102 protein-coding genes and 3 tRNA genes (1 of these 105 cut by a window edge) are annotated in these 115,343 nt (G+C 57.2%); 71 read left to right on the top strand and 34 right to left on the bottom strand.

The features are described 5' to 3' along the window. Positions 1-180: 180 nt before the first annotated feature. The 4 genes from D4A39_RS05350 to D4A39_RS05335 all read left to right on the top strand — a co-directional run bounded on the left by D4A39_RS05350 (position 181) and on the right by D4A39_RS05335 (position 2,280). Positions 181-933 carry an endonuclease/exonuclease/phosphatase family protein gene (locus D4A39_RS05350; protein ID WP_119917623.1) on the top strand — a complete coding sequence of 251 codons (753 nt, stop codon included), beginning with the start codon at positions 181-183 and terminating at the stop codon, positions 931-933. 196 nt (positions 934-1,129) lie between these two features. Then, positions 1,130-1,531, top strand: a complete 402-nt coding sequence (locus D4A39_RS05345; RefSeq protein ID WP_119917622.1) for a DUF6713 family protein — start codon at positions 1,130-1,132, stop codon at positions 1,529-1,531. Between the two features lie 66 nt (positions 1,532-1,597). Beyond that, on the top strand, positions 1,598-1,843 hold the full coding sequence (locus D4A39_RS05340; protein ID WP_022986686.1) for a DUF2164 domain-containing protein: 246 nt from the start codon (positions 1,598-1,600) through the stop codon (positions 1,841-1,843). Between the two features lie 38 nt (positions 1,844-1,881). Beyond that, positions 1,882-2,280, top strand: coding sequence for a hypothetical protein (locus tag D4A39_RS05335; protein WP_147393888.1), 399 nt, complete (start codon positions 1,882-1,884; stop codon positions 2,278-2,280). Positions 2,281-2,575: 295 nt separating this feature from the next. On the opposite strand, the gene D4A39_RS05330 is transcribed toward D4A39_RS05335, so the two are convergent. From D4A39_RS05330 to D4A39_RS05320, 3 genes are all read right to left on the bottom strand, one after another. Then, positions 2,576-3,790, bottom strand: coding sequence for a hypothetical protein (locus D4A39_RS05330; protein WP_147393887.1), 1,215 nt, complete (start codon positions 3,788-3,790; stop codon positions 2,576-2,578). A 182-nt stretch (positions 3,791-3,972) separates the two neighbouring features. Then, a complete protein-coding gene (locus D4A39_RS05325; RefSeq protein ID WP_119917619.1) occupies positions 3,973-6,633 on the bottom strand; it encodes an efflux RND transporter permease subunit in 2,661 nt (886 codons plus the stop codon). A gap of 20 nt (positions 6,634-6,653) precedes the next feature. Beyond that, on the bottom strand, positions 6,654-7,088 hold the full coding sequence (locus D4A39_RS05320; protein ID WP_022986682.1) for an SRPBCC family protein: 435 nt from the start codon (positions 7,086-7,088) through the stop codon (positions 6,654-6,656). 411 nt (positions 7,089-7,499) lie between these two features. Here D4A39_RS05320 and D4A39_RS05315 point away from each other — a divergent pair, with 411 nt between their 5' ends. After that, positions 7,500-8,522, top strand: a complete 1,023-nt coding sequence (locus tag D4A39_RS05315) for an AraC family transcriptional regulator (protein WP_119917661.1) — start codon at positions 7,500-7,502, stop codon at positions 8,520-8,522. 78 nt (positions 8,523-8,600) lie between these two features. Then, positions 8,601-9,668 (top strand): transporter, encoded by a 1,068-nt coding sequence (locus D4A39_RS05310; RefSeq protein ID WP_102791480.1) that lies wholly within the window; start codon positions 8,601-8,603, stop codon positions 9,666-9,668. 135 nt (positions 9,669-9,803) lie between these two features. Here the strand turns inward: D4A39_RS05310 and D4A39_RS05305 are convergent. The 7 genes from D4A39_RS05305 to D4A39_RS05275 form a co-directional block, all read right to left on the bottom strand. Further along, positions 9,804-9,879 (bottom strand) — tRNA-Thr (locus D4A39_RS05305). A gap of 60 nt (positions 9,880-9,939) precedes the next feature. Next, positions 9,940-11,451 (bottom strand): 4-hydroxyphenylacetate 3-hydroxylase family protein, encoded by a 1,512-nt coding sequence (locus D4A39_RS05300; protein WP_022986679.1) that lies wholly within the window; start codon positions 11,449-11,451, stop codon positions 9,940-9,942. Positions 11,452-11,670: 219 nt separating this feature from the next. Beyond that, positions 11,671-12,090 (bottom strand): peptide-methionine (R)-S-oxide reductase MsrB, encoded by a 420-nt coding sequence (gene msrB / locus D4A39_RS05295; RefSeq protein ID WP_102791481.1) that lies wholly within the window; start codon positions 12,088-12,090, stop codon positions 11,671-11,673. Continuing rightward, positions 12,090-12,716 (bottom strand): peptide-methionine (S)-S-oxide reductase MsrA, encoded by a 627-nt coding sequence (gene msrA / locus D4A39_RS05290; RefSeq protein WP_119917660.1) that lies wholly within the window; start codon positions 12,714-12,716, stop codon positions 12,090-12,092. The genes msrB and msrA overlap by 1 nt, the downstream gene beginning before the upstream one ends. A gap of 80 nt (positions 12,717-12,796) precedes the next feature. Further along, complete coding sequence (locus D4A39_RS05285; protein WP_022986676.1) at positions 12,797-13,939, bottom strand: CaiB/BaiF CoA transferase family protein; 1,143 nt, start codon at positions 13,937-13,939, stop codon at positions 12,797-12,799. Between the two features lie 29 nt (positions 13,940-13,968). Beyond that, on the bottom strand, positions 13,969-14,577 hold the full coding sequence (locus D4A39_RS05280; RefSeq protein WP_022986675.1) for a hypothetical protein: 609 nt from the start codon (positions 14,575-14,577) through the stop codon (positions 13,969-13,971). Positions 14,578-14,632: 55 nt separating this feature from the next. Further along, positions 14,633-16,567 carry a neutral/alkaline non-lysosomal ceramidase N-terminal domain-containing protein gene (locus tag D4A39_RS05275; RefSeq protein WP_233552412.1) on the bottom strand — a complete coding sequence of 645 codons (1,935 nt, stop codon included), beginning with the start codon at positions 16,565-16,567 and terminating at the stop codon, positions 14,633-14,635. Between the two features lie 309 nt (positions 16,568-16,876). On the opposite strand from D4A39_RS05275, the gene D4A39_RS05270 reads away from it, so the two are divergent. From D4A39_RS05270 to D4A39_RS05255, 4 genes are all read left to right on the top strand, one after another. Further along, complete coding sequence (locus tag D4A39_RS05270; RefSeq protein WP_022986673.1) at positions 16,877-17,968, top strand: OmpA family protein; 1,092 nt, start codon at positions 16,877-16,879, stop codon at positions 17,966-17,968. A 24-nt stretch (positions 17,969-17,992) separates the two neighbouring features. Further along, a complete protein-coding gene (locus tag D4A39_RS05265; protein WP_022986672.1) occupies positions 17,993-19,417 on the top strand; it encodes a thrombospondin type 3 repeat-containing protein in 1,425 nt (474 codons plus the stop codon). Between the two features lie 244 nt (positions 19,418-19,661). Further along, positions 19,662-21,719 carry a transporter substrate-binding domain-containing protein gene (locus D4A39_RS05260; RefSeq protein WP_022986671.1) on the top strand — a complete coding sequence of 686 codons (2,058 nt, stop codon included), beginning with the start codon at positions 19,662-19,664 and terminating at the stop codon, positions 21,717-21,719. Positions 21,720-21,796: 77 nt separating this feature from the next. Next, positions 21,797-22,084 carry a sll1863 family stress response protein gene (locus D4A39_RS05255; protein WP_119917618.1) on the top strand — a complete coding sequence of 96 codons (288 nt, stop codon included), beginning with the start codon at positions 21,797-21,799 and terminating at the stop codon, positions 22,082-22,084. 86 nt (positions 22,085-22,170) lie between these two features. Here the strand turns inward: D4A39_RS05255 and D4A39_RS05250 are convergent, their stop codons facing one another. Further along, positions 22,171-23,109, bottom strand: a complete 939-nt coding sequence (locus D4A39_RS05250) for an alpha/beta fold hydrolase (RefSeq protein WP_119917617.1) — start codon at positions 23,107-23,109, stop codon at positions 22,171-22,173. A gap of 74 nt (positions 23,110-23,183) precedes the next feature. Between D4A39_RS05250 and D4A39_RS05245 the strand changes: the two genes are divergently transcribed. From D4A39_RS05245 to D4A39_RS05205, 9 genes are all read left to right on the top strand, one after another. Beyond that, on the top strand, positions 23,184-23,822 hold the full coding sequence (locus D4A39_RS05245) for a hypothetical protein (protein WP_052017539.1): 639 nt from the start codon (positions 23,184-23,186) through the stop codon (positions 23,820-23,822). 73 nt (positions 23,823-23,895) lie between these two features. Then, positions 23,896-25,692: a M61 family metallopeptidase gene (locus tag D4A39_RS05240; RefSeq protein ID WP_119917616.1), complete on the top strand. Its 1,797-nt coding sequence runs from the start codon at positions 23,896-23,898 to the stop codon at positions 25,690-25,692. A 105-nt stretch (positions 25,693-25,797) separates the two neighbouring features. After that, entirely contained in the window at positions 25,798-29,682 is a 3,885-nt protein-coding gene (hrpA, locus tag D4A39_RS05235) for an ATP-dependent RNA helicase HrpA (protein ID WP_119917615.1), read from the top strand. Between the two features lie 126 nt (positions 29,683-29,808). Continuing rightward, on the top strand, positions 29,809-30,939 hold the full coding sequence (locus tag D4A39_RS05230; protein WP_022986665.1) for a beta-ketoacyl-ACP synthase III: 1,131 nt from the start codon (positions 29,809-29,811) through the stop codon (positions 30,937-30,939). A 310-nt stretch (positions 30,940-31,249) separates the two neighbouring features. Continuing rightward, the gene (locus D4A39_RS05225) at positions 31,250-31,579 is read left to right on the top strand and encodes an HvfA family oxazolone/thioamide-modified RiPP metallophore (RefSeq protein ID WP_022986664.1); all 330 of its coding nucleotides are present in this window, start codon (positions 31,250-31,252) and stop codon (positions 31,577-31,579) included. A 9-nt stretch (positions 31,580-31,588) separates the two neighbouring features. Beyond that, positions 31,589-32,437 carry an HvfB family MNIO-type RiPP peptide maturase gene (locus tag D4A39_RS05220; protein WP_022986663.1) on the top strand — a complete coding sequence of 283 codons (849 nt, stop codon included), beginning with the start codon at positions 31,589-31,591 and terminating at the stop codon, positions 32,435-32,437. Then, entirely contained in the window at positions 32,434-33,201 is a 768-nt protein-coding gene (locus D4A39_RS05215; RefSeq protein ID WP_119917614.1) for an HvfC family RiPP maturation protein, read from the top strand. The genes D4A39_RS05220 and D4A39_RS05215 overlap by 4 nt, the downstream gene beginning before the upstream one ends. Before the next feature lie 143 nt (positions 33,202-33,344). Further along, the gene (locus D4A39_RS05210; protein ID WP_119917613.1) at positions 33,345-33,998 is read left to right on the top strand and encodes an HvfX family Cu-binding RiPP maturation protein; all 654 of its coding nucleotides are present in this window, start codon (positions 33,345-33,347) and stop codon (positions 33,996-33,998) included. A gap of 90 nt (positions 33,999-34,088) precedes the next feature. Further along, positions 34,089-34,892 (top strand): MlaA family lipoprotein, encoded by an 804-nt coding sequence (locus tag D4A39_RS05205; RefSeq protein ID WP_119917612.1) that lies wholly within the window; start codon positions 34,089-34,091, stop codon positions 34,890-34,892. 151 nt (positions 34,893-35,043) lie between these two features. On the opposite strand, the gene D4A39_RS05200 is transcribed toward D4A39_RS05205, so the two are convergent. The 3 genes from D4A39_RS05200 to dusA form a co-directional block, all read right to left on the bottom strand. Then, positions 35,044-35,490 (bottom strand): tellurite resistance TerB family protein, encoded by a 447-nt coding sequence (locus D4A39_RS05200; protein ID WP_119917611.1) that lies wholly within the window; start codon positions 35,488-35,490, stop codon positions 35,044-35,046. 9 nt (positions 35,491-35,499) lie between these two features. Continuing rightward, positions 35,500-36,435, bottom strand: coding sequence for a transaldolase (locus D4A39_RS05195; RefSeq protein WP_022986658.1), 936 nt, complete (start codon positions 36,433-36,435; stop codon positions 35,500-35,502). Between the two features lie 285 nt (positions 36,436-36,720). After that, positions 36,721-37,704: a tRNA dihydrouridine(20/20a) synthase DusA gene (gene dusA / locus D4A39_RS05190; RefSeq protein WP_022986657.1), complete on the bottom strand. Its 984-nt coding sequence runs from the start codon at positions 37,702-37,704 to the stop codon at positions 36,721-36,723. A 163-nt stretch (positions 37,705-37,867) separates the two neighbouring features. Between dusA and D4A39_RS05185 the strand changes: the two genes are divergently transcribed. Both D4A39_RS05185 and D4A39_RS05180 read left to right on the top strand, forming a co-directional pair. Next, complete coding sequence (locus D4A39_RS05185) at positions 37,868-39,349, top strand: SulP family inorganic anion transporter (protein ID WP_119917610.1); 1,482 nt, start codon at positions 37,868-37,870, stop codon at positions 39,347-39,349. 14 nt (positions 39,350-39,363) lie between these two features. After that, positions 39,364-40,200, top strand: a complete 837-nt coding sequence (locus D4A39_RS05180; protein ID WP_119917609.1) for a universal stress protein — start codon at positions 39,364-39,366, stop codon at positions 40,198-40,200. A gap of 105 nt (positions 40,201-40,305) precedes the next feature. On the opposite strand, the gene D4A39_RS05175 is transcribed toward D4A39_RS05180, so the two are convergent. Next, positions 40,306-40,839, bottom strand: a complete 534-nt coding sequence (locus D4A39_RS05175) for a DUF4399 domain-containing protein (RefSeq protein ID WP_022986654.1) — start codon at positions 40,837-40,839, stop codon at positions 40,306-40,308. A 181-nt stretch (positions 40,840-41,020) separates the two neighbouring features. On the opposite strand from D4A39_RS05175, the gene gltX reads away from it, so the two are divergent. The 3 genes from gltX to D4A39_RS05160 all read left to right on the top strand — a co-directional run bounded on the left by gltX (position 41,021) and on the right by D4A39_RS05160 (position 42,977). Next, positions 41,021-42,505 (top strand): glutamate--tRNA ligase, encoded by a 1,485-nt coding sequence (gene gltX / locus D4A39_RS05170; RefSeq protein ID WP_022986653.1) that lies wholly within the window; start codon positions 41,021-41,023, stop codon positions 42,503-42,505. Positions 42,506-42,820: 315 nt separating this feature from the next. Further along, positions 42,821-42,896: transfer RNA gene (locus tag D4A39_RS05165), tRNA-Ala, on the top strand. Between the two features lie 5 nt (positions 42,897-42,901). Next, positions 42,902-42,977 (top strand) — tRNA-Glu (locus D4A39_RS05160). Positions 42,978-43,099: 122 nt separating this feature from the next. Here the strand turns inward: D4A39_RS05160 and D4A39_RS05155 are convergent. Together D4A39_RS05155 and D4A39_RS05150 are read right to left on the bottom strand one after the other, a co-directional pair. Beyond that, on the bottom strand, positions 43,100-43,798 hold the full coding sequence (locus D4A39_RS05155) for an RES family NAD+ phosphorylase (RefSeq protein WP_022986651.1): 699 nt from the start codon (positions 43,796-43,798) through the stop codon (positions 43,100-43,102). Further along, the gene (locus tag D4A39_RS05150; protein ID WP_022986650.1) at positions 43,789-44,196 is read right to left on the bottom strand and encodes an MbcA/ParS/Xre antitoxin family protein; all 408 of its coding nucleotides are present in this window, start codon (positions 44,194-44,196) and stop codon (positions 43,789-43,791) included. Before D4A39_RS05150 ends, D4A39_RS05155 begins: the two co-directional genes overlap by 10 nt. Before the next feature lie 172 nt (positions 44,197-44,368). Here D4A39_RS05150 and D4A39_RS05145 point away from each other — a divergent pair, with 172 nt between their 5' ends. Further along, a complete protein-coding gene (locus D4A39_RS05145) occupies positions 44,369-45,418 on the top strand; it encodes an amidohydrolase family protein (protein WP_022986649.1) in 1,050 nt (349 codons plus the stop codon). Between the two features lie 12 nt (positions 45,419-45,430). Here the strand turns inward: D4A39_RS05145 and D4A39_RS05140 are convergent, their stop codons facing one another. The 3 genes from D4A39_RS05140 to gltA all read right to left on the bottom strand — a co-directional run bounded on the left by D4A39_RS05140 (position 45,431) and on the right by gltA (position 48,856). After that, on the bottom strand, positions 45,431-46,309 hold the full coding sequence (locus D4A39_RS05140; RefSeq protein ID WP_022986648.1) for an NAD(P)-dependent oxidoreductase: 879 nt from the start codon (positions 46,307-46,309) through the stop codon (positions 45,431-45,433). After that, positions 46,306-47,409 carry an SMP-30/gluconolactonase/LRE family protein gene (locus D4A39_RS05135; RefSeq protein ID WP_022986647.1) on the bottom strand — a complete coding sequence of 368 codons (1,104 nt, stop codon included), beginning with the start codon at positions 47,407-47,409 and terminating at the stop codon, positions 46,306-46,308. The genes D4A39_RS05140 and D4A39_RS05135 overlap by 4 nt, the downstream gene beginning before the upstream one ends. A 163-nt stretch (positions 47,410-47,572) precedes the next feature. Continuing rightward, positions 47,573-48,856, bottom strand: coding sequence for a citrate synthase (gene gltA, locus D4A39_RS05130; protein ID WP_022986646.1), 1,284 nt, complete (start codon positions 48,854-48,856; stop codon positions 47,573-47,575). A gap of 476 nt (positions 48,857-49,332) precedes the next feature. Between gltA and sdhC the strand changes: the two genes are divergently transcribed. The 9 genes from sdhC to sucD all read left to right on the top strand — a co-directional run bounded on the left by sdhC (position 49,333) and on the right by sucD (position 60,678). Beyond that, the gene (gene sdhC / locus D4A39_RS05125; RefSeq protein ID WP_022986645.1) at positions 49,333-49,707 is read left to right on the top strand and encodes a succinate dehydrogenase, cytochrome b556 subunit; all 375 of its coding nucleotides are present in this window, start codon (positions 49,333-49,335) and stop codon (positions 49,705-49,707) included. Next, positions 49,701-50,072 carry a succinate dehydrogenase, hydrophobic membrane anchor protein gene (sdhD, locus tag D4A39_RS05120; protein WP_022986644.1) on the top strand — a complete coding sequence of 124 codons (372 nt, stop codon included), beginning with the start codon at positions 49,701-49,703 and terminating at the stop codon, positions 50,070-50,072. Before sdhC ends, sdhD begins: the two co-directional genes overlap by 7 nt. Positions 50,073-50,075: 3 nt before the next feature. Then, positions 50,076-51,851, top strand: a complete 1,776-nt coding sequence (gene sdhA / locus D4A39_RS05115; protein WP_022986643.1) for a succinate dehydrogenase flavoprotein subunit — start codon at positions 50,076-50,078, stop codon at positions 51,849-51,851. Between the two features lie 14 nt (positions 51,852-51,865). Next, positions 51,866-52,582: a succinate dehydrogenase iron-sulfur subunit gene (locus D4A39_RS05110; RefSeq protein WP_022986642.1), complete on the top strand. Its 717-nt coding sequence runs from the start codon at positions 51,866-51,868 to the stop codon at positions 52,580-52,582. Between the two features lie 390 nt (positions 52,583-52,972). Then, complete coding sequence (locus D4A39_RS05105; RefSeq protein WP_022986641.1) at positions 52,973-55,807, top strand: 2-oxoglutarate dehydrogenase E1 component; 2,835 nt, start codon at positions 52,973-52,975, stop codon at positions 55,805-55,807. A gap of 13 nt (positions 55,808-55,820) precedes the next feature. Next, positions 55,821-57,056 carry a 2-oxoglutarate dehydrogenase complex dihydrolipoyllysine-residue succinyltransferase gene (odhB, locus tag D4A39_RS05100; RefSeq protein WP_022986640.1) on the top strand — a complete coding sequence of 412 codons (1,236 nt, stop codon included), beginning with the start codon at positions 55,821-55,823 and terminating at the stop codon, positions 57,054-57,056. A gap of 65 nt (positions 57,057-57,121) precedes the next feature. Continuing rightward, positions 57,122-58,564, top strand: coding sequence for a dihydrolipoyl dehydrogenase (gene lpdA, locus D4A39_RS05095; protein WP_022986639.1), 1,443 nt, complete (start codon positions 57,122-57,124; stop codon positions 58,562-58,564). A 72-nt stretch (positions 58,565-58,636) separates the two neighbouring features. Continuing rightward, on the top strand, positions 58,637-59,806 hold the full coding sequence (gene sucC, locus D4A39_RS05090) for an ADP-forming succinate--CoA ligase subunit beta (RefSeq protein WP_022986638.1): 1,170 nt from the start codon (positions 58,637-58,639) through the stop codon (positions 59,804-59,806). Next, positions 59,803-60,678, top strand: a complete 876-nt coding sequence (sucD, locus tag D4A39_RS05085; protein WP_022986637.1) for a succinate--CoA ligase subunit alpha — start codon at positions 59,803-59,805, stop codon at positions 60,676-60,678. Before sucC ends, sucD begins: the two co-directional genes overlap by 4 nt. Before the next feature lie 187 nt (positions 60,679-60,865). Here the strand turns inward: sucD and D4A39_RS05080 are convergent, their stop codons facing one another. After that, the gene (locus tag D4A39_RS05080; protein WP_022986636.1) at positions 60,866-61,102 is read right to left on the bottom strand and encodes a PA3496 family putative envelope integrity protein; all 237 of its coding nucleotides are present in this window, start codon (positions 61,100-61,102) and stop codon (positions 60,866-60,868) included. A gap of 402 nt (positions 61,103-61,504) precedes the next feature. Between D4A39_RS05080 and D4A39_RS05075 the strand changes: the two genes are divergently transcribed. The 5 genes from D4A39_RS05075 (at position 61,505) to sixA (ending at position 67,692) form a co-directional block, all read left to right on the top strand. Next, a complete protein-coding gene (locus tag D4A39_RS05075; RefSeq protein WP_022986635.1) occupies positions 61,505-63,142 on the top strand; it encodes a hypothetical protein in 1,638 nt (545 codons plus the stop codon). Further along, positions 63,139-64,041, top strand: a complete 903-nt coding sequence (locus D4A39_RS05070; RefSeq protein WP_022986634.1) for a TIGR01777 family oxidoreductase — start codon at positions 63,139-63,141, stop codon at positions 64,039-64,041. The genes D4A39_RS05075 and D4A39_RS05070 overlap by 4 nt, the downstream gene beginning before the upstream one ends. 115 nt (positions 64,042-64,156) lie before the next feature. Beyond that, the gene (htpG, locus tag D4A39_RS05065; RefSeq protein ID WP_022986633.1) at positions 64,157-66,007 is read left to right on the top strand and encodes a molecular chaperone HtpG; all 1,851 of its coding nucleotides are present in this window, start codon (positions 64,157-64,159) and stop codon (positions 66,005-66,007) included. Positions 66,008-66,187: 180 nt separating this feature from the next. Next, positions 66,188-67,219, top strand: a complete 1,032-nt coding sequence (locus D4A39_RS05060) for an NAD(P)H-dependent glycerol-3-phosphate dehydrogenase (protein ID WP_022986632.1) — start codon at positions 66,188-66,190, stop codon at positions 67,217-67,219. Further along, positions 67,216-67,692: a phosphohistidine phosphatase SixA gene (gene sixA / locus D4A39_RS05055; protein ID WP_022986631.1), complete on the top strand. Its 477-nt coding sequence runs from the start codon at positions 67,216-67,218 to the stop codon at positions 67,690-67,692. Before D4A39_RS05060 ends, sixA begins: the two co-directional genes overlap by 4 nt. A gap of 266 nt (positions 67,693-67,958) precedes the next feature. Here the strand turns inward: sixA and D4A39_RS05050 are convergent, their stop codons facing one another. The 4 genes from D4A39_RS05050 to xthA are packed head-to-tail and all read right to left on the bottom strand — an operon-like array spanning position 67,959 to position 71,634. Beyond that, on the bottom strand, positions 67,959-69,188 hold the full coding sequence (locus tag D4A39_RS05050; protein ID WP_199699418.1) for a serine/threonine-protein kinase: 1,230 nt from the start codon (positions 69,186-69,188) through the stop codon (positions 67,959-67,961). Positions 69,189-69,239: 51 nt separating this feature from the next. Then, positions 69,240-69,740: a response regulator gene (locus D4A39_RS05045; protein WP_031227040.1), complete on the bottom strand. Its 501-nt coding sequence runs from the start codon at positions 69,738-69,740 to the stop codon at positions 69,240-69,242. Between the two features lie 44 nt (positions 69,741-69,784). After that, on the bottom strand, positions 69,785-70,813 hold the full coding sequence (locus tag D4A39_RS05040) for a hypothetical protein (protein WP_022986628.1): 1,029 nt from the start codon (positions 70,811-70,813) through the stop codon (positions 69,785-69,787). Positions 70,814-70,818: 5 nt separating this feature from the next. Further along, positions 70,819-71,634, bottom strand: a complete 816-nt coding sequence (xthA, locus tag D4A39_RS05035; protein ID WP_022986627.1) for an exodeoxyribonuclease III — start codon at positions 71,632-71,634, stop codon at positions 70,819-70,821. Between the two features lie 162 nt (positions 71,635-71,796). On the opposite strand from xthA, the gene D4A39_RS05030 reads away from it, so the two are divergent. The 6 genes from D4A39_RS05030 to D4A39_RS05005 all read left to right on the top strand — a co-directional run bounded on the left by D4A39_RS05030 (position 71,797) and on the right by D4A39_RS05005 (position 76,942). Further along, positions 71,797-72,612 carry an alpha/beta fold hydrolase gene (locus D4A39_RS05030; protein ID WP_119917608.1) on the top strand — a complete coding sequence of 272 codons (816 nt, stop codon included), beginning with the start codon at positions 71,797-71,799 and terminating at the stop codon, positions 72,610-72,612. Then, complete coding sequence (locus D4A39_RS05025; protein ID WP_022986625.1) at positions 72,609-73,466, top strand: alpha/beta fold hydrolase; 858 nt, start codon at positions 72,609-72,611, stop codon at positions 73,464-73,466. The genes D4A39_RS05030 and D4A39_RS05025 overlap by 4 nt, the downstream gene beginning before the upstream one ends. Positions 73,467-73,571: 105 nt before the next feature. Continuing rightward, positions 73,572-74,033: a MaoC family dehydratase gene (locus D4A39_RS05020; RefSeq protein WP_022986624.1), complete on the top strand. Its 462-nt coding sequence runs from the start codon at positions 73,572-73,574 to the stop codon at positions 74,031-74,033. A 365-nt stretch (positions 74,034-74,398) separates the two neighbouring features. Next, positions 74,399-75,352: a lipase family protein gene (locus D4A39_RS05015; protein ID WP_022986623.1), complete on the top strand. Its 954-nt coding sequence runs from the start codon at positions 74,399-74,401 to the stop codon at positions 75,350-75,352. Then, positions 75,345-76,430, top strand: coding sequence for a diguanylate cyclase domain-containing protein (locus D4A39_RS05010; protein ID WP_022986622.1), 1,086 nt, complete (start codon positions 75,345-75,347; stop codon positions 76,428-76,430). Before D4A39_RS05015 ends, D4A39_RS05010 begins: the two co-directional genes overlap by 8 nt. Further along, positions 76,427-76,942: a DUF2505 domain-containing protein gene (locus D4A39_RS05005; protein ID WP_119917607.1), complete on the top strand. Its 516-nt coding sequence runs from the start codon at positions 76,427-76,429 to the stop codon at positions 76,940-76,942. Before D4A39_RS05010 ends, D4A39_RS05005 begins: the two co-directional genes overlap by 4 nt. 22 nt (positions 76,943-76,964) lie before the next feature. Here the strand turns inward: D4A39_RS05005 and D4A39_RS05000 are convergent, their stop codons facing one another. Further along, positions 76,965-77,759 (bottom strand): SDR family NAD(P)-dependent oxidoreductase, encoded by a 795-nt coding sequence (locus D4A39_RS05000; RefSeq protein WP_158586919.1) that lies wholly within the window; start codon positions 77,757-77,759, stop codon positions 76,965-76,967. 88 nt (positions 77,760-77,847) lie between these two features. Here D4A39_RS05000 and D4A39_RS04995 point away from each other — a divergent pair, with 88 nt between their 5' ends. Beyond that, entirely contained in the window at positions 77,848-78,081 is a 234-nt protein-coding gene (locus D4A39_RS04995; RefSeq protein WP_022986619.1) for a hypothetical protein, read from the top strand. A 39-nt stretch (positions 78,082-78,120) separates the two neighbouring features. Here the strand turns inward: D4A39_RS04995 and D4A39_RS04990 are convergent, their stop codons facing one another. From D4A39_RS04990 to D4A39_RS04970, 5 genes are all read right to left on the bottom strand, one after another. Further along, positions 78,121-79,437, bottom strand: a complete 1,317-nt coding sequence (locus D4A39_RS04990) for a dicarboxylate/amino acid:cation symporter (protein WP_119917605.1) — start codon at positions 79,435-79,437, stop codon at positions 78,121-78,123. A 121-nt stretch (positions 79,438-79,558) separates the two neighbouring features. After that, a complete protein-coding gene (locus D4A39_RS04985) occupies positions 79,559-80,173 on the bottom strand; it encodes a hypothetical protein (RefSeq protein ID WP_022986617.1) in 615 nt (204 codons plus the stop codon). Then, positions 80,170-81,465 carry an ammonium transporter gene (locus D4A39_RS04980; protein WP_022986616.1) on the bottom strand — a complete coding sequence of 432 codons (1,296 nt, stop codon included), beginning with the start codon at positions 81,463-81,465 and terminating at the stop codon, positions 80,170-80,172. Before D4A39_RS04980 ends, D4A39_RS04985 begins: the two co-directional genes overlap by 4 nt. Positions 81,466-81,620: 155 nt before the next feature. Continuing rightward, on the bottom strand, positions 81,621-82,103 hold the full coding sequence (locus D4A39_RS04975; RefSeq protein ID WP_022986615.1) for an EVE domain-containing protein: 483 nt from the start codon (positions 82,101-82,103) through the stop codon (positions 81,621-81,623). Beyond that, complete coding sequence (locus D4A39_RS04970) at positions 82,100-82,483, bottom strand: DUF7793 family protein (RefSeq protein WP_022986614.1); 384 nt, start codon at positions 82,481-82,483, stop codon at positions 82,100-82,102. The genes D4A39_RS04975 and D4A39_RS04970 overlap by 4 nt, the downstream gene beginning before the upstream one ends. Before the next feature lie 81 nt (positions 82,484-82,564). Between D4A39_RS04970 and prmB the strand changes: the two genes are divergently transcribed. The 3 genes from prmB to D4A39_RS04955 all read left to right on the top strand — a co-directional run bounded on the left by prmB (position 82,565) and on the right by D4A39_RS04955 (position 85,851). Next, the gene (gene prmB, locus D4A39_RS04965) at positions 82,565-83,497 is read left to right on the top strand and encodes a 50S ribosomal protein L3 N(5)-glutamine methyltransferase (RefSeq protein ID WP_119917604.1); all 933 of its coding nucleotides are present in this window, start codon (positions 82,565-82,567) and stop codon (positions 83,495-83,497) included. Positions 83,498-83,575: 78 nt separating this feature from the next. Then, the gene (gene aroC / locus D4A39_RS04960; protein ID WP_119917603.1) at positions 83,576-84,673 is read left to right on the top strand and encodes a chorismate synthase; all 1,098 of its coding nucleotides are present in this window, start codon (positions 83,576-83,578) and stop codon (positions 84,671-84,673) included. Next, positions 84,670-85,851, top strand: a complete 1,182-nt coding sequence (locus D4A39_RS04955) for an MFS transporter (RefSeq protein ID WP_035482639.1) — start codon at positions 84,670-84,672, stop codon at positions 85,849-85,851. Before aroC ends, D4A39_RS04955 begins: the two co-directional genes overlap by 4 nt. 78 nt (positions 85,852-85,929) lie before the next feature. Here the strand turns inward: D4A39_RS04955 and D4A39_RS04950 are convergent, their stop codons facing one another. Continuing rightward, positions 85,930-86,799, bottom strand: a complete 870-nt coding sequence (locus D4A39_RS04950) for a LysR family transcriptional regulator (protein ID WP_022986610.1) — start codon at positions 86,797-86,799, stop codon at positions 85,930-85,932. A gap of 171 nt (positions 86,800-86,970) precedes the next feature. Between D4A39_RS04950 and leuC the strand changes: the two genes are divergently transcribed. From leuC to D4A39_RS04845, 21 genes are all read left to right on the top strand, one after another. Further along, positions 86,971-88,389 carry a 3-isopropylmalate dehydratase large subunit gene (leuC, locus tag D4A39_RS04945; protein WP_119917602.1) on the top strand — a complete coding sequence of 473 codons (1,419 nt, stop codon included), beginning with the start codon at positions 86,971-86,973 and terminating at the stop codon, positions 88,387-88,389. Between the two features lie 20 nt (positions 88,390-88,409). Then, positions 88,410-89,048 carry a 3-isopropylmalate dehydratase small subunit gene (gene leuD / locus D4A39_RS04940; protein WP_119917601.1) on the top strand — a complete coding sequence of 213 codons (639 nt, stop codon included), beginning with the start codon at positions 88,410-88,412 and terminating at the stop codon, positions 89,046-89,048. 101 nt (positions 89,049-89,149) lie between these two features. Further along, positions 89,150-89,530: a hypothetical protein gene (locus tag D4A39_RS04935; protein ID WP_022986607.1), complete on the top strand. Its 381-nt coding sequence runs from the start codon at positions 89,150-89,152 to the stop codon at positions 89,528-89,530. Positions 89,531-89,572: 42 nt separating this feature from the next. Next, complete coding sequence (leuB, locus tag D4A39_RS04930) at positions 89,573-90,649, top strand: 3-isopropylmalate dehydrogenase (RefSeq protein WP_022986606.1); 1,077 nt, start codon at positions 89,573-89,575, stop codon at positions 90,647-90,649. Between the two features lie 68 nt (positions 90,650-90,717). Beyond that, positions 90,718-91,830, top strand: coding sequence for an aspartate-semialdehyde dehydrogenase (gene asd / locus D4A39_RS04925; protein ID WP_022986605.1), 1,113 nt, complete (start codon positions 90,718-90,720; stop codon positions 91,828-91,830). A 12-nt stretch (positions 91,831-91,842) separates the two neighbouring features. Then, positions 91,843-92,859 carry an aspartate-semialdehyde dehydrogenase gene (locus D4A39_RS04920; protein ID WP_119917600.1) on the top strand — a complete coding sequence of 339 codons (1,017 nt, stop codon included), beginning with the start codon at positions 91,843-91,845 and terminating at the stop codon, positions 92,857-92,859. Between the two features lie 164 nt (positions 92,860-93,023). Further along, positions 93,024-96,185, top strand: coding sequence for a motility hub landmark protein FimV (locus tag D4A39_RS04915; RefSeq protein ID WP_119917599.1), 3,162 nt, complete (start codon positions 93,024-93,026; stop codon positions 96,183-96,185). Positions 96,186-96,289: 104 nt separating this feature from the next. After that, complete coding sequence (gene truA / locus D4A39_RS04910) at positions 96,290-97,096, top strand: tRNA pseudouridine(38-40) synthase TruA (protein ID WP_119917598.1); 807 nt, start codon at positions 96,290-96,292, stop codon at positions 97,094-97,096. Between the two features lie 49 nt (positions 97,097-97,145). Then, positions 97,146-97,802, top strand: a complete 657-nt coding sequence (locus D4A39_RS04905) for a phosphoribosylanthranilate isomerase (protein ID WP_119917597.1) — start codon at positions 97,146-97,148, stop codon at positions 97,800-97,802. Then, on the top strand, positions 97,795-99,006 hold the full coding sequence (gene trpB, locus D4A39_RS04900) for a tryptophan synthase subunit beta (protein WP_119917596.1): 1,212 nt from the start codon (positions 97,795-97,797) through the stop codon (positions 99,004-99,006). The genes D4A39_RS04905 and trpB overlap by 8 nt, the downstream gene beginning before the upstream one ends. 13 nt (positions 99,007-99,019) lie before the next feature. Next, positions 99,020-99,823 (top strand): tryptophan synthase subunit alpha, encoded by an 804-nt coding sequence (trpA, locus tag D4A39_RS04895; protein WP_022986599.1) that lies wholly within the window; start codon positions 99,020-99,022, stop codon positions 99,821-99,823. 10 nt (positions 99,824-99,833) lie between these two features. Then, positions 99,834-100,712: an acetyl-CoA carboxylase, carboxyltransferase subunit beta gene (gene accD, locus D4A39_RS04890; RefSeq protein ID WP_022986598.1), complete on the top strand. Its 879-nt coding sequence runs from the start codon at positions 99,834-99,836 to the stop codon at positions 100,710-100,712. After that, positions 100,705-101,985 (top strand): bifunctional folylpolyglutamate synthase/dihydrofolate synthase, encoded by a 1,281-nt coding sequence (locus tag D4A39_RS04885; protein WP_022986597.1) that lies wholly within the window; start codon positions 100,705-100,707, stop codon positions 101,983-101,985. Before accD ends, D4A39_RS04885 begins: the two co-directional genes overlap by 8 nt. 3 nt (positions 101,986-101,988) lie before the next feature. Continuing rightward, positions 101,989-102,627, top strand: a complete 639-nt coding sequence (locus D4A39_RS04880; protein WP_119917595.1) for an SPOR domain-containing protein — start codon at positions 101,989-101,991, stop codon at positions 102,625-102,627. 152 nt (positions 102,628-102,779) lie between these two features. Next, on the top strand, positions 102,780-103,271 hold the full coding sequence (locus D4A39_RS04875) for a CvpA family protein (RefSeq protein WP_022986595.1): 492 nt from the start codon (positions 102,780-102,782) through the stop codon (positions 103,269-103,271). 51 nt (positions 103,272-103,322) lie between these two features. Further along, positions 103,323-104,846 carry an amidophosphoribosyltransferase gene (purF, locus tag D4A39_RS04870; protein ID WP_119917594.1) on the top strand — a complete coding sequence of 508 codons (1,524 nt, stop codon included), beginning with the start codon at positions 103,323-103,325 and terminating at the stop codon, positions 104,844-104,846. 40 nt (positions 104,847-104,886) lie between these two features. Then, positions 104,887-106,095, top strand: a complete 1,209-nt coding sequence (locus D4A39_RS04865) for an O-succinylhomoserine sulfhydrylase (protein WP_102790975.1) — start codon at positions 104,887-104,889, stop codon at positions 106,093-106,095. Between the two features lie 49 nt (positions 106,096-106,144). After that, positions 106,145-107,056: an AAA family ATPase gene (locus D4A39_RS04860; RefSeq protein WP_119917593.1), complete on the top strand. Its 912-nt coding sequence runs from the start codon at positions 106,145-106,147 to the stop codon at positions 107,054-107,056. 12 nt (positions 107,057-107,068) lie between these two features. Then, positions 107,069-108,028 carry a DUF58 domain-containing protein gene (locus tag D4A39_RS04855; protein ID WP_022986591.1) on the top strand — a complete coding sequence of 320 codons (960 nt, stop codon included), beginning with the start codon at positions 107,069-107,071 and terminating at the stop codon, positions 108,026-108,028. Then, positions 108,028-110,064, top strand: coding sequence for a transglutaminase TgpA family protein (locus tag D4A39_RS04850; protein ID WP_233552411.1), 2,037 nt, complete (start codon positions 108,028-108,030; stop codon positions 110,062-110,064). The genes D4A39_RS04855 and D4A39_RS04850 overlap by 1 nt, the downstream gene beginning before the upstream one ends. A gap of 65 nt (positions 110,065-110,129) precedes the next feature. Then, positions 110,130-110,864, top strand: coding sequence for an iron-containing redox enzyme family protein (locus tag D4A39_RS04845; protein WP_022986589.1), 735 nt, complete (start codon positions 110,130-110,132; stop codon positions 110,862-110,864). On the opposite strand, the gene D4A39_RS04840 is transcribed toward D4A39_RS04845, so the two are convergent. Next, complete coding sequence (locus D4A39_RS04840) at positions 110,865-111,431, bottom strand: hypothetical protein (RefSeq protein WP_022986588.1); 567 nt, start codon at positions 111,429-111,431, stop codon at positions 110,865-110,867. 138 nt (positions 111,432-111,569) lie between these two features. Between D4A39_RS04840 and hrpB the strand changes: the two genes are divergently transcribed. Then, on the top strand, positions 111,570-114,011 hold the full coding sequence (gene hrpB, locus D4A39_RS04835; RefSeq protein ID WP_119917591.1) for an ATP-dependent helicase HrpB: 2,442 nt from the start codon (positions 111,570-111,572) through the stop codon (positions 114,009-114,011). A 20-nt stretch (positions 114,012-114,031) separates the two neighbouring features. Here the strand turns inward: hrpB and D4A39_RS04830 are convergent, their stop codons facing one another. Further along, positions 114,032-115,343, bottom strand: the 3' portion of a protein-coding gene (locus tag D4A39_RS04830) for a caspase family protein (protein ID WP_119917590.1). It continues 2,831 nt past the right edge of the window; the window shows 1,312 of its 4,143 coding nt (coding positions 2,832-4,143); its start codon lies beyond the right edge, outside the window; the stop codon is at positions 114,032-114,034.

Raw genomic sequence — 115,343 nt, 5'->3', positions numbered from 1 at the left:
CCCGCTCACCGGAGAACCAAAAGCTAATCGAAACGATTGCTCAGGCACTTCGCGCTAAGGTGTATGACAGTGAGACCGGTGATTTCTTAGAGGTTGGCGGTGTATAACAAACGCATGTTGCGGATAAATTTCCGCTGCGCTCCAATTTCCCGCAAATGCGGGCGTTAATTGTCTCTACCTATGAAAGTTGTTACCTGGAATTGTAATGGAGCACTCAGAAGGAAGCTTGCAGAAGCCGATAGCTTGCAAGCTGATGTCTTAGTGATCCAGGAATGTGAAGACCCTGCACTATCGACACCAGCATATAGAGAATGGGCCGGTTCCTACCTGTGGGTGGGTGAATCAAAAAATCGTGGCATCGGCATTTTTCCGCGGAATGGTCATCGAGTTGAAAAGTTAAATTGGAGTGGCAGCTTTTCGGTCCCAGGGCTGTTCAGCAAAAGTGAAACACTGAATTGGTGCACGGAAGATCTCAGGCTTTTCCTACCTTTCATTATTAATAGAGATTTTACCGTGTTGGCTGTTTGGACGAAGGGGCGCAACGAAGAAGTATTTGGCTACATGGGGCAATTCTGGAAGTACCTTCAGATTCACCGTGACGATCTTAGCGGACCAAAAACAGTCATTCTCGGCGATTTTAATAGCAATGTGCGCTGGGATAAGCCGGACCGCTGGTGGAATCACTCAGACGTAGTCGCTGAGCTCGGCGAGATGGGTTTCAAGAGCCAGTATCATCGAGTCTTTGAGGAAGAACAGGGTAAGGAGACCAGCCCAACATTTTTCTTGCAGCGGAACCGCGAGAAGGCTTATCACATTGATTACGTGTTTACCTCGTCAGACTTTGTAGATGAATGTGATTTGCAGGTGGGTCACCACGATGAATGGATTTCAATTAGCGACCACGTACCGGTGACGTTGAGCATCAACAATTAACAATCGGCTGCACGGCGACCGATTTTCCGCCGCTTCGCGGCTCCAAACCGGCGCGTGAGCCGGGCGTTAGCATTCCGAGAGAGATACGAGGTCTTGCTTCGTGTTTGGGATGTGAAAAGACAAGACCTGCTCCCTGGTGTTCCCTTTACCCTCAATCCACGGTAGAACAGGGAAACACAACCCCAGGGATCCCGCTATGTCCACCGTTCCCCAACCTCTCTGGCTTAGAGCCCTGTTTCTTATCGGTGTGAGCCTGCTGTTTACCCACGAGTTGGATGCCATGACCCATAGTGAGTGGCGGGTGTTGCCGTTGACCAGTTGGCTGGCGCCCGATGTGGGACGTGTGGTGTTTGTGGTGTTGCATGTGCCGATATTCGCGCTGGTATTGGGCTGGCTAACCAGCCGCTTGCCTGAGCGAGTGGCGCAGGGGCAGTGTTGGGTGTCGGTGTTTCTGGTGGTGCATGCCGGGTTGCATGTGGCCTTCAGCGGGCAGCCGCAATACACCTTTGAGGGGATTCTCTCCAATACGCTGATCTTTGGCGCTGCGGTGTTTGGGGCTGGGTATTTGCTGGGGAATGGCTTGTTGGGACGAGGGTAGGCTTGCTGTCGCAGGTTGACGTTGATCGCTATGCAAGCATGAGTTTCTACACGTGATGGATGGATTATGACGGAGATTACCTTCAGCCAGGATCAGAAAGATCGCATGGTCAGCAAGATCAAGGCGTATTTTGACTCTGAGCTGAATCAAGAGATTGGGGGCTTTGAGGCGGAGTTTCTGATGGACTTCTTCGCGGCGGAGATTGGACCCCATTTCTACAACCGGGGGCTTCAGGATGCGCAGCAGCTGCTCACCGAGAAAATGGAAGAGGTGGGCTATGTGTTGCAGGAACTGGAGAAACCAGAAGGCTAGGGATTCACTCAATCCCCAAGTAAGAAAAAGGACGTGTTGTGACGTATCTGTTTTGGGCGCTGTCAGCCCTGAGTCTATTGGCTGCTGTTTCATTCTATTTTCGAATGCGAAAGGTGGGGCGTCTTCTTGGAGGGCGTTACCAATCAAGAATGAACGTGTCGCTGTTGCTGTTAATGATTATTCCTTTCTTCCTTTCGCTCATTCCTGACATGGGCAATGAGGCCCTGCTGCTGGTGGCGGCGATGGGCTCTGTGCTGAGTTTTTCAGCTGGAGTGTTATTGTTGCCCGGTGTTCTGCTGGATGCACTGGAGCCGCACGGTTCCGGGGATGGCGAGCCTGCGGTTGAGAAGGCAGGTGCTGAGGAGAGCTTTGAAAACAAAGTGCAGGCAATTCGGGACCGGCAGCGATTGAAAAGAGAGTCTGGTGGGGATACGTGATCTGCCAGTCAGCGATGCGGGTTGCCCGGAGGCAATGGCACAGAGGGAGTCTGCCGGCTGGCGATTCTAGTGGTACGCGGCTCGAGCGCTGCTCCTGCCCATAGCACAACTCGTGGTGATGGCGTTGTGCTATTTGAATGAGTCCGGGAGCCCGGCCCCGTCCCTGGGGCGCGGAGATCAATCAGCAGGCTTTCCTGGGGTCACAGTAATGAAGGCCTGTGGGCTACCCGGACGATCAATATACTGTTCATTTGGACAGTTATCAAGTCAAGCCGATGATGCCACCGAATCAGGCTCACTGGATCAATTCACAGGCCATGTGGGAATACTTCTTTTTCACCTGACTGCGGCAGACATTGGCCCCGAAGGAGGGCACCTGGTCACAAGCCTTGAGAGCGGCATAGCGCTTGGCGCACTGGCCAGCGATATCTGCGGCCCCGGGCTGGGCCACGGCGGCTGACGCTTCGGTCGTTTCGCTATCTACTGCCGCACTGCTCACACCATCAGGGACGGGGCTGCTTGGTGCCGTATTGGCGCTAGCGTCAATCATGGCCGCGATTAGTGCAGAAGACAGGCCTCCTTCTTTGAGCAGGGCAATTTCATCACTACTGAAAACCTTGTAGGGCTGATTTGCGGCACGAATGCGTGAGGCGAGCAGGACATCGTCTTCGGCGCTGGACAGTCGGAGAACGTCGTAGACTTTCATGTTGGCAGGGCCAAGGAACCAGATATCGTATTCATCGGGGAGGTAAACGATATAGGTATTATCGATCGCGATGTTGTCGCGGTGAAAGGCGAGCGCCTGTTTTTCCGGCGCGAGTTCGGATAGCCGCCGCAAGGTTTCCATTCGGAAGAACGAGTCGGGATTGGCCTGAAGATACTGGCGATAGGCTTCTACTGTGCCGTCGGATACCGCGGTTTCGTAACCGGCCTGTTGGGATGTGATGAAAGCCTGAAGAGCATGCTTATGCCGGTTGAGCTGATCATGCGCCATGATTTCGTACTGTTGTTTGCCTGGGCTGCCGACCAGGTAGGCAGTCGGAAGCAGCATGGACAGGGCCGATTTGTACGCAACGTCTTCGCGATTCGCAAATAACACCTCATCCCCGGCCTTCACTTCCATCACTGTTTCCCCCTCGGTGTTCAACCAGGAGGGCAAAATCCCCAGCGTCAGAAAGTAGGGCACCATGCTTAACCAGCCGCTGTCCCGGGTATTCTCATTGCGAATGTGAACGGTCAGGTCGTCACCGTTGCCAGCGAACCAGCGTTGAATTTCGTCGTTGGCCAGCTGTGTCGGATAAGTCCGATCATTGGGTGAGGCATAGCCCCCGGCGACATCCAGTTCCACTTGGGCGTTGCCCTCAAACCCTTTCAGGGCGGCAGGAGGGGATGCGGGTGCGGCGAGTTGTCCCTGAGGGGGAATGTAGCGTGTGCCTGTGCATCCCGTGATAAGCAGGCAAGCCAGTAGCGCAGGCCAGAGTGAAGCCCTGGAAAATGCAGAGTTAAGCATGGTGTCGGTTCCCTTCCCTTGTGATTGTCAGGCCCCCCGGCCCGATCATTTATCATGGCATTTTGCCATGAAATTGCGACAAGCAGGGTGTGCAAAGCGTATGCGGGTAAAGAAAGGGGAAAGGGTAAGGAGCTACGTGGGCGGAGATTGAGGTGAGGCAATCTCCGCCGTTGGTGTTGGTGTCAGCCCGCCCGGAGTTTGGGTTTAAGGGTAATCAGCAGGGCTGGCAACAGGGTCAGGTTGCTCAGCAGCGCCACCAGCATGGCCAGTCCGGTCAGCAGCCCGAAGTAGACCGTTGGGTTGAAGCTGGACAGGGCCAGGATCGAGAAGCCGGCGATGATGGTGAGCGAGGTGTAGTACATCGCTTTACCAATGGAGCCGTGACAGCGCTTCATGGTGGCCACGTAATCGTTGTCGTTGGGCAGCTCTTCATGGAAGCGGTGGATGTAGTGGATGGTGTCATCCACGGCGATGCCGATGGTGATGGCGGTGATGGTGATGGTCATCAAATCCAGTGGCAACCCGATCCAGCCCATCAGGCCGAGCACCAGTGCAGCGGACACCAGGCTGGGAACCATGCTGATCAACGCCACAGGCAGGCTTCGGAACAGAATCAGCAGCATGATCAGGATGGCGGCGAACACGTAGCCCAGGGTCTTGATCTGTGAGTCGAACAGGCTTTGCAGCATGTTGTTGTAGAGCACCATGGCCCCGGTGAGATGCACCTGTTCCGGTTGCAGGCCGAAGTCGTTCTGCAGATCGTGACGGATTTTGGCGAGCAGGGCGTTGCGATTGAGGTTCTTGTCAGAGTCGATCACCCGGACACTGATGCGCACCTGGTTGCCGTCGTCCGAGAGGTAGGGTTTTACCAGCTGTTGATGCAGGTCTGCGGGAATGAACTTGGCCAGCAGCATGAGCTGGACGTACTCCAGTGGGCCACCGTTGAGTTTGGCGGCCACTTCATAGGTGGTGGCCAGCGACAGCACTTTGCCGGTTTCCGGCAGGCTTTCGAGGTACTCCTGGATCTCGACCAGCTGGGCCAGCCGCGCGGGGGTAAACCAGTAGGCATCTTTCAGCGATTGCGCCTGGGCGCTGTCTTGTTGTGCGAACGGATCGCTGACGTCGCCACCGGCGGCAAAGGGGTCGTCGACAGGGGCATTGTCTGCAAAGGCATCAGTGTCTTGTGCAGAATTGCCACTGGCAAACGGATCACTGCCAGCGAACGGATCGCCGCCGTCGGCGAAGGGATCGCTGGCGGAATCCTCCAGCGCTTCGCCGTCCCAACCCTGGTCGGGCTGTTGGCGAGCAAAGGTGCTTTTTTCTACTTTGGGGGCATCAATGATGATGTCCATGGGGGTGGTGCCGCCAAGTTTGCGGTCGATCCGCACCATCCCCTTGTAGATTTCCGTTTCTTCCTGGAAGTAATCGATAAACCGGTTTTCTACCGTTAGCTTGCTGACGCCCCACAAGGAGCCCACCGCGACCAGTACGGCGACCACCAGCAGAACCGGACGATGGCGTTCGGTGAAGTGGGCGAAGGCGAGGGTGAGCTGACGGCTGATGTCCTTGCCCTGGCGGGGTTTGCCCGGTGCCAGGGGAGCCAGCAGCGCGGGGAAAGCCAGGAAGCATACGGCCAGCGCCACGCCCAGCCCCAGGGTCATCATCCAGCCGAAGTCGATGACCGGACGAATGCCGCTGATCACCAGTGAGGAAAAGCCCACCATGGTGGTCAGAATCATGTAGATGCTGGGGCGCAGCATGTGGGCTGCGGTTTCCTTGATCAACCATGCCTGGCTGGCATCCGGGTTTGCCTCATGCAACTCGCGAAAGCGCACGGTGAGGTGGATGGTGATGGACATGGTGATGATGAGTAGCAGCGAGATGTAGTTGCTGCTGATCACCGACACCTTCCAGTCCATCAGCCCCAGCAGGCCGGTCACGAGCAGTACGGTGATTGCACAGCAGGCCAGGGGCACGATGACCCAGCGCGGACGGCGGAAGATAATGAAGAGGGCAATGATCAGGAAGACCAGTACCCCGGCACCGAATACCTTCAGATCGGCACGGATAAAACTGACGATATCGGTGGTGATCATGGGCATACCGCCGAGGAACAGGTCTGCCTGGTCGCGGTAGTTATCCATGATGTCGCGCACCTGGCGAATCTCGCCGGCGGTGCGTTCCTGAATGCGGCTGTTGTACTCGCTGAACGCCTGGGTGGCTTGTTCCAGCTGGGTTTCCCCATTGGCATCCAGTTCGCCATTGCGTTGTTGTTCGCGCAAGTCGTTACGCCGGTTCAACCGTTCGTAGTAGGTTGCATCGCGCTCGAAGGTCACCAGCAGGGCGGTTGTGCCTCCGTCGTCACTGACCAGCAGGTCTTCGTAGAACGGATTGACGTCGGTAAATTCGGCTTCAGCCTGCTGCAGGTCCACATCGCTGTCGGTGAGCGTACGGTAGCCGTTGGCAAGGTCGCTGAATTCGACTTGCGGGCTGAACAGCAGCGGCACGTCCAGCATGCTGTACACCGATTTCACCCGACTGACGGCTTTTAACTCTTCCTGCAGGCCCTGCAAATGGCTGAGAGTGTCGCGCTGGAACAGGGGGGCCTGGTTTGGGGTGTAGGTGATGACCAGGAAATCGCTGCCGCCATACTGTTTGGACACCTTGCGGTAGTACTGCAGGTCCTTGTCGTTTTCCAGGATCAGGGAATCGGTGGAGGCGTCGATCTCGAAGTGCCTGGCCTGCGTGGCGGCATAGCCGCAGGCCAAAGCCAGAAGGACCAGCCAGAAAATAGGGTGCGCCAGCACCGCCTTGCAGTAGGCCTTGAATAGCCGATGGGTCATGGAAGTATCCGGTCAGCCAATCAGAACATAGCCGCGTATTCTGCGGCGAAGCGTGTGTCGAAGCGGTGAATGACCTTGCCGGCAGGCCAGCCTACCAGTGGGGTCAACAGGCCTTCGGTCCATTCTTCCTGATGCACCCGGCAGTTTCCGTTGTCATCATCGAGGAAGGTGAACCGGTGCAGGATGCGGCCCACCGGTGTGTCCAGGCCCCAGGTGATGCGCTCGTTTTCCTTGTATTCGTACACCTTCACGACCACCGGAGCAGGCGGCAGGCCGGGCAGATCTACCACGAACAACAGGAAGGCGCCGCGTCGCCAGTCGCCGTTGAGCAGGCGGGCGTGGCGGACCACAGAGCACCAGTTCTGCCAGTTACTGGCCTCGGCAAACAGTTTGAAGGCTTGTTTGCGTGGTGCGCCGGTGTCGGTGACTTCATCGACAAGATAACGTTTCAGCATGATGCATCCCTGTAGTGGGCCGGGGTTCCAAAGCCCACTAGCTTACCGGGGCTGCCACCGGCATAACAGGCCAATTGTGACAGCAGCGTTGACCTTGTTGGCGGGGTTAGGGAGCCTCTGAATAACGCCCTGCGTGCTCAGTCTTTTTTGAGGGTGTCCCCTAAATGGGATCGAGATATGTCTATCCATCTGCTCTTCACCTTCGAAGGAAGTGCCGCAACGAGTGCGGGACCAGCCTGGAAGACCCGAAGGGCGCGGCCTGGAGCGCACATCTGCTGCGCCTTGCCTCTAGGCAAGGGAACCACCCTTACCGTCGAGACAAGACGCAACAGCTGCACGCTCCAGGTCACGCTGAGCATGCAAGGCGTTATTCAGAGGCTCCCCGGCGTCAGGGGATAACGAGGTATGGCCATGACAACAACATTGCTTCCGGCCTCCATTCTGCCGGGTTTGCTGGAAGTGTCCTTGCGCAGCCAGCTGGACATCCAGGCCCTGTTTGAGCGCATCGGGATTGATGCGGAGATTGTGGGTCGCAGTGATTGCTACATCAGTCTGCAACAGCTGGACGAACTGCTCTTCACCGCCTTTACCGAAAGCGAGGATCCCCTGTTTGGCCTGCATGTGGGCGCAGATAACCACTACGGCAACCTGGATTTGCTGGGTACCCTGATGGCCACAGCGGCCACACTGGAGCAGGGACTGGGCATGCTGTTTCGCTACAAGGACCTGATCGTGCCTTATCTCGAATTCGGTATGGAGCTGGTGGGCAAGTCGGTGCGCCTGTCGGTGGTCAGCCGTGAGCCAACGCTGCGATTCACGGCTACCCGCGAACACAACGATCTGGTTGTGGCGACCATGGTGGCCATTGGCCGTTCCTTGATGGCCGGGCAGTTCCGGCTCGACGAAGTTCACTTTCAGCATGCCACGCCGGTGGTGGCCCAGCGGCAGGGTTACCATGCGTTCTTCCAGTGCCCGTTGCACTTTGCTGCCCCGCGTAACGCGATTCAGTTTTCCGCCATGCTATTGGCCGAGCCTCTGCCGAGAGCCTACCCCAAATACCATGAGCGCTTGCGGCGCTCGGCGGACCAACGGCTGACCGGCCTCAGCCGAGCGGGCGGGATCACCGGCCAGGTGCTGACCCAGTTGCGTACCCAGCTGAACGGGGGAGACCTGCACATCGAGGCCGTGGCGGCGGCATTGGCCATGACCCCGCGTACCCTGCAGCGCCGCTTGCTGGAAGAGGGCGCCCGCTTTGTGCAATTGCGGGATCAGGTTCGGCTCGACTTTGCCCGCCAGGCTCTGGCCGCTCCGGAATGCAACCTGCCGGAGTTGGCCCAGCAGTTGGGGTTTGCGGATACCGCCAACTTCTATCATGCCTTCAAGCGGTGGCAGGGCTGCGCGCCAGGCCAGTATCGACGCCAGCTGAAGGGCTGACTGCGACAATTTGCCACATTGGTTTTGTGGCGCCGGGCGCTACCCTGTGGCCCGTTTGTCACTCAACGGGGAATACGCATGTCGACGACCTTCACTCGCTGCACGCTGGCAGCCGCCATTCTTGCTACTTCTGGTCTGGCCTGGGGCCATTACGACGGTGGCCGTGCGGATAGCCATGCCCCCATTTCCGTCATGGGCGACCATACCCATGCCAAGGGGGAATGGATGTTGTCCTACCGCTACATGGGTATGGGCATGAGCGGAGCCAAGTCTGGCAGTGACTCGCTGAGCACCAATGAGGCGTTCGACGAGATCCCCGGCATGGGCCCAATGAACATGAAAGCCCTGCCTTACGATATGACCATGGAAATGCACATGGTCGGCGCCATGTATGCGCCCACGGACAACCTGACCCTGCTGGCCATGTTGCCTTACAGCACCAACGAAATGACGACCAAAACCCGTATGACCATGATGATGAACACCATGGAAGACGAGTTCGATACGGAAACGTCCGGTATTGGTGATGTCAGCGTGGGCGGGTTGTACAAGTTCTATGATCAAGGTGGCTACCGTTTACACCTGAATCTGGTGCTGGGCCTGCCGACAGGGTCTATCGAGGAAGAGGACTACATCCCCATGGCAGGGCAGGAATTGCAGCTGCCATATCCCATGCAGTTGGGCTCTGGCAGTTACGAGGCTCGTCCGGGAATTACCCTGAACAAGCAATACGCCAGCTGGAGCTGGGGCGCCCAGGCCAGCGCCAGAATTGCACTGGATGAGAACGATCAGGGCTACAAACTGGGGTCTCGAAAGTTCCTTACCGCCTGGGCAGCCAAACCGCTCGCGCCCTGGGCGTCGGTATCCGTGGCGGCCTACAAGAGCTGGTGGTCGGATATCCATGGTGAAGCGGAAGATCTGACCATTTCCCCGATGATGAACCCCGCTGCAGACCCGGAAGCCAAGGGAGGCCAGCGTCTGGATATCGGTGTTGGCCTGAACCTGCTGGGCAAGAATGGCGCACTGAAAGGGCATCGCCTGGCAATGGAATACAAGGCGCCGGTACAGGAATCCCTGCACGGCATTCAGATGGAAACGGATTACACCTTCACTGTCGGTTGGCAGAAAGCCTTCGGCGGCAAATGATTGTGTTGTCTGGGGGAAACGGGTTTTACCCTGGATCGGTATCGCGCCGAGAGTGACGTTCCTACGGACTGCCTTGATGGTTTTGCGGTACAAAAAAAGCCGCGCCCGGGAGGGCGCGGCTTTTTGTGTTCTTAATGGTGCCGGAACGCGGAATCGAACCGCGGACCTACTGATTACGAATCAGTTGCTCTACCGACTGAGCTATCCCGGCATGCCCGGCTTACGGGGCGCGCGCCATTCTAGCAGGACGCCCCGTGCAGGCAAGCAGGAATCACGCTTCCTGTTTGATGCCAGCCAGTTTGCGGGCGTGCCACTTCTTCTTCTCCACCTCCATGCCACGCAAAATCTGAATGCGCTGGGCCTGCGGGCTGCCGGCCCCATGCATGGACTCGGTGAGATAACCCACCGCATTGCGGCCCAGTGTCATGTTCTCGATGAGTCGCAGGATACGCATGCGATCTTCGGTGGGGATGTCGTCACGGCCTTTGAGGAAGCGACGGATGATGTCGCCGGCTTCTTCATTGTCCAGATCCTGTTCGCTGGGCATGGTGACCATGATGCCGCCGGCAAGATCCTGGGCCAGACGGGAGATTTCGTAGGGGAAGCGGGTCACGTTGTGCTTGCACACATTCGCCAGCATGGTGTCGTTCATGTAGATGCCGCTGGGCATCTTTTTCGCTTCGTGGGAGCTGGCAATACCGGAGGAGTAGATGGTCTCGTTGAGGTGAGTCATCTCCACCAGTTTGTCGCGAATGTGGCTGACTTTTTCCAGGCCGTTGTATTCGACGATGGAGGCAGCCGCGCCCACCATGACGTCGCCCAAGCCGGTTTTGCACACGTAGCTGGCGCGGTGGTAGGCGGTAAAGCGGGTGACCAGCTCCTGGGCGAATTCGTATTCGCCATCCATGAATACGTGCTCGTTGGGGATGAAAACGTCATCAAAGTAGACCAGCACTTCCTGGCCGCCGTACTGGGCGTTGCCCTGGTCGATATCGCCGCCTTCCAGGGCGCGGGTGTCGCAGCTCTGACGGCCGTAGATATAGGTGATGCCTTCAGCGTCGCCGGGGATCATCCCGACCACGGCGTAATCCTTGTCGCCTTCAGTCAGGTTCATGGTGGGCAGTACACAGATCCAGTGCTGGTTCCAGCCACCGGTCATGTGGGCTTTTACGCCTTTGACGTAGATGCCCTTGTCGGTGCGTCGGGTCACCCGCATGAACATGTCCGGGTCGGCCTGTTCTGCGGGGCGCTTGCTGCGGTCCCCTTTGGGGTCGGTCATGCCGGCGGCAATCAGGATGTTCTTGCGCTGCGCTTCCTTGAGAAATTCCAGGTAACGCTGGTGGTACTGGGTGCCGTGTTTCTCGTCGATTTCGTAAGTGACCGAGTGCAGCACACTGATGGTGTCCAGGCCTGTGCAACGCTGGAAGCAGGTGCCGGTAATCTGGCCCATGCGACGCTGCATCTTGTTCTTTTTCACCAGGTCCGAGGGCGATTCCACGATGTGCAGAAACCGGTTGACCTGCTGCTCGATCAGCGGTGACCAGGCCGTAGCCAGCTCGGGATCCTCGATGGCCAGGTCATAGCTGGCGCGCAGGGCATTGATGCTCGGCTTGATAATGGGGTGATCGGCGGGTTCGTCGATCAGTTCGCCAAAAAGGAACAGGCGGGTGCCACGGTTACGCAGGCTGGCCAGATAGTCGTCACCGGTCTTGATGACGGGGATACGGTCCCAGCGGTCCTGGGCGGATTCTTCGCGGGTCGGGGCAGGGGTCGCGGCGTTCATGATGCCTCCTGTGATCTTGCCGATATCGGGGCCAGCGGGTGGAGCCGCGGGCCTTTGGAATGACTTGGGGGTCTGAATCCGATGGTATACAGAGTGTAACAGGAGGCAATGACAGATTCGGACGCTGTGCTCTGCGGTCTAGTCAGGGCGGCTGTGGTGCCGGATGGGAGGCCAGATGACAGGGGCCATGGGGGAGGCCCCTGCGGAAAGCGGGGTGGGTTATGCCTTGAACGTCATCGAGGCAGAGTTCAGGCAGTAACGCTGGCCTGTGGGTGGAGGACCATCGGGGAACACATGGCCCAGGTGGCCGTCGCACCGGGCGCAACGGATTTCCACGCGGATCATGCCGTGGCTGGTATCGCGCAGTTCACGAATATGCTCGTTGTCAAAAGGCGCATAAAAACTGGGCCAGCCGGTCCCGGATTCGAATTTGCTGGCCGAACTGAACAGCGGCAGGTCACACAGTTTGCAGTGGTAGACCCCGTCTTCCTTGTTATCGAGCAGGCCCCCACAGAACGGTGGCTCGGTTCCCTGATTGAGCAGGATACGGCGCTCTTCGTCGGTCAGGTTGGCGGCGTTTTGCTGCTTTTCGGCATCGCTCAGCGGGGTCAGGTCATAGCCGCTGGAAGACGTGGCCATCAGGCATCTCCTTTCAGTTTGTCGGGGAAGGACTGGATCAGTTTTTCCACTTTGGGTTGAGCTACCGCACGGATATAACCCTGTTGCGGGTTACGGCGGGCGAAGTTCTGATGGTAGGCCTCGCCCGGGAAAAATGCGTCAAGGGGTTCCAGTGTGGTGACGATGGGGGCGGTGAAAGCCCCGGCGTTGTCCAGCTGCTGGATATAGGCTTCGGCCACCCGTTTTTCTTCGTCATTGGCAGTGAAAATCGAGGAACGGTACTGGGGGCCACGATCGTTGCCCTGGCGGTCTTTCTGGGTGGGATCGTGCGCCACCGAGAAGAACACCTTCAGCAATTCTCCATAGGAGATGACCGTGCTGTCGTAGTCGATTTCCACCACTTCTGCATGGCCGGAGGTGCCGCTGCACACCGCCTCATAGTTGGCTTTGTCGGGGTCACCACCGGCGTAGCCGGACACCACGGTGTGGACACCTTCAAGGTTCAGGTAGACCGCCTCTACACACCAGAAACAGCCACCGCCGAGAACGGCTTTCTGGCGGCCGTTGGCGGGCAGGTCGATGGCAGCATCGGGGAAGCGTTCGGGGTGGATCGCGAGGGTGGTGCCGGGGATAACCGGGTTGCGCATGCCTGTGTCCTCCATGGGCTCCTGAGAGCCGCCCCGGCGGATCGGGGCGGACTGAGGAGAGCCGGTGGAGCGCAGGACGGTCAGTCCTGTTTTACCGCACCACTGGCGATCAGTTTGTCGATGGCGTCGTCGCTGAAGCCGGCGTTGCGCAGCACGGTAGTGCTGTCGGCACCGGCGGTGTTGGCAGGTTTCACCTCGCCACTGGCACTGCGGGAAAAGCGCGGTGTCGGGGCGGGTTGTACGCTGCCGTTCACAGTGACGAACGAGCCTCTGGCTACGTTATGAGGATGCGAAGGCGCTTCTTCAATGCTCAATACCGGCGCAAAGCACACATCGGTGCCTTCCATGAGCTCACACCACTCATCACGGCTTTTCTGTTTGATGACGTCCGCCAGCTTTTGTTTCATTTCCGGCCACTTGGGCGGGTTCATCTGGTGGCCGAAATCGTCTGCCGGCAGCTCGGCGATGCGACACAGTTCAGCGTAGAACTGGGGCTCGATGCTGCCGATAGAGACGTATTTTCCGTCGGCGGTTTCGTACACTTCGTAGAAGTGGGCGCCGGAGTCCAGCATGTGGGTGCCGCGCTGGTCGGTAAACAGTCCCTGGGATTTGAGCCCGTAGAACATGGCCATGAGCGCGGCCGAGCCTTCGACCATGGAGGTATCTACCACCTGGCCTTCGCCGGAGCGTTGGGCCTCCAGAGCGGCACACACCAGGCCGAACGCCAGCATCATGCCGCCGCCACCGAAGTCGCCCACCAGGTTAAGGGGGATCGCCGGTTTTTCACCGGAGCGCCCCATGGCGTGCAGGGCGCCGGAGAGGGAAATGTAGTTCATGTCGTGACCCGCGGCCTGGGCCAGCGGGCCAGTCTGGCCCCAGCCGGTCATGCGTCCGTAGACCAGTTTCGGGTTGCGGGCCATACACTGTTCCGGGCCAATGCCCAGACGCTCGGTGACGCCGGGGCGGAAGCCCTCGAAAATGCCGTCTGCGGTTTCGCAGAGTGTGAGTACCGTTTCGATGCCTTCCGGGCTTTTCAGGTCCAGTGCCAGGTTCTGGCGGTTGCGGAACAGCACGGTATGGCCGATGGCCGAGTGCGGGTTGCCGCCGGGGCGGTCAACGCGGATGACGGTGGCGCCCATGTCGGCCAGCATCATGCCGCAGAAGGGGCCGGGGCCAATGCCCGCCAGTTCGATAAAGGTCAGTCCGTGTAGAGGGCCTGTCATAGGGGGTATCCATTTGTCAGGAATCAGGATCAGGGAATCAGTTGTTGTTCCCTCAGCGTTTTGCGCAGCGCCTGACACTGGCTTTTGGCAATGGCAACGGTGTTGCTGGCCTCGTGGGTGGTGGCGATACCGGTCCAGATCGGCTTGCCTTGCCCGGAGATCAGCTCGGCTCCGTGCTGCCGCAGTGCATCCGGTATCTCTTCTTTTTCCAGCTTGCCACCAATGCCTACCTGCCAGGTGGGCTGGATGTTGTTGTTGTTCACATCCATGGGGTTGAGCTGGTTACCGGGCTGTGGGGGCTGCGCAGCGTCAATCAGCAGGTGGGTCAGTTCCACCATGAGAACTCTGTCCACTCCCTGCTTTTGCGCCCAGTCAAGGATGCGGTCTTTTCCGCCTTCGTACCATAACGGGATTTCCTGATGGCTGAGCAAAATGGTCAACGAATTGCCGGAAAATATTTCCTTGCAGGTGAGTTCCCAGGTTTCACGGATGTTGCCTTCCGGGGTGCGGGCCACCAGCAGGAGGGTATCGGTAGCGGCGTAGGTTTTGTCGCTGGTGTAGCGGGTGGCTACGTCGGTGGTGCTGGCGCAACCACTGAGCAGAACGGCGGGCAGCAGCACAGATAGCAGGGAACGCATGATGTCTCTCCTCGATCAAGGCGTTCAGTGTAGCAGTGCTGTGCCCGGCTCACAGCTATTGCAGTGCTGCAGACAACCGAACTTTGACCGGGTTGGCAGGCAGATGAACCGCCAGCTTGCACAGGCCGGTGTTGCTACCCTGTGCCGGGAACCAGCGAACCTGATAGCGGTGACCTGACGAGTGTGTCTCTCCGGTATCGAGCAGCTGCAGGGTGCCGCTTTCATCGGTGATGATTTGGTCCTCACAATGGGCGGCCAGCAACGGGGAATTCAGTCTCAGTTGCTCTGGAGGTTCCGCCACCAGCTGCGCTTCCCAGTAGGCGCCTGCCAGTCCGTCATCGGAATGATAGCGGGGCTTGCCAACCCAGGTGCGCTCGGGCAGCGGGGCATCAGTTGGTGCAGGAAAGTACTGTCGTGTACGCAGCCGGAAGTGTTGTTCGGCGGGGATGTCATTGATGTCCTGTTGCTGCATGTCCTGGCTCAGACGGGCGCTCTGGGCCATCAGGAAATCCAGTGTATGGGGACCATAGAGAGTGTGGCCGCCTTCGTAATACTGGTGCTGGTACTCCTGCGGGGTGACGGCATACCCGAAATAGCCGTTGGCGAGGCTTGAGACTTCGACCTTCCATGGCCGGTCGGCTGGCAGGGTCTCCATCACGGCTTCGCGTATGCGGTTACCGCTTTCAAGGGTGATCTCCCAGGGCAGTGGTACCAGTACCAGATCGTTGATCTGGATTACCTGGAGCAATGCCTGATGCGGGAATGCTTGCGCGGGTAACAGCAGCTGCAGTTTGGACAGCATCCATTGTTTGACACCCTGGCAGTGATCGGTGAAGAGCCGCCGGGGCCAGCCTTCCTGAAAATACGGCAGCCATGAGATCGGGAAGACTTCGTCCCCGTTGGCGGCGCCGACCACAGCGGCCCCTGTGATTGCCCGCTCGCACAAGCCAAAGCGTGCGCTATCGGTCTGTTCAAGCAGGTCCAGCTGGCGGCTGGCGGTTTTCGTTATCAGCGTGGGAGAGAGTTCGGGCTCCAGTTGGTGAAAGAGCTGTACAGCATGATTGCCCAGTGCTGTGCCGATGCGTTGTGCCTCTTTATCGCCTCGCAAATCTTCCTGCCAGGCCGGGTTGTTGTCTGCATGGGTCGCCTGGGCGGCGCCATGAATAAAGCCCGGCTGACGATCCACCAGTGCCTGCTCCAGTTGCTGGCTGATCCAGTGCCAGACATCGGCATGGTAGGGAGCGGTAAACGGAGGGATTGCGGTGCCATGAATGGAATAGAGCGAAAGGGCGCCCGCCGGGACAAAATGGTCCCCCTCTCGTTGATCAATCCGCAGCATGGTCATGGTCGGGTTGACGGCCTGCATGGCATCACTGTGTGGGGGCGTCACGAAATTGTTCTGCCAGGCCTCAAGTGAGCGATTGCGGGTATAGCCATACAAATCCGCCTGGCCGGTAGCAAAACGGGCGTCCTTTCGATTGGCATGGGCGGCGATGACGGCATCGGCAATCTGTTGGCTAAGGAACTCAAACAGCGCTGGGTCAAACCCGGGACGGTTACTGCCAAACACATTATAGAAATCGCTACCCAGGTATTGGCCGGGCCCGGAATGGGTGTGTGTGACCAGCAGGCTGAGACGGTCGGCAGTGACCCCGGTGGCTTCAATGAGCTCTGCGACGCGGTGATGCAGGGGCAATGAACCGCTGCCCAGATCCAGTTGCACAATGGCCAGTGGCGCCTGATCCGGGCCCTGCAAGTAGAACGCCCGGGCCTTTAAACGGGTGCGGAAACCATCTGCTTCTCTAGCCCAGGCGGAGTAGCCAAATTTTGGCAATCCCGGTGGCGGGGTGATGTCACGCTCGGCAATGCCTGCCTGGGCCTGGGGCTGTTTCTGATAGGGAAGGTGCTCATTGAGGCTGACGTTAAAAGACGTCACTGGGTAAAAAAGGAAAGGCCAGGCAGCATGCAAAATACCGCCAGACAAAGCCATAAACAGTATACCCAAGAGCATGAATAACCGGCTTTTTTGCACAGATTTTAACCCCTTTGGTTCTTGTGATGTGGGTGTTTGAGATATTAGTTGGTACTATCGTGCAACATTTGTGTCCGTGACACAAGCTTGCGTACGGCGGCGTTTCAAGGTGTTTCGATACGCAAAAAAACATCCAGAAACAGAAAGCACCAACAACGGATTGCACACAACATTTCAGCAACGCAACGCCACGGGATCCCTATTTTTTTTCCGCTCCCAGACTATTCCAATGATTGCACAGATCATTCATACCCAAGGGGGGTAGTCATGAACGGAAGCATTCGATTTACCAGTCTGGCTCTTGGTGTGGCCTTGGCGACCCAGTCGCTGGCTGCCGAAGACAGTCAGGAAACCACCCGCCAGTACGTCGCGCCCATGCTGCACTATCTGGTACTTGATGAGGACCGTGACCTTTCCCGCAACGGTTTGGGTGCAGGCCTTATTTATGGTCGCGAAATTTCTGAGCACTGGTGGTGGGAAACGGAAGGCGCTGGCTATGGCCTGGACTCCGGTCTCGACGGTGATTCTGATTTTTATCAGTACACGGTGACCACCGGTATCGCTTACGCCTTTGGCGACCGCAAGAGCTTCACGCCATTTGTGCTGGCTCAAATCGGTGGTATCTACAACGACGTGATTCCTGACGACGATGATGGCATTGATTTGCATGCCAATGTCGGCTTGGGTGCTGTCACCGGCGAGCTGTTTGATAACGGCCTGAAGCTCCGTTTTGATGCTCGTTACATGTATGACGATTTCGATGGGGCATCAGGTTCCGCGTCAGAGGGTGAAGGTGGTTTCAACGACTGGCGTTTCTCCCTTGGCCTTGAAGTGCCTCTGGGTCGCACCAAGACGGTGGAAGTTGAGAAGGTCGTCTACGAAACCCGTGAAGTCGAGAAGGTTGTCGAGGTGGTCGCGGCCGACAGCGATGGCGATGGGATTGCGGATAATCGTGACAAGTGTCCGAACACCATTGCCGGGGGCAAGGTCGATGGCGACGGTTGCTTGCTCACTAATCAGACCATCACGTTCAACAACATCGGTTTTGAGTTGAACTCCGACAAGATCACGGCGACCTCCCGCCCTGTGCTGGACCGACTGGTCAAAGCACTCTCATCCCAGACTAACTTCGATGTTGAAATCGCAGGCCATACTGATTCAAGCGGTAGTGCCGATTACAACGAAGGTTTGTCTGATCGTCGTGCCAAGGCGGTGCGTCAATATCTGATCGATCAAGGTGTAGCAGCCGAGCGCTTGACCGCTCGAGGCTACGGTGAGGTGGTTCCTGTGGCGAGTAACGAGACCGCATCCGGTCGAGCCATGAACCGTCGTGTTGAATTCCGCGTTAGCGAACAGTAAGGGGATAAGGATATGAACTCGCAAATGAAAATACTGTTTGCCATTTTGCTTTCGGCGATGCTGGGCATGGGCCTGGCGGGCTGTGAAGCTGATGGCGATGGAAGCAGCAATGGTGGCGGTAACAACCCTGTTAACCGTACAAACGACCAAGACAATGATGGTGTGCCGGATGACGTGGACAATTGTCCCGCAATCGCAAACGCCATGCAGGAAGACCAGGACAACGATGGCATCGGTGATGTCTGTGATGACGACCGTGATGGTGATGGTGAAGACAATGACACCGATAACTGTCCGCTGGTAGCCAACCCTAACCAGGAAGACACCGATGGTGACGGTATTGGTGATGCCTGTGACCAGAATAACGATCAGGACGGTGACGGCATCGACGATGGTGAAGACAATTGTCCTACCGTGTTTAATCCTGAGCAGGGTGATGTTGACAACGACGGTATCGGAGATGTCTGTGATGACGACGCCGATGGCGATGGCGTTGATAACACCAACGATAACTGCGTGTACACCGCAAACAACGATCAAGCTGACATTGATACCGACGGTGTTGGTGATGTCTGTGATGATGACCGTGACGGCGACACCATCCTCGACGTCAATGATAACTGCATGAATACCCCCAACACCGATCAGGCTGACCTGGATGTAGACGGTATTGGTGATGTTTGTGACGACGATCGTGATGGCGATGGTGTACCGAATGACACTGACAACTGCCCGTTGGCGGCCAATGCCGACCAGGCTGACAGTGATGGCGATGGCATCGGCGACGTCTGTGATGGCGGTACCGGCAACCCGACTGACACTGACGGCGATGGCATCCCTGATGCGACCGATAATTGCCCGGCAATCCCCAACGCTGATCAGGCCGATGGCGATGGTGACGGCAAAGGTGACGTTTGTGATGATGACGGTTTCACTTGCTCTGCCGGTACTACATACCAGCCGCTGACTAGCGCCAATTACACGGCTGACAGCTCTGTGCTGGGTGTTTGTCTGGGTTGCTCTGTCGATGACGAAGGCAACGCCATTGATGAAAATAATGCCACTTTTGCCCAGATCAACATTGGTGCTGCCCTGGTTTATGGTGGCGGTTATGTGAAAGCGGTAGCCAACGACCCGAATACTGATATCAGTGATAGCGTTGTTGGATTTGTGGTAAGCGATCCTTCATCACAACTGCTCAATCTGGAGCTGCTGGGTAATTTCACCACCATTCGTTTCTTCAACGATGGCGTGGAAGTGGACAGTGCCACCGTTGGCGGCGGCCTGCTGGATCTGGATCTGCTGGGCCTTGGAGCCAGCTCGGATCAGCGTTTCATCGCTGCCCCGGCGTCCAGCCAGGCGTTTGACTCCATCCAGTTGGACTACGCAGGCTTTGTCAACGTAAATAAAGCCTTCCGAGTGCATGATATCTGTGTCGGAACGCCCTGATCGGTAAGATCGATTCAGGAATAGAGGGGCCTTCGGGCCCCTTTTTTTGCCTGTCATATTGTCAGGCTCCAAGCGGGGGCCGGAATTTTGGCGGCGGGCTTTTATCGTATGGGTAGGGGATTTCGTCCTTTCCCATTTGCGCTGGCCCTCGGAGGCGCTACCCTGAGCTTGAGGTAGAAGACAATCCGGGGGAGTAATGCATAAGGTTCTACAATGCTGCCTGTGTATATGCGCAGGGTTACTGATGGCATGTGACTCAAGTGAGCCGGAGGTGGGGGAGGCTGTTGCCAGTTTCAAAAACTATCAAGAGACCGGTGATCTGGATGCCTTGCGTGAGCATGGCTATATCCGGCTTCTGGCGCCTCGCTTCGACGATCCAGCCGGACTGCCCCGTGACGGGATTCCTGCCAGCCAATATCAGGTCCAGGCTGAAGCCTTTGTGGAGAGCCTCGGCTTGCAACCGCGTTGGGTCTATGCCGACAATTTTGATGAGCTGGGTGCCCTTTTGAATGCCGGTGATGCAGATATCATTGTCACCAACTATTCGGTCACCAAATCACGCCAAAAAACTCTCGCCTTTTCCACGCCGATCAATGCGGTGCAAGAGAAACTGGTGCTACCAGCCAGTCGCAGTGGCCAAACACTGGCCGAGATGGAATCACTGGTCATTTCTGTCCCGCAAGGCAGCGCCTATCAAGAAACCGCAGAAAAGCTGGCTAAACGCCATTCTCATGTCCAGATCGAGGTCCTCGACGGTAATCTGTCCGATGAAGATCTGGTGCAATCAGTAGAATCTGGTGAGCTGGCTTCGACAATAATCGATAGCAATATGCTGGATATCCTGCTGACAGAAGGGGGAGAGGTGGTTGCAGGGCCGGTGGTTAACCGAAAGCGGAGAATCGCCTGGGCAGTACGCCCCTCCAGTGAACAGTTACTGGCAGAAATCAACCAGTACATAACCAGCGAGCGAGTCACCAGTTCACTGGCGCAGCCGGTTACCCGAGACTGGGAAGCGATACGTAAGAACAGTGTCCTCAGAGTGATCACCTCCAATAATCCCGCCAGCTATTTTATGTGGCGCGGCGAGTTAATGGGTTTTGATTACGATCTGATCAAGAACTTTGCCAAGCAACATAAACTTCGCCTGAGTGTAGTGGTGCGGGATACTCCTTCTGCCATGTTCAGCGCCTTGCAGGCGGGGGAGGGGGATGTCATCGCGGCATCCATGACGGTGACCCCGGAACGGGAAAAGGCCGGCTGGCTCTTCTCAGAGCGCTATCTGGATATTAATGAGCAGCTAATTGGTCCAGCAGGGCAAGGGTCCTTCACCAGTCTTGATCAATTGGCCGGAAAAACCGTCGCGGTAAATCCCGAAACGGCTTACTACGATACCCTCAAAGCCCTGCAGAAGGGGGGGCTGAATTTCACTATAGAAGCCGTCGAGGGAGCAAGTACAGAAATGCTGATAGACGCTGTGGCCAGTGGCGAATATGCGCTCACCATGGCAGACAGTCATCTGGCTGCCATGGAAGCCACCTACCGCGACGACATTGAGGTGTTGTATCAATTCGAGCCTGCCAAGCAAATCGCCTGGGGCCTGCGGCAAGAGCAGAGAGGGCTGCGGAAGGCGTTGAACAGCTATATTCGCAAGCACTATCGGGGTTTGTTTTACAACGTCACGTATAACCGCTATTTCAAGGAAAAGAAAACTATCCGGACGCATCAGGAATACCGGGTTGAAGCCGGGCGGGACATCTCTCCCTATGATGAGTTGGTGAAAACAGAGTCCCTGAAGTATGGACTGGATTGGCGACTGATTACTTCCCAGATGTATCAGGAGAGCCATTTCAATCCCAAGGCCCGCTCGTTCGCTGGTGCACAGGGGTTGTTGCAAGTCATGCCTCGCACCGGTCGCCAGTTTGGCTACAGCAATTTGACCAAGCCTGAGAATGGTGTCGGTGCAGGGCTGGCGTATATGGACTGGCTTGAGCAGCGTTTTCCCGCGCGTCTTGATTTGGCTGAGAAGCTGTATTTTACGCTTGCGGCGTACAATGCAGGCCATGGTCATGTAGAGGATGCGCGTCGATTGGCTCAGCGTATTGGTAAAGACCCTGACAAGTGGTTTGGTCACACCGAAAGCGCCATGCTTCTGCTTGCCAAACCACAATATGCACGGCAAGCGCGCTACGGCTATGTAAGGGGCGCCGAGCCGGTAAAATATGTGCGCCAGATCAAGAATCGCTATCTGGGTTATGTGGCGGTACTTGATCCGGCTCAGGGTGAGCCTGCAGTTTCACAGTGATTTTACATTGCTGCCATGGAAATGCTGCGGATCCCCCCCCATGATCAGGGGTACCCATTCATTGAAAGGAGTTTGTGATGGATCGCAATACTTTCATCGAAAAAGTGAAAGGCAAGCTGGACGAACTGGATAACGAGTTCGACAAATTGCAGATTAAGGCTGACAAGGCCGGCGAAGATGTACGCCATCAGTGGGAAAGCCGCAAACTGGAGCTGAAAGAAAAGCGACAGGAGTTGCAATCCCGCCTGGATGAAGTGCGTAATGACAGCAATGCACGCTGGGAAGAGGTGAAGGACAGCGTGGAGAAGACCTGGGACAGCACAGTTGCAGGCCTCAAGGACATCAAGAACAGCTTGTTCAACTAACGAATCAAGTCTTTCGCCGCAACAAAAAACGGGCCATCAGGCCCGTTTTTTTTGGCTGGCCTATTCTCGCCACTGGACGGGAAGTTTCAGTTTCCCAGCCCTTCCAACCGTTCCAGCCACTCTCCAATCGCTTGATGGACCTCATCGCGGCACTCGTCATTGAGGATTTCATGCCGTCCTGTAGGCCAGAAGTGCGCTTTTACCGGTTGCTCCATGGCGTGCAACACGTTTTCCAGTGCCATCATTCCCTTACCCATATTGCTCATGGGATCGGCTTCTCCTCCGAGGAGCAGCACGGGGAGGGCTTCGGGAATCTCGGAAAGTGACGCAACACTGTGCACCTGACGCAGGCCCTGCACCAGCTGCAGCCAGGTTTCGGTACTGCAGTCAAAGCCGCACAGCGGGTCTTCAATGTAGGCGTTGACCTCGGCGGGCTCTGCACTAAGCCAGTCAAAATCGGTTGCTGGTTCAGGGACCTGGCCAGCCCAGGTGCCGAAGGTCATTTTGCGAATCAACGGGCTGCTGCCGCGGCCGCCGTTGCGGATTCGCGCCAGCCGGATGGGAAGCTGCATCAGACGGTAATAGATTCCGGGGTGATAATCGCTGCCGCACAGGATCAGGCCGGCCAGCGATTGTGCCGTTTCCGTTTCTGCCACGGCCAGCGCGATGAATGAGCCCATGCTATGACCGCCAAGCACGCACGGCAGGCCGGGGTGGCGTTCGCGGGCGAGAGCAACCACATCTGCCGCATCGTTGACGACGTTTTGCCACCCGTGGTGATCGCCAAAGTGGCCTTGGGAGCAGTGGTCAGCGATGCTTTGACCGTGGCCTCGGTGATCCGGGCAATACAGGTGCCAACCCCGATTGTTCAGGTAGTGCGCCAGAGCACCGTAGCGTCCACCATGCTCCGCCATGCCGTGAAGCCAGACAATCACCCCCTTGGGGACGGCCACATCGGAAGGCCAGTGGTGAATGGCTACAGTATGGCTTTCGTTGGTGGTGTGAAGCAGGCGTTCTTGGGTCATAATGTGCTCTCCGGATGCGTCGCCAGCCTGTGCGAACGCCATGGCAAGGTCAAGCAGATCTAATGAGGATGGATATGATAGCAAGAATAACAGCCCTCCTTGTGACACTGGTAAGCGCGGTTTTTCTCAGCGCCTGTGTCACTTCCCACAACACGGATGTCACCAGCTCGTCACGGGTCAAGGGCCATGCGCCCGGTGATCACGTTAACAAGGTACTGGTGATTGCGCTGGTGGATCAGCCGAATATCCGTACAGCAGTGGAGGGACGTCTGGTTGCGGCCCTTCAGGAGCGCAAGGTCGAGGCGACTGCCTCTCTGCCGGTGCTGGGTGCGGACTATGGCAAGGGCAAGGACCGTAAGGAAATGGCCGCAGACATTGCTGCCCGGGGGTATGAATCTGCCTTGGTGGTGACCCTGATCGATGTGAAAGAAGAAATGCACTACACCCAGGGCGGGATGAACTACGCCCCGGATATCGCAGTGCAGGGTGCCATGGGCCAGACTTTCTATGTGCGTCAGAGTGCCGTATACGAGCCCGGCTATTTCAGTAATGACAAGAAGTACTTCCTGGAGTCGAACCTGTACCAGCTCGACCCGGAAAAGCTATTATGGTCGGCCAAGACCACCACGGTGAACCCGGCCGATCTGGAAGCTGGCACGACCGGTGTGGCCAAGGCGGTCGTCGACCGCATGGCCAAGGATGACATGATCTGATCCAGAATCATGCATCACCAACCGGGGGCTATGCCCCCGGTTTTTGTTTGTGAAACCCTCTGCAGGAGTCCCCATGATTGAGTACCGGATTCGCCCCCTACGCCCGCAAGCGCATTTGTTCGAAGTCACGCTGACGGTGGCGAACCCGATGCCTGAGGGGCAGGCATTCAGCATGCCTGCCTGGATTCCTGGCAGTTACATGATCCGTGATTTTGCCCGTCACCTGGTCCATGTTGAAGCCAGCAGCCAGGGCGAAACCCTGCCGGTAGCCAAGGTCGACAAACAGACCTGGCAGCTGCCGCCCTGCGAGGGGCCCGTACAGATTCACTATCACGTGTATGCCTGGGACCTGTCTGTCCGGGGTGCACACCTGGACACGACCCACGGTTATTTCAATGGCACCTGCGTGTTCCTGGCACCCATGGGCCACGAAGATCAGCCCTGCGAAGTGGAGATCGAGGCCCCGGAGGGCCATGCCTATGCCGGATGGCAGGTGGCGACCGGGCTACAGCGATTGTCGGGGTCCGAACTGGACTTTGGCCGTTTTCGTGCCGATAACTATGACGCCCTGATTGATCATCCGGTGGAAATGGGGCCGTTCGATTACGCCAGCTTCGACGCTTGCGGCGTGCAGCACTGGGTGGTGCTTGCCGGGCGTCATCATGCTGATATGGCGCGGCTGTGTCGCGACCTCAAGCCGATTTGCGAACACCATATCCGCATGTTCGGCGAGCCGGCGCCCATGGACCGGTACGTGTTCATGACGCTGGTTACGGGCAATGGTTATGGTGGCCTGGAGCATCGCAATTCCACCAGTTTGATGTGTGCCCGGGACGACCTGCCCAAACGCACGGATGATCCGGCCAAGGTACGCGAGGGCTATCGCAACTACCTGGGTTTGTGCAGCCACGAGTACTTTCATACCTGGAACGTGAAGCGCATCAAGCCGGCTGCATTCACCCCGTTCGATCTCTCACAGGAAGTGCACACCGAACTACTGTGGGCGTTTGAAGGCATCACCAGCTATTACGATGACCTGTCACTCACGCGCACAGGACGGATTTCGCCGCAGAGCTATCTTGAACTGCTGGGGCAGACCATGACCCGTGTCTACCGCGGACAAGGCCGTCACCGGCAGACAGTGACAGAGTCCAGCTTTGACGCCTGGACCCGCTTCTACAAGCAGGACGAGAATGCGCCCAACGCCATCGTCAGCTATTACACCAAAGGTTCCCTGGTGGCACTGGCGCTTGACCTGACCCTGCGAAACCTCACCGGTGAGAAAAAGTCTCTGGATGATCTGATGCGCCTGCTGTGGGAGCGCTATGGAAAAACCGGTGAGGGTGTGCCTGAACAGGGCATTCAGCCGCTGGCAGAAGATATTGCGGGTTGCGATATGTCAGGCTTTTTTGAGCAGGCCTTGTATAGCACCGAAGATTTGCCCCTGTCTGAAATGCTGGCCGAGCGTGGGGTGGAATTGCACTGGCGCAGTGCTGCCGGGCATGGCGATAACGGCGGCAAGCTGGGCAAGGACGGTATCCCCAATCTGGGGGTGCGTTTGTCGGCAGACCCGCTCGGCGCGCGGATCGCGGTGGCATTCGAGCAGGGTGCTGCCATGGCAGCAGGTTTGTCTGCCGGGGATATCATTATTGCGGTAGATGGCCTGCAGGCCACCGCCGCTAACATCGATAATTTGCTGGCCAATTTCCTGCCCGGCGAAACAGTGGAATTGCATGCATTCCGCCGTGATGAATTGATGACATTCCAGGTCAAGGTGAGCCCCAGCGAACCGAGCACCGCCTACCTGACCATTGCCAAGGGCGGGCTGACCGAGAAAGGGAAGGCGTGGCTGCATGTTAGTGAAAAGTGAACAGTTAACAGGGAATAGTCCAAACCTGACGTCGCGGGTGCAGCCGTGCTGTCATCACTGTGCGTGTTCGCGCGCTGTTAACTGTTAACTATTCACTGTTCGCTCATGCCTCTGAACTCGTTGTACACCCAGCTTAAAACCGTCCGCCAGGCCGATCGCTTTCGTTTGAAAAAGCGCATCGATGGTCTGGCGCGTTTGCCGGTGGAAAAGCGCAGTGCCAAGGCGGTGGAGAATGTCGCGCTGGCGATGGCGGCGTCTGTTGCCAACCGTGAACAGCGGTTGGCCGCCGTGCCCGTTCTCGAATGGCCAGACCTGCCGGTGGTGGCGAGCCGGGAAGAGATCAAGGCGGCGATTCGTGATCATCAGGTGGTGGTGATTGCCGGGGAAACCGGTTCCGGGAAAACCACCCAGCTGCCCAAGATTTGTCTGGAATTGGGCCGGGGGGTAGAGGGCACCATCGGGCATACCCAGCCACGACGTCTTGCCGCCCGTGCGGTGGCCAGCCGGGTTGCTGAAGAGTTGAAATCCCCTCTGGGCTCCACGGTGGGGTTCAAGGTCCGTTTTGCCGAGCAAGTCAGTGACACCAGCCTGATCAAGGTGCTTACCGACGGTATGCTGCTCAACGAGATTCAGCAGGACCGTTTCCTCAACCAGTACGACACGTTGATCATTGATGAGGCTCACGAACGCAGCCTCAATATCGATTTCCTTCTCGGTTACTTAAAACAATTGCTGCCACGTAGTCCGGACCTGAAGGTGATCATCACCTCCGCCACCATCGACCATGCCCGTTTTGCCGAGCATTTCGCGGGGGCACCGGTTCTGGAAGTGTCTGGACGGACGTATCCGGTAGAGATGCGTTACCGGCCCCCCGGCGACGGGCAGGAACTGTCCCGGCAGGTGGAAGAGGTGCTGCAGGAGATCCAGCGGGAAGAGCGGCAACAGGGGCTACCCCTGGCCCGTGATGTGCTGGTGTTCCTCGCCGGTGAGCGTGATATTCGCGATGTGCACCATCATCTGAAACATTGCGAGTTCAGGGATACCGAAATACTGCCGTTGTATGCCCGCCTGAGCCAGGCAGAGCAACACCGTATTTTCAGCGCCCATCGGGGGCGCCGGGTGGTGCTGAGCACCAATGTGGCGGAAACCTCCCTGACGGTGCCGGGCATTCGTTATGTGATTGATGCCGGTACAGCACGCATCAGCCGTTACAGCGTACATTCCAAGGTGCAGCGGTTGCCGGTGGAACCGGTAAGTCAGGCCAGCGCCAACCAGCGGGCAGGGCGCAGTGGGCGAATCATGCCGGGTATCTGCTTCCGGCTTTATAGCGAAGAAGACTTCGTTGGCCGTCCTGAATTTACCGATCCTGAAATCCAGCGGACCAATCTGGCTGCGGTGATTTTGCAGATGGCGGATCTGCGGCTGGGCAAGGTAGAAGACTTTCCTTTTATCGAGCCGCCGGATGGCCGCCTTATCCGTGACGGTTACCGCATGCTGGATGAGTTGGGCGCGCTCACCCCGCAGCAGTCCCTGACCCCGCTGGGGCGGCAACTTGCCCGTTTCCCGCTGGACCCAACCCTTGGCCGGATGCTGGTCGCGGCTGCGGATCGCAAGGTGCTCCGCGAAGCGCTGATTGTGGTATCCGCCCTGGGGGCACAGGACCCGCGTGAGCGCCCGCATGACAAGCAGCAGCAGGCTGACCAGGCGCATCAGCCGTTTACCGACAAGCAGTCGGATTTCCTGTTCTACGTGAAATTGTGGCACTGGGCAGAACAGCAGCGTGAGGCGCTGAGCCGCAATCAGTATGAAAAGCTGCTGAAGAAGCATTTTCTGTCGCCCACCCGCATGCGGGAATGGCGCGACACTCACCGCCAGCTGTTGTTGCTTTGCAAGGAGCAGGGCTGGGAGCTGAACAAGGCGACTGACAATGACTCTGGTGTAGACGACGGGATCTATGGGCCACTGCATCAGGCACTGTTGAGCGGGCTGGTGTCCAACGTGATGCAGCGAACGGAAGAGGGCGAGTGGCTCTCTACCCGTAACCGTAAACCTCTGGTATGGCCGGGATCCAGCCTGTCAAAAACCAAGGCCCGCTGGCTGATGGCGGCAGAACAGGTAGAAACCAGTCGGTTATTCGGCCGCACGGTCGCGCGGGTTGAACCGGAATGGGTAGAGGCCGCTGCGGCACATCTCATCAAACGCCAGTATTTCGAACCCCACTGGTCGAAGAAACGCGGCTGTGCCATGGCCAAGGAACAGGTCAATCTGTTCGGTCTGATTCTGGCCAGTGGTCGCCGGGTGAACTACGGGCCGATCCAGCCACAGGAGTCCCGTGAGTTACTGATTCGTGAGGGGTTGGTCATGGGGCAGCTGACCCGGGAGCCGCCGTTCGTGCGTGCCAACCGAGAGTGTTACCAGGCCCTGGAAGCCATGGAGCACAAGCTACGCCGCCGTGACATCCTGGTGGACGAAGAGGCCCGTGTGGCGTTCTACGACGAGCGCTTGCCCGATACGGTCAATACCGTCGCCGGACTGATGAGCTGGTACAACAAAAAGGCCAGCGATCAACAGAAGCAAGCGCTACTGATGGATGAGGACTTCCTGCTGTCACGCAGCCCGGATCTGGCCGACGGTCAGTTCCCCGATGTCCTGGCTCTGGGGGAGATTTCGTTGCCTCTGGAATACAGCTTCGACCCCACCGGGGACCGCGATGGGGTGTCACTGGTGGTGCCTCTGGCGGTGCTCAATCAGGTGCCGGAGGCGCGGCTCGACTGGTTGGTGCCCGGGTTGCTCAAGGAAAAGCTGGAAGCCCTGATTCGTGCCTTGCCCAAGTCTCGCCGTCGTCATTTTGTGCCCGTGCCCGATTATGTGGCAGCCCTGATGGACACCCTGACGCCGGATGAGCCCTTGTTGCCGGCGATGACGCGCGAGCTGCAACGCATGAGCGGGGTGCGCATCGAGCTGGAAGAATGGCAGGTGGACGGGCTGTCTGATCACCTGCGGATGATGGTACGGGTGGTCGACAGGCTGGAGGGCAAGGCCAAGACCCTCGCCCAGGGGCGCAGTCTGTCCGAGGTCAACGCGCGGCTGGATGGGGTCCGTGCGGAGCTGCCCGAGCCAGAAACCGAGGCGCCGCCCTTGTCCGGGCAGGAGTGGCTCTTTGGCCCCTTGCCGGAAACCGACCTGCGGGAGCTTGGTGGGATGACGCTGCGGCGTTATCCCGCCCTGGCGGATGAAAAGGACACCGTAACACTGCGTTATCTGGATGACCCGGCGCTGGCCATCTGGACCCATCGCTGGGGCTGCGCCCGGTTATTGGGCTTCAAGTTGTCTGTTCAGCTTCGCGATCTGCGCAAGCAGGCGTCGCAGATGCCAGGGTTCCAGAAACTCAAGAGCGAAAAAGGCGCGATGGCACGTCATGCGCTGGACCATGCGCTGTCGCGATTGCTGGCTGAGCATTTTCGTCTTGATGAACCGGTGCGTGATGAGGCCGCGTTCAAGGCCCGGCTGGATACCCACCGAGGGGATTTCGTGCCCTGGGCCAGTGAACAGTTGGCTGGCATCGGTCAGGTCTTCGATCAGTACCGCCAACTGATGGGCAAGCTTGAGAAAAACTTCCCGCTGGCCTGGGCCCATGCTCACCGGGACCTCAAGGATCAGTTTGCGGAACTGTTTGGCGACGCATTCCTGTTGGAGGTGCCCTGGGAGAGTCTGCAGGAGTACCCTCGCTATCTGGCAGGCATCGCGCATCGGCTGGACAAGCTGGGAGGGCAGATTGGCAAGGATCGCACTGTGACGGCGGAGCTGGAGGCATACCGCAAACAGTACCGGACCCGTGCTGCCGGGGCGCCATTATGGCAGCAGGCCCCCCCGCTTCAGCACTTTTTCTGGATGCTGCAGGAGTACCGGGTCAGCGTGTTTGCCCAACAGCTTGGGACGCAGGTACCGGTTTCTGCCAAGCGACTCAACAAACAATGGGAAGAATGTTGACTTTATCCGTGGGGTAAATGGCGGAACCGCCCTTTGCGCCCACGGCCCTGAATCCGGATAATCGACCCATTCCCAATTTTCCGGGGGGAGGCGGTGGCCTTCCTCTTCGAGTGCGAGGACTCGCTTGTGAGCTATTCTGTTGTCATTTCCGGGACCGGCCTGTGGACGCCGGAGCAGATCATTACCAATGATGAATTGGTGGCATCTTTCAACCAGTATGTTGAGCGTTTCAATGCCGAAAACGCAGATGCCATTGCAGCAGGTGAAGTCGCCGCGCTGGATCCGTCCAACTCTGCGTTTATCGAGAAAGCTTCCGGAATCAAGCAGCGCCATGTGATCAACAAGAGTGGTGTGCTGGATCCGGATCGCCTGGCGCCCAGTATTCCGGAACGTGCCGATGACGAGCTTTCCCTTCAGGCTGAAATTGCTGTTAATGCAGCGAAACAGGCGCTGGAAAATGCCAACCTGACCGCCAACGACCTGGATGCTGTGCTGGTGGCCTGTTCCAATATGCAGCGCCCGTATCCGGCCATGGCCGTGGAAGTTCAGGATGCGCTCGGTATGCAGCATGGCTGGGGCTATGACATGAATGTGGCCTGTTCCAGTGCTACCTTCGGTATTCAGGCTGCTGTTGATGCCATTCGTAATGGCAGTGCTCGGCGTGTGCTGATGGTAAACCCGGAAATCTGTTCTGCACATCTGGCCTGGGAAGACCGTGATTGCCATTTCATCTTTGGTGACGTGGCCACGGCTGTGATTCTGGAGCGCCAGGAAGACGCTACCTCTGACAACCAATGGGAAGTGCTCGGTACCCGCCTTCAGACCAAGTTCTCCAGCAATATCCGCAACAATTTCGGCTTTCTCAACCGTGCGGACGAGACTGGAGTCGGGGCCCGGGACAAGCTGTTCCGTCAGGAAGGACGCAAGGTCTTCAAGGAAGTCTGTCCCATGGTGGCAGAGCAAATTACTTCTCATCTGGCTGATACCGAGATTGCGGTGGGTACCGTTAATCGTATGTGGCTGCATCAGGCGAATCTGAGCATGAATGAACTGATCGCCAAACGTGTTCTGGGGCGGCCCGCCACCCGTGAAGAGGCCCCGGTCATTCTTGATGATTACGCCAACACCAGTTCTGCAGGCTCTATTATCGCTTTCCACAAATACAACGGAGATCTCCCCGCTGGCAGCCACGGCGTAATCTGCTCGTTTGGCGCTGGGTACTCCATTGGCAGTGTGATTGTGAACCGCATCAAGTAAGTAAGCGCAGCTGCAACTCCGGGCTGTGCTGCGAGTCACGAGTGACGATAAACGAACATCATCCCCTGATGCTGGTCACTCGTGACTCGGAAATCGGTACTCCATGCCCCCCTTGAGCACAGCCCCGGGGCTGCTCCTTCATGTTTTCCTCAAATTAATGGCCTTTCTTCCGTAACGTTTACCTCTTGGTTGCATCTCTATATTGTCTGGTACAGGCGCTACATAAATAAACGCCTGAACCGTTGCCCCAAATGCCTTCCGGCCCGGGGGATGGTGTCGGACATTCAATAATGACGTATGGAGACTCAAGATGGCTAAGCTGACCAAACTGAACCCCCTTGCAGCGACTGTAGGTGCTGCTGTTATCGCCAGTGCCATGGCTGCTCCGGTAGCCACTGCTGCAGAGAATCCCTTTGCCGCTTCTGACCTGAATGCCGGATATCAGTTGGCTGGACACCACGCAGAAGGCAAGTGTGGCGAAGGCAAATGCGGTGAAGACAAAGGTGCAGAAGGGAAATGTGGTGAAGGCAAGTGCGGTGAAGATAAAGCCGCAGAAGGTAAGTGTGGCGAAGGCAAGTGTGGTGGTGACAAAGGTGGTGAAGGGAAATGTGGTGAAGGCAAGTGCGGCGGTGATGCATAGGGCTGCGCTATGATGAACCACAAGACACCAGTCTCCGGCGTGGGCCTGGGTCTTCGGCGGGCCCTGATGGGCCCGCTATCCCAAGCCGTATCTCCGCCGATTGATTTCATGGAAGTGGCACCGGAAAACTGGATTCCCATGGGGGGCCGGTTGGGTAAGGAATTCCGCAAGTTTACCGAGCGTTTTCCCTTTGTAACCCATGGCTTGAGTTTGTCGCTTGGCGGTCCGGAACCTCTCGATTTTGATCTGTTGACCTCCATTAAGACGTTTCTTCGCGAACACGATATTCGCCGTTATACCGAGCACCTGAGCTATTGCAGTGATCATGGTCATCTCTACGACCTGATGCCCATCCCCTTCACAGAAGAGGCCGTGCATTATGTGGCCGATCGCGTGCGTCAGGTGCAGGACTTTCTCGAGCAGCCCATCGGAATTGAGCATGTCAGTTACTACGCGGCACCGGGTGCTCAAATGTCAGAGCTGGAGTTCGTGAATGCTGTGTTGGAAGAGGCGGACTGTGAGCTTTTGCTGGATGTCAACAACGCCTATGTGAACAGTATCAATCATGGTTATGACCCGAAAAACTTTATTAGTGGTTTGCCTGGTGAGCGTATTTGCTATGTGCACATCGCAGGGCACTTTGATGAAGCCGATGATCTGAAAGTGGATACCCATGGTTCAGCTGTTATTGATCCGGTATGGGCATTGCTGGAGCATGCTTACCGGGAGTTTGGTGTACTCCCTACCTTGTTGGAAAGGGATTTCAACTTTCCAGGTGAAGATGAGTTGTTTGGCGAGCTAAAAGAGATCGCTCGCCATCAGAAACGGCATGCTACCAGGGAGCGTAAACTGGGATGAGTGACGCTGATTTCCAGCGCCTTCAGCGCGTCTTCGCCGATCACCTGCGTAACCCGGATACCCGCCCCGCGCCTGAGGGTCTTGAAGAGCGGCGTCTGGATATCTACCGCAATCTGTTTTTCAACAATGTTAACGGGTTTATCCAGCAGGGTTTTCCTGTCTTGTTTTCGTTACTGAGTCCTGGCCGGTGGCAGAGATTGGTGCGGGGTTTCTTTGAATCGCATGCGTGTAAAACCCCCTATTTTGTAGAAATTCCCCAAGAATTTGTCAGTTACCTCGCTACAGGGGCAGGGGATGAAGAGGGAGATCCGCCTTTCCTGCTTGAGCTGGCACATTACGAATGGATGGAGCTGGTTCTGGATGCGTCGACAGAATCGTTTCCCGAAGAAGGAATCCAGCCTGAGGGCGATTTGCTTCGCGCAATTCCGAGACTCAGTCCACTCCATGCCGTACTGTCTTATCACTTTCCCGTCCACAAAATCTGTACCGAGTTCCAGCCCGACCGACCTTTGCCGCAGCCTGTGTGGTTACTGATTTACCGTAATCGTGAAGATCAGGTGCGATTTATGGAGATAAATGCACCTACTGCCAGATTGTTGCAACTCATCGCTGAAAATCCTGCGCTGACAGGAATCGAAGTGGTGGGCCAGCTTGCAGGGGAAATGCAGTTTGACGAAGACAAACTGGCAGAATTTTCTCACGGCATTCTGCAACAAATGCGCGAACGCGACATCCTTATAGGGACAACACTGAAAAGCTGTTAAGGGGCTTTTCCATAGCACCTTGTTTCAGCCTAAACGCCCTTTTCGCTGTGCCATAGTACCGTGTGATTTTCAGGTCTGTTGTGATTTGACTGTTCATGCCTGCATGGCTCGTGAAAACGTATTATTCCTGATGGAGAGCCCCTATGCTTGCCCTGATGAAAAAAATTCATTACGCCCTGAATACTGCACGCATAGCAGATTTTCTTGCGCCTTTGGCGCTGCGCCTTTTTCTGGCACCGGTAATGATCAGTGCCGGGTATAACAAGGCCGTGAGCTTCGACAGCACCGTTGCCTGGTTTGCCAACCCTGACTGGGGATTGGGATTGCCTTTTCCAGCGCTGTTGGCCTTCCTGGCTACCGCTACGGAGTTGGTGGGTGGCTTGCTGCTCCTGATCGGGCTGCTGACCCGTTATGTATCCATCCCGCTCATGTTCACTATGGTGGTAGCGATGGCCACAGTCCATTGGCCGCATGGCTGGTTTGCTATCGCGCCGGGTAACCCTGCTACCAGCACGGCCCTGCCGTTGGCGAAGTTAGGCATCCCTGCCGCACAGGCGAGTCTTGAGAACAGTGAAGAGGTGGGAAAACGACTAAGCCGTGCCAGGCAGATTCTGAGAGAGAATGGTAATTATGAATGGCTGACAGAGAAGGGCGGTCTGGTGATTCTCAACAATGGTATCGAATTCGCCATGACCTACTTCATTATGCTGCTGGTATTGTTCTTCCAGGGCGCAGGCCGATTTTTGAGTGTGGATTACTGGATTGAGCGCCGGCTGGCTCCCGGAGTGAATGTGTAAAACCTGTCAGAGTTGCGTAACCCCGGGCGGGTTTCCCTGTTCCCGGGATAGACAGGGCCGCTATAATGCGGCGTTTGAATTGATTTCCGGATGGCTAAGCCTCCGGTTACCGGGGTGTTTGTGCGCTACCTGCTACTAACAATACTGCTGAGCCTGCCAGTGCTGGTGACAGCGGAAGAAGAGGATGACTGGGGTGAGGCCACTACGGCGTTTGACGCGCCGGCGGGGCAGAACCAGTACGCCGACCCTTGGGAGAACATGAACCGCAAGGTATTCGCGTTCAATGAGTTTCTCGATACCTACGGCTTGAAACCTGTAGCAAAGGGGTACCAGAAAGCCACCCCGCAGTGGATGGACGATACCATCACCCGCTTTTACGAGAATCTGCGGGACTTTCGCAGCGGCCTTAACAGCGTGCTGCAATGGCGCTGGAATCATGTCGGTCAAAACTGGGGCCGTTTCGCGGTCAATAGTACCCTGGGTATTGGTGGGCTGTTCGATGTGGCCAGCAAGGTGAACCTGCGAAAGCATGACACGGATCTGGGGCTGACGTTTGCGCGTTGGGGTATTCCTGAAGGCCCCTATCTGGTACTTCCTTTCTTCGGGCCTTCTACTGGCAGGGATGCGGCAGCCATCTGGCCAGAGGATTACATGCGGCTCAGACACTATATTGATCATGACCTCACCCGGCACAGTTTCACCGCCGTTTATGTGGTTGATCTCAGGGCCGATTTACTGGATCTGGAACGTACTATCGTCGGTGATCGCTACACTTTCATCCGCAACGCTTACCTGCAGCGCCGCCGCTTCGAATCCGGCGACCGACCCTCCCTGCGTTTCCCGGACATTGAGCAACGGGATTTGGAGCTGGAAAGTGAGTATGAGGAGTGGTGAGGCATAGTTGACAGTTGATAGTGGACAGTTAACAGCGCGCGGCATGCGCCCGCGTGTTTTAAAACGATTGAGGCCGCGGCCTTGGGTGGGCGCGGCCTCAATCGTTTAAACAATCAGAAACGCTGTTCGCGCAGCTGTCAACTGTCCACTATCAACTGTCAACTGAAGAAATTGCCTTCATCTTCGCCCGAATATAGTCCCCATGGGACACATAAAGCAGGTCGCTGACGCGGCGGATGAGGTGTTCTTCGTGGACGTCCACGTGGCCGTCGGCGGCGGCCATGGCCCACATGTCTTCTACCAGGGCAACACGGGTTTCCGGGTCCCAGTGTTCTCGCAGGGGCAGGGTGAATTCAAACAGGTCTGTGGCCTGATCTACACGGGTTTCCAGCTCGCCAAGGATGTCGTTCATTTCCGCCGGGTCCAGTTGCCAGCGGCTTTGCACTGCCTCTACCAGGCGTGCACTTTCCTCAGCGTCGACCTTGCCGTCGGTGCGTGCCACTTCCAGTAGTAGCGCAGCGGCTGCCCGGTGCAGGTCATGCTCGGTGGTTTGCGGTGTCTGGGCGTCAGTACCAAACAGTCGATTCAGCCAGTTCAAACCGTTTCCTTATGTCAGCAGTGTTTCCAGGGCTTGCTGATCTTTGGCAAAACGGCGAATACCGTCCGCCAGAAGATCACAGGCCATGGGATCGTCGTTCATTTGCCAGCGGAAGGCGGGCTCGTTGACCGGGGTCCAGTCGCTTTCCGGTGCAACCAGTTCCGCATCCAGTACCTGAGTCAGAGTGCCATCGCGGCTGGCAAGTTCCTCCAGCAGCGCCGGGCTGATGGTGAGCTTGTCGCAACCGGCAAGGGCTTCGATCTGGTCGGCGGTGCGGAAGCTGGCGCCCATGACGATGGTTTCCAGCCCCCGGGCCTTGAAGGTGCGGTAAATTTCTCGCACGGACTGGACGCCCGGGTCGTCGTCTGCGGTGGCGATATCCATACCGCTTTTGCGGTACCAGTCGTAGATACGGCCGACAAACGGGGAAATCAGTGTGGCGCCGGCTTCCGCGGCTGCCAGTGCCTGCGCCTGATTGAAGACCAGGGTGACGTTGCAGCGTGTGCCTTCCTCTTCAAGGATTCGCACGGCCTGTATGCCTTCCCAGGTGGCCGCGATCTTGATCAGGATACGAGAGGGGTCCACATCCAGTTCCCGGTAAATGCTCATCAACCGGCGGGCTTTTTCTACGGTGGCTCGAGTATCGAATGACAGGCGTGCATCCACTTCGGTGGAGACCAGGCCGGGAACGCGCTCCAGGATGGCCTGACCCGCGAGGCAAGCACAGATATCTGTTAGCCAGTCCATTTCGCCTTTATGGCCGAGTTCTTCGCAGAGGGTTGCGGCCTGTTCCAGCAGGCCACGGTATCGTTCGTCTTTAGCGGCAGCCAGCAGCAGGGAAGGGTTGGTGGTGGCATCTTCGGGGGCCAGAGCGGCAATCATGTCGAGGTCGCCAGTATCTGCCACCAGAGAGGTCCATTGGGCAAGCTGTTCGCGTTTGTTCACGGTTTCCGTTCCTTGTGGTGTCATGCCCGGCACAGTACAGGTTCGTCATGACAGAATGCTGATTTGTCGTGCCCCGAAAGGGGCTGAGTTGAAAGTTTAAAGTTCAAAAGCGCGGTATCGATCAATGCAAGACGTGAATCGACGGAGCCGCGATTCACGTTGATTTCAGCGCGGAACTCCAGAGCTTCAGTGGCTGCTCGGCCTTTGCCTCGCGTTTCAACTTTAAACTTTCAACTGATCTCCGCGCCTGGCAATCAATTCGGCGCGACAATCGATGACTACAGGCTAAGGCAGTTGCGCCAAAGCGTCCATTAGCACTTGTGGGGTAGTGCCGGGTTTGTGCATGTTCTCGCTCAGGTGACGCCGGAACTTGCGCGCACCGGGCTCCCCCTGAAACAGGTTGAGGATATGGCGCAGGGCATGTTTGGGCGCATGGCCCAGGGCGTAACGGCGCTCGAGATAGGGCAGGAACTGCTCGGCGACTTCACGACGGCTGGGGACAGGGCGCGCATCGCCAAATACCACCTGGTCGGCATCGGCCAGGAAATACGGGTTCTGGTAGGCCTCGCGCCCAATCATGACACCGTCCACTTCGCCCATGTGATCATGAACTTCCTGCAGGGTTTTCACTCCGCCGTTAAGGATGATCTCCATGTGTGCAAATGCCTGCTTGATTGCGTAGGCACGCTGGTAAATGAGTGGGGGAATCTCGCGGTTTTCCTTGGGCGAAAGTCCGGAGAGTATGGCCTTGCGGGCATGAATGGTGAGGCTGGTGCAGCCGGCCCGCTCAATCTGCTCCACAAATCGGAACAGGAAGTCGTAATCGTCCTGGTCGTCGATGCCGATGCGGGTCTTTACCGTGACCGGTACGGAAACGACAGCCTGCATGGTTTCCACGCATTCACCCACCAGCTCAGGTTCGGCCATGAGGATGGCGCCGATCTTGCCCTGTTGAACCCGATCTGACGGGCAACCCACGTTCAGATTAATCTCGTTGTAGCCATACTGCTCGCTGATGCGGGCGGCTTCAGCCAGTTGCCGCGGGTCACTGCCGCCCAGCTGCAGCGCGACCGGGTGCTCTTCATCATTGAATGACAGGAAACGGTCACGGTCACCATGCAGGATGGCCTGAGCCACCACCATTTCGGTGTAAAGCAGGGTATGCCGGGTGATCAGGCGTGCCAGATAGCGATAATCCCGGGTGGTCCAGTCCATCATGGGGGCCACGCTGAGGCGGCGGTCCAGGGGCTGTGGGGCGGCGTCTGTCATCAACGGCTATCGGTCGGCGAAACGGGGACGCATTGTCGCATGTTGGGGGCGTTTCGCGTAGACCTGCCGATGGCCTGCCTGTTGCGCAGGGGGCCGATCTGCTAGACTCCGCGCCCTTTCCGGGCCCGATTTGGGCCGCTTTCCAGCTTAACAGGGTTTGTCGATGATTCGTTCTATCCAGCAGGAATGGTTCAGCAACCTCCGCGGAGATTTGCTGGCCGGTACCGTGGTGGCGCTGGCGCTGATTCCGGAGGCGATCGCGTTCTCCATCATTGCCGGTGTAGACCCCAAAGTGGGGTTGTATGCCTCTTTCTGTATCGCCGTGGTGACCGCCTTTGCCGGTGGGCGACCCGGGATGATCTCTGCGGCGACTGGCGCCATGGCGCTGGTGATGGTGACGCTGGTGAAAGATCACGGTCTCCAGTACTTGCTGGCGGCTACGGTGTTGACTGGTGGGTTACAGGTTATTGCCGGTTTTCTCAAGCTTGGCAACCTGATGCGATTCGTGTCGCGCTCGGTGGTGACGGGGTTTGTGAACGCCCTGGCTATCCTGATCTTCATGGCTCAGCTGCCCGAACTGGAAGGGGTGACCTGGCACGTGTATGTCATGGTGGCGGCGGGCCTTGGCATCATTTATCTGCTGCCACTGCTGACCACCGCAGTGCCGTCACCGCTGATCTGTATCATCGTGATCACCGGGGTGGCCATGTTCCTGGGGCTGGATGTCCCTACCGTGGGCGACAAGGGTGAGCTGCCGGACAGCCTGCCGATTTTCCTGTTGCCCGACATTCCGCTGAATCTGGAAACGCTGAAAATCATCCTCCCGTACTCCCTGGCCCTGGCGGTGGTTGGTCTGCTGGAGTCCATGATGACGGCCACGATTGTGGATGACCTGACCGATACCGAGAGTGACAAGAATCGCGAATGTAAGGGGCAGGGTATTGCCAATATCGTCTCCGGTTTTCTGGGCGGCATGGCCGGTTGCGCCATGATTGGCCAGTCGGTGATTAATGTGAAATCCGGAGGGCGCAAGCGGCTCTCGACCCTGTTTGCCGGTTGCTTTCTGTTGGTGCTGGTGGTGTTTCTCGGCAAGTGGGTCTCGCAGATTCCCATGGCTGCGTTGGTGGCGGTGATGGTAATGGTCTCCATCGGCACTTTCAGCTGGGAGTCCATCACCAATATTGCCAAGCATCCGCCCAGCAGCACGATCGTGATGCTGGCCACCGTGACCGCCACCGTTGCGACCCATAACCTGGCCATCGGTGTGGGTATCGGTGTTGTGCTCAGCGCGCTGTTCTATGCCAATAAGGTGGGCCGTATTTTCTATGTGAAAGCCACGCAACATGCGGATGATGGCCACCGCATGTATGAGGTGGTGGGGCAGGTGTTTTTCACCTCTGCGGACCAGTTCGTGAAGTCCTTTGATTTCAAGGAAGCCATTGATAAGGTCACCATTGATGTCCACCGCGCCCATTTCTGGGACATTACTGCCATTGGTGCACTGGACAAGGTGGTGATCAAATTCCGCCGCGAAGGGACCGAGGTCGACATTACCGGTTTGAACGAAGCCAGCGCCACGCTGGTGGACAAGTTCGGCGTACACGACAAGCCGGCAGAAGTTGAAAAACTGATGGGCGGCCACTGAGCCAGGGAGAGGACATGACTAACGTAATAGCCTGCATCGATGGCTCAACCGCGTCTGCCACGGTCTGCGACTATGCTGCCTGGGCGGCCCAGCGGCTGGATGCTCCCCTGGACCTGCTGCATGTACTGGATCATTCCCGCTACCCGGTAACCGCCGACTACAGTGGCAATCTTGCACTGGGTGGCCGCGAGCATCTGTTGCAGGAACTGGCGGATCTGGATGCTCAGCGTAACCGCCTGGCGCTTGAGCAGGGCAAGGTAATGCTCGAGGCTGCGCATGCCCGGGTGGTGGCCGCCGGCGCGAGCGAACCGTCAAGCCGTCAGCGCCATGGTGATCTGGTGGATACGCTGGTGGAACTGGAAGACGGCATGCGCCTGCTGGTGATTGGCAAGCAAGGCGAAGAGCATAACGGCGTTGGGGCCCAGGTGGGGGACAATGTGGAGCGGGTGATTCGTGCGGTTCGTCGCCCGATCCTGGTGACCACGGGGGAGTTTTCCCCTCCGCAGACGATCATGCTGGCTTATGACGGCAGCGAGACCACCCGCAAGGGCGTCACCATGCTGGCCAACAGCCCGATGTTCAAAGGGCTGGATTGTCACCTGGTGTCAGTGGGGAAATCCGAAGACTTGCAATGGGCATCAGACAAACTGAGTGACTCAGGGCATCAGGTTACCCGTGCACAACTGGAAGGCGAGGTCGAGCCGGCATTGCATGCCTATCAGCAAAGCCACAACGTAGATCTGGTGGTGATGGGAGCCTATGGCCACTCTCGCATTCGTGAATTCTTTGTTGGCAGCACTACCAACAAGATGATTCGAGAGGCGAAGGTGCCACATTTGTTGCTGCGTTAACGGGAGGCTCCGGGTTTTGGCGTTCCAGACCAAGCCTGGACAGTGAGGATTCAGACGCATTGGCAAGATTGAAAAGGGCCTCAAGTGAGGCCCTTTTCAGGTTGTTCATTCCACCGTAATGGTGATTTCCCGGGACATTACTGCTGGATCATGGGGAATATGGCGCCAGTCACCCAACAGCAGTTGCAGAGTGTGCTCGCCGGGTTCCAGCTCCAGTGTTGTGGACGTCTGGCCTTTGCCGAAATGCACGACGTGCTCGGTGGCGGGCAGAGGCATGTCCATGGCGGGCTTTTCATCCAGATCGATCAGCAGATGATGGTGGCCACTGTTTTCCTGATCGGTGCCGGCGGGCGCAACGTCCATGCCTTCCAGGCCGAATTCAACCGTGACCGGACTGCTGACGGTGGCACCATCCTCGGGGGAGACGAAGAAAACCCTGGCGCCTTCCGGTGCCGTGCTGCGGGTAATGCCGCTAGCCTTGGGCGCCTCTGCCTCGTGTGCTGCATGTTGTTCGGGAGCAGCGGGTGCGGCAGCTTTGTTGTCTTCCCTGGCGGGCTCGGGTTGTTCGGAGCAGGCCTGCAGCAGAGTAGCGCTGGCTACCAAAGCGACCAGAACAGAACGTTGGAAAGGGATACGCATGGTCTTTTCCTTGATGACGTTGAATCCAGTGAATGGCTTGTTGTCGACAGGCAGACGTCGCAACAACGTTAACGGGAATCATTAAACTGTCACAACCATATCAGAAACCCGCCGTGCCTTGTCTATATGGTGCGTGTTTAGACAGGTATAATCCGCGCCAGTTTGCCTTATTGGAGTCCGCATGACTGTTCGCACCCGCGTTGCCCCGTCGCCCACCGGCGATCCTCACGTCGGCACCGCCTACATTGCCCTGTTCAATCGCTGCTTTGCCCAACAGCACGGTGGCCAGTTCATTCTGCGTATCGAAGATACCGATCAGACACGCTCCACCGCGGAGTCCGAGCAGATGATTCTCGATTCGCTCAAGTGGCTGGGGCTGACCTGGGACGAAGGCCCGGATGTGGGCGGCCCCCACGGTCCGTACCGCCAGAGCGAGCGCAAGGGCATGTATCGCGAGTATGCCGAGACGCTGATCGAGAAGGGGCATGCGTTCAAGTGCTATCGCACCAGTGAAGAGCTGGATGTGTTGCGCGCTGAGCTGAAAGAAAAAGGCGAGAACCGGGCGCTGAAACCGCAGGATCTGGAATTGCCTGCCGACGAGCAGGCCAAACGCGAGGCGCAGGGTGCGCCCTACGTGATCCGCATGCGCGTACCGGTGGACGGCCGCTGCGAGATCGAGGATATGTTGCGCGGTACGGTGGAACTGGATTGGGCCCTGGTGGATGCGCAGATCCTGCTCAAGTCCGATGGCATGCCTACCTATCATCTGGCCAATATCGTCGATGATCACCTGATGGAAATCACTCACGTGATCCGTGGTGAAGAGTGGCTCAACTCCGCCCCCAAACACAAACTGTTGTACCAGTACTTTGGTTGGGATATGCCGGTGCTGTGCCATATGCCGCTGCTGCGGAATCCGGATAAGTCCAAGCTCAGCAAACGCAAGAACCCCACCAGCATCCTGTTCTATCAGCGCATGGGCTATCTGCCGGAAGCGCTGGTGAATTACCTCGGCCGCATGGGATGGTCCATGCCGGATGAGAGCGAGAAGTTTTCACTGGCGCAAATGCAGGACGCCTTTGATATTCAGCGGGTGTCTCTGGGTGGTCCGGTATTCGATGTGGAAAAACTGAGCTGGCTCAACGGCCAGTGGCTGCGCGATCAGAGTGATGAGCAGTTTCTGGATTCCCTGCTGAGTTGGGCATACAACCGCGATTACGCCATGAAGATCATTCCCCACCTGCGTCAGCGTGTAGAGACGCTGTCCGAAGTGGCGGACAAGGCGGCATTCTGTTTCAACGGTATGCCGGCCATTAGCGAGGCGAGCTTCGAACACAAACAGTACACCGCGGATGACATGAAAGTGTGGCTGCAATATCTGCTGTGGACCTATGAAGCGCGCAGTGACTGGCAGCGTGATGGCCTGTTTGCGGACGCAAAGGCCATCGCCGATGCACTCGAGGTGAAGATCAAGGACTTCCTGTTCCCGGTATTCATTGCCATAGCGGGCACCAGTGCCAGCTTCTCGGTGGTGGATTCCATGGAGATCATTGGCTCCGATGTGAGTCGCGCGCGCTTGCGTAATGCCATCGAGGTGTTGGGCGGGGTGTCCAAGAAGCAGATGAAGAAGCTGGAGAAGGCGTACCGGGACCTGCCGGTGGGTTGAGGCTTGACGGTAGGAGCGTCGCTGGCGGCGCGATCACCATAGTGGCGAGTTGCGAGAAGCGAGTTTCGAAGAGCAAAAACGTATTTCTCGCGGAAAGGTTTTCGTAACTCGCTGCTGAGGTTGGGCTATCGCGCCGCCAGCGACGCTGCTACGGCTGAGGTGGTGAATTTCGCCCAGTTTTTCAGCAGCTTGCCCAGAATGTAGCCAAACGGACTTCATTCTGAAAAAAACCACTTGATGTCGCTTGACAGGTTGGGGGTGGCCGGTAGAATACGCCGCACCAACCGGGACGCATCGTGTTCCATTGGTGACTCTGGGGCTATAGCTCAGCTGGGAGAGCGCAACACTGGCAGTGTTGAGGTCAGCGGTTCGATCCCGCTTAGCTCCACCAAACACGTCCCCTTCGTCTAGTGGCCCAGGACACCGCCCTTTCACGGCGGTAACAGGGGTTCGACTCCCCTAGGGGACGCCACATAAAGAAGCCTCACTCGAAAGAGTGGGGCTTTTTTATTGGGTTGTTGCCAGCCTCTCTCTTGTCATGCCTGCCTCACCTGGAAATCCCTGGAGCCTGCTTTCTGTCATGTGGGGGCGGGTTCAGGTGCCGATAAAGCGGCGGATGGTGAGCACATGAGAGATGCGTTCGCCATCCCAGATGTACTCGTAATGCTGGCTGGGGATAACAGATTCAATCATCCGGGGGCTGAACAAGGCGTGACAACGGTTGCCCGGGGCTCGCACGGATTCATAGTGAATGCCCGCCTCCTGTTCGCTGATCACCTGCTCCCCCAGGGCTCGGGCTGCCTGGTAATCATTGGGGGCATGCCATTCGGGGTGGCGGCTGGCAGGGGTGATATCCACCAGGGTGGCGGAAAATTGCGTGGTCAGACCGCGCATGACAATGCGGTCGTACTTGAGACCATCCACATTACGGAAGTAGCGTTCCTGGTGATAGCGTGTCTCGGCGATGGCCGTGGCCATCTTGTCGGCGCAATAGAACACCCCATGGGTTCCACTGGAAAACCGTGAGCCTTCCGGGTTGATGTGCACAAAGGGCCCCAGTGCGTAGTTGCAGCCAGGAATTCCCCAGGGCCGCTGTTCGGCGGGGACCCGATTCAGGTCGCCAATCTCATGTTGTAAACGGGGGTTGGTGAGCGCCTGAACCGCATAGAGAGCGTCAAAATCTGCCTGGTCGGCCACATCATCGAAAATGTGGATCGGCGGGTATTTGCCGTTCACCAGACGATAGGCTGTGTGCTTGCGAAACGCCAGGCGGGGCAGGTTGGCTAACCCCATTGGCCGCCCCGCAGGCTGTCCAGTTGTCGATGGACTTCATACAGGGCAGCGACAGTCCCTGCGCTCATGATGTCCATGGGGCTGGCGCCATTGAAAAACGGATTATGGTTAGCCATGCGCACAAAGCCGTAGACGTTTTCCTTGTTGCCAAACAGGGTACGCAGAGCCTGGTGGATATTGAGCAGGTAACTGAGACGTTCCAGCAAATCCTGGCTGACTCGGGCGCTGTCAGGCTGACTCTGGTACTTGTGCAGGGTCGAGCGGCCTACGCCAAGTAACGCCATCTTTTCCTTTTCCGTGCATTGCCAATGCCCCAGCAGCGTGAGTACCGCACGCAGGGCGGCGTGACGGGCGTGATCGTCCAGCGGTTGTGGGCGAGGTTGTGTGGCGGTTTGCATGGTCTCTCCGCTAGCGTCAGGAGGATTAATGATGTCCATATTGGGATAAATGGAATTAAATGTCCACAAATAGACGTTGTGTAAAATGTTGTCTGTCACCGGGATCGGTGTCGAACTCCTGACGGGCTGGGCGGTCTTTTGAAATCAAGTGAATCAGAAAAGGATTGCAGGAATGCCGGAATCGCCCCTGCGCTGGCTTGCTCATGGTGTGATGGTGACGTTGTTGAGCCTGAATGTTGCCTGTGCCAGTCAGGCGGAAAATCGTTACCACTTGTCCTTTGTGGATGCTCATCTGCACTACGTGGATTTCATGCAGGACAGTGAGGGGACAGAGGCACTGATCTCGGCGATGGACCGCGCCAGCGTAGAGCAGGTCTGGTTATTTGGGTTGCCGGTCATGAAGAAGTGGCAGGCGGATGCTCCCCGCAAGCCGCGCTATTACCTGGGGGATGAGTCCCCGCTGTATTACTACAGCGCTACCGATGACATTGTTGCCCAGGCCATTACCGGTCTTGAGCCTGAGCAACGTCAGCGAATCAAACCGTTTATTAGTGGTTTCAATCCCACGGATTTGCATGCTGCAGGGCAGATTGAGGCGTTGATCGAGCGCTATCCAGGGATGTGGTTTGGCATCGGTGAGGTTCTTACCCGCCATGACCAGCTGACTGCGCTGACCGAGGGCGAGACGCCACGTGCCAACCACCCGGCCCTGATGCAGGTGTATGAGGTGGCGGCAGAGTACGGCCTGCCAGTGTTGCTACACAGCAACCTCACCTCCCTGCGGGAGGAGACGCCGATTTATCTGCAGGAGCTGGAAGAGGCGCTGGAAGGGAACCCTGACACCCGTTTCGTGCTGGCTCATGCGGGTACCAGTGGCGGAGTGGAGGACAAGCAGCCGCCATTGAAAACGCTGGTTCCCATTCTTGAGGCGTTACTGGCGCGCTATGACAACCTGTATGTGGACTTGTCCTGGAGTGTGAAGGATCACTATGTGCTCGACGATGGCAAGGCGGATCCTGACTGGGTCGCGCTGATCGAGCAATATCCGGGCAGGTTTACGCTTGGCAGTGACCTTGTCGGGCATTTTGACAGCCTTTCGAGACAAATGAAGAGCTATCTGCCTTTGCTGAATGCGCTGCCCGAAAACGTGGCACGGCGGCTTGCCAGCGAGAATGCCAAGGCCCTTGTGCCCGAAAAGGGGGCAGAAAAACAGGTCAACTAAGGTGCGATCCGGTCATTCGTCTCGTGTCAGGCGGCGGAGCAGGGCGGACGTGTCCCAGCGCCCGCCTCCCATGGCCTGGAGCTCCCGATAGAAATCGTTGACCTGGGATGTCACTGGCAGAGGGGTGCCGTTGCGAGCGGCTTCTTGCAGGCAGATATCCAGGTCCTTGCGCATCCAGTCAACCGCGAAACCGTGGTCGAACTCGTCGTCAATCATTGTTTGGTGACGATGGATCATTTGCCAGGATGAGGCCGCGCCCTGGCTGATGGTCTCGAAGACCTTTTTCGCGTCCAGTCCGGCGTTGTTAGCAAAAGCCACGCCTTCAGACAGTGCCTGAACGAGCCCGGCAACACAGATCTGATTCACCATTTTGGTAAGCTGCCCGCTGCCGGCGGGGCCCAGCAGGTTGCAGGCTTTGGCGTAGTGCTCAAGCACGGGCAGGGCGCGCTGGTAAATGGCAGGGTTGCCGCCGCACATGATGGAGAGTTGTCCGTTTTCGGCGCCCTGTTGGCCTCCGGAAACCGGGGCATCGATGAAATGCGCATCGCGGTCCTGGCAAGCCTGTGACAGCTCCCGTGCCATGGCGGCGCTGGCGGTGGTGTGGTCGATCAGAATGGCGTCAGGCTTGAGGGTCTGCAGCGCGCCTTCAGGCCCCAGGGTCACCTGTCGCAGGTCATCGTCGTTGCCAACGCAGACAAAGACCAGGTCAGCGCCGTCCGCCGCCGCAGCAGGGTTATCTGCCGTCAACCCCGGGTGTTGCTGTTGCCATCGGGTTGCCCGGCTTGCTGTGCGGTTGTACACCGTCATGGCGAGGCCTGCGTTGGCTAGGTGTCCGGCCATGGGAAAACCCATGGTGCCAAGGCCGATAAAGGCGGCGCGTAACGAGTTCATTGGGCGCCTCCCTGGGGGGCTGGCGTCGTTTCAGGCGTCTGCGGCAGGACATAAGCCGCAAAGGCGGATGCGGTCAGGCTGCCCAGATAGAGGGTGTTGCCAACCTGTTCGACGCTGGTAATCGGGGCGAAAGCTTCAGGGGCATTGTGCTGCAGGTTGTGGGTCACCTGGCCTTGTTCGTTGAGGCCCAGTACGAAGGCATGATGGGCTGGCTGTGGTTGCAGGAACTCGGGCAGTCTGAAGGCCACTTTGCGCAGCAGGGGTTTGTCGGACATGCTGTCGAGCATGGCATTGCGCGGGCTGAACAGGGCAACCCAGAAGGTACCATTGCCGTTGGCAGAAATGCCGTCGGGGATGCCCGGCAAGTTATCGAAGAAAATATCATGGGTGCCGGCCTTGTCGCCCTTGAGCCAGTACCGGATCACGCTGTAGTTGCCGGTTTCGGTGACCAGTACGAAGTCTTCGTTTTGAGAGAGGGCTACACCATTGGCGAACTGCAGGCCATCCAGCAGGACGTCGGTGGTGCCAGTAGCGGGATCGTAGCGCAGAAAGCGGCCGTGGCCGCCGTGCTCCAGTACGTCGTCACGGGCTTTCATAGCTGGGCCAAACTTGCTGGAGGCGTCGGTGAAATAGGCGATGCCGTTGCTGTCCACGTCCACATCATCGGTAAAGCCAAAGTCGATACCCTCAGCACGTTGGCTGAGCGCTTTGATGGCTCCGCTGGGGGCGATACTGAGCAGACCCTTGTAACCATCGGCTACGATGAGGTTGCCAGCGGGGTCAAAGTCCAGACCCAGTGGCCGGCCTTTGGTGTCGGCTATCAGGTCGGGGTGTTTGCCATCCGGGTCAAAGCGGACAATGCGTCCGTCGTCATAGCCAACATAAAAATAGCCGTTGTCATCAATGGCTACATCCTCCGGGCCGATACCTTCCCCCTGGCCAAATTGAGACACGTTGGCGAGCTTGTCGTTGACGGCATAGGGCCCTTCCAATGCCGGCGCCTGCGGCGCTTGCCAGGCCACCGGTTCAATGGGAACGGGCCAGAACAGCAAGTAAGCGGCGATGACGGCGATCACGACGAGCGCAGTAATTTTTTTCATAATTAGCCAGCAGATTGTTGAGGGAAGCAAGGATGCTTGCATGCAGACAGCAGGCAGGCAAATGCATAGTGTGAATTTTTGTGGATTCGCTGTGAGAGGGGGCGGAGAAATGACTACAAAAAAACCGCCCGAAGGCGGTTTTTTTGTAGTCGGCAGCAAGCGTTTATTTGCGCTCGTTGACCGGTACGAACGGACGCTCGGCTTCGCCGGTGTACAGCTGGCGCGGACGGCCAATCTTGTACGGGTTGGAGATCATCTCGTTCCAGTGTGCAATCCAGCCCACGGTACGGGACAGGGCGAAGATTACGGTGAACATGGAGGTCGGGATACCGATGGCTTTGAGGATGATGCCAGAGTAGAAATCCACGTTCGGGAACAGCTTCTTCTCCTTGAAGTAGGGGTCGCTCAGGGCGATCTCTTCCAGCTTCATGGCGAGTTCCAGCTGCGGGTCGTTTACGCCCAGCTCGGCCAGTACTTCGTGGCAGGATTCACGCATTACCGTGGCGCGCGGATCATAGTTTTTGTAAACGCGGTGACCGAAGCCCATCAGCTTGAACGGATCGCTCTTGTCCTTGGCCTTGGCAATGTACGTCTCGATGTTATCGATGGAGCCGATCTCATCCAGCATATTCAGTACAGCTTCGTTGGCGCCACCGTGTGCCGGGCCCCACAGGGCAGAGATGCCTGCAGCGATACAGGCGAACGGGTTGGCACCGGAGGAACCGGCCAGACGGACGGTAGAGGTGGACGCGTTCTGCTCGTGATCGGCGTGAAGGATGAAGATGCGGTCCATGGCCTTGGCCAGGGTCGGGCTGATCTTGGACTCTTCGCAGGGGTTGCCGAACATCATGTGCAGGAAGTTTTCTGCGTAACCCAGATCATTGCGCGGGTACATGAAAGGCTGGCCCAGAGCGTACTTGTAGCACATGGCCGCGATGGTGGGCATCTTGGCGATCAGGCGGTACGCGGTGATTTCACGATGCTGCGGGTTATTGATGTCCAGGGAGTCGTGGTAGAAGGCGGACAGGGCGCCAACCACGCCACACATGATGGCCATCGGGTGCGCATCACGGCGGAAGCCGTTGAAGAAGTTGCGGATCTGCTCGTGAACCATGGTGTGGTTCTTCACCGTGCTGACGAACTCTTCTTTCTGTTCAGCGGAAGGCAGCTCACCGTAGAGCAGGGTGTAGCACACTTCCAGGTAATCGGATTTGCCTGCCAGCTCCTCGATGGAGTAGCCCCGATGCAGCAGCTTGCCTACTTCACCGTCGATGAAGGTGATTTTGGATTCGCAGGAAGCGGTGGAGGTAAAGCCAGGGTCAAAAGTGAAAACACCGTTGGCTACCAGGGAGGACACGTCGATAACGTCGCGGCCCAGGGTCGGGGAGTAGATGGGAAGGTCAAGGCCTTTGCCATCAACACTCAGAGTGGCTTTCTTCTCGGTCATGGGAATCTCTCCATTGGCGGACAGGGAACTTTCCTCTGTGAAGTCACAGAAAGACTTCGTCAGGCAGGGAAGGTCCTCCAAAGCGCGGTGGAAGGTAAAGTTTTGACACACCTTTGTCAACGCGAACCCGGGAACCGGCGGGTCAGACTTTTGTAGGGTAAACAGCGTGTTACGCAGATGTGACATTTATGCCTCACCGTGGTGCAGCATGAATGTTCACGCTCTCATGAGGTGCGTCTTTGTATATCAATGTCTTAGGTAAACGCGATTGTACCTGAATGGTGCGCAGCGTTTGTTTTGCGCTGGATGCGGCGATATACTGCCGCCCGGCAAATCACCGGTGGTGTTTTGCTGTGGGCCCACCCCGGCCCAGGCAGCTTGCTGAGATCAGAGTTATTGTTCTGATCTCAGCTACGCTACCAAGTTCCCGACAACCGCCCCGATCTGTGATGGGGCCCGGCTATAAGTAGGCTACCGTGAACGACAAGCGACCCGTTAACCTCGATCTGAGCACGATCAAGTTCCCGGTCACGGCTATAGCGTCCATTACCCACCGTGTTACCGGCGTTGCCATCTTTTTGGCATTGCCGATTCTGCTGTGGATGCTGGATCGCTCCCTGGCGTCTCCCGAGAGCTTTGCGGACCTGAAAGCATTGATGACCTCCCCGCTGGTGAAGCTGGTGGTATGGGCCATTCTGGCTGTATTGCTGTATCACCTGGTGGCAGGTATTCGCCACCTCATCATGGATACCGGCGTTGGTGAAACCCTCGAAGGCGGCCGTCGCGGCGCCAAGCTGGTGTTCATCATTTCTGCGGTATTGATTCTGCTGGTAGGAGGCTGGATATGGTAACCCCTGTAACGAGTCTGGGCCGTAATGGCCTGTACGACTGGCTCATCCAGCGAGTCTCAGCTGTCATTATTGGTGTTTATCTGATTGGCATGCTGGGCTATCTGATGGCTGCTGGTGAGCTGGATTACGGCAGCTGGAAGGAATTCATGGGCTCTGTTTGCATGCAGATTGCCAATACCTTGCTGGTAATTGCTGTTGCAGCACACACCTGGGTAGGTCTGTGGGGTGTCACCACCGACTACCTGACCAGCCTGACCTTTGGTAAAGCGGCTACCGCCGTGCGTTTGATTGCCCAGCTGGCAATTGCACTGGCGCTGATCGTTTACTTGCTGTGGGGTCTGGTTCTGATCTGGGGAGGGGCGTAATCCATGTCCATTCGCACTATTACATTTGACGCTATCGTCGTAGGTGGTGGTGGTGCCGGTATGCGCGCCTCACTGCAAATGGCCCAGTCCGGCTTCAAGACTGCGCTGATTTCCAAAGTATTCCCGACCCGTTCGCACACTGTATCCGCCCAGGGCGGTATCACCTGTGCGATCGCGTCTGCCGATCCCAACGATGATTGGCGCTGGCACATGTACGATACCGTTAAAGGTTCCGATTACATCGGTGACCAGGACGCTATCGAATACATGTGTAATGTCGGCCCGGAAGCGGTGTTCGAGCTGGATCATATGGGTCTGCCGTTCTCCCGTACCGAAGAAGGTCGTATCTACCAGCGCCCGTTTGGTGGTCAGTCCAAGAACTTCGGTGAAGGTGGTCAGGCTGCTCGTACCTGTGCTGCTGCTGACCGTACCGGTCACGCGCTGCTGCACACCCTGTATCAGCAGAACCTGAAGAACGGCACCCAGTTCTACAACGAGTGGTATGCCTCTGAACTGGTCAAGGACGATGAGGGTAATGTCTGTGGTGTGATCGCCATCGACATCGAGTCCGGTGAGACCGTGTTCTTCAAGGCCAAGGCCACCGTCTTTGCCACCGGTGGTTCCGGTCGTATCTACGCCTCTACCACCAATGCCTTGATCAACACCGGTGACGGCGTGGGCATGGCCCTGCGTGCTGGTCTGCCGGTGCAGGACATTGAAATGTGGCAGTTCCACCCGACCGGCATCGCTGGCGCCGGTGTGCTGGTAACCGAGGGTTGCCGGGGTGAGGGTGGCTACCTGATCAACAAGGACGGCGAGCGCTTCATGGAGCGTTACGCGCCGAACGCCAAAGATCTGGCGTCCCGTGACGTTGTTGCCCGTTCCATGATGATGGAAATTCTGGACGGTCGTGGTGCCGGCCCGGATGGTGATCACGTATTCCTGAAGCTGGATCACCTGGGTGAAGAAGTGCTGCACAGCCGCTTGCCGGGCATCTGTGAACTGGCCATTACCTTCGCACAGACCGATCCGGTGAAAGAGCCGATCCCGGTAGTACCAACCTGTCACTACATGATGGGTGGTATCCCCACCAACGTTCATGGTCAGGCCATCAAGCTGTCTGGCGGCCATGAAGGTGAAGACCAGTTTGTTAACGGTCTCTTCGCGGTCGGTGAAGTAGCTTGTGTATCGGTACACGGTGCGAACCGTCTCGGCGGTAACTCTTTGCTGGACCTGGTGGTGTTCGGGCGTGCGGCGGGTCTGTACATTGAAGACCAGCTCCGTCAGGGCATGACCCAGTACGAGCCCACGGATGCCAACATCGACGAAGCGATGGCCCGTTTGAATCGCTGGGAATCTTCTACCGGTGGGGAGTCTGTGCCCGCTCTGCGCAAAGAGCTGCAGAGCGTGATGCAGAACCACTTCGGTGTATTCCGCAAGGGTGATCTGATGGCGGAAGGTGTGGCCAAGCTGGCTGACCTGCGTAAGCGTATCGCAAACGCACACCTTGAAGACAAGAGCAAGCCGTTTAACACTGCGCGCATCGAAGCGTTGGAGTTGGACAACCTGCTGGAAGTGGCGGAAGCGACGGCCATTGCTGCCGAAGGTCGTACCGAGAGCCGTGGTGCCCATTCCCGTTACGACTACCCGGATCGTGACGATGAGAACTGGCTGTGCCACTCCATCTTCGACCCGACAGCCAAAAAGCTGGGCAAGCGTGACGTGAACTTCAAACCGAAGACGGTCGACACTTTCCAGCCCAAGGCTCGGACCTACTAACGGAGAGTACTACGATGAAAGTTAGTATCTATCGCTACAATCCGGAAACGGACCGCGAGCCGAGCATGAAGGAGTATGAGGTTGATACCCAGGGTAAAGACCTCATGGTGCTGGACATCCTGGCTCTGGTAAAAGAACAGGATCAGTCCCTGGCATACCGTCGCTCCTGTCGTGAGGGTGTATGTGGCTCTGACGGCATGAACATGAACGGCAAGAACGGCCTGGCCTGTATCACTCCGTTGTCCCAGGTGGCACCGGGTGTACTGGAAGGCAAGAAACCCCTGATCCTGCGCCCGCTGCCGGGTCTGCCGGTCATTCGTGACCTGGTGGTGGACATGGGCATGTTCTACAACCAGTACGAAAAGGTACAACCGTACCTGCAGAACAACACTCCGGCTCCGGCCATCGAGCGTCTGCAGTCTCCGGAAGAGCGTGCCAAGATCGACGGTCTGTATGAATGTATTCTGTGTGCTTGCTGTTCAACCAGCTGCCCGAGCTTCTGGTGGAATCCGGACAAGTTCCTGGGTCCGGCGGCGCTGTTGCAGAGCTACCGCTTCCTGGCGGACAGCCGCGACAATGCCACTGAAGAGCGTCTGTCCAAACTGGACGACCCCTTCAGCCTGTTCCGCTGTCACGGCATCATGAACTGTGTGAGTGTTTGCCCTAAAGGTCTTAACCCGACTCGGGCCATCGGTCATATCCGTTCCATGTTGCTGGAGCGGGGCATCTGACCCTGCAGAAAAAGGCGGCCGTCATGGCCGCCTTTTTTGTTTGTAAATGACGGCTTGGCGTTGAATTTCTCTGTCTATTCGACGTTTTGCCAATTGTGGTCAAGAAGAGACTGATTCATAAATGAATTTATGAAATCGATGTCTAACAAAACCGCAATAAAAGGGCTACACTAGGCAGCGTTCGAGGCAACCCCTCGAGAGATACGGCATCGACCTGTCATGGCCTTACCCGGCCTAAGCAGGGTTTTGTTGTATCTTGTGGGTGGAGCAGGGCTTAAAAGGCGTTGCTCCTGACAAACAGAAGCGTACGGGAACAGGGTCACTCCCCTGTGGTCGCAGTTACACTTACCACAGCGTGTGACATCCTTCCCGCGGAAGGAACGAGCTAAAATGCAAGACAGTTCCATGCAGCGACAATGGCAGTCCTCGCACATTGGAGGAGCCAATGCTGCCTATGTCGATGAACTGTACGAATCCTATCTGACCGATCCCAATTCTGTGCCAGAAGACTGGCGCGTCTATTTCGAAAAACTCCCCAGTGTTGATGCCGCCGTCGAATCTGACGTCCCCCATGCGGCTGTACGCGAATACTTTCTGCTTCAAGCCAAAAATCGCTCCCGGGTGCAGAAGTTCGGTGCCGGTGCTGTCAGCACTGAGCATGAACGGCGCCAGGTGCGGGTGTTGCACCTGATTGCGGCGTACCGCAACCGGGGGCATCAGGTCGCGAAGCTGGATCCGCTGGGGCTGATGGAGCGTGAAGATGTTCCTGATCTCGAACTGGCGCATCATGGCCTGAGCCCGGCAGACCTGGATACCGTTTTCCAGACCGGCAACCTTTTCATTGGCAAGCCGGAAGCCACCCTGCGAGAAATCGTTGATTGTCTGCAAACGACTTACTGCTCCAGCGTTGGGGCAGAGTACATGCATATCGTCAACACCGCAGAAAAACGCTGGCTGCAGCAGCGCATGGAAGGCGTTCGTTGTCACCCCGAATATGGCAAGGACATCAAGGGACATATTCTTGAGCGTCTCTCCGCCGCCGAAGGCCTGGAAAAGTACCTGGGCAGCAAATACCCCGGTACCAAACGCTTTGGTCTGGAGGGCGGTGAGTCACTGATTCCGTTGATGGATGAAATGATCCAGCGGGTAGGCAGCTATGGCGCCAAGGAAATGGTCATTGGCATGGCCCACCGTGGCCGCTTGAATGTGCTGGTGAATACCCTTGGCAAGAGCCCCAAGGATCTTTTCGAGGAATTCGATGGCAAGAGCTTCATCGAATCCGGCTCCGGTGACGTGAAGTACCACCAGGGCTTCTCCTCCAATGTGTTGACCTCCGGTGGCGAAGTGCATCTGGCCATGGCGTTCAACCCCTCCCATCTGGAGATCGTCTCTCCGGTGGTGGAAGGCTCCGTTCGTGCTCGCCAGGATCGCCGTAATGATGAAGGCGGTGACCAGGTTGTGCCCATCCTCATTCACGGTGATGCGGCGTTTGCCGGTCAGGGCGTGGTGATGGAAACCTTCCAGATGTCCCAGACCCGCGGTTTCTACACGGGTGGAAGCCTGCACATCGTCATCAACAACCAGGTAGGCTTTACTACCAGCCGTCGAGAAGATGCCCGTTCTACCGAATACTGTACTGACGTGGCGAAGATGGTGCAGGCGCCGATCTTCCACGTAAATGCAGATGATCCGGAAGCGGTCTACTTCGTGACTCAGCTGGCGGTGGACTACCGCATGCAATTCAAGAAAGACGTGGTGATCGACATGATCTGCTACCGTCGTCTTGGGCACAACGAAGCGGACGAGCCGTCTGGCACCCAGCCGCTGATGTACAAGAAGATCAAGAGCCATCCGACCACCCGTACTTTGTACGCTGAGCGCCTGATCAATCAAGGCGTAATCAGTGAGCAGGAAGCCCAGAAAGCGGTGGATGATTACCGCGACATGCTGGATGCGGGAAATCACGTGGTGAAGTCCCTGGTGCGCGAGCCCAACAAGGCGCTGTTTGTAGACTGGTCTCCCTACATCGGTCATCAAGTAGAGGATGACTGGGATACCTCGACTGCGCTGAAAAAGCTGCAGGATCTTGCCAACCGTCTGGAAACCTTGCCGGAAGGCTTTGTGCCCCAGCGTCAGGTGAAGAAAATTGTGGAAGACCGCCGCAAAATGACGGCTGGCGCCATGCCCCTGAACTGGGGCTACGCCGAAACGCTGGCGTATGCGTCATTGCTGGATCAGGGCTTTCATGTTCGCCTGACCGGTCAGGACTGTGGCCGTGGCACCTTCTCCCACCGCCATGCGGTGCTGCATAACCAGAAGGATGGTGAGGCATATGTTGGCCTCCAGCATCTTTATGGCGAGCAGCCGCGCTTCGACATCTACGATTCATTGCTCTCGGAAGAGGCCGTGCTGGGCTTCGAATACGGTTATGCCACCACCACGCCGAAATCGCTGGTGATCTGGGAGGCCCAGTTTGGCGACTTCGCCAACGGTGCCCAGGTGGTGATCGACCAGTTCATTTCGTCCGGTGAAGCCAAATGGGCGCGTCTGTGTGGCTTGACCATGCTGTTGCCACATGGTTACGAAGGGCAGGGTCCGGAGCACTCCTCCGCGCGTCTTGAGCGTTTCCTGCAATTGTGCGCCGAGCACAATATGCAGGTCTGTGTGCCGAGCACCCCCTCCCAGATCTTCCATCTGTTACGTCGTCAGGCGGTACGCCCGCTGCGCAAGCCGTTGGTGGTGATGAGCCCGAAAAGCCTGTTGCGGCACAAGAAAGCTGTGTCTTCTCTGGAGGATCTGGCCCAGGGCAAGTTCGAGACCGTGCTGGATGACCCGGCGGATCTGAATCCCGAGAAGGTGAACCGGGTGGTGCTGTGCTCCGGCAAGGTCTACTACGACCTGCTGGAAAAACGTGACAGCGATGGCCGCACCGACACCGCTCTGGTGCGAGTGGAGCAGCTTTATCCGTTCCCTGAGCAGCGACTGAAAGAAGTGCTGGAGACCTACCCGAACCTGAAACACCTGGTGTGGTGCCAGGAAGAGCCGATGAACCAGGGTGCCTGGTACTGCTCTCAACACCACATGTACCGGGTTGCGTATCAGGTGGGTGTCGCCCAGGTGCATTACGCAGGTCGTGAAATGGCCGCGGCGCCAGCCGCCGGGTCCATGTCCCTGCACGTCGAACAACAGCAGCGTCTGGTTCAGGACGCCTTTGAGATCAAGTAAATAAGGATTAGTCATGGCGACTGAAATCAAAGCCCCGCAGTTTCCCGAATCCGTAGCCGATGGCACCGTTGCCACCTGGCACAAGCAGGAAGGCGAAGCGGTTAAGCGTGACGAACTGCTGGTAGATATCGAAACCGACAAAGTGGTTCTGGAAGTAGTGGCCCCCGCGGATGGGGTGATCAGCAAGATTCTGGCTGGTGAAGGTGACACCGTTGAGAGCCAACAGGTTCTGGCCAACTTCGAAGAAGGTGCCAGCGGTTCCGCGCCTTCTTCCGAAGCCAAGGACGCCCCTGCAGAGAAGCAAGAGGCTGCTGCTCCGGCGGCTGAAGCCAGCGACGACAGCAGCGCGTCTGACCAGGCTGGCCCTGCCGCTCGCAAGCTGATGAGCGAGCACGGCATTGCCGCCAGTCAGGTGTCTGGCTCCGGTAAGGGTGGCCGTATCACCAAGCAGGACGTGGAAAAGGCCATCGGCGAGAAAGCCGAGCAGCGTGCCAGCCAGCCGGCACCGCAGCAGCCCGCCACCGCCGAAGTGCCTGCCGCACCGGGTGAGCGCGAAGAGCGTCGGGTTCCGATGACTCGTCTGCGCAAGCGTATTGCCGAGCGTCTGGTGTCAGCCCAGCAGGACGCGGCCATGTTGACCACCTTCAACGAGGTCAACATGAAGCCGATCATGGAAATGCGCAAGAACTACCAGCCGGAGTTCGAGAAGGCACATAACGTGCGTCTGGGCTTCATGGGCTTCTTTACCCGCGCCTGTGTGGAAGCGCTGAAACGTTTCCCGGCGGTGAATGCGTCCATCGATGGTGACGATATTGTTTACCACGGCTACTACGACGTAGGTGTTGCAGTGTCTACCGAACGTGGCCTGGTGGTGCCGGTGATTCGTGATGCAGATCAGCGAGGTCTGGCAGAAGTGGAATCCCAGATCATCGACTTCGGTCAGAAAGCCCAGAAAGGCAAACTGTCCATTGAAGAGATGACCGGGGGCACCTTTACCATTTCCAATGGTGGTGTGTTCGGTTCCCTGATCTCCACGCCGATTCTCAACCCGCCGCAGACCGCTATTCTGGGGATGCACAAGATCCAGGAACGCCCCATGGCTGTGGATGGCAAGGTAGAGATCCTGCCGATGATGTATCTGGCTCTGTCCTATGACCATCGACTCATTGATGGCAAGGAAGCGGTGCAATTCCTGGTAACGGTGAAGAACTTTATCGAAGACCCGGCACGTCTTCTGCTGGATATCTAACGCCTGCACGCAACACGCCCCACCCTGCTGAGGCAGGGTGGGGCAGTTCCCCGAGAGGAAAGAACATGTCTGACAAATTCGACGTCGTCGTTATTGGTGGTGGCCCCGGCGGTTATGTAACTGCCATTCGCTGTGCCCAGCTGGGGTTGAACACCGCCTGTATCGAGAAACGTATTAACAAACAGGATGAGCCGGCATTGGGCGGAACCTGCCTGAACGTGGGCTGCATCCCTTCCAAGGCGCTGCTGGATTCATCCTGGAAATACCACGAGACGGAGTCCTCACTGGCTGAACACGGTATCAAGATCAAGGGCTCTGACCTGGATCTGGCCACCATGCTACAGCGCAAGGACACCATCGTTAAAAACCTGACTGGCGGCATCGCTCAGTTGTTCAAGGCCAACAAGGTGACCTGGCTGCAGGGCTCCGGCCAGCTGAAAGCCGGGAAACAGGTGGAATTTCAGCCGCTGGATGGTGGTGAGGCACAGACGATTGAGGCTGAGCATGTGGTGCTGGCCGCCGGTTCTGTGCCGGTGGATATTCCTGTGGCGCCGGTAGATCAGAACCTGGTCGTTGACTCCACGGGTGCGCTGGAGTTTGACAAGGTGCCCAAGCGCCTTGGCGTGATCGGTGCTGGCGTGATCGGGCTAGAGCTCGGCAGTGTCTGGAATCGCCTTGGTAGCGAAGTGGTTGTCCTGGAGGCTGTGGATGCGTTCCTGCCGATGGTCGACAAGCAGATTGCCAAAGACGCCCATAAACAGCTCGAGAAGCAGGGGTTGGATATTCGTCTTGGTGCCCGTGTGACCGGATCTGAAACCACCAAGACCAAGGTCAAGGTGACCTACAGCGACAAGGATGGCGAGCACACAGAAAGCTTCGACAAGCTGATTGTGGCCGTTGGCCGTCGCCCCTACACCGAAGGGCTACTGAGCCAGGATGCCGGTGTCAGCCTGGATGAGCGTAACTTCATCTACGTAGACAGCCAGTGCCGCACTGATGTGCCCGGCGTTTACGCCATTGGTGATCTTGTGCGTGGACCGGCGCTGGCCCACAAGGCCATCGAGGAAGGTGTCATGGTGGCCGAAGTCATCATGGATGAGCACACCCAGGTGAACTATGACGTGATCCCCGGTGTGATCTATACCCACCCGGAAGTGGCATGGGTAGGCAAGACCGAAGAAGAAGTGAAGGAATCCGGTGATGCCTACAAGACCGGTGTGGTGCCGTTTGCCGCGAATGGACGAGCGATGGCTGCTGGCGAGACCGGCGGCATGGTCAAGTTTGTGGTTGATGAGAAAACGGACCGCGTTCTTGGGATGCATATCGTGGGTCCGCAGGCCTCTGAACTTATCCAGCAAGGCGCAATTGCGATGGAGTTCGGTGCAACGGCAGAAGATTTGCAGTTGATGGTGTTCGGTCATCCGAGCCTGTCAGAAACCGTTCATGAAGCTGCATTGGCTGTGGATTACAAAGCCATTCATGTGGCCCAGCGTCGTCGCAAAAAATAACGGCGCAGAACGGCAGCGAAAAATCGGCGCCCGCAAGGGCGCCAAATCATTCAACAGGATGGAAGTATTGGCATGAATCTCCATGAGTATCAGTCAAAGCAGCTTTTTGCTGACTATGGTTTGCCAGTCTCTACCGGTTTCGCTTGTGACACTCCTGAAGAGGTTGCAGCCAAAACCAAAGAGATCGGCGGTGACAAGTGGGTTGTGAAAGCCCAGGTACACGCTGGCGGCCGTGGTAAGGCGGGTGGTGTAAAGCTGGTGGACAGCGCTGAAGAAGCCGCTGCCTTTGCCGAGCAGTGGCTGGGCAAGAACCTGGTGACGTTCCAGACCGATGAGAAAGGGCAGCCTGTGACCAAGATTTTGGTCGAAACCTGTACCGACATCGCCAAGGAATTGTACCTGAGTGCGGTCCTGGACCGTGCCAGCCGTCGTGTCGTTTTCATGGCCTCCACTGAAGGTGGTATGGACATTGAGACCGTGGCTGAAGAAACCCCGGAAAAGATCCTGCGTGCAGAGATTGATCCGCTGGTGGGTGCGCAGCCCTATCAGGCGCGTGAGATCGCGTTCCAGCTGGGTCTGGAAGGCAAGCAGGTCAACCAGTTTGCCAAGATTTTTGTGGGTCTGGCGCAACTGTTCATCGACAAGGATCTGGCCCTGATCGAGGTTAACCCGCTGGTGATCACCGAAGCCGGTGACCTGCACTGCCTGGATGCCAAGATCAACGTGGACGGCTCAGCCCTGTACCGTCATGCGGATATCAAGGCACTGGAAGATCCTTCCCAGGAAGATGCGCGCGAGCGTCGCGCGGCCGAGTGGGAACTGAACTATGTAGCGCTGGACGGCAACATCGGTTGCATGGTGAATGGCGCAGGCCTGGCCATGGGCACCATGGATCTGGTGCAGCTGAAAGGGGGCGCACCGGCCAACTTCCTGGACGTGGGCGGTGGCGCGACCAAAGAGCGTGTAACCGAAGCCTTCAAGATCATCCTGTCCGACGACAAGGTGAAGGGCGTTCTGGTTAACATCTTCGGTGGCATCGTGCGTTGTGACCTGATTGCTGAAGGCATCATCGGCGCGGTAGAAGAAGTGGGTGTGACCGTACCGGTGGTAGTTCGTCTGGAAGGTAACAACGCTGAGCTGGGCGCGCAGAAACTGGCCGAGAGCGGCATGAACATCATCGCCGCAGAAAGTTTTGAAGACGCTGCCGAGCAGGTAGTGAAAGCTGTTGGAGGTGCCGCATGAGCGTCCTGATCGACAAGAACACCAAGGTTATCTGCCAGGGTTTCACTGGTAGCCAGGGCACCTTCCACTCCGAGCAGGCCATCGAATATGGCACGCAAATGGTCGGTGGTGTAACCCCGGGTAAAGGTGGCCAGACCCATTTGGGCCTGCCGGTTTTCAACACCGTGGCGGAAGCGGTTGCTGAAACCGGTGCCACTGCCAGCGTCATTTACGTACCGGCTGCGTTCTGCAAGGACTCCATTCTGGAAGCCGCTGATGCAGGTATCGAGCTGATCGTCTGCATCACTGAAGGCATTCCTGCACTGGATATGCTGTATGTGAAGGAATACATCACCCGCAAGGGCGGTGTACGCCTGATCGGGCCGAACTGTCCGGGCGTGATCACTCCGGGTCAGTGCAAGATCGGCATCATGCCCGGTCATATCCATCAGCCGGGCAAAGTGGGCATCGTGTCCCGCTCCGGTACCCTGACCTATGAAGCGGTAAACCAGACCACCAAGCTGGGCTTCGGTCAGTCCACTTGTATCGGTATCGGCGGTGACCCGATTCCAGGCATGACCTTCATCGACGCGCTGGAACTGTTCCAGAACGATCCGCAGACGGAAGCCATCATCATGGTGGGTGAGATCGGCGGTACTGCTGAAGATGAGGCGGCGGCCTACATCAAGGAACACGTGACCAAACCGGTAGTGAGCTACATTGCTGGCGTTACTGCGCCTCCTGGCAAGCGTATGGGCCACGCTGGCGCGATCATCGCTGGCGGCAAGGGCACTGCAGACGAGAAGTTTGCGGCCCTGGAAGCGGCAGGCGTGAAGACCACGCGTAACCCGGCCGGCATTGGCCTGGCGCTCAAAGAGCTCACAGGTTGGTAATATTCAGCCAGTGACAAAAAAGGCCGGCATTATGCCGGCCTTTTTTATGGTTGTGCTCGAAATATCAGCACAAACGGAGCACCGTGGTGATCGTATAATCTTGAGCTGCCCACAGGGCAGGGCCGTGGCCTTTCTAAAGCCTGCGGGCGACCCTGGCGTTAATCCGTGATGGCCAGGGCTGCCAGGTCTAGTGAAGTATGTCGTCGTCAAGCTCAAAGGACTCATAATCATTGAGTTCCTTGCGCAGACGGCGCTCCTCCAGACGATCTTCGATGCGATGACGCATATCCATGTTGAAGGCACGGCTGCGCGCGCTGCGCGCTTCCTGCTCCTCCTCATCCATATCGTCATCCAGGATATCGAAATCTTCGTTCATCAGCAGGTCTTCCGAATCGTAGTCTTTCTCTGTACGACGGTTACTCATGGTGGCCTCCTGTTCTGACCTCCTCAAACAACCACATTGTTCGGCCTGTTGGTCCGGTTTTCCGGTTTTCCAAAGTCCACAGCGCCTATATATCGTCTGGTTTTCTTCCATACAAGCATTTTTTTATTACGGTTGACAGGCGGTTTGGGGGCGTAACTGGAAGGACGTTTAAGACTCGCGGGCGGCGTCATGGATACCCGTCCAGCGCATGAAGAGTGTGAAACAGATCAACCCTGACCATGATTGAGAAAAATCAGTTACTTAAGTGCTGGAATGCCGGGCGGCAGCTTTGTAAAGTGAGGTTCAGGCGGGACCGCAGTGTTCCCCGAGGGGCGAACTTCTTCGGGGGCGGCTGACGCTGACGGGTACTTGAGGCGGGCTGTTCAGGAGAGAGAATAAAAAATGGCAGAGCTGCTAATCATTATTGGGGTGAGTGCAATTATTGTGACAACCCTGGGGCTGATGAATGAAGCCAGTCACAGAGGCCACAGCCCCGTTTTTTTTCTGGTTCCGCTTGTCAGTCTGGGACAGGTTCAGGGAAATTGGGAAGGCTATCGTTGGTGGGCGTTGGGCCGGGTCGCCGGGGTGTTACTCACAGCGGTTGGCATCGCCATTCTCTCGGCGGATACGAACGATGCCAGCATTTCCGTCAGCCCCCTGGCGCATCAAACCGGCCAGGTGCAACGTGGCGAAAAAATGGCCACCACGACATCGTTTGTGTCTTCGGAAGAAGCCGCGTTATTGGTCGTCAAGCGCCAGGGAAAGCCCCTTTCTGGTCGACTTCATGGCGATAGTTTCCGCTATGACCGGGTGGCGTTGATTGATGGTGTGTTGACCATCAGTCAGGGGGAAGATTTCTTGCCTGCCCTTGAGGTGCGTATTCTGGTCGGTTGGAAGCCAGAGGATATTACCGAACGCCGTAATGTCCTGGTGAACCCTTCCGATGAAGAGGTTCCTGTTGTCCATCTCTCCTGGAAGGAACCGGGCAAGGATTTCCCCGAGACGCGCATTTTTGAGGGTGGCTACCGGATGGAGCTGGCTCTCGCGCCGCTGGATACCGGGCAGTTATCCGGTTCCCTGTCTTTGGTGATGCCTGACAGTTTCAAGAGCTACCTGAGTGGTGAGTTTACCGCATATACCAACCACCTACGTTACCTGGGGGGGAAGGTAGATCTGCATTTTGATCATGAGGATACCCTAGCATACGTAGCTAGAGAGTACCTCACTACCCAGTTCCCTGAAGGGGCTCTGAAGTCGGTCAAGACTCGTCATGTGATCCTGCGTCGCGGTGAATCTACCGGTGAGGTGACAAGCCGCGTACTGCTGACGAACGGAGCGGTTGAAGAGCGGGTTGTGCGTCTTGAAAAGAGTGATGTGGGGTGGTCGGTAGAGCCCGGGTCCATGCATGCTGAAGTTATCACTCCTGCCAAAGAAGGCGCCATGGCGTTGGTGTCACCGGTCGCTGAGGCACCGAAGGTTTCACAAGAAGAGACGCTTCCACCCATGGTTAAGACGTTTCCGGAACTGGTCGCGTTTGTTGACCAGGCTGTTGTACTCGAAACAGACAGCGGCCGAAAGTTGGACGGGGTGCTTCGTCGTATCTCAGCAAAGCGCCTATGGCTTGAAATTAATGTCGGTAGTGGCGTGGTCGAACGCAGTGTCTCCGATCAAGAGCTGGTTTCATTAACCCTGGTCAATGGCCAAAAAGTGCTCCTTGAACAGGCCTCTGATGGTCCCGATACAGCGGCTTCTCCTGAAATGGCGCAAGCCGCCGTCGTTTCTGAGGACACACAGATGGAAAATCCATCTGCGCAAAGCCTCACGCCGTCGTCACCAGACATGACGGAGAGTGAAGCGGCTCGATATCGCCAGTTAATTGGAAAGAATGTCTCCATTCGTGCAGAAGATGTGCCTGTACGAACGGGTATTTTGCATTCTGTCAATGATGACCACCTCACCTTGAGTGTGCCGATGGGGGCGGGCAATATAGAGTTTTTCTACGATCTCAACACTATTCGTTCTATCGAGGCGACACGTTGAAAATTCTTCTTACCGGTGGGAGCGGCTTCATAGGTCGCCACCTTTGTCGGCGGCTTGTTGCGCACGGCCATCAGCTCATTGTTTTGACACGAAAGCCCCGCCGTAGTGCCCGCGGGTTACCGGAAGGTACTCGCCTGCTTTCATCACTGGATGAGATTGCTGGCGATGAAGTGATTGATGGCATTGTAAACCTTGCCGGGGAGAGTCTGTTTGCCGGTCGTTGGACCCGCCGCCGTAAGGAAACCCTGTTCGCCTCCAGGGTGGGAGTCACGGAGGATATCGTTAGCTTGGTGTCTCGCCTCGAACGCAAGCCGGCCGTGCTTGTTTCCGGGTCGGCCGTTGGTTTTTACGGCGACGCCGGCAATGCAGAACTCACAGAGGACAGTCCAGCCCGAAAGAAGGATTTCGGGTACCGCCTGTGTGATGCCTGGGAGCAGGCGGCGCGCCCTGTGTCCCGCCAAGGGGTGCGCCTTTGCCTAATACGCACAGGGATCGTGTTAGGCCGTGACGGAGGCATGCTCAAACAGTTGTTGCCCCTATACAAGTTGGGCCTGGGTGCCAAGATGGGGGAAGGTAACCAGTGGTTGAGCTGGGTTCACATTGACGACATGGTCGCTATTCTGGTTCGTGCTCTGGAAACACCCGGCATTGAAGGGTTATTCAATGCCTGTGCCCCAGCGCCTGTCACCCAGAGTGAATTTCATCGAAAGCTTGGCGGTAAGCTGCACAGGCCTGTCATGTTGAAGGTTCCGGCAACGGCACTCAGGATTGGTTTAGGCGAATTATCCGGCATGCTTCTGGGGGGGCAAAGAGTGTATCCCCGGCGCCTTGAACAGCAAGGCTTCATTTTCCGTTACCCGGATCTGGATTCTGCTCTCGATCACTTGATTGGGAAGTAATATCCGCCACTAATAGTGACAGTCTACAATACCGACATCCAGCCCTGCTGGCACTTGAAAATCCCGCCTTTGGCCTCATTCTCCTGACAGTTTGATACTGCTTCAGGAGTCTGTTGTGTCTACAGAAAAACAAACCCATGGTTTTCAGGCGGAAGTCTCCCGTCTGTTGCACCTGATGATCCACTCGCTGTACAGCAACCGCGAGATTTTCCTGCGTGAGCTGGTATCCAATGCCTCGGATGCCTGCGACAAGCTGCGTTTCCAGTCTCTGGATAATCCTGCCTTGATCGGGGAGGGCGCGGAGCCGGCAATCACCCTGACCATCGACAAGGAGGCGGGTACGCTGACCGTGGCCGATAACGGCATCGGCATGGATGAAAGCGATGTGGTGGACAATCTCGGCACCATTGCCCGTTCTGGTACAGAGAAGTTTCTTGCCCAGCTCAGTGGTGACCAGAAGAAGGATGCCCAGCTCATCGGCCAGTTTGGCGTGGGTTTTTATTCCGCGTTTATCGTTGCTGACAAGGTCACCGTCGAGACGCGCAAGGCCGGCAGCGATAAGGCCTCAGGGGTCCGCTGGGAGAGTGACGGCCAGGGTGAGTTTACCGTGGAAGGTATTGAGCGTTTGCAGCCAGGCACCGCCGTGATACTGCATCTACGTGACGATGCCCGGGATTTTCTGGATCCGTTCAAGATTCGCCAGGTGATCAATCAGTATTCCGACCACGTTGCCTTTCCGATTAATTTGCTGACGCCCGCTGAGGGTGACGCTGAGGAGAGTAGTGAAACTCTCAACTCGGCTACTGCACTGTGGCAGCGCCCACGGCAGGAAGTTTCCGATGAGGAATACCAGAGCTTCTACAAGCATATCAGCCATGACTTTCAGGATGCCTTGAGCTGGAGTCACAACAAGGTTGAGGGCGCCCTGGAATACACGAGCCTGCTTTACTTGCCGGCCCGTGCCCCGTTTGACTTGTATCATCGCGATGCCAATCGCGGCCTGAAACTGTATGTACAGCGTGTTTTCATCATGGATGATGCCGAGCAGTTTCTGCCTCAGTATCTCCGCTTTGTGAAGGGCGTGATCGACGCGCCCGACCTTCCCTTGAATGTCAGCCGTGAGCTCCTGCAGGACTATGGGCCTGTGCAGAAAATTCGTGCGGCTCTGACCAAGCGTGTTCTGCAGATGCTCAAGAAGCTGAGTAACGATGAAGAGCAGTACAAGGCGTTTTGGAGTCAGTTTGGACAGGTTCTGAAAGAAGGTATTGGCGAGGATGCGGATAACCGTGAAGCTATCGCCGCCCTGTTGCGTTTTGCGTCTACTCATGAGGAAGAGGGCGTTACCCGTCTTGATGCCTACCTTGAGCGTAAACCGGCTGAGCAAGAGAGCATCTATTATCTGCTTGCTGACACTCCCTCTGCGGCGCTGAACAGTCCGCACCTGGAGGTATTCCGTAAAAAGGGCATTGAAGTCCTGTTGCTGAGTGACCCCGTCGACGAATGGATGGTGAGTTATCTGGACAGCTATAAGGACGTGAAACTGGTCAATGCCGCACGCGGAGAGCTGGACCTGGACGAGGCTGCCGGGGAGGCAGAAAGCGATAACCCGCTGGTGGCACGATTGAAAGACAGCCTGGCAGAGCAGGTAGAAAGCGTCCGCGCGACTCGCCGACTGGTGGATTCGCCTTCTTGTCTGGTGTTGGCTGAAGATCAACTGGGCCCACAAATGCGCCGGATGCTGGAAGCGGCCGGTCAACCGGTACCGGAGAACAAGCCGGTGCTGGAAGTGAACCTGGATCATGATCTGCTCAAGGCGCTGGGGACGGTGGACGACGGTGAGCGTTTCAACGACCTTGCCGCGTTGTTGCTCGATCAGGCCATGCTGGCCGAGGGGCAGTTGCCGAAAGATCCGGCGGCCACGGCTCGTCGCATGCATCAGATGCTAGTAAGTGCAGTTAATAATTAACAGTTAATAGTTAATAGCTGCGCGAATCAGGCTTGTATCTGAGTCGCGATTTGAGGCCGCGCCCGGGCTTGGGTGCGGCCTCATTCGTTATTCGAAAGGAAAAATACAGGAACCGGTTAACTGTTCACTATTCACGGTTAACTGCTTTATGATGCCCAAAAGCAGTAAAAAGGCGTTCTTATGACGCAGCAGAAATACAATGCCGCCATCCTGGGTGGAGGCAGTTTTGGCACTGCCATGGCCAGTATCCTGGCGGCGAATGGCCATGGAGTGAGCCTCTGGGTTCGTGATCCGGAAACCGCCGCGGCCATTAATCTCGACCGGGAAAACAGCCGTTACCTGCCGGGGGCGGAGCTACCCGATGGTGTCATGGCCACTGATAGCCTGGAGGAAGCCCTCAGCAAGGCGGACATGGTGTTTGTGGCGATCCCCAGCAAGGCGTTTGCGGAGGTACTCGAGCAAGCCCGGCAGTGGGTGCCCGATGGCACTCTGGTGATCAGTTGTACCAAGGGCATCTATGCCGATGGCTTTTTACTGATGAGCGAGTTGTTGCATCAGTACTGGCCACACACCCGTATCGGTGTGCTCAGTGGCCCCAATCTGGCCAAGGAAATCGTCGAACAGAAATTTACCGGGACAGTGATCGCCAGTCCCGACAGTGAGCTGTGCCAGACTGTCCAGTCGGCGCTGAGCTGCGACTACTTCCGGGTGTATGACAACCCGGATATCTATGGGGTCGAGCTTGGCGGTGCGCTCAAGAATATCTATGCGGTGGCGTCAGGCATGGCGGCGGCTATTGGTGTGGGTGAAAACAGCCGCAGCTTCCTGATCACCCGTGCGTTGGCTGAAATGAGCCGCTTCGCGGTGGAACTGGGCGCCAACCCGATGACGTTCCTGGGCCTGTCCGGGGTTGGGGATCTTATCGCCACCTGTACTTCCAGCCTCTCACGGAACTATCAGGTGGGCTTTCAGCTTGGGCAGGGAAAATCCCTGGATGAAGCGGTGGCCACCTTGGGGCAAACGGCAGAAGGGATTAACACCATCAAGCTGGTGGCCGACAAAGCCTCTGAATTGGATGTCTATATGCCCTTGGCGACGGCACTGCATGAAATCGTCTACAAGCAGCAGCCTCTCCAGTTGATGATCCAGAATCTGATGAGTGGTGAATACAAGCACGATGTGGAATTCCAGCTAGCCGGGGCCAGCCAATGAAGCTGTTTATCAGCCGCCATGGACAGGCGGTGGCCATGGCGCCCAGCGACGATCTGCGGCCACTGACGGACAGTGGTCGCGTTGCGTTACTGGCACATTGGCAGCAGATGCGCGAGAGCGGCATTGTGGTGTCTGCATTGGTGGCCAGCCCTTATGTGCGGGCCCAGCAAACCGCAGACTGCATTGACCAGGTTTACGGAGGCTTGGCGAGGCAGGAATGTGACTCTCTTGTGCCAGAGGCATCGCCCCAGGCCCTGTTTGACTGGCTGTTGGCGAACCCGCCAAGAGAGAATACCGTTCTGGTCAGTCATATGCCGTTTGTAGCCCAGCTGACAGCCCTGTGGACGGGGCATACCAGCCGCATTGGTTTCTCTGTGGGGACGGTAGCGTGTCTGGACATGGATGTGGCGGCAGCCGATGGTGCAAGGTTGATGTGGCTGCGTAGTCCCGGGGAGAGCATGGCGAGCCGTTAGTCGGCCAGAATCGACCCTCGATAGCGGAACTTCGACCGTTCGCCGATTGGCACTGGGCAGCCAAACGCCCGCTGACGTAATCTGACCTTGATGACGCATGAACGCATGGCAGACTCCTGACCGCGTCATCGGAACCACCCCTAAGGGGGGAAGGCGATGACTCCTTGCATCGTGACATTAGGCAGAAATTGAAGCACCAACCCCGGTTGGTGCTTTTTTTATGTCATGATAACAGAGGCTTACAGGCTTTCGGTTTCCCCAGCGGTTTAAGCCTTCGAGGTATCGTCTGGTTGGTCCGCTTGCCACTGCAGTCGTTCAATAGGCTCACCATCGGAGCCCACCAGATTCAAGGTAATCGGCAGGCGAGACAGGAAGGTCATGCCTTCAAGTTGACGTAACCCTTTCAGATACTCTTTCACCCGAGCACTGATCCAGGGATGAATCGTGGCCTTGATTGTCACTGACTTGCAGCGACTGCCGCGCTGTTCATGCCAATCCAGCAATGCCGACTTGAGTACCGGGAAGTGATCCTGAAACTGTTCAAAGTCATCGGCGACCAGATACACATCATAGCGGTAGAGTGTGCCGCGCCAACTCAGGCCTTCCTTGCTTTCCTTAAGGCGAAGCCTGGGCGTCAGGGGGGCGTTTGGGCCATTCTCCTGCGGTCGGTAACGTGCCCGCTCTTTGCCGTAGTGCTCCGGCGCCCCCTCGAGATTATCCAGCAAGGCAATCACTTCACCACCGCTCTCGGGCCTGTCGGCCGGGTCTTTGGCCATCAGTTTCCGTACCAGGGGTTGGTAATGGCGTAGCTTCAGCGGTAGCAGTGGAACAGGGTTGCGCAAGTGGGCCTGAGCCATCGCAGCAGGATCTGCGGCTTGGTAAGGTGGGTCTCCACAGAGCATTTCGTAGAACACACAACCCAATGAATACAGATCCGATTGTAATGTCAGCACTTGCGAACGGTGCTGCTCGGGGCTCATGTATTTAGGTGTTCCGATGGCGGTGTTCTGTTGAGCCAGATCATTGGACTTCAGCGCATTGGTGGCGATGCCAAAATCCATCAGCAAGGCGGAGCCGTCCCCCCGGAACATGATGTTGTCGGGCTTGACGTCACGGTGGATGAAGCCGTGTTGTCCAGCATAGTCCAGTGCACTGGCCAGTTGACGCAGAACGGATTCGGCATCGCTGGGGCCCATACCATTGCGGGTACGCTGCTTGAGGTTGCCGCCGGTCACGTATTCCATGCTCAAATAATAATAGCCTTCATATTCGCCAACGTCGTATACCGGCACGATATGAGGGTGGTTGAGACTGGCAACGGTGCGCGCTTCTCGCATGAATTGCTCGGCAAAGCGCGGTTCCAGCGCAAGGGCTGGCGTGAGGATCTTGATCGCCACCTGACGCTCAAAGGAATGCTGTGTGGCCAGAAATACATGGGCCATCCCGCCCTTGCCCAGCCGTTCGGTAATTCGGTATCCCGGAAGTCTTAAGGCCATGATTTACTGCTTGTGTGTCGTCCTGACAACGTTCCCGATTTTTTACAGGGATCATTGCTCCCCGTACAGGGCTTTCATCTGCGCTTCCGACCGTCTGGCTTGTGCCAGCTTGGCCTCCAGTCGTTTTTTCTGTCGATCCAGCCCCAGGAAAAAGTTTACCTTGCTCTGCAATAGCATAGGTTCAATGGGTTTGAACAGGTAATCCACGGCGCCACAGCGATAACCTTGTTGGACAAAGCGGGTTTCTTTGGAAAGGGCGGTGACGAAAATAATAGGAATCGTCTGGGTACGCTGATGAGATCGCATTAGTTCCGCGACCTCGAAGCCGTCCATGCCCGGCATCTGCACATCCAGTAACACCAGTGCATAGTCATGCTTTAGCAGGCGGGCAAGGGCGGCATCGCCGCTGGTGACACTATCGAGCTCACAATCGAGGTCTTCCAGTACCACTTCCAGGGCGACCAGATTCTGGGGGGTGTCATCGACCATCAATACCCTGGGGCGGGGCAGGTCGTTGTCCGCATCGGTGGTGGTGTTAGTGTTGTTATCCATGCTGATCCCGGTGGTAATGGTCATTTCCCCGTGGTTCGAGAGTATCAGTTTTGGGCAGTGTCGTCCTGTTCTTCCAGCTTCCATTGCTGGACAGCGACTTGCTGTTTGATCTGTTCCAGTATGTCCATCAGGGTGTCGCGCACCAATGAGTCAAGTTGCTCACCTTCTTCACCCATGGCAGCGCCAATGGCGTCGTGCAGCAGCTGTTCCAGTTGCGGGCGATGGGCGGGTGAGGCCAGATCGTCGACCAACTGGTCCACAAATGCCGACCCTGTTTCGCGCACTGCCTCCCCTAGCAGCGCGATGGCTCTGGGACCCGCGACGGGGATCGCGGCCAATCGCCGTCCTGCCTGGGTCCGAACGATGGCCTCATCGGTAAGGTGGGCAAAGTAGCCAGCCAGTTCATCCCGGTATTCCCCATGGGTCTTGCGTGTCGCAGTCGCAATGCGCTCGGCGATGAACTGCACCAGCCGGTCTTGCCGCGGGGCCAGAACCTCAGACTCGATACGATGCAGTAATGGGCTGCCGCCCCCGATTTCCTTCTGGGCGCCGCTCAGCACATTGATGACCACCCGATCAGAAATTTCTTCGACCACCACGGTGTAGTACTTGATCAGGGTCTGGCCGAGCCAGGTCTGGGACAGATCAATAATGCCCATGCGTTGTAGCCGCAGCAGCAGGCTGACGACACGAAGAATCCGCAGCCAGCGGAAACTGCCGACCGGAATACACCCCAGCAAGTCATACCAGTGCGCGAAAGGGTAAAAAAACCAGCGGTGGTAGGTGTTTCGGACAATGGCCGCAATCCAGCGAACGACAAATTCGGTCAGATACACTGCTACAAAGCAGAGATCATAGAACAGGAAGTCGTTGTGAATGGTATCGCGGTAAAAATCATGAAACGCCGGCAACAGTGTCGCGAGGCCGGACTGAACAAACTGCACCTGAAATAACCAGTCGAACAGGATCAAACCCAGGTTGAACAGCACCAGGGCGATCATGAACAGGTCGATCAGGAAGCCGACGGAATCCAGATTGGCCTTGAGTTTTTCAGGGTGCAGTTTGATCTTCATGGCGCCTAGCCCTTGAAGCTTGCCCAGACCGGGCAGTGGTCAGACGGCTTTTCCATGCCGCGCAGCTCGTAGTCCACACCGGTCTGATTGAGTTTGGCCATCAGTGACTCGGTGGCCAGCAAGGTATCGATACGCAGTCCCCGACGGGGTTCGCGTTCGAATCCGCGGGAGCGGTAATCAAACCAGGAAAACACATCATCGGTGTCCGGGTTCTGGTGACGGAAGGTATCCGTCAGCCCCCATCCAGTCAGTCGTGCCCACCATTCGCGCTCTTCCGGCAGGAAGCTGGTCTTGCCTTCGCGCAGCCAGCGTTTGCGGTTGGCTTCGCCAATGCCAATATCAAGATCGGTTGAGGAGATGTTGAAGTCGCCCATGACAACCACCTGCTGTTCCGGACTTTGGTGCTGATCAAGGTAGTTCTGCAGATCCTGATAGAACTTTTCCTTGGCTGGGAATTTGACCGGGTGCTCGCGGTTTTCCCCCTGCGGGAAATAGCCGTTCAGGACGGTGATCAAGGAGCCATCACGATGCTTGAGTGTGCCAATGATCATGCGGCGCTGTGCATCGTCTTCATCGGTAGGGAAGCCGTATTGCACCGATTCCAGTGGCTCGCGGGTAATCAGCGCGACACCGTAGTGACCTTTCTGGCCGAAATAGTAGGGGTGGTAGCCCATGTCCCGTACTGCCTGCTCAGGGAATTCCGGGTCGTGGACCTTGGTTTCCTGCAGGCCGATCAGGGCCGGCTGATACTTGTCGATAACCGCCTGGAGTTGGTGCAGACGGGCACGAATGCCGTTGATATTGAATGAAATCAGGGTCATAGCGCCTCCTTGGTGCGCGCATTGTACACCATTGGCCGGTGTCCGAGGCGGGACTGCCTATGGCGTTATCGGACATGGCCCGGGGTAAACAGAGTTGGCTATGATGGTGGTTTTGTCGCACCTGACATACACCAGGTCCTTGTGGACCTTGAGGGAGATTCCATGTCTGAAGTTTCTGGCCAAAAGCCGGTATTGGCGTTTGCCCATGCCAATGGTATTCCTGGTCACAGTTATGACACTTTTCTGGCCCCTCTCAAGGATGAGTACACCCTCCATGTTATTGACCGGGTTGGCCACAATCCGTCTTATCCCGTCGATGCCGGTTGGCACAGCCTGAGCCTGGAGCTGGAAGCCGAGCTGGCGTCATTGCCGAAACCCCTGGTAGGGGCGGGGCATTCACTGGGATCCGTATTGATGTATCTGGTCGCCCAGCGACGCCCGGAGTGGTTTTCTGCGCTGATCATGCTGGACCCGCCGATGATGAATGGCATCCATGGGATGCTGATTGCGGCTGCCAAATTGGCAAAACAGGTTGATCGTGTGACGCCAGCAGGCAAGAGCAAGGGGCGGTTGGATTTCTGGCCTGACTGGCCGGCGGTGGAGGGCTATTTCGGTTCTCGGGGGTTGTTTCGGGCTTTCGATCCACGTTGTCTGGATGACTATCTAAAGGCTGGGTTGGAGCCGTTTAACGGGGGTTGGCGTCTGCGTTTTCGGCCTGAAGTCGAGGTGGCCATTTTCCGTGAAACCCCCACTTCGGCTACGCGCATGCCACGACTGAGGGTGCCGGGGGCCATTGTCACAGGGCGGCACTCGCCTTCCCCGTTCCTGCATAGCGCCCAGCGCCATGTTCGGCGCCATGGCATGTTACATCGCATCGCAGACGGCTCCCACATGTATCCGCTCGAAAAACCCGAGGCGACGCTCGCTTTGTTTCGGGAAATCCTGGACGCGCTGTTAGCACAGGAGGCCACAGTATGAAGCCGGTAGAACGACATTTTTCGGTGTTTGGCCAGACCCTCACCGCGTTGCAGTGGGAGGGTCAGGGTGAGCCTGTGCTGGCCTTGCATGGCTGGCTTGATAATGCAGCGTCCTATGTGCCACTTGCCACGCATCTGGAGTGTCCGATGGTGGCGATGGACTTTTCCGGGCATGGCCATTCTGGGCACCGTCCCCCGGAGGTGGTAACCCACCTCGTGGACCATGTGCGAGATGTTCAGGCCGTGGCGGATCAACTGGGTTGGGAGCGTTTCACCTTGGTCGGGCATTCCATGGGCGCGGGGATTGCCTGTCTGTTCGCCGCCGCCTGCCCGGAGCGAGTGTCCCGGCTGGTGCTGATTGAAGGGCTGGGCCCACCGGCGACGCCGGGCAAGGAGGTCGCAACGACCTTGCGCAAGGCGCTGGATGACATGCAGGCACTACCGGGGAAGCGCAAGCCGGTTTACACGGAGGTAGCCGATGCCGTTGCGGCCCGAACCAAGGGGTTTGGTGGACTGAGCCATGAGGCGTCAGCGTTACTGGTTGAGCGGGGGTTGATGCCGGTGGACGGCGGCTGGACCTGGCGTGCCGACAGTCGCTTGCGACTTACCTCGTCCCTGCGGCTGACAGAAGAGCAGGTGGAAGGCTTTCTGCGCCACATTACCGCACCGGTATGTCTGGTGTTGGGTGAGCAGGGTATGGGAGGGCAGGGGTCCTTTGATCATCGTCTTGAATGGCTCGCCAATGCCGAAGTGGTGCGGTTGCCCGGGCGTCATCATCTTCACATGGAGCAGCCCGGTGATGTGGCTCGGGTCATTGAGGATTTTCGCCGGCGTCACCCTGTTGTCACGGACTGACCAAAACCATCAGGGCTGCACGCCAGTGCGCGGTATTGGGTCATGGTGCCTTCCTGTGGCTGCTCGTTAAGCTGGTGAAAAACACCGGTATTCGAGGAGTAACACATGAAAGTGGTTGAGGTTGCCGATCTGGCCAGCTACGTAGGGAAGGAACTGGGCGCGTCCGAATGGTTCCAGATTGATCAGGATCGCATCAATGCCTTTGCCGATGCCACCCTGGACCATCAGTTCATTCACGTGGACCCGGAGCAGGCCAGGAACACCCCCTTCGGCACCACCATTGCCCATGGTTATCTGACACTGTCCTTGCTGCCGTATCTGCAAGCCACCATTGATGGATTCCTGATGCCCAAGGGCATGAAGATGGCCATGAATTACGGTTTCGACAAACTGCGTTTTATGGCACCGGTGAAAGTGGATAAGCGTGTTCGTGCGGTCGCGACTCTGATGGAAGCTACTGAAAAGCGTGAAGGTCAGTGGCTGCTGAAGTTCAATTTCGTCGTAGAAATCGAAGGCGAAGACAAGCCTGCCCTGATGGCAGAGTGGCTGTTGATGTACTTCGTCTGATGCTGGATCCTGGTCAGGCCTGCTGTCTGTTGGTGGCGGGCCTGTTTTTTTATCTCGGTTCTGGTTCATGGCTCACTGTCATGTGCACAGAGGATTCCGTGGGCTCCCCCTTTCAGTGCTTCCTGTCGAGTGTCGGTAAGACAGGATGCTTGTGTTACTGGTGCCGCAGGCAGTCTCCTCGTCGTTGGCACGTCTTGAATGTTGCTTGAGATGTGTAGCTCAACTAGTTGATTTAGCAAGATTTGGTTTGTTGTTTTTGTCCCGTTCGCATGCTGGTAATAGCCGTCGATTCGACGTAATGTAAGCCTAATGTATTAGACTGCTGCCGCTCTGGCCTGTCAGTCATCTCTTACTCAGGTGAAAGCATGTGGCACCGTTCCCGACAATGGCTACGCCGGCTGGTGGATAACCGTTCTGCCATTTTTCGTGATGTGCGGCTGGGACTGAGCCACGCGCGGGATATTCCCGCCATGTTTATGCCGGGAGATGATGAGCCTGGCATTCGCTCTGAATTGTCGCGCCGATCCTATGCCAGCTTTGGGGAAGTCGCACTGTCATTGGCGCAGCTTCTTGTCCCCGCCACCCGCGAATCCATCAGCCAGGGTACCCTGGTGTGCTATCCACCGCGTATACGTCATGAGCAGCACTCGACCCGTTGGTTTTTCATCAATGGTATGGGCACTGCGGCACCGGTAGCTCTACTCAATGCCAGTGAAATCGCGCGGGTATTCCGACGCCCCGTCACCCTGATCCATACGCCAACCTGGGGTATCGTCCGTGATCTGGCGGAGTCGATCACCGCTCGTACCCTGCGTAAAGACGGCAAGTTGTCTCGCCCTGCGCTGAATGTGCTGGTGGATGCGCTGGAACGAAACGAACAGGTAGTGCTGGTGTGTCATTCTCAGGGCGCCATTGTTGCCAGTTATATCGTCCGCAAGTTGCTTCGCAGTCCGAGCACGCGTCATTTAGTAAAAAAGCTTGAGCTTTACTGCATTGGAGGAGTGGCTGATAGCCTGGAAGTGGATCCACAGTTGACGCTGGCAGCGGGACATACCGTGCCTTATGTGGAGCATTTCGCCAACGGTCGCGATTACCTTTCACAGATTGGCATCCTGTCGCATCTGGACAGTACCGCTGGAACAGTATACTGCCTGGCCGAAAGACGAGGGCATTTGCTGAATGCTCATTATTTGCCGGCAATTGCCCGGGGGGATTATTGCCAGCGCCGTTCTCGACTTTATCAATATGTCAGGGGACGTGAACCTGGTCCGAAAGGGGCGCTGGCCGTGGTGAACAAGGAAATGGGGCTACATGGATAAGACAGAAAAGCCTCTGTTGCTGTTTGTTGATGATTCCAAAGTCATGCGACTGGCAGCAGACAAGATGCTTGGGGGGGAATTCCGGGTTGAGGTTGCTGAAGACGGTCTGCAGGCCTGGACGATTATTAGCCAGAACCCGGCTATCAGCGTGGTGTTTTCCGATCTGGCTATGCCAGAAATGGACGGTTATGCGCTTCTGGAGAAAATTCGTACCAGCGACGACGACGGCATAGCAGGTCTGCCCGTCATCATCGTCACCGGGGCCGAGAACGACGAAGAAGCCCGCACCAAGGCGTTGCGTCTGGGCGGTACGGATTTCATCAGTAAGCCCTTCAATTCGACCGACTTGCTGGCCCGCGCACGGGCGCATTCCCATTACCAGCAGGAGCGTAAGGAGTTGGCCCGACAGGCCATGATTGATCCACTCACGCGCCTGGGCAACCGCCGGTATTTACAACACCGCCTTAAGCAGGAATTGGCGTTGTCGTCCCGTCAGCAAACGGCGCTATCTGTTGTGCAGATCGAGGTTTACCAATTCAATCAACTTTTCGTACAGCTTGGTAAACGCCGCGCTGATATGGTGCTGATGAAGCTTGCCCAGGTTTTGAGAAGTGTAGTGCGCAAAGAGGACTCACTGGCTCGCAGCAGCGTGGCCCAGTTTACGGTGCTATTACCGTCGGCGCGGGCAGAAGGTGCACTCCGCTTTGTTGATCGGGCCATGAAAGTCAGTGAAAAACTGGCATTTCAGCATCGAGGAAAAGCACAACGGTTGCCGTTGAATATTGCTGTGCATACCCCATCCAGTCTGGGTAACAGCTCGCCGGGACAGGTAGGGAAGGTGCTTGAGGAGTACATGAAGAACGCCCGAAACGGTGGTGCCAATGCCGTCGTCTCCGATGGGGATGAGGCGCGCCAACAACCTGATGCACGCCCTGTTCTCACTGTAGAACAGGCGCTGGCACTGCTTCAATCGGGTAAGGAACATGTGGTTGTGAATGCATTGCCGGATCTTAAGCGCCAGTTGATGCCGCTGCTGCAATTGATGCGACGAGAATCCACGGGTCGGGAGACAGTATGAGAGTGGTAGTCGACCGGGAATATCCGGTCAGCGTTGAAAAACTGTATGAAATCATTACCAGCAAGGCGTTTTTCGAGCAACGCTTTGCTTGGGGGGGCGTTGATGATTACCGGTTTGATGCCTTTGAGGAAACCCCCGAAGGGATGTTGATCCGTATTGCACAGCCGGTTCGGATCAAAACGGACAAGATCCCGGGCTTTGCTCGTCGATTAGTGCCGGAACAGGGCGAGCTGGTTACCGAGTTTCTCTGGCGCCCTGCTGGAGGAGATAACAGTTCCGGATACCAGGCCCGTTACCGGTTCCAGCTTGGCGGTGTGCCGATGAATGTTGAAGGTGGCATGGTCCTTGAGGCCGATGGGGAGAACCACGCCATTCAGCGTACGGAGGTCACACTGAGTTCATCTGTTCCTCTGGTAGGGAAGAAGCTCGTCTCGCTGTTGGCCCCCAAGGTGGATGATGCTCTGGCCGGAGATTATCGGCAGACACTGAGGTACGTGCAAAGTTGCTCCTGAGCCTCGATAAAACAGTGCTCGGTTAACGGTAACGTTTTGCCCGGGCCTTCATTAAGGCCTCCCAGCGTTTGCGAAACCAGCGTTTCTGGCGCCATTGCCGCCGTATCCGAGGGGTGGGTACGCTAAGCACATCCTCACGGGCCAGGGCGCTCATCACGTCTTCGGCAACTTCCCTTTCACTGAAATCGCTGGCCGCCAATTGCCGCCGGAAGCGTGCGGCACTCAGCGGATCACTGGCTGTGAGCCCGGATTGCTGGCCGCTGCTCGGCGGAATCACCATAGTGCCCACATGGATGCCAAGAGAGTGCCACTCACTGTGCAGGCTGTCTGCGAGCGCACGAATGGCCGCGCCCATGGCTCCCTGAGCGCTGGATAGCGGTCCGGGAAGAAGGCCATATTCATGGATGACATTGAGAATGCGACCTTCTTCCTGGTCGCGCATGGCAGGGTTTGCGCTCTGGCACAGGTTAACGGTGGCCATCAATTGAGTCTGGTACAAAGACTCCCAGTGCTGCTGTGTCATGGCCTCAAAGGGGCCAACGGTGAGGGAGGCGGGCAGATTGACGATGGCATCGAGCTGTTGCCAGCGACGCAATACCCGTTCTACGGCCAGCTGAAAATCCCGTGGCTGACCGTCCCGGATTTCCAGTACCAGCGCTTCTCTGCCCTCCGCATGCATTTCACGACACAGGATTTCTCCTCTGTGTGTGTCCCGGCATAACAGGGCAACACGGTAATGTTCACAAGCCAGCCTGGCGATGGCGCTGCCGAGCGGGGTGCAGGCGTTGTGAATCAGCAGGGTAGGGGCTTGTTTCAAGAGAGCTCCAAAACAATGTGAACATGTGTTGACATAGTCATCCCTGATGTTAACATGTGTTCACTAATCATTGTTAAGGAGTTCTCCAATGGCGTTCTTCATGCAGCTTCTCAAAAACCCGCAACTCTACAAGAATATGGTCGCGCTGGTTGTGGCTGTCAGCACAGCCATTGTACTGATGGCGGGTCTGTCGCAGAACAGTGAAACCGTGTTTGCTTCATTGCTGGCCTTTGCCGTGATGGTGCCCGTTATCGGCAGTGCTGCTGTGGCGCTGTACCGTGACGTTGAGCGTGCACTGTCGGCCGACCGCCACTTCGCCTGAACCTTGCCCCCGTGTCAGTTACGCTGACACGGGGCTGTTTCAAGGCCCAGTGCGGGCCTCTGCCTTTTCTGGCCCTGCCGTTTCCATCTCATCTACGGGTAATGACAATACCCGCTCTTCACCCTCACTGCGGGCCAACAGTATGGTTACCACGCTGTCGCCCCAGACGTTTACCGCCGTGCGGCACATGTCCAGCACCCTGTCTGTCACCAGTATAAGTCCGATGGCTTCCGCTGGCAGGCCAATAGCCCCAAGAATGACCGTGATGGCAACCAGAGAGGCTGCGGGAATGCTGGCCACGCCAATTGACGTCAGCAGGGCTGTTATCACGATCATGAACTGGGTTGCCATGGACAGCTCGAGGCCGTATGCCTGGGCAATGAACATGGCTGCGACGCATTCGTAGAGTGCTGTACCGTCCATGTTTACGGTGGCTCCGAGGGGAAGCACAAAGCTGCTGGTTCGGCGTGATACTCCCGAGCGTTTTTGCACGCACTCCATGGTCAGTGGCAGGGTGGCTGCCGAGCTGGCCGAGGAGAATGCGGTCAACAGGGCGGGAGTCATGGCCTGAAGATGGCGCAGCGGGGAGCGCCGTGCCATCAGCAAGATCAGAGCGGGCATAAAGACGAAGGCATGGACCGCCAGCGCGATGACCGCGCACAGGAAAAACCAGGCCAGTGGCTCAATGGCATCCAGGCCTGTGCGGGTTACTGTCGCGGCGATTAGCGCCATGACCCCAAGCGGAGTGAAGCGAATAATCAGCATGGTGATGCGCATGACCACTTGGTAAATGCCATCGATCATGTTGCGAAGGCTTTCTCCGGCAGGGCCTTCTTCCGTTCGCAGATAGAAACCGAACAGCAGGGCGAAGACGATCAGGCCCAGCATCTGGCCATTGGCGGCGGCTTGCACCAGGTTGGGTGGCAGCATCTGTAGCAGGATGGCGGTAAAGTCTCCGGCTCCACGGCCTTCGATCTTTTCCAGGACGGTGCCGGTGTCACGGGCGAGCCCCAGCAGGTCTTTCGCCGGCTCACCGTCGATGATCCCGGGGGTGAACAGGTTAACCAGCAGCAAACCGGTGAGTACAGCGACCAGAGTAGTCATCATGTACAACCCCACGGTCTTCATGCCCATGCGTCCCAGGTTCTTTCCGCCCCCCACGCCGACCATGCCGCTTATGATGGCAGTAACGATGAGCGGAACCACTACCATCTTGAGTGCATTGATAAACAGGGTGCCGACCAGATCATAGCTGGCCAGTACCGGCACACCTAACAGGGTGCTCTGTTCCTGAGTGATCGCGCCCAGTGCTGCGCCAATCAGCATGGCAAGAAAAATCTGGTGATGTAGCTTCATGCTTTCCCCCTGTCATCCGGACATGTACCCAAGAGTAACGGATATCAGGCCCGGTAACAGTGGGATGGCTCATCGTTGTGTTGTTGTGAGATGAGCGGGTTGTTCTCTGGAGGGATTGTGCCTACATAAGCGATGCCAGAGCCTCTCTTGAAGAAACTTTGTTGCCAGCCATCTGGTATGCATCGCGTAACATTCGGTCAGCATCCACGGGACCAAGACGCTCGCAGAGGATCACATAGGCATTGTTAAGTTGCTGCCTGAGGCTGGCCAGTGGCAGGCCGGCCAATGGGCGGTTGGGGTTCTGGAGCCAGTATTCGAGGGTCAGTCTGGTCTCGGCGCTTGTATTTTTGCTCCGCAATTGAGCGGTGAGGTCCAGCCTGAATTGGTTGCCGGTTTGGCCATCCATTTGTGAGATCAGGCTTTCCATGAGTACCTGGAAAGCCAGTGTGCAGGGATGATGATCCGCCCCCTGACCTTGCTCGGCAAACGGATCGTTGGCCAATTCCTTCTCTGAGAGGGTCATGGCCTGCACGAGGCTCATATGAATCTGGTGTCGTCGCTCGCCGAGATCAAACAGGCCACACAAATCACTGACAAAGCCTTGAAGACTAAAACGCGGGCGCTCTGCGTAATGCTGCTGCCAGTGGCTGACGGCTTCCATGAGTAGTGTTTCGTTCATGTAAGGGGTAAGCCCTGTGACGATGGCGCGCCGGCGGCGCTGTAGCTCCTGGCTCATGGACGGTTCTCCACGGTGCGGGTCATGCTGGCGTCATACAGGGAGTTCTGGGGAAATTCGGGGTAGCCGGTTTCGGCGTGCTCGCTCAGGTCAAGACCTCGCTGTTCATGTAGGGCCGGGGCGCGTAACCCGGCGATTACTGAGACAGCGAGATACATGATCAGAGCAGCGAAGAAAGCCCAGCAGAAGGCCACCACAATTCCCAGCAATTGGACGGTGATGCGTTCGGGGTTGAACAAGTCACCTTCATAGAACAGGCCCGCGGCCAGCGTCCCCCAGGCGCCGGCAAAGGCATGAACTGGAACAGCGCCAACCACATCATCGAGACGCATGCTTAGCATCAGTCGTGCGCCTAATGCCGCAAGGGCGCCGGCGACAAGTCCTGTAAGCACCGCAAAGCCGGGTGACATCACGGCACATCCAGCGGTGACGGCGACCAGCCCCGCCAGGCTACCGTTGACGGTTTCGGTGAGTAGTACCGGACGGCGGCTGAGCATGCGGTATAGCGTGCTGCCCACCGCGCCTGCAGCCGCGGCCAGCTGTGTATTCAGGTTGACGCGGGCAATGTCTATGCTGGCCGAGAGCGTGGAGCCGCCATTGAAGCCGAACCAGCCGAACCAGAGAATAAAGCCGCCCAGCGCAACATAGGACAGGTTGTGGCCAGGCAAGTCTCGGGGTTTGCCGTTCTTGTCGAAGCGCCCAAGCCGTGGCCCCAGCACCAGGACACCCGCCAACGCGCACCAGCCGCCAATGCTGTGGACCACCGTGGAGCCCGCAAAATCAATGAACCCGAGTTCCGCCAACCAGCCATTGCTGTTCCAGGCCCAATGTCCATAAAGCGGGTAAATTACTCCGGTAATGACAACGGCCCCGCAAAGATAGCCTGCATAGCGAGTACGCTCAGCCATGGCGCCAGAGGCAATAGTGGCCGCGGTGGCAGCGAACATGATCTGGAACAACAGCATTGCCCAGGTGGACCCATCTGCCTGGCTGAGCATGAAGCCATCCTCGCCAAACCAGCCGGTGCTGCTGCTGCCGAACATCAGGCCATAGCCCAGTGCCCAGAACACCAGCGTACCTACACAGAGATCCATGTAATTCTTCATTACCACGTTGAGGGAGTTCTTGGCCCGGCTCAGGCCGCTCTCCAGTAGTGCAAAGCCTGCCTGCATGAAAAACACCAGGGCGGCGGCGATGGCGATCCATATCGTGTCGGTAGCGGTTAGCGGATCGGCCTGGGCAAGTCCGGGCAGAAGCAGTAGGGCAAGGCCGTGTTTGCATTGCACTCGCATAGATTGAACCCTATTCGTAGTTGTTGGACGAGGAGGGCAACTGCAACGGCTGTGCCAGACACAAAATTACAGGAAATGTGGAAGGAGTTTAGTTCTTCATTACTAATTGGGGCACCAATGTGGTGCCCCGGAAAAATAGGGTGCAGCGTTATGCGCTATGCTGTGACATCCATGGGCTGGCACAGTACCTGTACCAGCTGGTATTGCCTGTCGGTCAGTTTCTGCACAGACAAACGCGGTCTCACTACCAGCTCCATATCTGCAAACTCGGGATTCACCTTGAGCTGTTTCAGGTAGACCGGATTGGCGTAGCGTGTTCTGAAGGTGATATCGACTTGATACCAGCGTGGGCTGCTCTGTGTGCTGCGGGCATCGAAACCCGGATGGTCAGGCAGAAACTGGCTTGGATCCGGATAGGGGGCACGGGTGACCCGCGCTTCACCGACGATGGCAGGCTTGGCGCAACTTGAATGATAGATCAGCACGCTATCACCAATCTTCATCTCGTCGCGGATGCGGTTGCGGGCCTGAAAGTTGCGGACGCCATCCCAGCCGGTGGTGCCCTTCGGTGACTTTTCCAGATCCTCGATGCTGAATGAATCGGGCTCGGTTTTGAGTAACCAGATGGTGTGGCTCACAGGGGCTCCGGTGGGTGTTTTTCCATAAGGAGGTGCTGAGCCTGCTTGACCGAGTCACAAATGTAAACCGGGAATTGAGGCTGATTCATTTTTAGCATCATGTTGGCGTAGGTACGATTCAGGACATTCTGCAGTACCAGCACCTTGGCCTCTGTGATCCCGGCAAAGTCCTTTCCGCAGGCGTATCGGCTGGCATTGAAATCCAGCCCCTGGATACGCCCAACGTAAATAGCCAGCTGTTTGCGCTGTTGGTGACGCTTGTACAGGGCGAGTCGTTGTCGGTAAATGGACAATTCCAGTGCCATGTCTACCTGGGTATCGTTTTTGATATCTACCATGACGAAGGGGCCGTCCTGATAGACTCTGGCTGCGCTTTTCATGGCTATCCTTTTGTAGGTCCGGCAGGCGTTCATGCTTGATTCTGTGCTAATCTTCGGCGCCTGTTAACGGGAGGATTGCGGGTGATTAGTAGCGAACTCATCCATGAAGCTGGTGAAACACTGCGCACAGTGCGCGATTGCCTGCGCTTCGGTGAAACTCGGCTGCGTGCCGGGGAGGTCTTTTTGGGCCATGGGACCGATGACCCATGGGACGAAGCCCTCGCGCTTCTGATGAAGGTACTCCACTTACCCGTGAATGCCGACCCCCGCATCCTGGATTCACGTTTGCTGCCCTCTGAGGTGCGTGACTATCTGGCACTGTTGGTGAAACGGGTTAACCAGAAGGTGCCAGTACCTTATCTTACTGGTGAGGCCTGGTTCTGCGGGCTGCCCTTTATGGTGGATGAGCGGGTGCTGATTCCTCGCTCACCATTGGCGGAGCTGATTGAAGCGTCATTCGTCCCTTGGCTGGACCCGGAGCAGGTGCATTCTGTACTGGATTTGTGCACCGGTAGCGGCTGTATTGCTATCGCCTGTGCTTATGCCTTCGAGCATGCCCGGGTTGATGGCAGTGATATCAGTGAAGAGGCATTGGCGGTGTTTGAAGAGAATATCGCCCGTCACGGCATGGAGGGGCAGGTGCAGCCAATTTGCTCGGATGGCTTGAGTGCAGTACAGGGCCCTTATGACCTGATCGTATCCAACCCGCCTTATGTGGATGCCCTTGATATGGCCAACCTTCCGGGTGAATACCGCCATGAGCCGGCGCTGGCACTGGCTTCCGGGGAAGACGGCCTCGATTTTACCCGACGCTTGCTTCGTGAGGCGCCGGAGCATCTGACAGAACAGGGGGTGCTTGTGGTGGAAGTGGGTAATAGCGATGAAGCCATGATGCTGGAGTGGCCACAAGTGCCGTTCTTCTGGTTTGAGTTCGAGCGTGGCGGGCATGGAGTATTCATGTTAACCCGTCAACAACTGCTAGAATATCGGCACGTATTTAGCGCGCAGGCCTGATCCCTGAAAGATTGGGGCTTGTTGGCCGCCAGCCTTGCATCGGTTGGCAGCAGTTATTGCATAAATTAAGGAAGTCGCATGTCCGGCAACAGTTTTGGTGAGCATTTTCGCATCACGACCTTTGGAGAGAGTCATGGCTTGGCGCTGGGGGCCATCGTGGATGGCTGTCCGCCAGGGCTGGAAATCAGTGAAGAGGATCTGCAAGTAGAGTTGGATCGTCGCAAACCAGGTACCAGCCGCTATACCACCCAGCGCCGTGAACCAGATCAGGTAAAAATTCTGTCCGGCGTTTTTGAAGGCAAGACGACGGGGACTTCTATTGGGTTGTTGATAGAAAATACTGACCAGAAGTCCAAGGACTATTCGAATATCGCCGGGACTTTCCGCCCTGGCCATGCAGATTACACCTACACCCAAAAATACGGGTTCCGCGATTATCGCGGTGGAGGGCGTTCATCTGCCCGTGAAACGGCCATGCGGGTGGCCGCTGGTGCCATTGCCCGTAAATTTCTCGAGCAGCGTCTGGGTATTCGGCTTTATGGTGGCTGTACCCAGATAGGTGATGTGAAAGCCGAGCGCTTTGATTGGTCGCAAGTAAACAGCAATCCCTTCTTTTTCCCGGATGCGGAGAAGGTTCCTGCGCTGGAAGCTCTGATCAACGAGCTGCGCAAGGACGGTTCCTCTATCGGCGCTCGGGTAGAAGTCTTTGCTGACGGCGTCCCGCCGGGTTGGGGGGAGCCAGTGTTCGATCGCATTGATGCAGATCTTGCCAAAGCCATGATGTCGATTAACGCCGTAAAAGGGGTGGAAGTGGGTGATGGCTTTGCGGTCGTCAATCAGCGCGGAGAACAGCATCGTGATGAAATGACCCCGGAGGGCTTCCTCAGCAATCATGCCGGTGGCGTCCTTGGTGGAATCAGTTCTGGTCAGACCATCCGGGTTGCCATGGCGCTCAAGCCAACCTCCAGCATCCTGATTCCAGGCAAGAGCATCGGCCTGGATGGCCAGGCTGCAGAAGTGGTGACCAAAGGGCGCCATGACCCTTGTGTGGGGGTGCGAGCTACCCCTATTGCTGAAGCCATGTTGGCGTTGGTGCTGATGGATCACTATCTGCGTCATCGCGGCCAAAACGCGGATGTTGAGCTGCCGTTGGCGCCCATTCCGGGGCAGGCGTGACACCCGGCCCTCTCACTGAGAGGGCATCGCCGCTACCGTATTACTGGCGATTGTCCGGGTTCTATTTTTTCTATTTTGGTCTATTGGGTACCTTGGTACCGTACTGGTCGCTGTACCTGAAACAGTTGGGGTTCAGTGCGGTAGCTATCGGTGCCCTGATGGCCATTCCTCAACTCACCAAAATTGGTGCTCCGAATCTGTGGGGCTGGCTGGCAGACCATTCTGGCAAGCGCTTGCGAATTATTCGTGCCGGGAACCTGCTTGCTGCGATCGCTTTCTTACCCGTTTTCTGGGTGGATTCGTTCTGGGGGATGGCGGCGCTATTGGTGTCGTTCAGCTTTTTCTGGAATGCGGTACTCGCACAGTTTGAAGTCCTGACCTTGCAGGCCCTCGGCCCACAGGCCCACCGCTACAGTCATGTGCGTTTATGGGGGTCTGTCGGGTTCATTGTAGCAGTGCTGGTGTTGGGAGAAGTGCTTGACCGTTTGGGGGCTGGGCTTCTGCCTTGGGTCTTGTGCGCACTGCTATGGCTGCTGTGGCTTGGAACACTTACCTTGCCTCAAGGTAAAGTCTCTGACCCGAAGGCTCGAGTTCATGGTGAGTCTGTCTGGTTGATTCTGAAGCGCCCCGCTGTCTCCCTGTTTCTTCTTGCGTCGTTTTTGATGCAGATGTCGCATGGCCCTTATTACACCTTCTACAGTATTTATCTCGAAGGGTTGGGGTTCAGCAAGTTTGTTGTCGGAATACTGTGGTCGCTCGGCGTGGTGGCTGAAGTGGCGATTTTCCTGGGGATGCATCGCTTGATGCGACGTTTTACGATTCCCTGGATTTTGACCGGTAGTTTGGTTTTGGCGGCTCTGCGATGGAGCTTGATTGGCATCGCGGCCGATAACCTCTGGCTACTGGGCGCTGCGCAGCTGCTGCATGCTGCGTCATTTGGAAGTTTTCACGCTGCCAGTATTGCCTGGGTGCATCGCCAGTTTGGGGCGGCTCTGGCTGGGCAAGGTCAAGCACTGTATTCCAGTCTCGGTTTTGGAGCTGGTTGGGCGGTGGGGGCGGGCGTATCCGGGCTGCTGTGGCAAGAGTGGGGAAGTCTGCTGTTCTTTGCGAGCTCAACGATTGCGTTGTTGGCAGCGATCCTTCTATGGGTGGGAGTTGCTGCCAGGGAAAAAGCGTAGCCTTGCTGTGAGCCGCGGGACTCCCCTGGTCGTTGATCTTGAGGCTCCGGGGCAGCCCAGCGATGTTGTGGTGGGCCCTCAGGCCTGTCGCAGAGCCTTCAAAAAAGCCTTCGCCGCATTGGATTGACTGCGGGCCGGGTGAGTGACCACACCCAGTTCCCTTTCAGGTAGCGGGGCTTCCACCGGCAGTTGGACGACACTCTGATCTACCATGGTCGCGGGCAGGACGCTCCACCCAAGCCCGATGGAAACCATCATGTGGATGGTCTCCAGATAGTTGGTCGACATGGCGATATCCAGCTTCAGGTTATGCTCGTTAAACAGTTTTTCCACGATCCCGCGGGTGAATGTGACCGGTGAGGGAAGGATTGCACTGTGGCCTGTCAGGGCTTCCAGTGTCAGATGTTCTTGCCTGGCCAGCGGATGCTCTGGCGCGCACATGAACACCAGAGGATCGGTCCAAATCACATCGCTTTGCAGTCGGTTATCCGGTTGTGGTGGCAGGGTGACCACGCCCATCTCCAGTTCGCCGTGCAAAACACCTTCCCAGGCTTCTTCTGAGTCTATGAAATGGATGTCCAGAGTGACTTTGGGGTAATCACGGGAAAACTGTCGCAGCACGGGGGGCAGCCGGTGCAGGCCGATATGGTGGCTGGTGCCTATCCGCAACTTGCCTGACACCTCGCCAGACAGGTCGTGGATAGCACGGGCCATGTCTTCCACATCCATCAGGACCTGGCGGGCTCGTGGCATCAGGGCATTGCCCGCCTCGGTGAGCTTGATTTGGCGTCCGACCCGGTCAAACAGGCGAGCGTCCAGCTGTTGCTCGAGCAAGGCGATGCGCTTGCTGATGGCGGGTTGCGTGATGAAGAGGCGCTCGGCGGCTGCCGAGAAAGAGCCCGTTTCGGCAACTGCCATAAAGGCGGTGAGGGTCGGCGTGTCTATCATTCCCAGGGATCCTGATTGGTCTCTGATGTTGATAATAATTGGTTATCTTAAAAATGAAAAATATGAATTGGATTTATTGGTCAGCGAACCCTACATTATTCACCAGTGATAGACCAGCGTATTTTATGGTCTCAGCCAGTGGTGGCCTTATTCGGGCCAAGGGAGAATGTAATGGCCGGTAAGACTCTCTATGACAAGCTGTGGAACGCCCACCTCGTGACGGAGCGTGAGGATGGTTCTGCACTAATTTATATCGATCGCCAGATCATCCATGAGGTGACCTCGCCGCAGGCGTTTGAGGGGTTGCGTATGGCAGGCCGAAAACCATGGCGAATCAACGCCAGCGTGGCGACTATCGACCATAACGTACCCACCACGCCCTTCAAGTCCGCTGCCGAGATTGAGGACGAAACGTCCCGTATTCAAGTACAGACGTTGCAGGACAATACCAAAGAGTTTGGCATTACTGAATTCGGTATTGGTGATGTGCGTCAGGGTATCGTTCACGTGATGGCGCCGGAGCAGGGTGCAGTGGTGCCAGGCATGACGGTAGTGTGTGGCGACTCCCACACCTCGACCAATGGTGCACTGGCGTGTCTGGCTCATGGTATTGGTACCAGTGAGGTAGAGCATGTACTGGCGACCCAAACGCTGGTGGCCAAGAAAATGAAGAACATGCGCGTCAGTGTCGAAGGTGATCTCGGTCCAGGCGTGACCGCCAAGGATGTGGTGCTGCACATTATCGGTGTTATCGGTACCGCCGGCGGCACAGGCTATGCGCTGGAATTTGCCGGTAGCGCGATTCGTGGCTTGTCCATGGAAGGCCGTATGACTATCTGCAATATGTCCATCGAAGCTGGTGCCCGTGCAGGCATGGTGGCCGTGGACGATGTGACCATCGACTACGTGAAAGGCCGCCCGTTTGCTCCCAAGGAGGCAGACTGGGACAAGGCGGCAGCTTACTGGCGCACTCTGGTGTCTGATGCGGATGCGGTGTTTGATGAAGATATCACCATCAATGCAGCGGATATTCGCCCGCAGGTCTCCTGGGGCACCAGCCCGGAAATGGTGATTTCTGTGGATGCGAACTTGCCCGATCCTGCCACCGAGAGCGATGAAGTCAAGCGTTCAGGGATGTTGCGTGCCTACGAATACATGGGGCTGAAACCTGGCATGCCGGTCACCGATATCAAGGTGGACCGGGTGTTCATCGGCTCCTGTACCAATTCCCGCATTGAAGACCTGCGTGCCGCTGCCGAGGTGGCCAAAGGACGCCACAAGGCGGACTCTGTCAAGCAGGTGCTGGTGGTGCCCGGCTCGGGTCTGGTCAAGCAGCAGGCCGAGAAGGAGGGGCTCGACAAAATCTTTGTTGAAGCCGGCTTCGAGTGGCGTGAGCCCGGTTGTTCCATGTGTCTGGCGATGAATCCGGACCGTCTGGAGGCGGGCGAGCACTGCGCCTCAACGTCTAACCGGAATTTCGAAGGTCGCCAGGGTAACGGGGGTCGTACCCATCTGGTGAGTCCAGCTATGGCGGCAGCGGCAGCCGTGGCCGGTCATTTCGTGGATATCCGCGAGCTGGGTCAGGCCTGAGGCCGAGCGAGGAGAAAATCATGGAAAAGTTTGTACGTCATGACGGTCTGGTTGCTCCGTTGGATCGCGCCAATGTGGATACGGACCAGATCATCCCCAAGCAGTTTCTGAAATCGATCAAACGGACCGGTTTCGGCCCTAACCTGTTTGATGAGTGGCGCTACCTGGATGAGGGGGTTCCCGGCCAGGACAACAGTAAACGCCCTAAAAATGAAGGCTTTGTGCTCAACTTGCCCCGTTATCACGGGGCCAGCATTCTGTTGACCCGCCGCAACTTCGGGTGTGGTTCCAGTCGTGAGCACGCGCCTTGGGCGCTGATGGATTTTGGTTTTCGGGCCATTCTGGCGCCAAGCTTTGCTGACATCTTCTACAACAACTGCTTCAAGAATGGGGTGTTGCCCATTGTGTTGTCGGAAGATAACGTGGAAGCCCTTTTCCAGGCGGTAGAAGGTAAGGAAGGCTTCCGGATTACCATTGATCTGGAAAACCAGCAGGTTATTCCGGAGGCGGGGGAACCGTTAGCGTTCGAGATTGATGAATTCCGCAAACACTGTTTGCTGAACGGTCTTGATGAGATTGGCCTTACCCTTAATGAGGCCGATACCATCCGTGCTTATGAGCAACGCCGCGCTGAACGGGAGCCCTGGGTTTTCGAATAACCGGACCAGGATAATTAAAAGAAAAACATCAAGGAGGCGTTATGTTAAGGATTCTGACAATCGTATCAGTGCTGGTTTTGGCTGGATGCGCATCGACGGGCATGTACGATGCTCCTCATGGAGAGAACCTGGCGACCCTGACTGTGGATAACCAGTTGTCGGCACCCGCCAGCGATGACGATACCGGTGGCTGGCAAATGCCAACCAGTGCGACGGCAAAGGCGTCGATCTTCAAAGTAGACGGTGAGCGAGTTTCACAACAGGCCGGGGCTGATACTGTGAACCTGGAAGCAGGCAAGCATACTATCGAGGTGTTTGCTGACCAGGGTGGCATTCTGCGTTTTGGCAAGTTTCGTCACACTTTCGACGAAGGTGGTACGTACCAGGTACGGATCAAGCCAGCGGCAGGGAAGGGTGATTACACCCTGGAACTGATCAATGCGGCTGCCCCGGATACCGTGTTGAAAACCAAAAACTTTTAATCATGCCTGTAAGGGCAGAGCAGTAGAAACAGGAAGCAGTGAATGAGCAAGGTACTGGTGTTGCCCGGTGACGGAATCGGCCCGGAAATCGTTAATGAAGCGGTAAAGGTGCTGAACGTTGCAACCGAAAAATTCGGCCTCAATATCGAGTTGGATGAGGCTCTGGTGGGCGGCGCGGCAGTGGATGCTGAAGGTGACCCGCTGCCGGAAGGTACTCTGGCCAAGGCGCGTGCCGCGGATGCGATTCTGTTTGGTTCTATTGGTGGCCCCAAGTGGGATGCGATTGAGCGGGACAAGCGTCCGGAGCGCGGCCTGCTGCGTCTGCGTTCTTCGTTGGGGTTATTTGCCAACCTGCGCCCGGCGATTCTGTTTCCGCAGCTGGCGGATGCCTCAAGCCTGAAACCGGAAGTGGTTTCCGGCCTGGATATCCTGATTGTGCGAGAGTTGACCGGCGGTATCTATTTCGGTCAGCCCCGCGGCATCAAGGAAGAGAATGGCGAGCGTGTGGGTTTCAATACCTACGTGTACTCCGAATCCGAGATGCGCCGTATCGCCAAAGTGGCTTTCGAGCTGGCCATGAAGCGCGACAAGCGTGTGCTGTCGGTCGACAAGGCCAACGTGTTGGAAGTGACCGAGCTATGGAAAGAAGTGGTCACGGAAGAAGCCAAGAATTATCCCGAAATCGAGTTGTCGCACATGTATGTGGACAACGCGGCCATGCAGTTGGTGCGTGCGCCGAAACAGTTTGATGTGATTGTCACCGGCAACTTGTTTGGTGACATTCTCTCTGATGAAGCCGCCATGCTCACCGGCTCCATTGGAATGTTGCCCTCTGCGTCCCTGGATGAAAACCGCAAGGGTCTGTATGAACCCTGTCATGGCTCGGCACCGGATATTGCCGGCCAGGGCATTGCCAACCCGCTGGCGACCATTATGTCGCTTGCCATGCTGTTGCGTTACAGCCTGGAGCGCGGTGATGTGGCTGATGCCATCGAAGCGGCAGTGGAATCGGTCCTGGATAAAGGACTGCGTACAGCGGACATCTACACGGATGGCACTCGCAAAGTGAGCACCGAAGAAATGGGTAGCGCCGTGGCCGAGGCTCTGGCCAGCGCGTAACAGCCGTGAGGCTGAAACCTGTTTATTCATTTAAAGAAAGGGCAAACCTTTCAGGAGACAAGTTTCCAATGAAGAAAGTCGGTTTTGTCGGCTGGCGTGGCATGGTGGGTTCCGTATTGATGGAGCGCATGATTGCCGAAAATGATTTTGCAGATATCGAACCGGTCTTTTTCTCGACCTCCCAGGTCGGACAGGCTGGCCCGGATGTGGGTAAGGACATTCCTGCGTTGGGCGATGCCAAGAGCATTGATGAACTCAAAGGTCTCGATGTGATCGTGACCTGTCAGGGTGGTGATTACACCAATGACGTGTATCCAAGGCTGCGCGAAGCAGGTTGGAAGGGCTACTGGATTGATGCTGCCTCCGCTTTGCGGATGGCGGACAACAGCGTAATTGTGCTGGATCCGGTTAACCGCAGCGTGATTGATCAGGCGCTGGATAACGGTGTTAAGGACTATGTGGGTGGTAACTGCACCGTCAGCCTGATGCTGATGGCGCTGGGTGGCCTGTTCAATGAGGGGCTGGTGGAGTGGGCCAGTTCCCAGACGTATCAGGCGGCATCTGGCGCCGGTGCCCAGAACATGCGTGAGCTGATCGCACAGATGGGCAAGATCCACGGAGATGTGTCAGATCGTCTGGCGGATCCTGCCAGCGCGATTCTGGATATTGATCGCCAGGTGGCGGCCACCATGCGCAGCAATGACTTGCCTGCAACCCATTTTGGGCATGCTCTTGCCGGCTCCCTGTTGCCCTGGATCGACAAGGAAATGGAAAACGGGCAGAGCAAGGAAGAGTGGAAGGCCCAGGCAGAGACCAACAAGATTCTTGGTCGTTCTGCTAATCCTATTGCTCTGGATGGCACCTGCGTTCGTATCGGCGCCATGCGTTGTCATGCCCAGGCGTTGACCGTGAAGCTGACTCGGGATGTGCCTCTGGATGAAGTTAACGACATCATTGCACGCTCCAATGATTGGGTGAAAGTTGTGCCCAACAACAAGGAAGAGACTCTGCGTGACCTGACGCCGACAGCGGTAACCGGGACACTGGGGATTCCTGTTGGCCGTCTGCGTAAACTCAACATGGGCAACGATTTTCTCAATGCCTTTACCGTCGGTGACCAGCTGTTGTGGGGGGCTGCCGAGCCTCTGCGTCGCATGCTGCGTATCCTGATGGAGCGTTAAGGAAGTAACACAATGGATAGGTCTGTAAACCTGGCCATCGTCGGTGCCACCGGCCTGGTCGGAGAGGCCATTGTCAAACTGCTCGCCGACCGGAAATTTCCGGTCGGCGAGCTTTTTGTTTTGGCGTCAGAAAATGGTGCGGGGGCGAAGGTCGCCTTCGGGGGCAAGAACCTGACGGTGGGGCTTGCCGAGTCGTTCGATTTCACTCAGGTAGAAGTCGCGATTTTTGCGGCAGGTGCGGCAGTGAGCCAGGCGTTGGCTGAAAAGGCTGCCGACAGTGGCGCGGTGGTGGTGGATCTCTCACCCGCCTATCGTTATGAGCCCGATGTGCCGTTGCTGGTGTCCGGGGTTAACGATGAGCTGCTGGCCGGGGCTCGGGAGCGGAATCTGGTGGCCTGTGCGGATGCGGCGACAGTGCAGCTGACCCGATCGCTGATTCCCTTGCTGGAACTGGGCCCGATCGCCGATGTGACGGTTACCCAGCTTCAGGCTGCATCGGCTACCGGTAAGGCAGGTGTAGATCAGTTGGCCCAGCAGAGTGTTCGGTTGCTTAATGGTTTGGCCCCCAGTGAAGCCGCCCAGGCGCAGATTGCGTTTAACGTACTGCCTGTCAGTGGCCAGCTTCAGGAAAACGGCTATACCAGCGAAGAGCTGAAGTTGATGCTGGAAACGCGCAGGATTCTGGGAGAGCGAGTGGGTGCGGTGACCGCTACGGTGGTGCGTGTCCCCGCTTTTTATGGCCACGCGCAAAGTGTGACGGTGCGTAGCATTCAGGGCGTCTCTGCCGGCCAGGCTCTGGCTCTTTGGGAAAGTCAGGAAGGGCTGGAAGCCGGCGACTCAGAGGATGCCCAGACTCTATCGCCGGTGGCGTCAGCGGAAGGGGAGCCCTGCATGCGTATCTCCCGTGTACGTGAAGATATGGAAGCTTCTGGTTACCTGAGCTATTTTACGGTCGCTGACAATGTTCGCTGGGGGGCAGCCCTGAATGCGGTAGAGGTAGTCGAGAAGTTGATAAAAGACTATCTGTAATGGATACTTACTGACATTATGTGACGCGGTTTCTAGGTTTTGACCTCAAGCTGGGGCAGAATGTGTGAACAGTGTCATAGGACTGCTTGCCGCCTCGGGTACGTCCGGTAGCGCCTGCGGGATCGGGCTGAGCGCGGGAAACATAATAAATAAAGGGTTCGACCATGCTTCGAAAACTTGGGTTAGGCTTCACCGCACTGGCGCTCATGACGCCGGGTATCGCGGCAGCATTAGGGGTTGGGGAATACGAACTGAATTCCTACCTGAATCAGCCACTGGACATGGAAGTGTCTCTCCATGAGGTGGGTGATCTGACGGCTGAGGAAATTCTGGTCAATCTGGCACCCCAGACAGAGTTCGATGCTGCCGGGGTCGACCGAACCTATTTCCTCAACCGGCTCGAATTCGCAGTAGAAGTGACCAGCAAGGATAAGGCTGTTCTGCATATCACTACGGATCAGCCGGTTCGCGAACCCTATTTGAACTTTCTGGTCGAATTCCTCTGGCCTACCGGTCGTTTGATGCGTGAATACACCGTGCTGCTGGACCCGCCCAGCTTCGCGGAAACCACGACCACTACTGCGCCGGTGATTACACGTGCTCCGCAGCCTGTAAGTCGTACCCCGGCGCCTAGCCCGGCACCGGCACCGGCACCGGCTAGCCGTGCCCCTGCACCCGCCAGCGCTCCGGTGGCCTTGTCTCCGACTTCCCCGCCGGCCGCCAGCGGCCCGCGTAAGACCTATACGGTCAAGTCTTCTGACACCATGTGGCAGATTGCGCTGAATAATCGTCCTGCCAACAGTGTGTCTGTCCAGCAAATGCTGGTGGCCATTCAGGAAATGAATCCTGATGCCTTCATTAATAACAACGTTAACCTGGTACGTGAGGGGACCGTGCTGCGGATTCCCAGCGAACAGGAAGTACGTAACATTTCCACTCGCTCTGCCTTGGCAGAAGTGGCTGACCAGAACCGCAAATGGCGCGATATGCTTGAAGAGCGTGGTGTGCAGGTTCCCCAACAGCGGGCTCAGCTTGATGGTAGTCGACAGGTTGCTGATGCTGACGACAGTACCGATGGGCCCCAAAAAGGGCAGGTGAAACTGGTCGCCCCGGAATCTGCTGCAGGCGTGGGTGACGGCGACAGCACAGGTTCCTCTGAGCAGGGTAATGCCAATACAGCGGTGTTGGAAAATGAGCTGGCTATCCGCGATGAGACTCTCGATCAGCTGGATCGCGAAAATGCCGAATTGAAGTCCCGATTGAATGACCTTCAGGAACAGAACACCACGAGTGAACAACTTCTGAAGCTGCGTAACGACCAGATTTCCCAGCTTCAGGAAGAGCTTCGCAAGCTGCGAGAAGCCCAGGGTATCGAGAGTGGCGATGATGATCCGCTGCTGACAGAGCCGGCTCAGACAGCTGAGGCTGTTGAAGAACCAGAAGAGGTTGCCTCCGAGCCTGAGGCCGAGAGCGACGAGGCTGCCGCATCTTCCGGCGCCGATGATCTGGGTGAAGAGATGACAGAGGATGCTGGCGACGCTGAAGACGCCGTGTCTTCAACTGAGGCGGTGGCTGAGGCGCAGGAAAAAACCCAGGACAGTGATAAGACGGCAGGGCAGCAGTCCGCCAGTGAGCCTGCTGTCACCAAGGCGCCCGAGGTGGTTAAGCCCAAGCCAGCCGCACCTGCTAAGCCGCCTGTTGCAGCCCAGTCCGGTATTGTCGACCTGCTGATGGACAACCTGATTTATATCGCACTGGGATTGGTTGCAGTGTTGGCGGTCATCTTCTTGTTGCTGAGAGGCAAGAAGAAAGAAGAGGACGAAACCGCGTTCTTCGATGAAGCCGACAGCAACGAAGATCAGGATGAATTCGGTCTGCAGCTGGATGATGAGCCAGGTTCACCTGCTGCTGAGACAGCGGTTGAAGCTGACGACGCGGACGAGGCTCTAGCTGCCGCTGCCGGAAGCCAGGATCCGATGGAAGACGTCGACGTCTATGTTGCTTATGGTCGCTACCCGCAAGCCGTCGACTTCCTGCGTAACGAGATCAACAAGCACCCCCAGCGCGATGACCTGAAAATCCGCCTGCTGGAATTGCTCAAGGAAATGAATGACGAGGCCGGCTTCCAGCAGCAGGCTACCGCCTTTAGTGGTGTGTCTGGTGATGTAGATGCCGCCATTAGCCGTCTGGGAGGTGACGTGTCTGCCGTGGCAGCGGACACGGAGGAAGAGTTGTCTCTGGATGACCTGGAAATGGGGCTGTCCTCAGATCTGGACGAGCCGGAAATTCCCACCATGGAAGCGGACACCGATGAGGTCCCCACCATGGAGCCTGAACAGAACAAGGCTGAGGTTGCCGCAGCAGAGGATGAGCTGGCTGACTTTGACTTCGAGCTGGATGACAGCGCTGCTGGCAGTGATGACCAGACTCTGATTCTGGATGAAGCCACTGAAAATGCTGGTGATGACTTTACCCTGACGTTGGATGAGCCAGAAGCGGAACAGCCCTCGCAGCCTGAACTCAGTGAGGCTGACAAGCAGTCACTGTCAGCCTCTCCGCTGCTGGATCTGGATGATGTGGGCAGTGCCTCTTTTGAGGGTGATGATGACACCCAGTATGGTGACCTGTCTCTCGATGACATGAGCAGCGAGTTCACTGAAGTGAGCGAAGAGCCAGCCAAAGACGAAGAGCTGGACCTGTCTCTGGATGACCTGGAGCTGGATGGCGATGACGCTGGTGACAGCAAGGTTGAGCAAGAAGACACCCTTGCCGATCTGGACCTGGAACTGGACGAAGCCGAGAAAGCGCTGGACGCAGACGCATCAGTGGACCTGGACGATATTACCGCTCTGGATTTTGACGCTGCCGAGCTGGAATCGCCTGCCGCTGAGGTGGCCGGGCTTGCCACAGACGAGGACGAACTGTCCCTCGAAGACCTGGTAGCCGACGACAGTGATGACGTGCTTAACATCGAGTCGGGCGAAAATGCACCCACGGACACGCTGGATGTGGATCTGGATGATGCGTCCTCTCTGGACGAAGTGTCTTTCGAGGCTGAGCCTGAAGTTCCTGTCAATGCGCCGGAACCGGTTGCTGAAGCGCCGGCTGCAGATGTTGCGGGCAGCGACGATGACATGCTCAGTGACGAAGATGACTTCGATTTTCTGGGTGAGACTGACGAGAACGCTACCAAGCTCGATCTGGCCAAGGCCTACATCGACATGGGAGACTCTGAGGGTGCCAAGGACATCCTTAACGAAGTGATTGCCGAGGGAAATGATCAGCAACAGGCGGAAGCCCGTGAGTTGATGTCCCAGGTCGGTTAATCTTCACGACCCGGCTGGGAAAAAAGGGGGCGATGCCTTAAGGTATCGCCCCCTTTGTTTTGGTCCGTGGTGTTGATCACTGATCATACCGAATAGAGAGAGTCATGGCCCGTATCGCGCTGGGTATCGAGTACGACGGAACCGATTTTCGGGGTTGGCAGACCCAGCAAGCCGGTGTGCGCACGGTGCAAGAATGCCTTGAAAAGGCGATCTCAAAAGTGGCCAATCATCCGGTTGCTGTGGTCTGTGCCGGGCGCACTGACGCCGGTGTGCATGGCACAGGGCAAGTCGTGCACTTTGACTCGGATGCCCCGCGAGACATGAAAAGCTGGATCATGGGGGTGAACACGAATCTTCCTTATGATGTCTCGGTGCGCTGGGCGACATCAGTCAGCGACCAGTTTCACGCCCGCTTTTCTGCGGTCAGTCGTCGCTACCGTTACGTGATTTACAACAATGGTCGACCTCCCGCTCTGTATCGCAATCAGGTGACCTGGAATCACCGGCCTTTGGACGTACAGCGCATGCGCGAAGCGGCATGCCTTCTGGAAGGGACTCACGATTTTACGTCCTACCGCAGCGTTCACTGTCAGGCGAAATCGCCAGTCAAGACACTGCACAGCCTGAGGCTGTACGAGCACGGCAAAGTATTGATTCTTGAAGCTCACGCTAACGCGTTCTTGATGCACATGGTGCGTAATATATCCGGTGTGCTGATGACCGTGGGAGCGGGCAAGCAGGCCCCGGCCTGGGCAGCAGAGGTACTCGATGCCCATGATCGGCGGCTCGGGGCTGCCACTGCACCGCCTTATGGGCTATATCTGGTGGATATCGAATACCCGCCGGAATTCGCACTGCCCAAGGAGCCGCTGGGCCCGCTATGGCTGCCTCACCAACTGGGTGAGTCTTGAGGCATAATAGCCCCCCGGATTCTCCGCCATCTGTTAAACTGGAGCACCCATGACCATTCCCCGGGTCAAAATTTGCGGTATTACCCGAATTGAAGACGCCCTTGCTGCTGCGAGAGCAGGGGCGGACGCTATCGGTCTGGTATTTTATGAGCCCAGCCCGCGTTATGTGTCAGTGACGCGCGCTGCGGCTATCTGTGCTGCCTTGCCGCCGTTCGTGACCACGGTGGGCCTGTTTGTGAATGCCCCTGAGCGACAGGTGCAGGATGTGCTGAGCACTGTCCCACTGGATTTACTCCAGTTTCACGGTGATGAGACGCCTGCATATTGTAGCCAGTTCGCGCGGCCGTGGATCAAGGCGGTTCGCATGAAGGATGATGTGGATCTCCATGCCTGTGCCGCCCAATACCATAAGGCCGCTGGTCTGCTGGTGGACAGTTATGTCGCAGGTGTACCGGGAGGAACCGGGGAAACCTTTAACTGGGACAGATTGCCCGGCAATTTGTCCCTGCCTTTGGTGCTGGCTGGTGGCTTGCACCCGGGCAACGTGGCCGACGCCGTGACACAGGTGCGGCCCTGGGCTGTGGATGTAAGCGGCGGCGTTGAACTGTTGACGGTTCAGGGTCGACGCCAGGGCGGCATCAAGGATGCCGCTGCTGTCAGAGCCTTTATCAATAGTGTCAAAACACGAGGAGTAGCTGGTGTCTGAACGCCCTGATTTTTCTGCTTTTCCTGACGCAAGTGGCCATTTCGGTCCCTATGGCGGCTGCTTTGTCTCCGAGACCCTGATGGGGGCTCTGGACGAACTGAAGGCCATGTATGAGCGTCTCAAGGATGATCCGCAATTCCGTGCGGATTTCGACTATGACCTGGCCCATTACGTGGGCCGTCCGTCTCCGTTGTACCTGGCAGAGCGATGGTCAAAGCAAGTGGGTGGCGCAAACATCTGGCTCAAGCGTGAAGACCTGAACCACACTGGCGCTCACAAGGTAAACAACACCATCGGCCAGGCACTGTTGGCCAAACATATGGGGAAACCGCGGGTAATCGCCGAGACCGGGGCAGGGCAGCACGGTGTTGCTACCGCTACGGTTGCCGCACGCCTTGGCCTCAAGTGCCAGGTGTACATGGGGGCAGAGGATGTTCAGCGTCAGAAGCTCAACGTGTACCGCATGAAATTGCTCGGTGCGGAAGTCATTCCTGTAACGTCAGGCTCCAAAACCCTGAAAGACGCCATGAATGAAGCCATGCGTGATTGGGTCACCAATGTGGATGATACCTTTTACATTATCGGTACGGTGGCGGGACCCCATCCTTACCCGCAGTTGGTCCGTGACTTTCAGTGCATCATTGGTCGTGAAGCTCGAGAGCAGAGCCTCAAGCAGGCCGGTAAGTTGCCGGACGCACTAGTGGCGTGTGTTGGGGGTGGTTCCAATGCGATTGGGTTGTTCCACCCGTTTCTCAATGATGATGGCGTGGCTATGTACGGCGTGGAAGCCGCGGGCGATGGTATCGATACGGGGCGTCATGCGGCACCACTGTCAGCAGGTCGCCCCGGCGTACTGCATGGCAACCGCACCTACCTGATGGAAGATGACAACGGCCAGATCATTGAAACCCATTCTGTCTCTGCGGGGCTGGATTACCCTGGTGTCGGACCGGAGCACTCCTGGTTGAAAGATGTCGGTCGGGTACAGTATGTGGCGGCGGATGATCAGGAAGCCTTGTCGGCGTTCCGTGAACTGACCCGGGTAGAGGGCATCATGCCGGCGCTGGAATCGTCCCACGCGCTGGCCTACGCCAAGAAGCTGGCGGCTACCATGAGCCCGGACCAGAACATCGTGGTCAACCTGTCCGGCCGTGGGGACAAGGATATCCTGACCGTCGCTGACATTGACGGTATCGAGTTTTAAGGAGTTATCGTTAATGCGTCGTATTGAACGTTGTTTTGAGCGTCTGGCCAGTGAGAACCGCAAGGCCCTGATTCCCTTCGTCACTGCGGGCGATCCGCAAAAAGAGGTTACCGTGCCGCTGATGCACGATATGGTCAAAGCGGGTGCCGATATCATCGAACTGGGCGTGCCGTTTTCTGATCCAATGGCAGATGGTCCGGTAATTCAATTGGCTTGCGAGCGTGCCCTGGCCCACAACACCTCTACACGCGACATTCTGGATATGGTGAAAGCCTTCCGTCAGACAGACAGCGAAACCCCGGTGGTATTGATGGGCTACCTGAATCCTGTCGAGGTGATGGGCTATGAGGCGTTTGCCCGTGCCGCTGCGGACGCAGGTGTGGATGGTGTCTTGCTGGTTGATTTGCCTCCGGAGGAAGCTCTGGAGGTCAAGCCGGTTATGGATGCCAACGGCCTGGATATCATTTTTCTGGTCGCGCCGACGACATCGGATGCCCGCATCAAACTGATTGGCGAGGCCGGTTCCGGGTATTTGTATTATGTCTCTCTCAAAGGGGTGACGGGCTCTGCTGCCCTGAATGTAGACGAAGTGGCGAGCCGGGTTGAAACAATTCGCAATCTTGCCAAATTGCCCATTGGGGTTGGCTTTGGTATCAAGGACGCAGAATCGGCGCAGGCTGTGAGTCGTGTGGCCGACGGTGTCGTGGTGGGCAGTGCTCTGGTGAACCAGATTGACAAGTTCCAGAAGGAGCCTGCAGCCATCAGCGGCGCCATCGGTGACATTCTGTCAGCCATGCGCACCGCCATGGACACGTAAGGACCTTTGCATGAGCAGCAGTAACTGGCTGGAAAAAATCCTACCCGCAGTACGGCGCCCCCAGGAAAGCCGTCGGACCAATATACCCGAAGGGCTGTGGCGCAAGTGTCCGCGTTGCGATGGAGTCGTTTACCGGCCAGAGCTGGATCGCAACATGGACGTGTGTCCAAAGTGCGAGCATCATCTTCGCATCGGAGCACGCAAGCGCCTCAAGCTGTTTCTTGATGAGGGTACCTTGACCGAAATCGGCGCCAGCCTCGCGCCGGTTGACCGTCTAAAGTTCAAAGACTCCAAGAAATACAAGGACCGGCTTGCTGCTGCCCAGAAGGACACAGACGAGAATGATGCCCTGGTGGCCATGAAAGGCTCCCTGCACGGAGAGCCAGTAGTGGCCTGTGCCTTCGAGTTCAGCTTTATGGGAGGCTCCATGGGCTCGGTGGTTGGTGAGCGTTTTGTGCGTGCCGTTAACGTGTGCCTGGAGCACAAGTTGCCTCTGATCTGCTTTGCGGCCAGCGGCGGCGCGCGGATGCAGGAAGCGTTGTTCTCGCTAATGCAGATGGCGAAAACCTCTGCGGCGCTGGAAAAAATGCGTCAGGCGGGGTTGCCCTTCATTTCCGTGATGACAGATCCTGTTTATGGCGGTGTTTCTGCCTCGCTGGCCATGCTGGGGGATGTGAATGTGGCCGAGCCCAATGCCTTGATTGGGTTTGCCGGTCCTCGGGTCATTGAACAGACTGTACGGCAGAAGCTCCCTGAAGGCTTCCAGCGCAGCGAGTTCCTCCTTGAGCATGGTGCCATCGACATGATCGTGAGTCGTCACGAAATGCGCGATACCCTGCACCGTCTTTTGGCCAACATGCTGGGTTGGCCTCTGGCCGTGAATGACTGACCCTTCTCACCCGGTGGCGCCGGCGTCTCCCGCCGCGGAGGCACTGGCCACCTGGTTGTCCCGTATTGAGGCGATGCACCCGGCTGACATTGAGCTGGGTCTGGGACGATTACTTGAGGTAGCGGCGCGTCTTCAGGTGGCTAGCCTGGCCATGCCGGTTATTACCGTAGCGGGCACCAATGGCAAGGGGTCGACCCTTCGCTTGATGACCGCTCTGGCCGAGCAATTGGGCCTCAAGGTGTGTCTTTATACCTCGCCACATATCCTGCATTTCAATGAACGGGTGCGCTTGCCTGACGGGCTGGCCAGCGATGCCCAGCTTTGTGCGGCCTTTGATCAGGTCGAGCTGGCACGACAAGGGCACGGCGACGAGCCGCCCGTGCCGCTCACCTATTTTGAATTCACGACCTTGGCCGCGCTGTGGTTGTTCCGCGATAGCGGGGCGGATCTGGTCTTGCTGGAGGTGGGCCTTGGCGGGCGGCTGGATGCAGTAAATATCGTCGACCCCGATGTGTCCGTGGTGACCTCGGTAGGCCTCGATCATCAGGATTGGCTGGGTGATACCCGTGAAGCCATTTGCGCCGAAAAATGTGGCATCGCCCGGTGCGGAACGCCTCTGGTATTTGGCGAGCAGGATTGGCCCGCTAATCTGACCGATTGTGTTGCGCAATACGGGGCCGAGGGGGTACTGGCCGGGCGAGATTTCGGCCCGCACGAGGGCCTGTTGCGGCTCTGCGATGGTCAGCGAATACCGCTACCCACGGAGGTAACCCTGGGCAGGGACAACCTGTGCACTGCGGTTCAAGCCATGACGCTGGCCGGTTTTTCCTTGCAGGCTCACCAGATTGCCGCAGTAGCGGGGGTGACGCTCATGGGGCGTTGCGAATACCGTCGTATTCAGGGCGCCGACTGCTGGTTTGATGTGGGGCACAACCTGCCTGCGGTGCAGCGGTTCCATGACCTGCTGGCGGATTGCCCGGGCCGCCGCCATCTGGTTTTCGGCATGATGGCCGATAAGCCCCGTGAAGCCGTTGCCGGTGTCTTTGCGGAGGATGCCCGTGCGATCTGGTATCTGGCCGCCCCTGCGATAGCCCGATCTGCTTCAACGGCGGCACTGCGTGCTGTGCTGCCTGCGGATGCCGTAGCGGCAGAATATGCTTGTGTGGCAGACGCGGTCCACGCAGCCCTGTCGGCTGCCATTCCCGGTGATCAAGTGGTAGTCTTCGGCTCGTTCCATACTGTTGCAGAAGCCTGGCAGGCTGTGGAGGAGTAGACGGTGGAAAAGCGCACGCGCCAGCGTATAACCGGGGTGGTATTGCTGCTGATTCTGGCAGCGGTCCTGTCGCCTCTGGTGTTCCGTTCGCCTGAACAAATTCGTACGGCACTGAATATGGAGATCCCACCCGCGCCGGATTACCAGGCGGTGGTGGTAGAGCCTGTTATTGAGGAAGCGGTAGAGGCGGCGGCTCGCGAGCGATTGGTGAGCGATCGTGAGGATGTCATTGCTGAGGCGGCAGAGCCGGTGGCCGAGCAGCTCGATCCGGAGCCTGAAGCAAGCGAAGAGGCGCAAGATGAGGCGCCAGAACGTGTGGAACCCGCGAAAAAGGATGGGCTTCGCACCCTGACTACCCCGCCGACGCCGGCTCGGCAGCCGGGGGATGATCCCATATTGGCAGGCTTCGTTGTCCAGGTCGGCAGTTATAGCCAGCAGGACAGTGCCACTGGGTTGGTGGAACGCCTTAAAAAAGCGGGCTATCGGGCGTATACCGAAAGCGATACCCAGAATGGCAAACTGCTGCATCGGGTCATGGTTGGTCCGGAAATTCGCAAGGAAGACGCTGAGCAGACCCGCCAGCGACTGGCCGATGATAGTCGATTCAATCTGAAGGGGCTGGTCCGTATCTATGCCCCCTGAACGGGTCAGCCCGGGTTCTGCTCATCGGCCATGCATCGCCGGCCGGGCTCTGGTAAACTTCGCCGTCTGAATTCTCTCCGGCAGCCAGTGCCCGCCAATGGGCCCGCTACCGTTCAATCCAGGCATTTACCGCAGGCGAGAGCACGCGTTTCATGAATTTGGCAGACGGCATCATTCTGGTCGTGATTGCGGTATCAGCACTGCTCAGCGTCCGCCGCGGCTTTACCCGCGAAGCCTTTTCATTGCTCACCTGGGTCGCCGCCTTTATTATCGCGCGCCTGTTCAGCCCTGCGCTGGAAATCGTGCTCCAGGAACAGATCAGCACCCCCAGCCTGCGTACCGCCGTTGCCTTCGGTACCCTGTTTGCCCTGACGCTTATTGTCGGGGCGCTGATCAATCACTTGCTCGGCGAACTGATTCGGGTAACTGGCCTCAGCAGTACCGACCGCCTTCTGGGCATGGTCTTTGGTGCGCTAAGAGGTGTCCTGTTGATGGTGGTACTGGTGGCGCTGGGTCGTCACCTGTTTGCTGCCGATAAATGGTGGCAGGACTCCACGCTGGTTCCCCATCTGGTCATGATGGAAACCTGGACCCGGGAAATGGGTGAGAATGTTCTCGCCTGGGTCATGAATACAAGTAGTTAAGGGGCCTCAGCATCCCCTTTAACGCGCCACGCCTGACGAGAGGAAAAAACCATGTGCGGCATTGTGGGCATTGTCGGCCATAGCTATGTGAATCAGGGCATTTATGATGCGCTGACCGTTCTGCAACATCGCGGGCAGGACGCGGCAGGTATCGTGACCTGTGACGGCGACCGGCTCTATCTGCGCAAGGATAACGGTATGGTGCGAGATGTGTTCCGCACCCGCCACATGCGTCGGTTGGTTGGCAACATGGGTATCGGTCATGTGCGTTACCCTACCGCCGGAAGTTCCAGTTCGGCAGAAGCGCAGCCTTTCTATGTTAACTCCCCCTACGGCATTACCCTGGCCCATAATGGCAACCTGACCAATGCGGAAGACCTGGCGGAGCACATCTTTCGTGCCGATCTGCGCCACATCAACACTACCTCAGATTCTGAGGTGCTGTTAAACGTCTTCGCCCACGAATTGCAGAGCCGTGGCAAGCTGCAGCCGGAGCCCAGCGATATTTTTGATGCAGTCGCGGCCGTTCACAAGCGTGTGGAAGGGGCCTATGCGGTGGTGGCCATGATCACCGGCTACGGCATTCTGGCGTTCCGTGACCCCCACGGTATTCGTCCGCTCTGCTTCGGGCGCAAGGACACTCCCCAGGGCCCGGAATACATGGTGGCATCCGAGTCGGTGGCGCTGTCTTCTCTGGGCTTCCATCTGGTGCGTGATCTGGCGCCTGGCGAGGCGATCTATATCACTGCAGAGGGCGAGATGCATACCCGCCAGTGCGCCGAGTCACCCAGTCTGCACCCGTGTATTTTCGAGCAGGTGTATCTGGCACGTCCGGATTCCATCATCGACGGTATTTCTGTTTACAAGGCTCGCCTGCGCATGGGCGAGAAGCTGGCAGAGAAGGTGGAGCGTGAGTGGCCGGACCACGATATTGATGTGGTGATTCCGATCCCGGACACCAGCCGCACCTCGGCCCTGCAGCTGGCCAACCATCTGGGGGTGAAGTACCGTGAAGGCTTTATCAAGAACCGCTATATCGGCCGCACGTTCATCATGCCGGGCCAGCAGCAGCGCAAGAAATCCGTGCGCCAGAAACTGAACGCCATCGAGCTGGAATTTCAGGGCAAGAATGTGTTGCTGGTGGATGATTCCATTGTCCGTGGCACGACCTGTAATGAAATTATCCAGATGGCCCGCGAAGCGGGTGCGAAGAACGTGTACTTTGCGTCTGCGGCGCCCGCGGTGCAGTACCCCAATGTATACGGCATTGATATGCCCGCAGCCCAGGAACTGATTGCCCACGGGCGCACGACCGAAGAAATTTGCGATCTGATCGGTGCCGACCGGTTGATCTATCAGGACCTGAATGATCTGGTGGAAACCTGCCGCGAGGGTAACCCGGATGTGGCATCGTTTGATTGTTCCGTATTCAATGGTGAGTACTTGGCGGGCAACATTACCGCAGACTATTTGAGTATGCTTGAAGCGCGTCGCAACGATTTGGCCAAGGGCAAGAGTGAAAAAAGTCAGGCTCTTGCGGATAATGAAATTATCGACCTGCACAATACCAACTGAGCCGACTCAAGAGGCTCACTACGCACTGGCGAGGCTGTGAATGAACGATCTGGATCCGAGTGAATTTGATGTCGATACCCTGGCTATCCGCACTGCGCAGCTGCGCACGGATGAGATGGCCCACTCGGATCCGATTTTTCTGACGTCCAGTTTCGTCTATGAAAGTGCGGCCCAGGCGGCGGCGCGCTTTGGTGGCCAGGAACCAGGCAATATTTATTCCCGGTTTACCAACCCCACAGTGCGTGCCTTTGAGCAGCGCCTTGCCGCGCTGGAAGGCGGAGAGGCCTGTGTGGCGTTTGCTTCTGGCATGGCCGCCATTAGCGGTACTTTCTTTTCCTTGTTGGCCCCGGGCGATCATGTGGTCAGTTCCCGGAGTGTGTTTGGCACGACCAATGTGGTCTTCGACCGTTACCTGAAAAAGTTCGGCATCGAAACCACCATGGTCGACCTGACTGACCTTGCCGACTGGGAAGCGGCCATTCGGCCGGAAACCAAACTTCTGTTCCTTGAGACACCGTCCAACCCGCTGTCAGAAGTGGGCGATATTCGGGCACTGGCGAAGCTTGCCCATGACAATGGGGCGCTGCTGGTCGTGGATAACTGTTTCTGTACTCCGGCGTTGCAAAAGCCGTTGGAGATGGGGGCTGACATTATCATTCACAGTGCCACCAAGTATCTGGACGGGCAGGGCCGTTGTCTGGGGGGCGCCGTCGTCGGAGCCAAGCCTCAAATGGATGAGGTGTTGGGTTTTGTCCGCTCAGCCGGGGCGTGCATGAGCCCGTTCAATGCCTGGGTCTTCCTGAAAGGGTTGGAGACATTGAGTCTGCGCATGAGCGCCCAGAGTGCCCGGACCCTGGAATTGGCCCAGTGGCTGGAAACCCAGCCGGGCATTGCCCGGGTGCATTACGCGGGCCTGCCGAACCACCCCCAGCATGCATTGGCTGCAAAACAGCAGTCTGCGTTTGGTGCGGTGATGTCCATCGAAGTGGAAGACGCTGCGGGTAACCGTGATCGTCAGGCAGCCTGGCGTTTTATTGATGCCACTCGGCTGATTTCCATCACCGCCAATCTGGGGGATGTTAAAACGACAGTCACGCACCCGGCCACAACAACCCATGGCCGGGTCAGCGAGGAAGAGAAACAGCGCGCCGGAGTCACGGAGAACCTGATCCGTCTGGCGATTGGTCTGGAGTCCGTCGCGGATCTCAAGGCCGACCTGTCTCGCGGGCTGAAAGCGCTGGCCGTATAACCCGGCCTTGCCGTCAATCCTCGCTAACAACAAGACAATAAGGGGATTCATGCAGGCTCTGACAAAAGCCCTGGCCCAGGTAGGGCAGGTGGTATTGGGCAAGGAAGAACAGCTTAAACTGGCGCTGACCTGCCTGATGGCCAATGGCCACCTGTTGATAGAAGACCTGCCTGGCATGGGCAAGACGACATTGGCTCATGCCCTGGCGCGCGTGTTCCAACTGGATTACCGGCGTGTCCAGTTCACCAGTGACATGTTGCCGGCGGACATTTTGGGGGTTTCCGTTTTCGACCCCAAGTCGCAGGACTTCTCTCTCCGTGAAGGACCAGTTTTCACCCAGCTGCTACTGGCCGACGAGATCAATCGCGCGACGCCCAAAACCCAGGGGGCACTGCTGGAAGCCATGGAAGAGCGGCAGGTGACCCTTGACGGCGTCAGCCGTAAATTGCCTGAGCCTTTTTTTGTGGTAGCGACCCAGAACCCGGTGGATCAGGCTGGCACCTTTGTGCTTCCCGAGTCGCAGCTCGACCGCTTTCTGATGCGTATTTCGCTCGGCTATCCCGCACCAGAGGTTGAGAGAAACCTGCTGGCAGGGGGCGATTTGCGAAGCCTGGTACGCAATCTGAAAGCGGTGATCAGCAGCGAAGGGTTGATCAAGTTGACTCGGATGGTTGACAAAGTGCGTGCCACCGACGAATTGATTGATTATGTGCAACGATTGTTGGATGCGACTCGCAGTGACGACCGCTTTGTCGCGGGTCTGTCGCCCCGTGCCGGTTTGGGGCTGCTCAAGGCCGCCCGGGCCTGGGCGTTGATCGGTGGACGTGATTATGTCGTTCCTGAAGACGTACAGGCGGTGTGGTCGGCCGTTGCCGAGCACCGATTGGCGGCTCGTCAAGGTGGCAGCGTGGCAGCAATGACCCAATCCCTGCTGCAGTCCGTTCCGGTGGTACGGCGATAAGCGAGGCCTTTCATGCGCCTTCCGGCTCCACTGCACGATCTCTACGAACGTTGGTTGTCACGACGACTGCCACGCTCCGGCCGGGTTGTGCTTAATCAAAAGCGCATTTTCATTTTTCCTACCGGCTATGGTTTCTTTTATTTGTTGGTTGCCAGTCTGTTGTTCATTGGCGGTATCAACTATGAAAACAACCTGATTCTTGCCTTGTCTTTTTTGCTGGCGAGCCTGTTCCTTGTCGCTATCTTGCATACCTACCGCAACCTTTCCGGTCTGGGGATTCGTAACGGCGATAGTGAATCCGGATTCAGCGGTGCCAGTGGTGCATTGGAGGTCATCCTCTTCCCGGAGCGCCGTGATCATCTCTGTTTATGGTTGTACTGGCAGGGGCAAGCTGCCCAGCAGGTCAGTGTGACCGGGGGGGAGGAGAGTAGCCTGTGGCTGAATATCCGGTTAAACCAGCGGGGCAGGATTCTGGCCCCGCGACTGAAGGTGGAAAGTCGTTTTCCACTGGGACTGTTACGAACCTGGTCTTATGTTTCGCTGGATCACTATTGTCTGGCCTGGCCGACGCCACAAGAGTGGCCGCAGTGTCCGGCCGATGGTGGCGATGACCATAGCCAGCAGGTACCCACCGGTCGCGCGGGCAACGATGAGTTTCAGGGACTTCGTGAATATTCCCCCGGAGACTCCCTGCGGCGTATCGACTGGAAAGGTTATGCCGCAGGCAAGGGCCTGAATACCAAGTTATTCGAGGAGCCTGCCGGCGGAAGGTTGTGGTTGCGCTGGGACAGACTGGAGGGAATGGGTGATGAACAGCGTCTGTCGATCCTGTGTCACTGGGTTTTGACGCTGGACCAGCAGCAGTTGCCCTATGGGCTTGTGTTGCCCGGGATGACATTGGCACCAGACATGGGCGACGTTCACCGCTGGCGCGCTCTTGATGCCCTGGCCTGCTATCCGGAGTTCGACTGATGCGTGTCTACCAGGTGCCGGTACACACCCGATTATGGCTGGCCACGGCGCTGATTACGTGCTCTTTACCTCAACTGTTGCTCGGGCCCGTCTGGCAGTCGCTGTTGCTGGGTGTGGTGGTAGCGATTCGCTGGCTGGTGGACCACCAACGTATGCGCTTGCCAGGCCGCATCATCCGGGGGGGGCTTTTGGTGGCGGCAGTGGGCATGACCTGGTTCAGCTTTGGGCGCATCTACGGGCCTGAAGCCGGAGTGGCATTACTTGTCAGCCTTTTTTCCCTGAAGTATCTGGAAATGGTGCGTCAGCGCGATGCCTATGTGGTCATCGTGCTTGGCTACTTTGTTTGTGCCACTGCGCTACTGTTTGAGCGTGGACCCGGTATGTTCCTGTTTGTCCTGCTCAGCATGTTACTGCTGACAGCCGCTTTGGTGGGGATTAATCACAGTGAGACCAAGGCCAGGGCATCGAGCCACATCAAAACCGGTAGTGTGTTGTTCCTGCAGGCAGTTCCGGTAACGGTGGTGCTGTTTGTGTTGGTTCCTCGAGTGGCGCCTCTATGGAACATGCAACTTGATAGTGGCAAGGCTCGCACAGGCATGACCGATAGTATTTCGCCTGGCGATATCAGTGAGTTGTCGGAATCCTCTGAGTTGGCTTTTCGTGTGGCTTTCGAGGGGGCGTTGCCCCCCGCGGCAGAACGCTACTGGCGCGGTCTGACACTAAGTCATTTTGATGGTCGCACCTGGCAGCAGGCGATACCGCGGGGTGGGGCTGTCGACAGTTATCTTTACAATGGAAGGGGGGCGCCGCCTGACTGGTACCAACAGCTGCAGGCTCAGGGAAAACCTCAGTCAGGCTATTCCTATCAACTGATCATGGAACCCACCCAGCGTCGCTGGTTATTTGCCATGGCGGTGCCGATGCTGGAAGAAGGAGAGGCCTCGCTGGCCAGAGATATGCGTCTGGTTGCGCGGGCACCGGTTACGCAAAGGACACGCTATTCCATCACCAGCTTTCCCGATTTGCGGCCGGCGATTGTGCTGGACGTGCTTGAGCGAGAACTCATGTTGAGTTTGCCTGGTGACAGTTTTGGCCGGCGGGCCAGGACGTTGGCAGATCAGTGGCGGCGGGACAGTCGTACCGACAATGAAATTGTCTCTCGCGCTTTGCGGCATTTTCGCGAGCAGCCTTTTCATTACACCTTGAAACCCCCTCCGCTTACCACGGACCCTATTGATGAGTTCCTGTTTCGTACCCAGCGGGGGTTCTGCGAGCATTATGCTTCCAGTTTCACGTTCCTCATGCGAGCGGCCGGTGTGCCTGCACGGGTAGTGGTGGGATATCAAGGGGGGGAGCAGAATACACTCGGTTCGCATCTGCTGGTCCGGCAATATGATGCCCATGCCTGGACAGAGGTGTGGTTGCAGGGACAGGGCTGGGTCCGCGTTGATCCCACTGGTGCCGTGGCGCCTGACCGGATAGCGTTGGGCTTGCGAGCGTCCCTGCGGGGTGATGAGGAGGCACAGGATACACTGGAAGGCCTGGATAGCTTCGCCTCGGGTGGGCTGCTTGGGCGGCTACAGCAGTGGACTGACTATGTGGATTTCCGCTGGCAAACCTGGGTTCTGGGTTACGACAATGCCTCCCAGCTTCAGCTGTTACGTCATTGGCTCGGTGAAGCCAGTCCTCTGAGAATCGCCGCCAGTCTGGTCGCCGCTATTAGCGTGCTATTGACGCTCTATATGCTGATTTTGTTGCGACAAGCCGGCACTCGACGACAGACTGTGCTGGAGCGGGAGTTCTGGCGCGTACACCAACGGGTTGAGCAACAGGTTGGCCACCCTCTGGCTCAGGGGCTGAGTCCGCAAGCACTAGCCCGGGTGATTGATCTCAAATGGCCCAAGGCCGGGCCCTTGGCCCACCAATGGGCCGTTTACTATCAGCAATTGCTTTACAATCCTGGCTTTGGTGCAGGGAAAGCCCAAATCCGTCATTTACGTCGTCTGCGAAATCGCTTATACAAATTATTGGACTAGTGTGCCTCTTTCGATGCATGGTGGTGCACGGATAAAAATAAACCGTTGTTATGGAGAACAACTGCATGCGAGCCGCGAACTACAAGAAAGCGCTGGAGCTTACAGCGCACTCGCCTTGGGCCCAGCAATTCTGGGACGATCTGGTACCGCTCAAGGATCGGGTGGTCAGGCACCCGCTGTTTGAGGAGATGGCGGCAGGTTCACTGTCCCTGCCACGTTTCCGCTCGGCATTGTTGAATTTCTATCCGTTGGTGGAAAACTTTCCCAAATACATGGGCCTGAATCTGGCGAAGACCCGGCCGGGGCGCCATGCAGGCCATGAGGAAGCCAAGAACTGGCTGATTGGTAATATCAAGATTGAGCAGCGCCATGCCTACTGGTACCAGGATTGGGCTATGGGCTTCGGGATCACCTTGCGTGACCTGGAATTTGTCGAGCCACCTGCAGCCATGGATGCGGTGAATCACTTTCTGTGGAACATGGGGCATCAAGGCACTCTGGAAGAAGGGATTGCCTCAACCAATCTTGCCATTGAATGGGCGACCGGCGAGTGGAGTCAAAGCGTGGTCAAGGGCATGAAGGCCTATCAGGAAAATGGTGTGGCAACGATCAATCGCCACTCCATGGCCTGGCTGAGGGCTCACGCGTCCTATGATGACGATCACCCCCATGAAGCCATGGAGCTGATCAAGCTGGTTTGTGTGGATGAGGCCCAGAAAGAAAGAGCTTTTGCGGCGGCCAGCAGAGGGCTGGAGTATTACATCCAGGCCCTCGATTATTGCTACGATCAGACGAACTGATTACATATAGACTTTCAGTTTGTCCCGGATGACCTTCTGAATTGCCTTGATCTCCATGGGGGACCGGTCCACCAACTTGGATGGCTGGATGCGGTGAAGGTGCAGGCAGGGAAAATCCTTGCGAAATGCCCGCAGGTCCCCCTTGGTGATCACAGGCAGGAAGGGTACGTCCCGGGTTTCTTTTTTCATCAGCGCCCACAGCCCTACCTTTAACGGGACAGGTTTGATGATGCGTTTTCCGTATTTGAGCAGTCGCAGGGTGAGAAACAGCCCTTCTTTTCCAAATAGGTCACCGGGAACGATATACATGCCGCTAGCGTGGACACTATCGTCCACAATGCCATTAAAGGTGTCGTGATAGGCATACGGGTTTGGCAGGATGATCAGTGAGCGCTCATCGTTGTCCGGGAGCGAAATATCGTAGTTAGTATAAAGTTGTTCCACCGGTGCACTGAATACGCACAGCGTGTCCTGAAACTGTTTGATAAAATTGACCGCCCGCTGGTGGTTGTCAAAATCATTCAGTTTCCAGATTAGATGCTCAGGTATCCCCAAATCGCTCAGCATAAATCGCTATTTCTATTCGTTATAAATTATTACTACTAAGCCAAATATAGCATAGCCTCAGTTGACGGCCAGAGACATGAGGCAGAAAAATGATGACTAGTGACTGCGATCACGCCAAAAAGGCAATGGATGTATTGAATGCCCTCCAATTTTCCCGTCGATGATGTCATTTCGCAATTAATTCAAGCACTTGACGAGTACGGTCGTGCCATTCTGGAGGCCCCGACCGGAGCGGGGAAATCCACCCGTGTGCCGCTGGCGTTGCTCAAGACAGGCTGGAGCAGCCGGGGAAAAATCCTGATGTTGGAGCCGCGCAGGGTCGCCGCACGATCGGTGGCCACGTTCATGGCCTCTCAGCTTGGGGAGCAACCAGGAGGGCGTGTGGGTTACCGGACTCGCTCGGATTCCCGTACTGGGCCCGATACGCTTATCGAAGTGATCACTGAGGGCATTCTTACCCGGATGCTACTGACCGACCCGGAGCTCAAGGGGGTCAGCATGGTTGTGTTTGACGAATTCCATGAGCGATCCCTGCAAGCGGATTTGGGCCTTGCCCTGGTGCGGGAAGTCCGTGAGGTCTTCCGGCCCGATCTGGGGGTGCTGGTGATGTCGGCCACCCTCGACAGCGAATCTTTGCAAACCTGGCTTGATGCGCCGGTTATTCGTAGTGAGGGGAAACGTTTTCAGGTTGATGTCCGTTATGCCGCAGTGCCAGGCAGAACAGACTGGAGAACGCATTGTCTTCGCGAAGTAGTGACTGTGGCTCATTGCACTGGTGTGATGCTGGTGTTCTTGCCCGGTCAGGCAGACATCCAGTGGCTGGCAGGTCAGCTTCGCGAAAGTGGACTGGCAGAGCGGGTTCGTATGCTTCATGGCAGTTTGCCTCTCTCGGAACAACAGGCTGTGCTTGATGAGGCTCGCGCGGGTGTCCAAATGATTATTCTGGCCACCAACGTGGCGGAAACCAGTCTGACCATCGATGGGGTCACTCACGTGGTGGATAGCGGGTTTATCCGTGAGCCCCTGTATGATCCTGCCAGACACCGCTCGAGGCTTGTCACACGACGGGTCAGTGAGTCCAGTGCCCGGCAGCGAGCGGGACGTGCTGGCCGGCGCGGCCCCGGGCACTGCATACGGCTTTGGGCCGAGTCGGAGGTGCTCGCCCGTTATACCGCGCCCGAAATTCATCGTGTTGGCCTCGACGGACTGGTCCTTGATCTTGCACGCTGGGGGTGTAGCCAACCTGATGGAATGGAGTGGCTGGATCCTCCGCCTGGAGGTGCCTGGCGTAGTGCGGTGGACCGGTTGACCTCCGCCGGGGTACTGGACCGACAGGGCGCTTTGACGCCGCTCGGGCAAGCGGTGTCATCGGTGGCAACGGAGCCGGCGCTGGCCATTCTGGTGATTGCCGGCAGAGAGATCGGTCTGGTTGAGACGGCATCACGGCTGGCCGCCTTACTCTCTGATCGCGATCCCTTTCAGGGGCTGGGTGTGGACGTGCGCGACCGCCTGCAGGCCCTGGAACAGCGTCCCCAACAATATGGAAGCCTGCTGGCCGAAGCCCGCAGACTTGCCGGCGGCAAACATCGTGATGAAAGCGATTGGCGGCAAGGGCTAGGCGCATTACTGGCCTGTACCTTCCCGCAACAGGTGGCAAGGCAAAGGCCCGGGCGAGACGGGGTGTATCAGATGGTGGATGGCCCCGGTGTCCGTTTACCGGAACGGGATCGATTGCTTGGCCACGAGTGGTTAGTGGTTCTCGACACCGACGGGCAGCCACGGGATGCCCGGTTGAGGTTGGTCATGCCGTTGGATGAGCGAGCCGTGACTGCGGTGCTGGACAAGCACGCTCGCTGGCGCAAACGTGCCGGTTGGGATAGTGAGCGTGGCCGGGTGACCGGGCGTCGTGAGCAGGTGCTGGGCAATCTGGTGATTGAATCGCATCCCCTTGCCGAGCTGTCTGCAGAGCAATGTATCGAAGGGCTGCTTCAGGGGGTTCGTGAAGCCGGATTAGACAACGCCTTGCCCTGGGATGAAGAGGCGCGCCAGTGGCAGGCCAGGGTTGCGAGAATGGCGTTACTGGAATCGGGTTGGCCGGCAGTGGACGACTCGACCCTAGGGGCAACCCTTGAGCAGTGGCTGGCTCCCTTTATGGCCGGTATGCGACGACTGGACGATCTGCGCAACCTGCCACTGCAGCATGCACTGGATGTGCTGTTGACGTTGGAACAAAGGCAGGCGCTGGAGGCGCAGTTACCGGCCCGGGTGGCAATTCCCAGCGGGCGCAACGCCACGCTTGATTATCGTAGTGAACACGTAGTGCTTGCAGTGAAATTACAGGAATTGTTTGGGCTCGGAGTCTTGCCGACCCTTGCCAAAGGGCGTTTGACGATCACCGCACATTTGCTGACCCCCGCCGGACGGCCTGCTGCGATTACCAATAACCTTGAGCGCTTCTGGCGGGAAAATTACCCGGCCGTGCGCAAGGAGCTGCGTGGGCGATACCCCAAGCATCCCTGGCCTGAGGACCCGCTTGAGGCCACTGCGACGGCACTGACCAAGCGAAGGCTGGGTCAGTAATTTCCATGTCTTTGCCGTATTCAGAAAACGGCGAAATCGATATCCAGGTTGTATTTACGGGTGGTAGGCCGCTGCCGACCGTTGGTCAGGCGTGTTACTTCGCGATAGGTGAAATCGCGGAGTTCGGCGGTGGTGACCTCACCATCTCCGTTGCTGTCTGCACGCTTGTTGGTCAGTGCATCGATGACACTAGCCGTAAAAATCCCGTTCTGGATAGCCTCGGTTTCAAGTGCGAATTCTTGTCCGCCAGATGCACTGATGATGATCGCTCCAGTAGAAGCACGCAGATCCACAAAGGCGTTCTGCAAAAGCGCGTAGGAGATGCCCGGAGATGCTTCTGATTGAGGTTGTGCTCTGACGGACAGACCGCGACTTTGCACTCCCGGTGGCAGTTCCAGACGGGCTACCGGCTCTGTGACTTCCCCTGAGTGGCAAGTATCCAGCATCAGCAGTTTGTTTCTCGAGGGAATTCCGTCGAGCAGTCGGTTGATGTCCTCGTAGGGCAGGCCTTTGCCCGCGGGAGTGGCAATGTCAATATCCGAGGTTCCAAAGAAGTAGTTGTCCTGTTCGTCAAGAAAACCGTGCCCGGCCAGAAATACGACGACGTGATCCTGCGCTGTCCCTTGGTTGAGAAACGCCTTGGCATCACGGACCGAGCGCGCGGTGACCTGGCGGTCCAGCAAGGTAAAGCGGTGAACCTCGCGATATTGATCACTGGCGCCAAGGGCGTTGGCCAGATCGGTGGCATCTTTGGCGGCGTAGCGCAGGTCGAGACGGTCATCCGCATAATCCGAGACACCAATGGTAAGCAGATAGAGCGCTGGCTTGCGGTTGTTATCAGCCTGGTTGTAAGTAAGGAAACGGGTTTCTGATTGCAGGCCACCACCGGTGCTGACGTAAGCCCGGATGTTATTTCTGCCGGGTGTCAGATCAATGGACAGGGTGCCGTGGTTGTTTTTCAGGGGTAGGCCCTGCTGGCCAAACACCGGCACCTGATTCACCTGCACGTGCAGTGTCACGTCCGAATGTTTGGCGTCCTCAACCGCATACGTCAAGTTAATCTGGTCCCTTCGTTGAAGCAGCGCCTGTGGGCCGCTCAGGGTCAATGCTGGTTTATCTATATTCAGAGGCATCCGTGAGGGATGGCCATGATGACGTTGCTGCCGATGGCTGACCAGTTTTTCCCAGAGCATGCGGCTGTTGGGCGTGGCGTATCCGAGACGCTGCAGTACGATATCCGGTCGATTTAGCCAGTAATCGTATTGTGCGTAATCAAATACCTTGCTGTCTTGCACAAAACTGGCGTTGTGCAGTGCGCGAGGGGTTGACCAG

This window comes from Alcanivorax profundi, from assembly GCF_003597125.1.
GTDB classification, from domain to species: Bacteria; Pseudomonadota; Gammaproteobacteria; order Pseudomonadales; family Alcanivoracaceae; genus Alcanivorax; species Alcanivorax profundi.
Note: the sequence above shows the minus strand (reverse complement) of the source record. Positions and strands in the feature narration are given on the sequence as shown.

What these genes read in the sequence shown, in the direction of transcription:
- D4A39_RS04950 (WP_022986610.1), bottom strand. Translation starts at nt 86,799, where the DNA reads ATGATAGACACGCCGACCCTCACCGCCTTTATGGCAGTTGCCGAAACG.
- D4A39_RS04860 (WP_119917593.1), top strand. Translation starts at nt 106,145, where the DNA reads ATGCAGGCTCTGACAAAAGCCCTGGCCCAGGTAGGGCAGGTGGTATTG.
- D4A39_RS05315 (WP_119917661.1), top strand. Translation starts at nt 7,500, where the DNA reads ATGACAACAACATTGCTTCCGGCCTCCATTCTGCCGGGTTTGCTGGAA.
- D4A39_RS04970 (WP_022986614.1), bottom strand. Translation starts at nt 82,483, where the DNA reads ATGAAAAGCGCAGCCAGAGTCTATCAGGACGGCCCCTTCGTCATGGTA.
- D4A39_RS04855 (WP_022986591.1), top strand. Translation starts at nt 107,069, where the DNA reads ATGCGCCTTCCGGCTCCACTGCACGATCTCTACGAACGTTGGTTGTCA.
- msrA (WP_119917660.1), bottom strand. Translation starts at nt 12,716, where the DNA reads ATGCGCAACCCGGTTATCCCCGGCACCACCCTCGCGATCCACCCCGAA.
- D4A39_RS05215 (WP_119917614.1), top strand. Translation starts at nt 32,434, where the DNA reads ATGAGTGACGCTGATTTCCAGCGCCTTCAGCGCGTCTTCGCCGATCAC.
- D4A39_RS05150 (WP_022986650.1), bottom strand. Translation starts at nt 44,196, where the DNA reads ATGCAAACCGCCACACAACCTCGCCCACAACCGCTGGACGATCACGCC.
- D4A39_RS05005 (WP_119917607.1), top strand. Translation starts at nt 76,427, where the DNA reads ATGAGAGTGGTAGTCGACCGGGAATATCCGGTCAGCGTTGAAAAACTG.
- D4A39_RS04935 (WP_022986607.1), top strand. Translation starts at nt 89,150, where the DNA reads ATGTACGATGCTCCTCATGGAGAGAACCTGGCGACCCTGACTGTGGAT.
- msrB (WP_102791481.1), bottom strand. Translation starts at nt 12,090, where the DNA reads ATGGCCACGTCTTCCAGCGGCTATGACCTGACCCCGCTGAGCGATGCC.
- D4A39_RS05325 (WP_119917619.1), bottom strand. Translation starts at nt 6,633, where the DNA reads ATGACCCATCGGCTATTCAAGGCCTACTGCAAGGCGGTGCTGGCGCAC.
- leuD (WP_119917601.1), top strand. Translation starts at nt 88,410, where the DNA reads ATGGAAAAGTTTGTACGTCATGACGGTCTGGTTGCTCCGTTGGATCGC.
- leuB (WP_022986606.1), top strand. Translation starts at nt 89,573, where the DNA reads ATGAGCAAGGTACTGGTGTTGCCCGGTGACGGAATCGGCCCGGAAATC.
- trpA (WP_022986599.1), top strand. Translation starts at nt 99,020, where the DNA reads ATGCGTCGTATTGAACGTTGTTTTGAGCGTCTGGCCAGTGAGAACCGC.
- D4A39_RS05050 (WP_199699418.1), bottom strand. Translation starts at nt 69,188, where the DNA reads ATGGCCTTAAGACTTCCGGGATACCGAATTACCGAACGGCTGGGCAAG.
- D4A39_RS05020 (WP_022986624.1), top strand. Translation starts at nt 73,572, where the DNA reads ATGAAAGTGGTTGAGGTTGCCGATCTGGCCAGCTACGTAGGGAAGGAA.
- D4A39_RS05310 (WP_102791480.1), top strand. Translation starts at nt 8,601, where the DNA reads ATGTCGACGACCTTCACTCGCTGCACGCTGGCAGCCGCCATTCTTGCT.
- D4A39_RS04985 (WP_022986617.1), bottom strand. Translation starts at nt 80,173, where the DNA reads ATGAGCCAGGAGCTACAGCGCCGCCGGCGCGCCATCGTCACAGGGCTT.
- lpdA (WP_022986639.1), top strand. Translation starts at nt 57,122, where the DNA reads ATGTCTGACAAATTCGACGTCGTCGTTATTGGTGGTGGCCCCGGCGGT.
- D4A39_RS05275 (WP_233552412.1), bottom strand. Translation starts at nt 16,567, where the DNA reads ATGGCTTTGTCTGGCGGTATTTTGCATGCTGCCTGGCCTTTCCTTTTT.
- D4A39_RS04920 (WP_119917600.1), top strand. Translation starts at nt 91,843, where the DNA reads ATGGATAGGTCTGTAAACCTGGCCATCGTCGGTGCCACCGGCCTGGTC.
- D4A39_RS05255 (WP_119917618.1), top strand. Translation starts at nt 21,797, where the DNA reads ATGGATCGCAATACTTTCATCGAAAAAGTGAAAGGCAAGCTGGACGAA.
- D4A39_RS05180 (WP_119917609.1), top strand. Translation starts at nt 39,364, where the DNA reads ATGACTAACGTAATAGCCTGCATCGATGGCTCAACCGCGTCTGCCACG.
- sdhD (WP_022986644.1), top strand. Translation starts at nt 49,701, where the DNA reads ATGGTAACCCCTGTAACGAGTCTGGGCCGTAATGGCCTGTACGACTGG.
- D4A39_RS05110 (WP_022986642.1), top strand. Translation starts at nt 51,866, where the DNA reads ATGAAAGTTAGTATCTATCGCTACAATCCGGAAACGGACCGCGAGCCG.
- gltA (WP_022986646.1), bottom strand. Translation starts at nt 48,856, where the DNA reads ATGACCGAGAAGAAAGCCACTCTGAGTGTTGATGGCAAAGGCCTTGAC.
- D4A39_RS05320 (WP_022986682.1), bottom strand. Translation starts at nt 7,088, where the DNA reads ATGCTGAAACGTTATCTTGTCGATGAAGTCACCGACACCGGCGCACCA.
- D4A39_RS05285 (WP_022986676.1), bottom strand. Translation starts at nt 13,939, where the DNA reads ATGACAGGCCCTCTACACGGACTGACCTTTATCGAACTGGCGGGCATT.
- gltX (WP_022986653.1), top strand. Translation starts at nt 41,021, where the DNA reads ATGACTGTTCGCACCCGCGTTGCCCCGTCGCCCACCGGCGATCCTCAC.
- D4A39_RS04980 (WP_022986616.1), bottom strand. Translation starts at nt 81,465, where the DNA reads ATGCGAGTGCAATGCAAACACGGCCTTGCCCTACTGCTTCTGCCCGGA.
- D4A39_RS04990 (WP_119917605.1), bottom strand. Translation starts at nt 79,437, where the DNA reads ATGAAGCTACATCACCAGATTTTTCTTGCCATGCTGATTGGCGCAGCA.
- D4A39_RS04885 (WP_022986597.1), top strand. Translation starts at nt 100,705, where the DNA reads ATGACTGACCCTTCTCACCCGGTGGCGCCGGCGTCTCCCGCCGCGGAG.
- dusA (WP_022986657.1), bottom strand. Translation starts at nt 37,704, where the DNA reads ATGACAGACGCCGCCCCACAGCCCCTGGACCGCCGCCTCAGCGTGGCC.
- D4A39_RS04840 (WP_022986588.1), bottom strand. Translation starts at nt 111,431, where the DNA reads ATGCTGAGCGATTTGGGGATACCTGAGCATCTAATCTGGAAACTGAAT.
- D4A39_RS05060 (WP_022986632.1), top strand. Translation starts at nt 66,188, where the DNA reads ATGACGCAGCAGAAATACAATGCCGCCATCCTGGGTGGAGGCAGTTTT.
- D4A39_RS05345 (WP_119917622.1), top strand. Translation starts at nt 1,130, where the DNA reads ATGTCCACCGTTCCCCAACCTCTCTGGCTTAGAGCCCTGTTTCTTATC.
- D4A39_RS05245 (WP_052017539.1), top strand. Translation starts at nt 23,184, where the DNA reads ATGATAGCAAGAATAACAGCCCTCCTTGTGACACTGGTAAGCGCGGTT.
- D4A39_RS05300 (WP_022986679.1), bottom strand. Translation starts at nt 11,451, where the DNA reads ATGAACGCCGCGACCCCTGCCCCGACCCGCGAAGAATCCGCCCAGGAC.
- D4A39_RS05040 (WP_022986628.1), bottom strand. Translation starts at nt 70,813, where the DNA reads ATGAAGATCAAACTGCACCCTGAAAAACTCAAGGCCAATCTGGATTCC.
- D4A39_RS05265 (WP_022986672.1), top strand. Translation starts at nt 17,993, where the DNA reads ATGAAAATACTGTTTGCCATTTTGCTTTCGGCGATGCTGGGCATGGGC.
- D4A39_RS05240 (WP_119917616.1), top strand. Translation starts at nt 23,896, where the DNA reads ATGATTGAGTACCGGATTCGCCCCCTACGCCCGCAAGCGCATTTGTTC.
- D4A39_RS05220 (WP_022986663.1), top strand. Translation starts at nt 31,589, where the DNA reads ATGATGAACCACAAGACACCAGTCTCCGGCGTGGGCCTGGGTCTTCGG.
- D4A39_RS04995 (WP_022986619.1), top strand. Translation starts at nt 77,848, where the DNA reads ATGGCGTTCTTCATGCAGCTTCTCAAAAACCCGCAACTCTACAAGAAT.
- D4A39_RS04845 (WP_022986589.1), top strand. Translation starts at nt 110,130, where the DNA reads ATGCGAGCCGCGAACTACAAGAAAGCGCTGGAGCTTACAGCGCACTCG.
- hrpA (WP_119917615.1), top strand. Translation starts at nt 25,798, where the DNA reads ATGCCTCTGAACTCGTTGTACACCCAGCTTAAAACCGTCCGCCAGGCC.
- truA (WP_119917598.1), top strand. Translation starts at nt 96,290, where the DNA reads ATGGCCCGTATCGCGCTGGGTATCGAGTACGACGGAACCGATTTTCGG.
- D4A39_RS05075 (WP_022986635.1), top strand. Translation starts at nt 61,505, where the DNA reads ATGGCAGAGCTGCTAATCATTATTGGGGTGAGTGCAATTATTGTGACA.
- D4A39_RS05280 (WP_022986675.1), bottom strand. Translation starts at nt 14,577, where the DNA reads ATGCGTTCCCTGCTATCTGTGCTGCTGCCCGCCGTTCTGCTCAGTGGT.
- D4A39_RS05025 (WP_022986625.1), top strand. Translation starts at nt 72,609, where the DNA reads ATGAAGCCGGTAGAACGACATTTTTCGGTGTTTGGCCAGACCCTCACC.
- D4A39_RS05175 (WP_022986654.1), bottom strand. Translation starts at nt 40,839, where the DNA reads ATGCGTATCCCTTTCCAACGTTCTGTTCTGGTCGCTTTGGTAGCCAGC.
- D4A39_RS05185 (WP_119917610.1), top strand. Translation starts at nt 37,868, where the DNA reads ATGATTCGTTCTATCCAGCAGGAATGGTTCAGCAACCTCCGCGGAGAT.
- D4A39_RS05140 (WP_022986648.1), bottom strand. Translation starts at nt 46,309, where the DNA reads ATGAACTCGTTACGCGCCGCCTTTATCGGCCTTGGCACCATGGGTTTT.
- D4A39_RS05225 (WP_022986664.1), top strand. Translation starts at nt 31,250, where the DNA reads ATGGCTAAGCTGACCAAACTGAACCCCCTTGCAGCGACTGTAGGTGCT.
- D4A39_RS05135 (WP_022986647.1), bottom strand. Translation starts at nt 47,409, where the DNA reads ATGAAAAAAATTACTGCGCTCGTCGTGATCGCCGTCATCGCCGCTTAC.
- D4A39_RS05270 (WP_022986673.1), top strand. Translation starts at nt 16,877, where the DNA reads ATGAACGGAAGCATTCGATTTACCAGTCTGGCTCTTGGTGTGGCCTTG.
- D4A39_RS04850 (WP_233552411.1), top strand. Translation starts at nt 108,028, where the DNA reads ATGCGTGTCTACCAGGTGCCGGTACACACCCGATTATGGCTGGCCACG.
- D4A39_RS05105 (WP_022986641.1), top strand. Translation starts at nt 52,973, where the DNA reads ATGCAAGACAGTTCCATGCAGCGACAATGGCAGTCCTCGCACATTGGA.
- aroC (WP_119917603.1), top strand. Translation starts at nt 83,576, where the DNA reads ATGTCCGGCAACAGTTTTGGTGAGCATTTTCGCATCACGACCTTTGGA.
- accD (WP_022986598.1), top strand. Translation starts at nt 99,834, where the DNA reads ATGAGCAGCAGTAACTGGCTGGAAAAAATCCTACCCGCAGTACGGCGC.
- D4A39_RS05010 (WP_022986622.1), top strand. Translation starts at nt 75,345, where the DNA reads ATGGATAAGACAGAAAAGCCTCTGTTGCTGTTTGTTGATGATTCCAAA.
- D4A39_RS05260 (WP_022986671.1), top strand. Translation starts at nt 19,662, where the DNA reads ATGGCATGTGACTCAAGTGAGCCGGAGGTGGGGGAGGCTGTTGCCAGT.
- D4A39_RS05145 (WP_022986649.1), top strand. Translation starts at nt 44,369, where the DNA reads ATGCCGGAATCGCCCCTGCGCTGGCTTGCTCATGGTGTGATGGTGACG.
- D4A39_RS05330 (WP_147393887.1), bottom strand. Translation starts at nt 3,790, where the DNA reads ATGCTTAACTCTGCATTTTCCAGGGCTTCACTCTGGCCTGCGCTACTG.
- D4A39_RS04865 (WP_102790975.1), top strand. Translation starts at nt 104,887, where the DNA reads ATGAACGATCTGGATCCGAGTGAATTTGATGTCGATACCCTGGCTATC.
- D4A39_RS05045 (WP_031227040.1), bottom strand. Translation starts at nt 69,740, where the DNA reads ATGGATAACAACACTAACACCACCACCGATGCGGACAACGACCTGCCC.
- D4A39_RS05155 (WP_022986651.1), bottom strand. Translation starts at nt 43,798, where the DNA reads ATGGGGTTAGCCAACCTGCCCCGCCTGGCGTTTCGCAAGCACACAGCC.
- D4A39_RS04915 (WP_119917599.1), top strand. Translation starts at nt 93,024, where the DNA reads ATGCTTCGAAAACTTGGGTTAGGCTTCACCGCACTGGCGCTCATGACG.
- sixA (WP_022986631.1), top strand. Translation starts at nt 67,216, where the DNA reads ATGAAGCTGTTTATCAGCCGCCATGGACAGGCGGTGGCCATGGCGCCC.
- D4A39_RS04875 (WP_022986595.1), top strand. Translation starts at nt 102,780, where the DNA reads ATGAATTTGGCAGACGGCATCATTCTGGTCGTGATTGCGGTATCAGCA.
- purF (WP_119917594.1), top strand. Translation starts at nt 103,323, where the DNA reads ATGTGCGGCATTGTGGGCATTGTCGGCCATAGCTATGTGAATCAGGGC.
- xthA (WP_022986627.1), bottom strand. Translation starts at nt 71,634, where the DNA reads ATGACCCTGATTTCATTCAATATCAACGGCATTCGTGCCCGTCTGCAC.
- D4A39_RS04905 (WP_119917597.1), top strand. Translation starts at nt 97,146, where the DNA reads ATGACCATTCCCCGGGTCAAAATTTGCGGTATTACCCGAATTGAAGAC.
- leuC (WP_119917602.1), top strand. Translation starts at nt 86,971, where the DNA reads ATGGCCGGTAAGACTCTCTATGACAAGCTGTGGAACGCCCACCTCGTG.
- sdhA (WP_022986643.1), top strand. Translation starts at nt 50,076, where the DNA reads ATGTCCATTCGCACTATTACATTTGACGCTATCGTCGTAGGTGGTGGT.
- D4A39_RS05015 (WP_022986623.1), top strand. Translation starts at nt 74,399, where the DNA reads ATGTGGCACCGTTCCCGACAATGGCTACGCCGGCTGGTGGATAACCGT.
- odhB (WP_022986640.1), top strand. Translation starts at nt 55,821, where the DNA reads ATGGCGACTGAAATCAAAGCCCCGCAGTTTCCCGAATCCGTAGCCGAT.
- sucD (WP_022986637.1), top strand. Translation starts at nt 59,803, where the DNA reads ATGAGCGTCCTGATCGACAAGAACACCAAGGTTATCTGCCAGGGTTTC.
- D4A39_RS05350 (WP_119917623.1), top strand. Translation starts at nt 181, where the DNA reads ATGAAAGTTGTTACCTGGAATTGTAATGGAGCACTCAGAAGGAAGCTT.
- D4A39_RS05030 (WP_119917608.1), top strand. Translation starts at nt 71,797, where the DNA reads ATGTCTGAAGTTTCTGGCCAAAAGCCGGTATTGGCGTTTGCCCATGCC.
- sucC (WP_022986638.1), top strand. Translation starts at nt 58,637, where the DNA reads ATGAATCTCCATGAGTATCAGTCAAAGCAGCTTTTTGCTGACTATGGT.
- hrpB (WP_119917591.1), top strand. Translation starts at nt 111,570, where the DNA reads ATGCCCTCCAATTTTCCCGTCGATGATGTCATTTCGCAATTAATTCAA.
- asd (WP_022986605.1), top strand. Translation starts at nt 90,718, where the DNA reads ATGAAGAAAGTCGGTTTTGTCGGCTGGCGTGGCATGGTGGGTTCCGTA.
- D4A39_RS05250 (WP_119917617.1), bottom strand. Translation starts at nt 23,109, where the DNA reads ATGACCCAAGAACGCCTGCTTCACACCACCAACGAAAGCCATACTGTA.
- D4A39_RS05340 (WP_022986686.1), top strand. Translation starts at nt 1,598, where the DNA reads ATGACGGAGATTACCTTCAGCCAGGATCAGAAAGATCGCATGGTCAGC.
- D4A39_RS05205 (WP_119917612.1), top strand. Translation starts at nt 34,089, where the DNA reads ATGGCTAAGCCTCCGGTTACCGGGGTGTTTGTGCGCTACCTGCTACTA.
- D4A39_RS05080 (WP_022986636.1), bottom strand. Translation starts at nt 61,102, where the DNA reads ATGAGTAACCGTCGTACAGAGAAAGACTACGATTCGGAAGACCTGCTG.
- D4A39_RS05210 (WP_119917613.1), top strand. Translation starts at nt 33,345, where the DNA reads ATGCTTGCCCTGATGAAAAAAATTCATTACGCCCTGAATACTGCACGC.